We start from the raw sequence: 115343 nt of genomic DNA, 5'->3' as shown, positions 1-115343 counted from the left end.
TGTTTCGGCTATTGCAGCAGAATTCGGAGGGGGAGGGCATCAAAAAGCAGCTGGTTGCTCTTTGACTGATGAAGCTTATGAGCAGTATGTGGCACAAATATTTCATATAGCACCAATACCAGAGGATGCGAAACGAAATCGCTATAATTTAAGGTTCTCTTCTTTTGGGACAATGTATAAAAACCTTAAGGGAGAATTTTTCCTCCTATATTCAATAAGTGATTTTGATTGGATCATTGAAAAAAATAAAATCCCGTTAGATCAAATCTTTACAAGTTTTTATGAAGCAGAATGGTTTTTAAAAAGAAATTATCAAGCATGGTTAGTGAAAGATGAGTTATTTGTAGATTATTTAATGGAAGAAGCAAAAAAGGTTCGTCATCAAGAGTAAGGGATATATATTACTCCTTGTGAAAAGGTAAATAGTCAAGGGAATTTTGTGAATGTTGTGGTGTTGTAAATAAGGATGATTTCCGTTCCAAGCTACTCACTTTCGCTTAGATAAAACTCTTTTGCTAAAGTTGCGTTTTATCACAGAATACATGCTATGTGAATTAGTTGATTGGATGGGCGACATAAAGAAAAGGATTCACGCACAGTTTTGTGTGTGAATCTTTTTTTGCTCTTTGGAAGGTAGATGTCGATAAAATTCAAAAGTTGGGTGATAAAACGTGAAAGTTAGGCGATGAAATTCAAAAGTTGGATGATAAATCCTGAAAGTGTTCCGGTAAAACTAAAAAGTTGGATGACATTTTGTTAAAACGTACGTCATGTAAATCAGTTGATTGGAGTGGAGACTGGGCGACTCCTTGGGGATTAACAATAGAGGAGCGAAGGCTAAAACCATCACATAATGTGATAACGCCTTCGTGACATTGTGCTGTTGCCGCTGTCGCTTCGCTGTCGCGCAGACAAAACACGTTGCCGCTGTCGCTTCGCTTTCGCGCAAAAAACATCTGATGGCCGGAGACTCTGCGGCGAAGCGAAGCGGCTCATCGGACGCCACCGGGAAGTGCCCAGCCGGAACGGAAATCACCCCCCTCGTTTTTCTGAAAAGCCATACTTTATATGACGCCTTAATTTCGTACATACAATTGTTTCAACAACATCTAAAGATACATAGTGAAATCAGCCAAACCTTAACATTGTTAGAGGTTATATAATGTCCAATTGAAAACTACAATAAATAAAAAGCATTTGTGTAGACATACTTTCTTAAAATGAGGTGTACATGATGTCCAATGATATGCTTCTTGTCGAGAGTCAGCTTAAGGAAAATCGAGGGCGGAAAATATGGTTTATTGTATTATTGCTTTTATTGGTAGCTACTTGTGTAATTGTTTATTATTTTTTGTTTAAGAAGGATTTGAATTTTGAAGCCTACAAAACAGTGATCGATAAAACTACTGAAAATAGTCTCGGACGTTTAACGTTAAATGAAATAATAATTGATGATAACCAAATACTACTGAATGCTACCTTTAAGCCAGTAAAAGGCTTAAATTTCGACTACCAAATCTTTTTCTTTCCACAGGTTTTTGTGAATGGAAAAGAGTTCACGGTTAGAAATGGGGGACAGACTGTCCAACAATCTGATAAAACTTATACAATCTATAGTAGTGTGAAATTAAGTGAACTACCAGAGGATAAAATATTAAACTTAGATATTCGTTATAACGACTGGAACGGTGAAAAAAAGATTGACGAGCCGTGGGAATTTCAAGTGGAAGCTTCACAGGAGCATTTACAAGAAGATAGAAAGGTCTTCCCTGTTGAGAAAAAAGTAAAGCTTTTAGATGGTCAGGAAATAACAATAGAGGAGGTTGTTACTACACCAATATCAACAACGATATACTTTCATTCAGAGAAAAGCTTACTAAATGAAGCATTGCATTTTAAAATCCAATCAGTAACAGGGGAATCTTGGGCATTTAACGTAGCCTATCCTTTGAATGAAGAGTATACGAAGTGGGGTGTCCGCCTCGATGCATTATATTTAACGGGGAAGAGCTATGAGCTCATTCCGATAGCTGCAAATGGAAGTGAGCTTGGTTCTGCCATTAAAATTGGAGATTAAGAACGAAACCTGTTACCGTGAAAAAAACTTTACAATATCTTAAACCAAAAGGACGATTACCCATTGTACTATGAATATAGACGACATGGAAAGTAGTTGAAGATATTGCGAAGGTTATGGGAAATTTTTTTAGTTTCGCTTAAATTGGGTTGTACATCATTTGGAGGCCCTACTGCACATTTAGGGTATTTTCAAAATGAATATGTTCAGAAACGTAAATGGTTATCGGATCATGACTACAGTCAACTTGTTGCACTCAGTCAATTTTTACCTGGGCCAGCATCGAGCCAGGTAGGGATGGGTATTGGCTTATTAAGAGGCGGTTTATTTGGGAGTATTGTGTCATTTGTTGGTTTTACATTACCGTCAGTTTTTCTGCTTATGGCATTTGCGTATTTTTTTGCACATACACGGATGGATATGGGTTGGATTCATGGCTTAAAATTAGTGGCAGTTGCGATCATTGCGCAAGCTGTTTTTGAAATGTCAAAAAAATTGATTCCTAGTATTCACCATTTTATAATCGCTTTGTTGGCGCTTGTAGTAGTGCTTTTATGGGTCCATCCATTTGCTCAAGTAACTACTATTATTGTTGCTTCTTTTATAGGCTTTCATTTTTTTAAGAAGACTAATCATAAAGATGAACCAAAAGAAACTGTTGTACCTATTTCAAAAACGACAGGTGTATGTTTTTTAGCGTTGTTTGTTATACTTCTTGTTGGTTTACCAATTGTTAGCCCACTTATACAATATGAATGGTTTACGATCATTGAAAAGTTCTATTTATCAGGTGCATTAGTGTTTGGTGGAGGTCATGTCGTATTACCTTTACTAGAGGCACAGTTTGTCCAAAGTGGATTAATGAGTTCTTCAGATTTTTTAGCAGGATACGGAATGACGCAGGCAGTACCAGGTCCTTTATTTACGTTTGCTTCCTACATAGGTATGGTCATTGCTGGAGTACCTGGGACCATTATCGCTACGATAGCCATTTTTTTACCGGCATTTTTGCTAATAGTAGGGGCAATGCCTTATTGGCTAGCTCTTAATCGTTTCGCTGGATTAAGAGGGGCGATGGCTGGTGCAAATGCAGCAGTTGTAGGAATATTAGCTGCAGCTTTTATTCATCCGATTGTTACACAGACAATTCAAAATGGTCTAGACATAGTAATTGCAGCCGTTTTTCTATGGTGTTTGATACGTTGGAAAGTTCAACCTTATTTGCTTGTGTTAGTTGGTATTTGTGTAGGGATTGTATGTTATTAAGGAACATATAAAAAATCAAAACCATTATTGCTTTGGTTTTGATTTTTTTGTGAAATGAATGGAATGCTTAGATAAACTCTTCTTTTCGAATGGCTAGTTTCTTCATATGATATTGCAGAGATTGGCGAGAAATATTTAATTGTTTGGAAGCGGACCGAAGCACTTGCTCATTATTTATTAAGTAGTAACGATATTTTAAGTATTAAATAAGACAAAATCTGGGTTATACCTAATGAGAAAAAGTATGCTTGAAGATGTCTTCTAGCATACTTTTTTGTTACCAAGATAATAGTCTCGAAGCTTATTATTCTCGCAATTAGAATTATTGCTAAAATATTGTAATGCAGGAAAATAGTTTTTATAATTCCTTACGTTTGCTTGCTGCTGGTATTCCTAACTCGTCTCGATATTTGCTAATAGTACGTCTAGCCAAATGGATTTGAAAAGAGCTGGCTAGGCTTTCAGCAATCTTTTGATCGGATAAAGGCTTTTGTTTATTTTCAAAGGTGATTATTTTTTTAATCATTTCTAAGATTGACGTTTGAGAATGCTCTGTTTGAGTGCTTTCAATTTTAGAAGAAAATAGATCCTTCCATAAATATGTTCCAACAGGTGTTAGTATTATTTTATTCCGAATTGCTCGACTTACTGTTGATTCGTGCATATCGATTTGTGTTGCGACATCCCTTAGTGATAAAGGTTTTAAATAAGGTAGCCCTTTGTAGAAAAATTGTTGTTGATGCTGTAGGACAACTGACATGATCCGAATAATTGTTTGACGGCGCCGCTGTAAACTATGGACGAGCCATTCATAATGCTTATAATGCTGTTTTACATATGCTTGTTCGGCTAAGGGCAGTATAGATGCGTAGCTATCATGAAGCCGAATAGATGGCATTGAGCGATCATTTAAACTGAAGTGTAATGTGCTATCTTCGATCACAACAACAATATCTGGTGTGACATATTCTATATTATCTTCTGAGTTCAAAGTGCAAGGGATTGGTGTTAGTTGCTGTAGCTGATTAATTAGTGCTAATAACTGTTCCTTAGAAAGCTTAAGAGATTTCATCAATTCAGGAAATTTACGTTCAGCTAGTAGGAACAGCCCTTTTTGAATAAGTTGCTGTAAATCATAATTATTCTCTTCGATTTGCAGTAAAAGACATTCTTGCAGATTACGTGCACCAATTCCCGGCGGCCCGATTTGTTGTAAAAGCTGAATACCATAATAATGTTGTTCTTCTGCAACATTAGAAAGGTGGGCTGGAGAATAACCTTTGTTATCTAACTGTTCAATAAGAAACTGTACAATTTGTAAATCATCACCTGCAAAAGTGAGTGTAGCTAGTTGTAACAATTCCTCCCGGTAGTTTAGTTCTACAATTTTTGTATATAAATCATTCTCAGTTGTTCGAAAGGGAGAATAGAAATTTCCGTAAATACGTTCTTGAAATGATGGTGGTTGTAAGTCGATTAACGGATTCTCTAATTGCTGTTCATACAGAAATTGCTCAAGTTCAAGTGTTGTATATTGTAGTAATTCAATAGATTGCTGTAATTGAGGTGTCATCATCATTTTCTGTTGCTGTTGTTGTTTTAAAATTATGTCCATCATGATCACTCCGTTTCTTGCTTTTAATTAGCATAACATAAAGATGCGAATTTTCAGATAATAATTTGAGCAAATAATGTTAATGCAAAATAGTTTTGATTTAGTTATTTTACTAACTTGATTCATGGCGTTCCATGCCACTATTGTTTATAATGAGGAAATGGAAAAGACTAACGAGAAAGAAGGGATAGCTATGGCACGAGGTGTTTACATTCATATTCCTTTTTGTCACCAAATTTGTAACTATTGCGATTTCAATAAATTTTATTTTAAAAATCAACCAGTGGATGAATATATAGAAATACTTGGCAAGGAGATGGAACTTGCGACAAAAAAATATCCCGAGAGTTTTAAGCAAATCGAAACAATATTTCTTGGTGGCGGTACACCAACAGCACTATCATCTAAACAAATAGAGAGACTTCTTGAGCTTATTCGTACGTATATTCCGATGGACAATGTGACAGAATTTACATCAGAGGCTAATCCGGACGAGCTATCAGAAGCAAAAATGCAGGCATTATTTGATGGGGGTGTAAATCGCTTAAGTATGGGTGTACAATCCTTTGATCAAGAGTTGTTAAAGAACATTGGTCGTACACATAGCAATAATCACGTCTATGAAACAATTGCCATGGCGAAAAAGGTAGGTTTCAGAAATATTAGTCTGGATTTAATGTACGGTTTGCCGGGGCAGACGATGGCACAATGGAAAGATACCTTAGAAAAAGCGTTCGCTCTTGATATACCACATTATTCTGCCTATTCACTAATAGTGGAGCCAAAAACGATTTTTTATAATCAATACACAAAAGGTAAGCTCCATTTACCAACGGAAGATCTTGAAGCGGATATGTACGATGTGCTAATGAGCCAGATGGAGGCGCATGGACTTCTCCAATACGAAATTAGCAATTTTGCTCTATCTGGTTTCAGTTCTAAACATAATAAAATATACTGGGAAAACGATGAATATGCAGGATTTGGTGCTGGTGCTCATGGGTATCTAGCTGGTGTGCGCTATTCAAATCATGGACCATTGAAAAAGTATATGGATGCAGTAAATGCAGGGGAACTACCAATTGTATATGAACATGTTGTAACAGAGAATGAGAAACGCGAAGAGCAAATGTTTTTAGGTTTGCGTAAAACGGAAGGAATTCCACACTCTATATATGAAGAAAAATTTAAAGAATCAATGCAGAGGGATTACTCACAAGTCATTGAAAAGTTAGTTTCAGAAGGTCTTTTGGAACATGATACTAAAGGAATTCGTCTTACGCGAAAAGGTCGCTTTGTAGGTAATGAAGTATTTCAACAATTTTTACTAGAAGATTGAGCGATATCGTTGACATAAAATGTAGGATTTGATAACTTAATAATAGTATTAGCACTCCTCTTAGTTGAGTGCTAACAGAGGTGATGATCATGCTAACAAATCGGCAATTACAAATATTGCAAGCTATTGTAGATGACTTTATTATGTTTGCACAGCCGGTAGGTTCTCGCCAAATCTCCAAAAAGAAAGAGATTACATTTAGTCCAGCCACAATTCGAAATGAAATGGCGGATTTAGAGGAATTAGGCTTCTTAGAAAAAACGCACACTTCCTCTGGTCGAGTGCCTTCGGAAAAGGGTTATAGATTTTATGTAGATCATTTGTTGAACCCACAAGGCATTAATTCAAGGGATATTCAGCAAATCCAATCAATTTTTAATGATCGTTTGGTAGAAGTAGAGCATATTATCCGAAAGTCAGCCAATATTTTATCAGAGCTGACATCGTATACATCGATTCTTTTAGGACCAGATGTTCAAAGACATCGAGTAAAACGATTTTCAATTGTGCCACTCTCTAGCGATTCAGCAGTAGCGATTATCGTAACGGATAACGGGCATGTTGAAAATCGCATGTTTAGTTTACCGCCTAATTTTACCGCTTCTGATTTAGAGAAAATGGTTAATATCTTAAATGAACGTCTCGTTGGTGTTTCATTAGAGGATATTCATAAAAAACTCGAAGCTGAAGTGCTAACAGTATTACAACAGCATGTTCGATCAGCGGATGATTTTATCCACGGTCTCGTTACAGCGACGATGCATAATTCGGAAAGTAAAATTTTCTATGGTGGTAAAACAAATATGTTCAACCAACCGGAATTCCACGATTTAAATAAAGTCCGTATGATTTTGGACTTAATGGAAACGACTAGCCAAGTGCAGTCACTCTTCCATCCTAATGAATCGGGCATTCAAATTCGTATTGGTTCAGAAAATAAACAACTAGAAATGGAAAACTGTAGTGTCATTACGACCACTTATTCTATTGGTGAAGATCAGCAAGGGGCTATAGCAATTATTGGTCCAACACGTATGGATTATAAGCGTGTCGTTGCTTTACTAGACGTAATGCGCATGGATTTATCACAGGCCTTTACGAAGAATCGTAGTGATTGATAATGAGGAGGATTAAAGTGACTGAAACAACTGAAAACAAAGACCTTGTGCAGGATGTACAAGCTGAAAATGTAGTAGAAGAAACAGAAGTAGTAGAAGAACAAAAAGCTGAATTAACACTCGAAGAACAGTATGAAGCAAAGCTAGCTGAGTTACAAGCAAAGTTAGACGACGAGGAAAGTCGTCATCTACGCTTACGTGCTGACTTCGATAATATTCGCCGCCGCAATCAGCTTGATCGTGAGGCTGCTGAAAAGTATCGCGCTCAGAGCTTACTGTCTGATTTACTGCCAGTAATCGATAATTTCGAGCGTGCCTTACAAGTTGAAGCGACTTCTGAAGAAACTGCTTCCATCGTGAAAGGTATTGAAATGGTGTACCGTTCTCTTATAGAAGCTACTGAGAAGGAAGGCTTACAGATTATTAAAGCTGAAGGTGAGCAATTTGATCCTAATGTTCACCAAGCTGTCATGCAGGAGCAAGATAGTGAAAAAGAGACGGGTGTTGTCTTACGTGAGCTTCAAAAAGGCTATATGTTAAAGGATCGCGTATTACGTCCAACAATGGTATCTGTAAACGAATAGACTTAGTACTATTTAATTAATTACATTAGTTAGAAAACGCGTCATTTGCGTTTAAATAATAGGAGGAAATTTTTATGAGCAAAATTATCGGTATTGACTTAGGAACAACAAACTCTTGTGTTTCTGTACTTGAAGGCGGAGAACCAAAAGTAATTCCAAATCCAGAAGGAAACCGTACAACACCATCTGTTGTTGCGTTTAAAAATGGCGAACGTCAAGTTGGTGAAGTAGCAAAACGTCAATCAGTAACAAATCCTAACACAATTATTTCTATTAAATCTAAAATAGGTACATCTGAAAAAGTTAAAGTGGAAGATAAAGAATATACGCCACAAGAAGTTTCTGCAATGATTCTTCAATACTTAAAAGGCTATGCTGAAGACTACTTAGGTGAAAAAGTAACTAAAGCAGTAATTACTGTACCTGCTTACTTCAACGACGCTCAACGCCAAGCTACTAAAGATGCTGGTAAAATCGCAGGTTTAGAAGTAGAGCGTATTATCAACGAACCAACAGCTGCTGCACTTGCTTATGGTTTAGACAAACAAGACACAGACCAAAAAGTATTAGTATTTGACCTTGGTGGCGGTACATTTGACGTATCTATTCTTGAATTAGGTGACGGTGTATTTGAAGTATTAGCAACAGCTGGTGATAACAAACTAGGTGGGGACGATTTCGACGATGCTATCATCGAATATCTTGTTGCAGAATTCAAAAAAGAAAACGGCATTGACCTTTCTAAAGATAAAATGGCTATGCAACGTCTAAAAGATGCGGCTGAAAAAGCGAAAAAAGACTTATCAGGTGTAACATCTACTCAAATTTCTTTACCATTCATCACTGCTGGTGAAGCGGGTCCATTACACTTAGAAATTTCTTTAACTCGTGCAAAATTTGACGAAATTACATTACCATTAGTAAACCGTACAGTAGGTCCAGTACGTCAAGCATTATCTGATGCAGGTCTTTCAACATCTGAACTTGACCAAGTAATCTTAGTTGGTGGTTCTACTCGTATTCCAGCTGTACAAGAAGCTGTACGTAAAGAAACTAATAAAGAGCCACACCGCGGTGTAAACCCTGATGAAGTTGTAGCAATGGGTGCTGCTGTTCAAGGTGGCGTATTAACTGGTGATGTAAAAGACGTAGTTTTACTTGACGTAACTCCACTTTCATTAGGTATAGAAACAATGGGTGGCGTATTCACAAAATTAATCGACCGTAATACTACGATCCCAACATCTAAATCACAAGTATTCTCAACTGCAGCTGACAACCAACCAGCAGTAGATATTCACGTGCTACAAGGTGAACGCTCAATGGCAGCAGACAACAAAACATTAGGTCGCTTCCAATTATCAGATATCCCACCAGCACCACGTGGTGTACCACAAATCGAAGTAACATTCGATATTGACAAAAATGGTATCGTATCTGTTAAAGCGAAAGACCTTGGTACAAACAAAGAACAAACAATTGTTATCCAATCTGATTCTGGTCTGTCTGAGGAAGAAATCGAACGTATGGTAAAAGATGCAGAGGCAAATGCTGAAGCGGATACTAAACGTAAAGAAGAAGCAGATCTTCGCAACGAAGCTGACCAATTAGTGTTCCAAGTTGACAAAACAATTGCTGACTTAGGCGAGCAAATTACAGAAGACGAGAAAAAATCTGTTGAAGATGCTCGTGATGAACTGAAAAAAGCGCTTGAAGCTGGCGAATTAGAAGGCATTAAATCTGCTAAAGAAAAACTAGAAGGCGTATTACAGCCATTAGTTATGAAAGTATATGAACAAGCTGCAGCAGCTGCTCAAGCAGCTCAAGGTGGCGATGCTGGTGCAGATGCTGGCGCTGGTAAAAAAGATGATATCGTAGACGCTGATTTTGAAGAAGTAAAAGACGATAAATAATAGTAAGAACACAGTTAAGTGAAGAAGCCAAAGACCGCTTGCGGCTTTGGCTTTTCTCTTTATAGTTAGCTATAACCTACGCAAATTTATTCGTCTAGGTGCATAGGTTAACTGCGAGAAATGTGAAGAAACATATGTGCAACATTTTTAATGAATATTTAATAATAAAAATAGAGGCAGTTTTTTTAACTGCGTGATACAATAGATTTTATGCAAAAAGAGCGGAGTGTGAATGATGGAGAAACGCGATTACTACGAGGTGCTTGGTTTAACGAAATCAGCTTCTAAAGATGAAATTAAAAAAGCATACCGTAAATTATCAAAACAATACCATCCTGACCTTAATAAAGAGCCAGGTGCAGATGAAAAATTCAAAGAAATCGCTGAAGCTTATGAAGTGTTAAGTGATGATCAGAAAAAAGCACGCTATGATCAATTTGGCCACGAGGATCCAAATGCAGGCTTTGGTGGTGGCTTCGGAGGCGGCGGCTTTGGCGGCTTCGAGGATATTTTCAGCTCATTCTTTGGTGGTGGCGGTCGCCGTCAGGACCCGAATGCACCGCGCAAGGGTGATGACCTTCAATATCGTATGAATATTACATTCGAAGAAGCGATTTTCGGGAAAGAAACAGAAATCGAAATTCCAAAAGATGAATTATGTGATACTTGCCACGGTTCGGGTGCAAAACCAGGTACTAACCCCGAAGTATGTTCAACATGTCAAGGTGCAGGTCAAGTAAATCAAGCTGTAGATACACCTTTTGGCCGTGTGATGAATCGTCGTACTTGTTCTACATGTCATGGCGCAGGTAAAATCATTAAAGAAAAATGTTCAACTTGTCGTGGTGAAGGAAAAGTTCAACAACGTAAGAAAATCAAAGTTAACATTCCAGCAGGTGTGGATGATGGTCAGCAAATTCGTGTGTCTGGTCAAGGTGAGCCAGGTATAAATGGAGGCCCAGCGGGGGATTTATATATTATGTTCCGCGTTCAAGGACATAATGAGTTTGAACGTGATGGCGATGATATTTATTACGAACTAAAACTGACATTCCCACAAGCAGCTCTTGGTGATGAAATTGAAGTTCCGACTGTTCATGGAAAAGTAAAACTACGTATTCCAGCGGGCACACAGTCAGGTGCGCAATTCCGTCTAAAAGACAAAGGTGTCAAAAATGTACATGGCTATGGTACAGGGAATCAATATGTAACAGTAAAAGTTGTAACGCCAGAAAAATTAACAGAAAAACAAAAACAATTACTACGTGAATTTGCGGAAATCAGTGGTGATATTCCTGAAGAGCAAGGAAGCTCGCTATTCGATAAAATTAAGAAAAAATTCCAAGGTGAATAATTAGAGGAGCTGAAGAGCTACGTGAAGTGGTCAGAATTATCCATTCATACAAAAAATGAAGCGGTAGAAGCAATTTCGAATATTTTGCATGAAGCAGGGGCAAGTGGTGTGGTTATTGAGGATTCTGCAGAATTTGCGAAGCCACGAGAGGATCAGTATGGTGAAATTTATGCGCTAAATGAAGCGGATTTTCCGAGAGATGGTGTTATTGTTAAGGCTTACTTATCGGAGTCTAGTTTTTTAAATGAAACAGTCGAAGAAATTAAGGCGGCTATAACAAATCTAACGAACTTCAACATCGATATTGGTGAAAATGTTGTATCGATTGTGGAGGTTAACGAGGAAGACTGGGCAACAGCATGGAAGCAATACTATCATCCTGTAAAAATTTCTGAACGCTTTACAATTGTGCCAACATGGGAAGAATATGTACCAGTATCAACAGATGAATTAATTATTGAATTAGATCCTGGTATGGCTTTCGGTACAGGAACACACCCTACAACTGTTATGTGCTTACAAGGGCTTGAGAAGGTCGTAAAAGAGGGCGATACAGTTATCGATATCGGGACGGGTTCAGGCGTTCTATCAATTGGTGCAGCCTTACTAGGAGCTAAGAGCGTACATGCACTTGATTTAGACGAAGTAGCTGTACGTTCAGCACAAGAAAATGCTGCATTAAACAAAGTAGATGATAAAGTATCTGTATTCCATGGAAATCTATTGGATACAGTTAAGGAACCAGCTGATGTCGTTGTGGCTAATATTTTAGCAGAAATTATTATGTCCTTTACTGACGATGCATTTTCAGTTGTTAAACCGGGTGGATTATATGTCACTTCAGGCATCATTGGCGCGAAACGTGATGATGTAAAAGTAGCACTAGAAGCTTCAGGATTTGTAATCGAAGAAGTATTACTAATGGAAGATTGGGTAGCGATCATTGCCCGTCGACCACAATAAATTGATTGAGGAAGCGCCAAATCGTGAGCCGAGTGCTGGCGATTTGGCGTTTTCTCTTCTTGCTATAAAGGAGTATGGTAACATGCAACGCTATTTTATTGAGACGACCATTGAGGAAGCACGTATTAGCGGAGAGGATGCGCGACATATTGAACGAGTAATGCGTATGAAAGAAGGCGGCAAAATCGTTGTAGTTGCACAAAATACCGCCCATATATGTGAAATTGAAGCCTTCGAAGCAGATGAAGTATACGTTCAAACTACAGGTGAAATTATTCCTTCTCCGGAGTTACCTGTAAATGTAACAGTGGCATGTGGTTTGCCAAAGGGCGATAAACTAGAACTTATTACACAAAAGGCAACAGAGCTTGGAATGTTTGCCTTGTTGCCTTTTGAAGCGGAGCGTTCCATCGTTAAATGGGATAAAAAGAAGGGTGCCAAAAAGCAAGAGCGTCTACAAAAAATTGCTAAAGAAGCAGCTGAGCAATCCCATCGTACACATATCCCGGAAATTTATGAACCAATCTCTTTTAAACAGCTAGTAGAACAAGTTGGCAAATTCGACGCCGTTTTTATAGCAGATGAAGAGGATGCAAAAGCAGAACGACGCACAAGATTTTCGGAGAAGTTAAAAAATGTGTATGACAAGAAGTCGAAATCAATTCTTATTATCTTTGGTCCAGAAGGAGGCATTGCTAGAAAAGAAGCAGATGCCCTGCTTCAAGCCGGTGCCCAAACGATGTCATTAGGACCTCGAATTTTACGAGCAGAAACGGCACCACTCTATGCACTGTCTGCAATCTCTTATGAATTTGAATGAAATAAGATTTAGCCTTGTCAAAAGAGGCTTTTCACGCAATAGCTGTGCATGGGTAAACTGCAATATAATTACGTGTAAGTGCAGTCGTGGCAAGGTTTGAAGGAATAAGCGAAAATCACAATCAATGACTTAATCCTAACAAAAAGAGCTGATTCAAAAAATTTGAATCGGCTCTTTTGCATTGTAGACCAAATAAACTCGTTAGAATAGGTTCGATTTTTAAAAGAAAAGCTTTAAAACACAAGTAAGATAAAACAATGCTCAACTCAAAAATCTCATTTCGATTAAAAGTAAAAAACTAGTATACAAGTCCATGTATAGTTTTAAGTGCTTCATATTCTAATATAGAGCGCTCCCTAATACTAAAAAAATGAAAAGAGGGAATTTCTTTGAGTGATCAATCAGATATTCAAGTAAATCAAGTCGAACCTTGTCCAGTAACATCAACAGAACAAATACCATTAAATACTGCTACTACTCCAGTAGTCGCTACACCGTTAACGACTCCAACTATTAAAATTCCAGTTGTACTTGCAGAACCAACATTGCAAATTGCTGTGGAGGCAGATATTACGCTTACACCTGCAGCAACTGAAATCAAAAGAGTGAAAAAAAATGTATTCCTGAATCAAGTAAAACTAGTACCAGTTGCTTTTGCACGTATTGCTGGCACTGACTTTTTTAGGGTAACAAGAGCTAAATTATTTGTAGCGGGAAATATTCGCAAAAATATAGAATATGCTACAGCAGCATGTAACGCGGCACTCCAAGATAGAATTGCCGATGTTCCTTTTTCTGGTTTTACAGACCTTACTTTCCCACAAACAGTAGGGGGCCCTACTCCGATTTTAGGGATTTCTGAGTTTGCAGAAGCGAACTTCCTTAATGAAACTACGCAAATGGATGCTCGATTGGATAAAGCATTCTTCCAAAATCTAGTTAAATACAATGAACAACCATTTGGCGAGTTAGTAGCTGCAAACTTCTTTGAACTTGATTTTTCACCGGTTATGGCAGCACCAGAAGGCACTTTCGACACATTACGTGAAAAAATCGTGCTAGAGCTTACTGTAAAAGTATTGCAAGTTCAACAAATTCGCCTTGGAGCTGGCACTAATGTTATAACTCCTATTCTTACAGGGCTTACTCCTCCAATTAGTCCGGTTATTACTCCACCTACTCCTCCTTCTAATCCTAGTTGTTAATCTCAGTTTTTAGGGGAGTATAACAGAGAAAGGGTATTTCGAGGGCACTGAAAAAATCTAAAATTTAAGTTGGCAGTTGAAAGTTCGGTTAAATCGAACTTTCAACTGCTTTTTGTATTAAAAGAATGCTATTAAATAATTGAGTTGAAAACAAAATAGTGGATAGATAAAATTTTGGGTGCTATCGTCTCTCAAACACATGGGATCTTAATTGCTACCTGAGATTTGGAAAGTACTCTGTGACAAAAGTGAAAATAAAGCATAATATGGATTGTAATTATAAGTGCAACACTTAGATCAAAATAAAAGTAGCTCATAGTGATGTTGTTTGACAATATTCGAAAAAGGGGCATTCATTAAAAGCTATACACATCTATCATATATTCGAGCAAAAATAGAAGAAAAAGTGTTTAGCTGTTATCAAACATTAGAGAAAATGGAAATGGCAGTTTTTTACCAATCCCTATTCATCATGGCAACGTAAGTAAATGAAAACAGGTTACTTCGTGAGTTTTGCCTGAAGAAAATGATTTTGAACATGTCTCTCTATCGTAGGATTTTACGGATCAAATGTTGCACAATATTTATCAAAAACATTATTTGGGAGTGAACTAATGCAAACTCCATGGATTAACTATAAAGTGATGAAAGAGATAAGTTCCGAACAAAAATATAATTGTCAAATTGAACCCAGCGAAATGGATCAAGCATCGCAACAAAATTCTCCTTATTCCGATTTTATAAATGATCTCTTTGATATAGAAAATGAAACCAGCCTTGCATCACATTTAGATTCCAATTATGAACTACTCATTCCTTGTGAAATTAATGTAGGGGATGAAATGAATGATCTTCTTGATACAGCCGATGTAGATGAAACCAAGCCTGTGGAAGAACAGAAATATGCATCTCATCTAGATTCTAATTGTGAACTACTCATTCCTTCTGAAACTAATGTAGGGGATGAAATGAATGATCCTCTTGATACAGCCGATGTAGATGAAACCAAGCCTGTGGAAGAACAAAATTCTGTAGCCCATTTAGATTCTCGTGAACTACTTATTCCTTTTGAAACGAATGTGGGGAGTGAAATGAATGATCCCCTTGATTCAGAAGAAACAGATGAAACCAAGCTAGAGGAAGAGCAGAATTTTGTAGCTTGTCTAGATTCCGATCGTGAACTACTCATTCCTTGTGAAACTAATGTAGGGGATGAAATGAATGATCCCCTTGATTCAAACGTTGCAGAAGAAACCAAGCCTGTGGAAGAACAGGATTTTGCATCTCATCTAGATTCCGATTGTGAACTACTCATTCCTTCTGAAACTAATATAGGGGATGAAATGAATGATCCCCTTGATTCAGACGATGGAGAAGAAACCAAGCCTGTAGAAGAACAGGATTTTGCAACCCAACTAGACTCTAAACGTGAAATTTGCAGTCCTTCTGAATCCGAAGTTGAGAAGAAAATAATATGTCTTATTGATACAGAAGAGATGGAGAATAACAATTTTTCAGATCGTGTTAATGCATTTCCTGAGTCAGTACAAGGGAAAGTATATTCTAAAACCCAAAAAAGCCCATTCTCTACTCACGTAGAAATTGATAATTTTCTTCATGCTCCTATCTGTGGTGAGGTTGTTAAAAATACATTTGATTTTCTTGATCCAGACAATCATCTTACCCCGCAATTTGAAACCAAATTATTTAGTAATACAACGGATTATCCTGAACAACCTGATTGTCGGTTGGTTCACTCAAAAATTAATCAAATTATATTTTTAATGAAAACTGATACTTATGATAAAAATAATCAGAAGAGTAATCCGTCTAAATCAGTTGTAGTTCCCTTACATAACACACAATCAATTAATAAAGGAGAAACCAATCATCACTCTTACGGTTCCGATGACTTTATGCACATTAGAGCTCCAGTTATAGTAGGGGAATATAAAATAGAAATAGGCCTTGAAGAGAATATCGTATTTGAAAAAGACATTGTGGAAGTTAAAGATATCTCGAATGAGGTAGTATTAACCAATTGTAGATTCGTTCCTACTCAGTTTTCTCAATCATTAGGTAATGGGACATGTTCAGCATTGAGGGGGAATTTATTTATTGAAGGTTATATTCATCAGAGTATTGAATATACAGCATCTCACACTGGGAATGCAGTACCTGCACAAAATGGATCATTAATTCATTCAAATCAAATGTGTCAAAACATAGTATTAGAAATAATCATTCATTTGCTACAAGCACAGAAAATTCGAGTGCCAAAGTTCTAAAGGATATTGAGCTAATATCTCTGCTTAAAAAAACTCTTTTTTAAAAAACTAGTGTATATGTCCATGTATGGATTAATTCCCTACATATTCTAGCGATATGAGTATTCTCATAAAAAAAATGAAAAGAGGGAACATTTTGAGTGATCAATTAGATAATCAAGTTAATCACGTTAGTAAAGTCGAACCTTGTCCAGTGGCATCAACTGAACAAATGCCATTAACTAGTGCTACTACCCCAGTGGTCGCTACACCGGTTACGGCTCCAACTATTAAAGTTCCAGTGGTACTTTCAGAACCAACACTTCAAATCGTTGTGGAGTCGGATATTACGCTCACTCCTGCAGCAACTGAAATCAAAAGAGTGAAAAAAAATGTATTCTTAAATCAAGTTAAATTAGTACCGGTTGCTTTTACACGTGTTGACAACACTGACTTTTTTGCGGTAACAAGAGCTAAGTTATTTGTAGCGGGACATATTCGCAAAAATATAGAATATGCTTCATCAGCATGCAATGGGGCGCTTCGTGATAGAATTGCCGATGTTCCGTTTTCTGGCTTTACAGACCTTACTTTCCCACAAACACCTGGAGGCCCTACTCCAATCTTAGGAATTTCCGAGTTTGCCGAAGCGAACTTCCTTAATGAAAAAACGCAAATGGATGCTCGATTGGATAAGGCTTTCTTCCAAAATCTCGTTAAATACAATGAACAACCATTTGGCGAGTTAGTAGCTGCAAACTTCTTTGAACTTGATTTCTCACCAAAAATGGCAGCACCAGAAGGCACTTTCAGCACATTACGTGAAAAAATCGTGCTGGAGCTTACTGTAAAAGTACTGCAAGTTCAACAAGTCCGCCTTGGAGCTGGCACTAATGTAATAACTCCTAATCTTTTTGGACTTACTCCTCCTACTAGTCCTTGATAATCTCTAATTTTTAGGGGAGCAGAACAAAGAAAAAAGGCAGTTTACTGCAAAAAAATGTAATCGAAAAATTAACCATGTAATATTAATTTGGCACTGATAAAAATCCAATATTCGAGTAGGCAGTTGAAAGTTAGGTTGAATCTAATTTTTAACTGCCTTTTTACAATTTTATAACCAAAGAAATTGATTTCTTTCGAGGGTTTATTGTGAGAAGCTAGAGAGTTGTAAAATGATGAGGGGAATAGCAGGTGTCTTAATTAAAATAAATGGATTAAGATGGATAAAATAGCTGTTTTTTGGTTTTAGTGGAACGACCTATTAACAAGCAGGTACTCGATACTACGGTGCCTGTTTTTTTATTCAAAAAAATAAGCTTAGCCAAAAAGCTAGGCTCATTATCTTTATTTGTGCTATTATAAGACACGTTAATAATTTTATTTATTGTAGTGTACTCTTGAAAGGATGATATATATTATGAGTAACGAGCGACCGAAAATCGTGAGTTTCCATACTCTAGGTTGTCCATTTCCCAAATGAGAAAGCCGATTCAAGTAAGACTTGGATCGGCTAATCTATTTTATACAGATATTCACAGCCATGGTGTTAAGCAAGGTATAGAATCGATTGTTGGTTTCTATTTGTTTATTTATAAAAAGAGGCTGGGACAAAAAGAAAAAATGTTATACCGATTGTATTTCGGTTTAACATTTTTTTGATTTAGGAAGGAACACTCTACTCATCGAAGTGAAAAAGTTATTATCTATTTCCGCTATTTTTTAAATAATCAAGTTATGTCCCAGCCTCAGATAATTAATATTTATTTAATTGTTAGTGAATAAGGCATACCATAGCTTGAGCGCCTAAACAACTAGCGCAAGTTACTATACCTACAATATTTCCGCCAAATATTACAGAGAGACAAGCAGCGGAACATAATTCTTTCGTAAGTTCAGGAGCATTTTTCCAAGCATTTTTTAAACAATCCCAAGTATCGCTCCAATAACCTGCTTGACCACTATCAGTTGGAGATACTTCGTTATATATTTTTCTGTCAATAACTTCATTTGTGCCTACATCAAGAGTCATGCCAACCACTTTTTCATCATTTAATGTTGAGTAGGTAACTTCAATTTCATTATTTTCGATATCAAGAACTGATTTCATAATAATAAAATCATCACTAATTTCACCAGTTGTTTTATCATAAGCAGTCAATAAACGAATATCAAAGTTTTCATTGTTCTGCTTATAAGGAATCATTAAACCATCTTTATCCTTGCCGAAATCCATGAACTCAATATTTTTCCAATCGAAATCATCTTTATTGTACTCACTATGATTAAAATTCTCCGCTATATCTAAATCTTCTTTTACATCGTTTATTACTAAATTATTTTTTAAAAAACCTGCTTGTTCCATTTGTAAAGATAATTTTTGTGAACAGCTATTACAATCATTGTTCCCACCTTTTTCTTTAGCAATAGCTCGATCTAAATTTACAGATAGGGGTTGCAATGCTAAAAACATAACCATTACCAAAAAGTGTACAATTCCTCCTGAATCTTAAATTTATTTTTTGAAAAACTTGTACCACGGAACACCAATGAAAAAAACGACAATTAAAAGATAAAGAAAATCATGAGATTGTATCCCATCTGAAAAAAGTATTAGTAATACGGCTATAAATGCCAATATTCTAATTAAGATAGTTTTTTTCATTAAAGACCCCCATTCTTTTACAAAATATAACGAATGGTTTTTTTAAAAAAATGGAATTACCATCCATAGAAAATATTACCATTATTTATATGCAATTTCCATCTTTTTTTGTAAAAAAGGGTTATGTAAGTAATATTTGAGATTTTGAGAGATGAAAGAAAGGCACTCATTTTTTAACAATGAGTGCCTTTCTCCATGAATAGAACCTGGTCAGTCACAAAAAAGTATCTTAAAAGTACTGATTTCAAAAGGTTTGTGTTATTATAGTTCACGTATCTAAATTATGGACATCAAATAATAATTAAAAGTTAAGAAACAAAATGTAATGCAATCTTGAAAGGATGAAATATATTATGAGTGAAACGCTTCCTAAAACCCTAGCTCTATATACATTAGGTTGTAAAGTAAATCATTATGAAACAGAAGCAATTTGGCAACTATTTAAAGAAGAAGGCTATGAACGTACAGAATTTGATCGTCAAGCAGACGTTTATGTCATTAATACATGTACAGTAACAAATACAGGGGATAAAAAATCCCGTCAAGTTATCCGTCGAGCTATTCGTCAAAACCCAGACGCTGTCATTTGTGTAACTGGATGTTACGCTCAAACATCTCCAACTGAAATTATGGCGATTCCTGGTGTTGACATTGTTGTAGGAACACAGGATCGTACAAAATTACTTGGCTACATAGACCAATATCTTACTGAACGCCAACCGATTAATGCTGTACGCAACATTATGAAAAATCGTGTTTATGAAGAATTAGATGTGCCTGCATTTACAGACCGTACACGTGCATCTTTAAAAATACAAGAAGGTTGTAATAACTTCTGTACGTTTTGTATTATTCCATGGGCACGTGGGTTAATGCGCTCTCGAGATCCTCAAGAAGTATTGAACCAAGCCCAACAACTAGTGGATGCGGGGTATCTTGAAATTGTTCTAACTGGTATTCATACAGGTGGCTATGGACAAGACTTAAAAGATTACAATTTAGCTCAGCTACTACGTGATTTAGAGGCAAATGTGAAAGGCTTAAAACGTCTTCGTATTTCTTCGATTGAGGCAAGTCAATTAACAGATGAAGTGATTGAAGTTTTACGTGAATCAAAAATCGTTGTTAATCACTTACACATTCCAATCCAATCTGGCTCTGATACAGTTTTAATACGTATGCGTCGTAAGTATACAATGGAGTTCTTCGGTGAACGCTTAACTAAACTACATGAAGCGTTACCAGACTTAGCTGTCACTTCTGATGTAATCGTAGGTTTCCCAGGAGAAACTGAGGAAGAGTTCATGGAAACATATAACTTTATACGTGATCATAAGTTTTCTGAATTACACGTATTCCCGTTCTCTCCACGTACAGGTACACCAGCAGCGCGCATGGAGGACCAAATTGACGAGGACATTAAAAACGAACGTGTTCACCGATTAATCGCATTAAATGACCAATTAGCAAAGGAATATGCTTCTCGCTTTGAAGATCAAGTACTAGAAGTAATTCCTGAAGAATTCGTGCATGATGGAAGCGATGAGGAAGGGCTTTTAACAGGTTATACAGATAATTACTTAAAAGTAGTCTTTGAAGGTCCTGAAAGCCTAATCGGTCAGCTTGTGAAGGTGAAAATTACTCAAGCTGGATATCCACATTCTAAAGGGCAATTTGTTCGTGTTTTAGAAACTGTAAAATAAAATAGAGCAACTATGAAGAGAAACACCGTTCGAACTTTGGACGGTGTTTTACTTTATTTTTGATTAATGATCTCACTCTTATAGAAATCGCCTAACTATAAAAGAAATTAGACGGCAACGTTAAAAAATGTTATGATGCCAAAGAGGTACGTACAACTTGTTGATAGAGGAGAGTTTAATAAAAATGGAACAAAATTTCGCGCGTATGATTGATCACACATTATTAAAGGCTGAAGCAACAAAAGAGCAAATCGAAAAACTGTGTGCAGAGGCAAAACAATTTAACTTTGCTTCTGTTTGTGTAAATCCAACTTGGGTAAATTATAGCAGCGAGCTTTTACAAGGCTCAGAGGTCTTAGTTTGTACAGTAATTGGCTTCCCTTTAGGCGCTAACACGCCAGCTGTTAAAGCATTCGAGGCGAAAGATGCGATTGCTAACGGTGCTAAAGAGGTAGACATGGTTATAAATATCGGTGCTTTAAAGGATCAAAACTATGACCTTGTGCAAGCAGATATCGCTGCAGTTGTTGAAGCGGCTGAAGGCAATGCACTTGTAAAAGTAATTATTGAATCTTGCCTTTTAACTGACGAAGAAAAAGTAAAAGCATGTGAGCTAGCTGTGGCAGCGGGTGCTGATTATGTGAAAACATCAACTGGTTTTTCTACTGGGGGCGCAACAGCAGAAGATATTGCATTAATGCGTAAAACAGTTGGCCCAGATTTAGGTGTAAAAGCCTCTGGTGGTGTACGAAGCTTAGAGGATATGAAAAAGATGATTGAGGCTGGAGCAACTCGTATTGGAGCAAGCTCTGGTGTTGCTATTATGAACGGATTAATTGCAGATTCTAATTATTAATAGTAATGAAAATCCTTATATAGTAAGTGTTACGGGGCTGTTCGTTAGGAACTAGCCCCACTTTCATTTAAAGTTTGACTAAATGCCGCTACGGATGCCTCTTCCATTTCTTTTAGAACATGACCATATATTTCATAAATCATTTTAGGAGTGTTATGTTAGATTGAATTTCGATATGCTCCCAACGTTGTATTTAAATTTGTTTTTGATAAAGCCTTTTGAAAATTGTGCATCCCCAATGACGACTAATCATTTAATTGGGTTGTATATTACGATTCAACAAAGACGAGTTAAATAGAAATGTTCAGTTTTTGTTGAGAATAATGTAGTGATCTATCAATGTCATTGTAAACAAACAAATGAACACACCAATGACAAAGCCCAGGTACTCAATTAATTTTGAGCCTGGGCTTTTTTTATGCGTATCGATAATATAATCGTTTAAAAACTAATATCTGGCTTAAAGTACTTACTACATCTGTAAAAGTTTTAAGAGAAGTATTGAGACTTAAAAATACTACAATATGGGTAAGCTATTGTGAAATTTACGTAATTATTTGTAGTATCTGTACCAGAAAAGGTGACTGTATCACCCGAATTATATGACCTCTCCAATTGGAGATTTTAGGATACACCTAATAATCAATGCTATTTTTTCTATTGGCATGGTAATTTTAACTATCCCTATTTTAAGATCATTTAGGGATAAGCAAGTTAGCCGAAAAAGAAAAATATGGAATGCTATATTGGTAGCAACTATCTGTATGTTTATTTTATTGATAATTCAGTACCGCTTTCTGTTGTTTTGGACTATATAAATAGTCACCAAATTTGCAATTGCTACTTTTAATGTCAGTATAAGAATCTATCAAACTCCACTCTGGTTAACGTTTAAATACCATATAGATTTTAATAAAAACAGGCAAAGTTATTCACTTTGCCTGTTTTTTTAATATACCTATAGTATTTCGACTTTGAATTATCACATTATAACCATCATATCAAAAAACAAAAAAATATACTCAATATCATAACCCCCTTGACAATATACGTCATGTAAGAGGATGTGTCTTGTTACTGATTTTAAAAAAACTGTCAGAAAGTTAGGTGAGTGCCTGTTTTTTTGAGTTTCTGTCAGAAGTGGTAGAAAAAATAATTGGAAGAAGAACAAAAACGTAAAGAAATGGAATCCCAGCAAAATGCGAATAAAGATGAATAATAAAATAAGCACTTGCTACGGCAGGTGTTTTTTTGTGGATGCCCAAATAAAAAATGGCTGTTATGAAAAATTGTTTAATAATACAAAAATTAGCTAATTAATGTATAATTAAGTCGGTATATTTTGACTTAGTATCGTGTGAAAGAGAAAGTGGTGGAAAGATGAAAAATAAAAAAGGGATAGTTATTGCTAGCATTATATTATTATACTGTGTAATTGATGTTATCTATACGCTTTTAGTAGTTGGAAAAATCAATTGGTCTATATTATTTTTAGCAATATGTATGATTGGCTTAATAGAAGTTGCTATCTCCAATAATAAATTACTTAAAAAGAACTTGAATAAGTAAATATAAGGGCATATTCTAAAACTCAAATTTGCATTTTATACCTTACGTAATGGTGAAATTAACATAAGAAGGGAGGTATTCTATTGTATAAAGATGTTTCAAAGTTTCAATTGGTGCTATCCTTTTTGATGATTTTTGTCGGTTTTTCGCAAGCGTTTAACAACTGGGGAGAAAAGAGAGCTTTATCTTTATTCTTTTTGACTTCTAGTATTTTAGTTTTAATTCTTGTGATTATTGCTTTGATTGTTTATAGGAAACGGCAAATAACTAAAGACTGAAGAGTTGTTTCACCTATTCCTGTACACACGCTCGCCGTATTTTATTAGCCCACTACTTAATACATTATTTTGCATTATTAAAAAATACATATAGAAGTTAAAATAAAGGAATTACACCCCATTATCTATTGAGTTTGCATTAAACCAAAACTACAGATTCTAATTATTAATAGTAATGAAAAATACTTATAAGTAAGTTACGAGGCTGTTCGTTATGGACTAGCCCCATATACATTTAGAATTTAAAAACCCCTTTTACCCCCACAATTAAAATCCCCCTAATACTTGAGCAAGTTCATCAATTTCCTTAAGTGATTTATGACAAATATTTAATCAATCGATCTATTGTCATTGTTTCATTCACAATAACCCTCTTTTTAACTTAAAATAGATGATGTATTATTGAGAGTAATTGCAAAAATGTATAGGAAGGAATATGATAATTTTTATGGTTTTATAATCAAGCTTTTTATATGTAAAATTTATTATTGGACTAATAAATTTTTTCTTTATAAGAACATTGTATAGGTACGAACCGACTTCTTACATAACTTAGTAACATCGATCACATAAAATATCGTAAAATTAACAGGTCAATCATTCGTTAACTATTATATTTTAATCTGAATGACCTCTCATTTTTTTAACTTCCTTCAATAAATGTTTTGGTAGCGAAAGCGAAGACTCAGCTACAAAAGTCTCCCACCTCTATAGGTGGTGAGATGATGCGGAATTAAGTTACTTTTTCAGCGGGTGTACTAACATCTGCAATTATGCCGAGGTATAATTGATTAATCATTCCGCTGTTTAATTAGCAAAAATGGGGTAATATATGATATTTGATAAAAGTAACGAATTGTATTAAAAAAGGAGAAACTATCCGTGGAATTCATAAGCAGTTTTATAAGTCAATATGGATATCTTGCTATATTTTTACTTTTATCTTTAGGGATAATTGGTTTACCCGTTCCCGATGAAATCTTGATGACGTTTGTGGGATTTATGTGTCAAGAGGGGCATTTAAACTATCTATTGAGTATACTTTTAAGTTTTCTTGGCTCATCTACTGGTATGATCATTAGCTATTTAATTGGTAATAAATTAGGGAAACCTATAATATTAAAATATGGAAAATGGATTGGTCTCAATGATAAACGGTTCATTAAAGTTGAACGATGGTTTCATCGTTTTGGACCATGGACAATAATTATAGGATATTATGTTCCAGGTATTAGACATGTAACAAGTTACATGTCTGGAATAACCCAGATGAAGTTTAGGACTTATCTTGCTTTCGCTTGTTTTGGAGCTTTGACATGGGTAATTATTTTTATTTCTATAGGATATTTTCTTGGTGTAACTTTATAAAAATGCATAATAATATGTACAAAATACAGCTCGCGTTTTTCGAAATGCGAGCTACTTTTGTGTTCTTGGTACGCGAAGGATTACCAATCTCGTTTGGTAATGTGACTTCCTCCGGATTATAACACCACTCTGAATAAAAATTTCATCTACCTCATATACTCCACTGATGTAATTGAATACAGAAGGGAGGATACAATGTTCACTCAATATAAATATTGGAAGCCTTTTATTAGCCCATTCGATCCATGTCCACCTATAAGGGTTAAAAGTTTTTCTACACCGCCCCAATTGTATATGAGTTTTCAACCGCCTGGGCTACCACAATATCAAACCCCTCAAGAAGCTCTCAAATCCGGCACATTATGGCCTCAATTATTTAGCCCCTATCCAAATCCGCAAGAAGGAGGGATGAAGAATGAGTAAAGAGATGCCACCAGAATTTTATAAGCTACTTGAAGAAATACAAGCCATTGATTTTGTAATAGTGGAATTAAATCTTTATTTAGATACTCATCCTCACGATTATGATGCTATTCAGCAATTTAACGAAAACACTGAAATAAGCATGCGACTTAAGGTTGCATTTGAGCAAAAATTTGGTCCGCTTATGAATTTGGGGAGAAGTTATTCAAATTATCCTTTTAATTGGGTAGATACACCTTGGCCATGGCAAGTTTAACTTTATCAGCAAATATGTTTTGGTAGGATTCCGGATGCAATTATGCCTGGCATAATTGATTATAAGTAACTAGGAGGAATTTTTTTGTGGTATTACGAAAAGAAGCTCCAGTATCCAGTAAGGGTGAGTACATGTAACCCAATGCTAGCTAAGTATTTAATTGAGCAGTATGGTGGTGCAGATGGAGAATTAGCAGCGGCACTTCGATATATGAATCAGCGCTATACTATTCCTGATAAAGTAGTGGGTTTGTTGACAGATATAGCTACAGAAGAATTTTCTCACTTGGAAATGATTGCCACGATGGTTTATAAACTTACGAAGGATGCCACCCCAGAGATGCTTAAAGAGGCAGGTCTTGGAGAACATTATGCCAATCATGACAGGGCATTATTTTATCAGAATGCAGCTGGAGCACCGTTTACGGCAACTTATATTCAGGCCAAAGGGGATCCGATTGCTGATTTGTATGAGGATATTGCAGCTGAAGAAAAGGCACGAGCGACATATCAATGGATTATTGATTTATCAGATGACACAGATTTGAATGATAGCTTAAAATTTTTACGCGAACGAGAAATCGTCCATTCTCTACGTTTCAGAGAGGCGGTAGAGATTTTAAAAGACGATATGGATAGCAAGAAAGTCTTTTAATTTTTTCAGCCATTGTTTTCTGTAGCGTCAGCGCAATTATGCCGAAGCAAAATTGATAAAATATAACAGGCTGTTTCAAGGGAAACCTTTTGACGCAGCCTCTTTTGATCCCTTTTTCTATTCAATATTTGAAAATACAGTGAGATCCTTTCTATGCCCAATCATCACTAATATATCTTTTTCCTTAATAGTCTCATCAGGAGAGGGTAAAATGGTAATATTACCGTCTCGAACTATGGCAATAACACTGACATTATATTTAGCTCGAATGTCTAAATCCCGTAGATTATGACCAGCCATTTTAGAAGGAATCATAATTTCCTCTATACTGTATTCCTTTGACAATTCAATGTAATTTAGCATATTCGGTGAAAGTAGCTGATTGGCTACACGTTCCCCCATATCTCTCTCAGGGTAAATAACCCACTCAGCACCCACCTTATCTAAAACTTGTCCATGTCTTTTTCCGAGAGCCTTTGCAATTATTTTTTTGATACCTAGCTCCTTTAATAAGGAGACCGTTAAAATACTTGATTGCATATCAATACCTATAGCAACAATGACACAATCGAAATTTCTTATCCCAATGGAGTTAAGAGCTTTTTCTTCTGTCGTATCAGCAACTACTGCATGCGTAACATATTGTTCGGCATCTTCGACTCTTTCCTCGTTAATATCGATTCCTAAAACTTCATGTCCAGCTTCATACAACTTGCGTGCTACGCTTACTCCAAACCGTCCAAGACCTATAACAGCATATTGTTTGATAGACATTGTACTCATCGCTCCTTTATCATGGTTACCCGATCATTATATTTCCTTTTGGATGACGGAAAGCCTCTTTTTTTCGTCGATTTGTAATAGCAAAAGCAATTGTTAAAGGGCCTAATCTTCCGATAAACATAGTTAATATGATAAGAAGGCGGCCACCAGTTGATAGCTCGGGAGTTAGCCCCATTGAAAGTCCAGCTGTTCCAAATGCAGAAGTAGCCTCAAATAAATACATCATAAAACTATGACGTTGTTCAATAATACTTAAGACAATGGTAACAAGTACGACAATCATCATCCCACACATTGTGACTGTTAAAGCTTTTAAAATCGTTTCATGAATAATTCTACGTCTAAAAAGCACAACATCTTCTTGCCCTTTTAATTGAGACCACATCGTAGCAACTAAAACAGCGAAGGTCGTTATTTTAATACCTCCAGCAGTTGAACCAGAACCGCCTCCGATGAACATTAGCCAAATGATTAAAAATAAAGTTGAATGTGTTAAATCACCAATAGGAAGGGTATTAGAGCCAGCAGTTCTAGGTGTAACTGCTTGGTATAATGAACCAAGAATTTTGCCCCATTCAGATAGTTGCCCAAGGGTTTTACTATTACCGTATTCAAATAAGAAAATTAAAATCGTTGAGCCGACTGTTAAAATAAGCGTTGTTGTTAATACAATTTTTGTGTGCACTGAAAGTCGTTTCGTTCCGCGGTATTCATATAGTTCATTTATAACAATAAACCCTAAGCCTCCAATCAAAATAAGTGCACAAATAGTAATTACGACGAAAGGATCGTCTACGTATTCTGTTAAGCTCTTATAGCCACCCATTAAATCAAATCCAGCATTATTAAAATTCGATATCGCATGGAAAAATCCGAAATAAAAGGCTTTACCTACAGGCATATCGAATGAAAAACGAATAGATAAAATGAAGCCACCTATAAATTCAATCAGTGCTGTAAATAACAGTATCCGTTTAACTAATTTAACTAGACCAGCAATTGTAACGTTATTAAATGCCTCCTTTAACAAAAGCCTTTCTTTTAAAGAAATCTTTTTTCCTAATAGCAAAAATAAAAACGTCGCGAACGTCATAAAGCCCAGCCCGCCAATTTGGATAAGAAAAAGAATAACTAATTCTCCAAATATCGAAAATGTATCACCGGTATCTACAACAACCAGTCCTGTTACACACGTAGCTGAGGTAGCAGTAAATAAAGCATTTAAAAATGAAAGACCTTTATCATCGACCGTTGCAATGGGGAGCATTAACAAAAATGTTCCGATTGAAATGATGACGGCAAAGCCTAGCACAAGTATTTTTGGAGGATTTAATTTATTTTTAAATGTTTTCATTTTTATCTCCCCATTGAACCTTTAATTTAAAACTTTGTATGTTTATGGTGTCCAAAAGCAAGCTGAAAATTCTTAAGGTAAAAAAACCAAAAATTCATCAGATTAATTCGTACACTTTCTATTGACCATTTTTAGACAATACGTTATAATTCTTTAGTACACAGCAAATGGTTATTTGCCTATTTGTGTATTGACGTGTGTTCGGAGGGAGGGAAAGAGAGATGTCAAAAACTGTCGTTCGCAAAAACGAATCGCTTGAAGATGCTCTTCGCCGCTTCAAACGTACTGTATCAAAAAGTGGTACAATTCAAGAAGTTAGAAAGCGCGAGTTCTACGAAAAACCTAGCGTAAAACGTAAAAAGAAATCAGAAGCTGCACGTAAACGTAAGTGGTAATTTAATTTCCCATTAAAAATCCCTACGTTCATAACACGCAATTGTATGATTCACTGAGCAGACAAAGATATACCTGGAATTAATCGCATGTCGGTTAATTTCAGGTATTTTACTTTAAGCTCTCAAATTACGTACATATTGAAGAAGCCGAATGTGATCCCTGAGATTCATTCGGCTTTTATGTTATATACTGATTGTATAAATATAAATTAAAAATTCACGGTATAATAAAATTATTAGGATTTATGAAACTTTTTAGTTAGTCAGTCGTATATACAGGAGAGAAGCATGTTAGAAGGGAGGGAAAAAGATGCGGAGACGAAGAATCCTCAGTTATTTATTAGTTATTTGGATGACATTTTTGTTAGCGTTTCCATTAACATCTGCTTTTGCAAGTAGTAAGGTCTACCACATACCTATTCATGATGAAGTAGAGCGAGGACTTCACGCATTTTTAGAACGAGCTTTTAAAGAGGCGGAAGAAAACTATGCAGAGGCGATTATTTTAGACATCCATACGCCGGGCGGTTTCGTGAATGCAGCTGGTGATATTGCTATGCTAATGGATGCAACGGATATACGTAAAATTGCGTATATTAACAAAGATGCGCATTCAGCAGGTGCCTTTTTAGCCTTACATGCGGATGAAATCTATATGGTGCCAAGTGGAACGATCGGGGCGGCTGCAGTTATTGATTCAGCAGGAAATGCAGCAGACTTAAAGGCTCATAGTGCATGGGTTGCTCAAATGGAAGCAGCTGCAGAATCGAAAGGTCGCAATCCAATCTATGCACGAGCAATGGCTGATGTATCTGTTGATTTACCAGAATTTCGAGCAGGAAAAGGGAAATTATTAACTTTATCTGCCTCGGAGGCAAAAAAAGTTAAATATTCTAATGGGACGGTTTCGAATTTCCAAGATCTTTTAGAAAAAACGCAATTAAATGGTAGTGATATCGTTCCAATTGAACCTACTTTTGCTGAAAAACTTGCTCGTTTTATTACGAATCCGATTATAGTTCCGATTTTATTGTCGATTGCAAGTTTGGGACTTGTAGTTGAGCTATATTCGCCAGGTTTTGGTGTTCCAGGTATAATGGGATTGTCAGCACTTGGATTATTTTTCTTCGGTCATATGGTGGCAGGCTTGGCAGGTTATGAAGCATTACTTTTATTTATTGTAGGCTTAGCGCTTGTTGTAGCGGAATTTTTTGTCCCGGGAGGTATTGTTGGTATTTTCGGCGGTGTGCTAATATTACTAAGTCTAATACTGGCAGGTGCAAACATGATGCAAATGATTATAGCGATTTTCATTGCGCTTGTTGTAGCGATAATAGGGATGGTGATCCTGATGAAATTTTTTGGTAAAAAAATGCATGTTTTAAACAAGCTAGTCTTGATGGATGCGACAACAACGGAAGAGGGCTATGTATCTAACGTGAATCGCACAGAGCTGCTCGGAAAAGTAGGTACAACGGTTACGCCACTTCGTCCGGCAGGTACAATGCTATTTGGTAGTGAACGCATTGACGTAGTATCGGAAGGTGGCTATGTTGATGCTGGGAAACATGTAGAAGTTATTAAAGTAGAGGGCTCACGTATTGTTGTGAGACGAACAGAAGAAGAGATGGAGGAATAGCAAATGGGAATTGATTTAGCTTTAATAGGTCCAATTGCAGGGCTAGTCATATTATTTATTGTTGTCGCGGTATTCTTTACCTTTGTACCAGTGGCGCTGTGGATTTCTGCTCTTGCTGCAGGTGTCCGCGTTAGTATTTTCACTTTAATCGGTATGCGATTACGTCGTGTAATCCCGTCACGAATTGTGAACCCATTAATTAAAGCGCATAAAGCAGGTTTGCCTGTGACGATTAATCAACTAGAAAGCCACTATTTAGCTGGTGGTAATGTAGACCGAGTTGTCAATGCGTTAATCGCAGCTCATCGTGCAAATATCGAGTTAACATTTGAACGTTGTGCGGCAATTGATTTAGCGGGTCGTGATGTATTAGAAGCTGTACAAATGTCTGTTAACCCGAAAGTTATTGAAACACCATTTATTGCGGGTGTTGCTATGAACGGGATCGAAGTAAAAGCGAAGGCACGTATTACAGTGCGCGCAAACATTGAACGTTTAGTCGGTGGTGCTGGTGAAGAAACGGTTATTGCCCGTGTAGGTGAGGGGATCGTTTCTACAATTGGTAGCGCCTCTAGTCATACGACAGTTCTTGAAAATCCTGATATGATTTCTCAAACTGTATTAGCAAAAGGCTTAGATTCTGGAACAGCATTTGAAATCTTATCAATCGATATTGCGGACGTTGATATCGGCAAAAACATTGGTGCTGAATTACAAATTGAACAAGCACAAGCTGATAAAAACATTGCCCAAGCGAAAGCTGAAGAACGTCGTGCAATGGCTGTAGCGAACGAGCAAGAAATGATTGCACGCGTACAAGAGATGAAGGCAAAAGTAGTAGAAGCAGAAGCTGAAGTACCACAGGCAATGGCAGAAGCTTTACGTTCGGGTAATCTTGGTATTATGGACTATATGAATTACCGCAACATTCAAGCAGATACAGCTATGAGAGACTCCATTTCTAAAGTAAGCTCAGATAAATCAGAAACAAATGGACCTAACGAATAAAAAACTGAAAGGAGCAGTACTAATAAATGGAACAATTAATTATATTTGTGATAATTGCCATAGTCAGCTCTATTTTCGGTAAAGCAAAGAAGAAAGAACAAAAACCAATGCCTCCTTTTAATAAGGATTCTCATGTTGATCCTCCTATTACAGAAAAAGCAGAGATGTCTTCAGAGCAACGTCCTGCTTCTAAATCACAGAGCTTTGAAGATTTTGCACGTGAATTTTTAGGTGATTGGAAAAATGAGCAATCTAAAGTGGAAGAGCCGAAAAAATTTGTCGAAGAAACAGTGAGTAAGGAAGTTCCAAGCTATGCAGCTCCACCGTTAATCCCGACTGAGAAAGTAAGTCGTACTACGAATAGAGAAAGTATCGCTCGTTTGGCAGCTGAGAAAAAAGTTGTGGGAGTAGCTGAATCTCAATCTGCTTTTCAATTGCCAAAATCAAAAAAATCATTAATGCAGGCTGTTGTAATGGCAGAAGTTTTAGGTCCTCCAAAAGCAAAAAGAAAATAACTAGCATGTCCTCCTTTTTCGATGCATATATTGCCGAAGAAGGAGGCATTTTTTATGAGAAAACTATTTCAATTAACGCCACTACTTGAATTATTACAATATGAAACATTAAAAATCATTGGCCCATATCGTTTTCTACATGCTGATGCTTCATCATGCTCTTTTATTTATGCAGACTATCATATTACTGTGCGTGGGAAATCGGTGGAAATTAATGCTCTTAAAGAAGAAATGCTTCATCTTTCTGTAGAGGATTTGCAGGAGCTTCATCTGAAAATGACAAAGGATATGGGTGTGAGCGATAATGTGGAATAATCGGCCAATTATCATACGTATAAAGCGCCATGAAAATGTTCATCCTTTTATTCAAGCATTGCATGCACAACATGTGCCATTAAAGCGGATTGTCTTTCGTGAGCAAGAGGTTGCTTTTGAAACAACGATGCATTATCTACCAAAGATACGCCGTGTACGTAGACGTTACCGACTTAAAATGGCTGTCTATTATTCAGATGAGCTTCAAGTTTTACGAGCGCAGCTTTGGACTTTGCTTGGCCTAGCGTTGATGATATTAATACCATTGCTATGTGCACAGGTTATTTGGCGTATTGATATTAAAGCGGCAACGCCAGAGTTAGAGGCACGTCTAGGAAAGACCTTTCAAGATACATTTCAACTAGAAACACCCATTTCTAAAAAAGACTTACCCTCAGATGCTGTCATTCGACAGAAGCTATTAGAAGGGCATCGAGATCTTTCTTGGGTGCATATTGAAAAGCATGGTGGACGTATAACTTTACGACCTCAGGAATCCCCGAAACAAACTAAACAAACGAATGAGAAACTAGCGACGCATTTAGTGGCAACAAAAGGTGGTGTTATTACCCACTTTAATATTCAAAATGGTGAACGTAAAATTTCAGTCAACGATACTGCTTACGAAGGTGATGTTCTCGTAAGTGGTGTAATTGAAAGTGGTGAAGATCAAGTCTTTGTTGGGGCAAAGGGAGAGGTCTACGCTGATTATTGGCTCGAATGTTCATTTAAAATTCCGAAAAAGCTAACGATGGAAACGCTACAACAGAAGCAGTGGCGTGTATTAGTGAAAGGCATTCATCAAGAAAAAGAAAAAGTTGACTATGTACAAAAGAAAGATTTACCAAGCTGGCTCGATCCGTATGTTTCAATTGTTGAAGAGCAGAACACTAAAAAAGTGCAAGTAGAGCTTGATGAATCCAAAATAGATTCATTGCTCATACCATTACTTCATGAAAAGGTAATACGTTCATTACCTGCTAAAACGGTTATAAAAAAAGAAAACCTTTTACAGGTAAAGTGGGGGGATGGTACAGTTGAAGGGAAAGTTCTATTTTTAGTCAATGAAAACATTGCCAGTCCAATACAAGGCCCACAAGGAGAATGATTATGTCAGAACATTTAACTGTATTACAAGTGGATAATCCAAACGAAGCGGTTATGCTACTCGGAATTTCCGATGCAAATATGAAGTTAATCGAAGAGGCACTACAAGTCCACATTATTACACGTGGTGAACAAATTCAGCTTGCTGGTGAAGAGGATGCAAAGGAACAAGCGACATTCCTTTTACATGCTCTTCTAAAGGTCATTCGTAAAGGAATTAATATTGATCAGCGTGATGTTGCAACTGCTATTGAAATGACACAAAAAGGAACGATTGAATATTTTGCAGAACTTTATGATGAAGAAATTGCACGCACGACGAAAGGAAAGCCTATTCGTGCAAAAACAATCGGTCAACGAGAATACATACAAGCAATCCGTCATAAAGACGTTGTTTTTGGTATCGGTCCAGCTGGTACTGGGAAAACGTATTTAGCGGTAGTCATGGCAACGCAGGCGCTAAAAAATGGGCACGTTAAGCGTATTATTTTAACACGCCCTGCAGTAGAGGCAGGAGAGTCTCTAGGCTTTCTTCCGGGGGATTTGAAGGAAAAGGTAGATCCTTATTTACGACCTCTTTATGACGCTTTAAACGATATTTACGGGACAGAACAAACTCAAAGACTTATTGAACGAGGAACAATTGAAATTGCACCTTTAGCGTATATGCGTGGCCGTACATTAGACGACGCCTTTGTTATTTTAGATGAAGCTCAAAATACGACACATCAGCAAATGAAGATGTTTTTAACGCGTCTAGGCTTTGGCTCAAAAATGGTCATTACAGGCGACAAAACACAAATGGACCTACCGAAAAATACGGAATCTGGGTTAATCGTAGCAGAACGCACACTAAAGTATGTAAAATCAATACATTTCCAAATTTTAGAACAAGGCGATGTAGTACGCCACCCAATCGTAGCAAAAATCATCAAAGCCTACGAAGAACAGCAACTTTAGAATTGCGCTATGCGTAATTCTAAAGTCTGCACCGAAAGTGGAGTGAAACGGAACGACAGGTGCAACGGTTTTAAAAAGTCTGCACCGAAAGTGGAGTGAAACGGAACGACAGGTGCAACAGAGTTAGAGTAAATGCGACGGGTATAAAAATTAACAAACGTGAAAATACTTGGAAAATGGAAAAATTTGTGACAGCTATACAATTTGTATAGCTGTTTTTTTGCTTTCTTATACATTTTTCGGGAAAAATGTTTTTTGAATTGGTATGATAGTAGATAGATAGAGGAGGTGCCGGATGGAGAAACAATTAAAAAAATTTACAGAACTTATTGGCTTCCGCTACTTTTTAATTGTCGTTCTCATCTTAACAGGAGCCCTACAATTTACTTTTATGTATGGCAATGTTAAAGGTGTTACATATGATTTTAAACCATTACAACTAGCGCCTGAAACAGTACGATCTACTAAAACGATAGAAGATACTTATAAAACACAACAGGAACGAGAAAAAGCAGCGAATGCGGTTGAGCCAGTCTATCAATTTTCTGCGGATGTTGCTAAGCAGCGAGCTGCGATTGTAACGTCTTTATTTGACTATGTTCTCGACGTAAAGGCGGATGTTGAGAGTAGCAAAGAACCTATTCCGATTGCCGACCAAGTGGCGAAGCTGCGCAAAAAGTTTGAATCCATTGATTCAGAGCAAATGCCAATTATCTTTACTGATTCACAGCTAGAGGGTTTGTTAGTACAAAGTGAAGCAGATTTAAAAAGAACAAGTACGCAACTATCAAAATCTGTGCAGGAATATTTGCAAAAATCTATTCGATCAGAAAATGTGTTTGCGGGTCAAAATGATTTTGAGACAAAAATTCGTGGACAACGAGGATATCCGGATAAAATATTTAATACGGTAGTTTTAATTGGACGTACTAGTATTATCGAAAATGAGACGATAAATGAAGAACAAACGAAAATTCGAAAGGATCAAGCGAAGGAATCGGTTGAACCAACTCGAATTCTTCAAGGTCAAATCATCGTACAGGAAGGTCAAATTATTGATAATGAGGCGTTTCGTCAATTAGAACTTCTAGGTATGGTGAGTAATAAAGCATCGATGAAACCGATTGCAGGGCTGATTATTTTAATACTTTTGGAAATGACGTTCATGTTTGTTTTATTTGAACGTTTGGATACAGATGAGCACAAGAAACGTAATGCGTTGTTGGTGACAGTAATTGTTTATGGTTTATCCATCTTGCTGATGAAATTTATAAGCCTAGTTTCTAGTGGCTTCGATGTTACGGTTGCCTTCCTTTTCCCAACAGCTTTGGCAACAATGCTTGTACGGCTATTAGTGGATGACCGTGCTGCGGTACTTATTACGGTTATGACAGCGGCATCTGCGGGTGTTATTTTTCAGGAGGGTTATTCATCTGTTATGCAGATGGAAATTACACTGTATATAATTTTTGGAGGCTTTGCGAGCTTATTCTTTTTGGGGAGTATGGAAAAGCGTTCGCATATTTTACATGCTGTAGGTGTTATCGGGCTAGTAAATATGTCATTTATCGCATTTTATTTACTGATGACACAATCTACTTACGGTTTGTCAGAGTTGGTGTATTACTTTATAGCGGCGTTGATATCGGCTCTATTATCAGGTGCTCTTACAATGGGTCTTTTACCATTCTTTGAATCAGCGTTTAGTTTATTGTCGTCGCTACGTTTAATTGAATTATCGAACCCAAATCATCCGTTGCTGAAAAAATTACTAATGGAGGCTCCAGGAACATATCATCATAGTGTAATGGTGGCGAACTTAGCGGAGGCGGCATGTGAGGAAATTGGAGCGGATGGATTACTGGCTCGTGTAGGATGCTATTATCATGATATTGGCAAAACGAAGCGTCCTGCCTTTTTCATCGAGAATCAAATGTCTGGTGTTAACCCACATGATTCATTGCCTCCAGAAAAAAGCGCGGAAATTATCATCGCACATACAACTGATGGAGCTGAAATGCTAAAACGTTATAAGATGCCACAGGAAATTATCGATATTGCCTTGCAGCATCACGGATCTAGTCTGTTAAAGTTCTTCTACTTTAAAGCGAAGGAAGAAGGAAAATGTTTAGATGATACAAAGTACAGATATCCAGGTCCGAAGCCACAAACGAAGGAAGCGGCAGTTATTAGTGTTGCAGATAGTGTTGAGGCAGCGGTTCGATCGATGAAGGAACCGAATGCAGAGAAAATTAAAAAGTTGGTACGAGCGATTATAGATGATCGAGTACAAGACAATCAATTTGATGAATGCGATATTTCAATAAAAGAGTTAAAATGTATAGAGCGAGTACTTTGTGAAACGTTGAATGGAATTTTCCACTCACGAATTGAATATCCAAAGGCAGATAAGTAGGAGGATCTATGATTTTAACAATTGATTTTACAGATGAAACAAATGAAGTGGCTGCTGAGCATATGGAGCTTGTTGAAAAGCTTTTACAGCATGCAGCGAAAGTAGAGAATATTGAACCGGAAACAGAAGTGTCAGTGACGTTTGTTACAAATGAAGCGATTCAAGAAATAAACCGAGAATATCGTGACAAGGATCAGCCGACAGATGTTATCTCGTTTGCCCTTGAGGAGTTAGGTGAGGGAGAAATAGAAGTAACATTTGAAGGGATGCCCCGTGTGTTAGGAGATATTATTATTTCAACGGATCGTACAAAAGAACAAGCTGAGGAATATGGGCATACATTTGAACGAGAATTAGGCTTTTTAGCGGTTCACGGTTTCTTACATCTACTTGGTTATGATCATATGGTGCCGGAAGATGAAAAGGTGATGTTCGGTAAGCAGGATGAGATTTTACAATCTTTCGGCTTAGGACGAGAATAAATGAATGTTCGCAAATTCGTACGCTCTTTTGGGTATGCCTTTAAAGGTATTCTTACAGCCTGTGCTGAGCAAAATTTTATATCCCACTTGCTAAGTGCGGGAATAGTTTTGATTGCTGGCTATTTTACGGAGTTATCACGTATGGAATGGTATATTGTGTTGCTATTAATAGCACTAATGTTTGCACTTGAAATGATTAATACTGCAATTGAACGAGTAGTAGATTTAGCTTCACCTACTATCCATCCACTTGCTAAGCAGGCAAAAGATCTTGCAGCAGGCGCAGTACTTGTATTTGCGATATTCAGTGCTATAATCGGATTACTCATATTTATACCGAAATGGTTTTAAAAATATTACTCGGTCATGAAGTAGTAGCTATTGTGCTGGAGAATTATGATTATTAGGTTCGTCACCAAAAGTTAAGTGAGGACATTTGTTAATCCATGCTATAAGTTGATTGTAGTGGAGGCTGGGCGACTCCTTGGGGATCAGCAATAGAGGAACGAAGGCTAAAAGCATCACATCCTGTGATAACGCCTTCGTGACCAACATCGTGTTGGCCCGAGACCATGGAGCGCAAGCGAAGCGGCTCATCGGACGCGCCCAGGAAAGCGCCCAGCCGGAACGGAAATCAACCCACGTTATGGTGATGAGCTATTTTTTATTTTATGTAGAGGAGAACATTAATGACAATTGATATGCATGCATTACTAGAAGAATCAAAAAAAGCGCGTGAAAAGGCTTATGTACCTTATTCAAAATTTAAAGTTGGCGCGGCGATTTTAACGAAAAATGGAGAGGTTATTCATGGCTGCAACATTGAAAATGCTGGCTATAGTATGACCAATTGTGCTGAACGTACAGCATTTTTCAAAGCCGTGTCAGAAGGTATTTATGATTTTGAGGCGATCGCTATTGTAGCTGATACGGATGGACCATGTGCGCCATGCGGAGCTTGTCGTCAAGTGATGATGGAATTTTGCAAACCATCTATGCCTGTATATTTAACAAACTTAAAAGGTGATGTCACGGTAACGTCTGTAGGCGAATTACTACCGTTTGCATTTACAACGGAGGATTTAGAGAATGCTGGAAAATAACAATGGCTATAAGTCAGGTTTTATCTCCATAATCGGGCGACCAAATGTAGGAAAATCAACATTTTTAAACCGTGTCATTGGTCAAAAAATTGCGATTATGAGTGATAAACCACAAACAACACGAAATAAAGTACAAGGTGTACTAACAACAAATGATAGCCAAATGATTTTTATAGATACACCAGGAATCCACAAGCCGAAACATAAGCTAGGGGATTTTATGCTAAAGGTTTCTAAAAATACTTTGCGTGAAGTGGATGTTATTATGTTCATGGTAAATGCAGAGCAGAAACTTGGAAAGGGTGACGAATTCATCCTTGAAATGCTGGCGGGTAATCCAACGCCTGTCTTCCTAGTGATTAATAAAATCGATCAAATTCATCCTGATGAATTAATAGGGATTATTGAAAGCTACAAAGAGCGTTATGACTTTGCGGAAATAGTTCCGATTTCAGCGTTACAAGGGAATAATGTAGAAAATTTATTAACTACATTAACGAAATATTTACCAGAGGGGCCACAATATTACCCAGCAGATCAAGTAACAGATCATCCTGAGCGTTTTATTATTTCAGAGTTAATTCGTGAAAAAGTGTTACATTTAACGCGTGAAGAAATACCTCATTCCATTGCTGTTGTTATTGATAAAATTCGCCGTGATGAGGAAAACGAAGATAAAATTCGTGTAGCAGCAACGATTATTGTGGAAAGGGATTCTCAAAAAGGGATCGTCATTGGTAAACGTGGAGCGCTACTAAAAGAAGTAGGGATACGTGCAAGAAAAGATATTGAAATGCTTCTTGGTTCAAAAGTGTATTTAGAGCTTTGGGTTAAGGTACAAAAGGATTGGCGAAATAAATCAACACATTTACGTGACTTCGGTTTCCGTGATGATGAATATTAACTTATTTCAGCGGCTGTACTAACATCAGCTGAAATAGAGGAACTCAGTCTAAGAACGTCACGTCCCGTGGCAACGTCTGAGTGACCAACATCATATTGGCCTAAAGCCTCTGGCAGATGTCACGGAATTATGCCGAGGCATAATTGATGAGATATGCTGTAAACACAAAACAACTTTACAACATTCCTATCTGTCGCTGTAGTTTTAAATGGAGCTGTCCAATAATTTATTGGACAGCTCTATTTTCACTTCTATTTGGACACCCGCTGATAGAAGTGAAAGCCTCCGGCGGATGTCACGGAATCGGAAAGGAGTTAATAAAGGGGTTAGCCTAAAATCATCGCATCCATGCGATAACGGCTAACTGACCTGCATCGGTAAAAACGCCACGTCCTGTGGCATTACCGAAATGACCGACATCGTGTCGGCCCTCACGCAGGCCAAAGCACAAAGCCGATTCCGGACGCATTGTTTATCTGCGCGACAGCGGCAATTATGCCGAGGCATAATTGATTGCAAAGGTTGAAAAGGAGGGGAATCGATGCTTCATAAATGGGAAGGGATTGTCCTAAAGGTACGTGCCTATGGAGAATCAAATAAAATTGTAACATTACTAACGAGAGAAGCAGGAAAGGTTGCAACGATGGCTCGGGGAGCGAAGAAGCCTTCCAGTAGGTTAGCATCTGTGACACAGCCTTTTACGTATGGCATGTTTATGGTACAGCATCATACCGGTATGGGGACATTGCAACAAGGAGAGCATCTAAATTCAATGCGTCATATTCGTGAGGATATAATGGCAACGGCCTATGCAAGTTATATAATGGAACTTGTTGAGCGTGTAGTAGAAGAGGGAAAACCTGAGCCACTTGCATTTGATGTGCTCCTTCAAGCATTACAAGCAATTGAGGAAGGTTACGACCCGGAGGCTATTACATTGTTCGTTGAATGGAAAATGCTGCCCTATACTGGCGTGCAGCCTATTTTACATGCTTGTGCTGCTTGTGGTGCAGTAGACGGAGAATTTGCATTTTCTTTTGTCCAGGGAGGTTTTTTGTGTCATCGTTGTTATCATCATGATCCTTATATCATTCGATTAACACCGACTCAGCTTAAGCTTATCCGAATGTTCTATACTGTACCGATTGACCAGATTGGGAAATTAGAATTAAAAAAGGAAACAAAATATTTTATTAAAAAAATAATTACAACAATTTACGAGGAACAAACAGGAATTCGTTTTAAGACTAAAAAATTTATCGAACAGCTTGAAAGAACGCCTGAATTTCAGCTAAGAACGAGTGCTGATCAAGAAAAAACGCCAGAAGATCATTAATATTGATCTTCTGGCATTTTTACATTAATAATCTTCTGAATCATCCATGAAACCGTAAGAAACAGCCCATTTATTAGCGATTTTTAGAAAGTCAATATATAGATAAGCAGTTTCACCATTTTTACCTGTAATATGTAAAATAGATGTACCTTCTGCTAATGGTGTAACATTTACTTGCTTATCCTTTATTGTAGCTTTCACAGTTGCTGGCTCAGAATTAAATTTTTCTAAGGCAACATGTGTTGGTTCAAACGATAGATAGCTACTTGAAATCGTTAACTCATCTGTAACTTGATACAAATCAATACTACGCACGAAATCATATGTATCGACAATAGCAGCCATTGTTTGTTGTTGAGTACCGTTAGTGAAAGTAAGCATATACTGCCCATTTTTAAAGATAGAAAGTGTAGCAGAGTTATTCGTTGATTTAAAATTATATAATTCAGGAGATAAGGCTTGACCATCTGCAGTTTGAATACTTACATTAGTAGGAACAAATTTTAAATTACTTTCCTTTAAATTGAACGGTAAGTTTTCTGCATAATCCTCTTCTTTCACTTTTTGAAGTGTTGTTTGTAGCTTCCCGTTTACATTCTTCACATTTACTAAGTAAAAGACATCCAAAAATTCTTCAGTATCTTCTTTGAAGCCCGTAATAACTAATTTTCCCGTGCCTTCTTTTAGCGGTTTAATTGTAATGGACTCTGTCATATAATCTTCTTCATCTTCAACCCATGTAAAGATATCCTCTGCAGGCTTAATGCCGCCATAAGAAGCATAGATATAGTCTTGCTTAAATTGACTAGCAAAAACTGTGACGTTGCCTTGAGCTTTTTCAGCACGTACAACAAAAAGTGCTAATTGGGAGCGTTTTACATTAGTTTGTGGTCCAAAGGTAGTAGGGGTTGTACCTTTTGTGATGGTGTTGGCAAAAAGCGTTTTTATATATGGTTCGTATTCACTGCCTTCATTGACATCATAGAAAGGAATGTTAATGCCGTTTGTAATTGGTAATTTAAAACCTTTCACAATCATTTTTGACATTTGTCCACGTGTAATATTTTTAGTTGGGTTGAAATAGCCATTGGTTCCGCTAATAATACCTGCATTTGCTAAAGCAGCAATCGCACCATAATTTGCATCGCCAGGTTTTATATCCTTAAAATTAGGATTTTTCACATGAACCGTATCAAGCTTTAAAATACCAGCTAAAATTTTTGCAGCTTGTGTACGAGTAATTGAATTCTCAGGTTTAAATGTGCCATCAGGGTAGCCTGATATAATGCCGCGTTGAGCTAAGTTAATAATAGCTTGACCTTCCTCACTTGACACATTTTTTACATCAGAGAATCCCGATGCAGCATGTGCTGGGGGTGCAATGACAATAGCGCTTGTTGCTAGTGCTGATGCCATAGCGATGTGATAAAAACGATTGCTCTTCAAATAAATTTCCTCCAAAGTACATAAAAAAATTTTATAGCTAGGACCTACCTATTACAACGGGCTGAATGTAATAGGTTGGAATCTCCATGAATTGTTAAATTATTGTTATTTAACATTTAGGATTAACTACAATACTTTATTTATATCAAAATGACGAAGATGAGAATAGAGGGAATTTTATGATGTTAAAAATTAACATGGATAAAATACTTGTTCATCAACATGAATGAATAGTATTTCTGACTCGACTGGTGTGCTTTTAAGGCCGAACAATGAGCTGTTTAGGGATAGGGGATTTGTCTCTGATCTATCGTACCAATCAATAAAATATGTATTAACAAATGTCATCTCGACTTTTGGTGGTGAGATAAAAGTTGGGTGAAATATATATAAATGATTAATTTTCAATGTTCCATAATGTAAAAATGAGTAGTTATTTTTCTGAATGGTAATATTTATCTATTAGTGTTGGATTTTCGCTAATGGTATTAGGACAAATTGAGTAATTCTTTATGATTTACAGAAATATTATTTAATGAGATAAATTTAACTATAAATTATAAATATACGCTAATATACGCTTTTTAGTCCTTTGTATAGGACTTTATATCTTTTTTTATTTAAAATTAATAATTGTTGCTAAAGGAATTTTTTTGGATATAAATTACTAATTTTATAATAGTTTTTAACGTAAAAATAGTAGTAACTATCCATATAAATTCCATAAAATAGTTGAAAAGGTGTTTTAATCTATGATATTGTAAATGATATAGATGAATGTTAACTTCTTTCAGCGTGGGTCCAAACATCTGTACCTGACGTTACGCTTTTGGTACAAAAGACATCCGCTGAAATATAGGAACTCAGTCTAAAAAGGCCGCGTCCTGTGGCAACAACTGAGTGACTAATATCGTGTTGTAGCTGCCGCTACGTTGACACTACGCTTTCGCACAGACAAAACACGTTGCTGCCGCTACGTTGACACTACGCTTTCGCGCAAAAATTATTTGTTGCCCTAAAGCCTCCGGACGCAATTATGCCGAGGCATAATTGATGAACAACGCAGTCTTATCGAAGAAGGAGGGAGTCACATAATGCTTGGACATTGCGTATGTGGCAGAAAATATGCTAAGAAAAGTGACGTTAAGTATTGATGAAGTTGAAGCCAATGATATTTTAGCTGAAGATATTTTTTCTGATTATCGTTTATTAGCTAAAAAAGATCTAGTTTTAACGGAGCGGATTATTGTCTTACTTAAACTTAGAAAAGTAGACGAACTATCTGTATATTTACCAACTGATTCAGTCCGAATTGTTCATGATTTGAGTGTTCAGCGTACAAGAGATTACGAGGATGTATTTGCACCTCTGATGGATAAAAAGGATGAGGTAGATGAGTATAAAGATACGGTAAAAAATCTTTTTATGACTACATTAGAGAATGTTGTGCATGAATTGCGCTATGGTCAAATTTTAAAAAGCACCCAAGATACTGCTTATGTACGAGGTATTTTTGAACAAATTTTTGAAAAAAAACATCGCTATGAATTACTCATGAGATTAAAAGAATGGGATGAGTATTCTTTTGTTCATTCATTTGATGTTTTCGTTTTAGGTACAATTTTTGCGCGTTATTTAGGTTTAACCGATATTGAAACGCTAGCAAGGGGCTATTTGTTCCACGATATTGGGAAGGTATTTATCCCGCAAGACATATTAAATTTAAAACGAAAATTATCAGAAGATGAGTTTGACATTGTTAAAACTCATACGACTAAAGGTTATGAGTTGCTCATAGAAAATGGGGAAGACGATATTGCCTATTTAGCACGTGATCATCATGAACGTTTTGCCGGTAAAGGTTATCCAAATCAGCTTTGTGAGGATGATATGTGTGAGGGGGTTCAATTACTGCAAATTATAGATGTTTATTCCGCTATGACATCAAAGCGTGTATATCATTCGGGATATGCTGCAACAGATGCATTAGCTGTTTTATATCGTGATCGACATTTATATAACGAGAAATTTATGCATAAATTTGTAGAGTGCCTAGGGATTTATCCTGTCAACTCAGTCGTTCAATTATCGGATAATCGAAGTGCACAAGTAGAACTTGTCTATGATTTATTCCCAACGTTACCTAAAGTTAAATTGCTGGATGAACAAAAGTCAATGATTTTACCTTTAAACTATAGTGTGAAAATTGCGAAAATGATTGATTACCGTGCTAACAGCTTTGAAGAAATTTTTAACTTATTTATAGAACAATTAATTCGCTGTGACGAAAATAGCTTAAGAGTCTATTTTAATAAATTAATAGATCATTTACATCCTAAAGAAATTATTTTAAAAATATTTTTACCTGCCTTTCGAATTCTACGTTTATTAACAAGAGAAATTCAAACGGACATGACAAAATACAGGAATTCTATTAATATATTAAAGAAACTATTAGAAGATCAATTACATGTATTGTATATGGATTATCAGCATGAGAAAACAACTATATTAGTTGTGGAAACTTCACTTCGTGAAAATTTCTTCATAAAACTTGTGCAAAGTATTTTGTATATTGATAAAATTGTGCCGTTTTTTATTAATCCAGATGATGAACGGCGCATTACGCAATTAATGGAACATTGTAACGTAAATATAGCTTACTTTATTGGAGATGAGCTTACAGTCGATAAGAGAGTTCGCCCAATGGGAGAAGGAACATTCCTTTTTTATTCGCTTGTAGATATTGAAGAATTACTTATTAGCTTAGTAGGCATGGAAATGAAAAGGTTTTCATTTGAGGAGAAGATGCAAGAGCGTTTGTTTTCATTGTTAAAAACATAAAATAAGAGGGAGTCGCTTAAAATGCGACTCCCTCTTTATATACTGATGAATTTTAGAATTGAAGATGTTTTTCGATGTATGCTTTAACATCTGTAATTGGCATACGAACTTGAGACATTGAATCGCGATGACGCACTGTAACTTGACCATCTTCTTTTGAGTCGAAGTCATACGTGATACAGAATGGTGTACCAATTTCATCTTGACGACGGTAACGTTTACCAATTGATTGTGACTCGTCAAAATCAACTGGGAATGATTTACGAAGCTCTGCCCAAACATCAGTAGCTTCATCTGAAAGCTTTTTAGAAAGTGGTAGGACTGCAGCTTTAAATGGTGCTAGAGCAGGGTGGAAGCGTAAAACTGTACGCTTATCATCGCCTTCAAGCTCTTCCTCGTCATAAGCATCGCAAAGGAATGCTAATGTTACACGGTCTGCACCTAAAGAAGGCTCGATACAATATGGAACATAACGTTCGTTTGATACTGGGTCAATGTAAGTGAAATCTTCACCAGAATGCTCCATATGCTGTTTTAAATCGAAATCCGTGCGATCTGCTACGCCCCATAGTTCGCCCCAACCGAATGGGAATTTAAATTCAATATCAGTTGTAGCATTTGAGTAGTGAGATAATTCGTCGTCCTCGTGATCACGAAGACGCATAGAATCTTCTTTCATGCCTAAATTTAACAACCAATTTTTACAAAACTCTTTCCAGTATGCGTGCCATTCAAGGTCCTCGCCAGGCTTACAGAAAAATTCAAGTTCCATTTGTTCAAATTCACGCGTACGGAAAGTGAAGTTACCTGGTGTAATTTCGTTACGGAATGATTTACCGATTTGTGCAATACCGAATGGTGTACGTTTACGCATTGAACGTTGTACGTTTTTAAAGTTCACAAAAATACCTTGTGCTGTTTCTGGGCGTAAATAAATTTCATTAGTAGAAGATTCTGTTACACCTTGGAATGTTTTAAACATTAAATTAAATTGACGAATATCTGTGAAATCAGCTTTACCACAATCCGGGCACACTACGTCATACTTAATCATCGTTTCTTTCATTTGATCAAATGTCATACCATCGACAATGATTTCATCGCCTTTTGCTAGCGCAGCGTCCTCGATGATTTTGTCAGCACGATGGCGCGCTTTACATGCCTTACAATCAATCATTGGGTCATTAAAGTTGCCAACGTGACCAGAAGCAACCCAAGCTTTTGGGTTCATTAAAATTGCAGCATCTATCCCAACATTGTGCTCTGATTCTTGGACAAACTTTTGCCACCATGCTTTTTTAACATTGTTTTTTAATTCAACACCTAATGGACCGTAATCCCAAGTGTTTGCTAAGCCTCCGTAGATTTCAGAACCAGGGAAGACAAAGCCGCGATGCTTCGCTAAAGATACGATTGTTTCCATTGATTTGTTTGCCATAAAAATAGCCTCCTTCAAAGTTTTCACAGAGTGAACATTAATTTTGTTTAAGCGAATTTATACAATTCGCTAGAGATATTTTTTAATTTAGGTAGGACTAAATTAAAAAATAGCACCCGTCTCCGGGCACAATGAATGCCCAGGGACGAGTGCTAAAACCCGCGGTTCCACCCTGATTGTTTTAAACGCGTTGTTTAAAACCTCTTTTCAAAAAGTTAGCTCAAGGAGTGCCTTTTCTCTGTTGCTATGTAGACTTTCACCATCTTCTACTCGCTTTAAAGTGGAACAGATACTTTTTTTCCCGTCATCGCCTATATAACGCAAATCGCTCGAAAATACATTTAGAGCAAGCGTATGTGTCAATATTGTAGCATGTAGTTCTTTTCTTCGCAATAATTATTAAAATAGTATATAATAATTGAGCATAAGTATAACACTATTAGATTTGAGGCGGTGAGTCCAATCGAACTCAATAAACGTCAGGAAAACATTTTACAAATTGTGAAAGAAAACGGCCCAATCACAGGCGAACATATTGCAGAACATCTCAATCTGACAAGAGCAACTTTAAGACCAGATTTAGCAATACTCACAATGGCGGGCTTTTTAGATGCTAGACCTCGTGTTGGCTATTTCTATTCAGGTAAAAAAGCATCCGTTACATTGACGGATAGTATTAACAATTTAAAGGTGAAAGATTTTCATTCAGGACCAGTTGTTGTACCGGAAACAATGACTGTTTATGATGCGATTTGCTTCATGTTTTCAGAGGATGTTGGAACACTCTTTGTCGTAGATAAAAATGAATTTTTGACAGGGGTACTTTCTCGTAAAGATTTACTACGTACAAGTATTGGTACGCAGGATTTAAACAAAATTCCTGTACATATAATTATGACACGTATGCCAAATATTTCGTACTGTGAGAGATCAGATTCTTTAGTTGTTGCTGCGAATAAACTAATTGAACGGGAAGTTGATTCGCTACCAGTAGTAGAGCCACAAGAAGGTGGTTTGAAAATCGTTGGTCGTCTTACAAAAACGACGATTACACGAGCTTTCTTATCACTTGTACAGAATGTCTAAATATTTGAAGGAGAGCAGCATGAAAAGACTACGGGTTTTTGTTGTATCTGATTCAGTCGGTGAAACTGGTGATCAAGTAGCGAAAGCGGTTATTAGCCAGTTTCGACCTAGTTTGGAAAACACGGTTATTCGCCGTTTTCCTCATATACAATCAGAGGAGCTCATTCGGAAAATTGTATGCCTTGCAGCGAAACAGAATGCATTTATTGTGTATACGCTTGTTCGCCAGGAGATGCGATCGTTATTACATGAACTGTGTGAGCAAGAAAATGTCTATGCTGTCGACATCTTAGGGCCTGCTTTAAAAACAATGACAACATTTGTGGAAGAATTCCCATTAGAAGCACCAGGAATTGTGCACCAGCTAGATGATGATTATTTTAAAAAAATAGAGGCTATTGAATTTGCGGTAAAATATGATGATGGTAGAGATCCACGTGGTCTATTACAGGCTGATATTGTGTTAGTCGGTGTTTCACGTACCTCTAAAACACCGTTATCACAATATTTAGCACATAAACGCTATAAGGTGGCGAACGTACCTTTAGTACCAGAAGTGGAGCCACCAGAAGAACTATTACAAATAGATCCGAAAAAATGTATTGGTTTAATTATTTCTCCTGATAAATTAAACTCAATTAGAAAAGAGCGATTAATGTCTCTTGGATTGAATGATGATGCTATCTATGCGCAGCATAATCGAATATTAGAAGAAATCCAGCATTTTGAAAAAATTGTCGCTAAAATCGGTTGTAAGGTTATTGATGTGACAAACAAAGCTGTTGAAGAAACAGCGAACGTCATTATTGAGCATATCTCGAACTGTAAATAAGAAACGAATGATGATAAACCACCTCATGTAAGAGGCGGTTTTTTTGAGTCGGTTTTGAAAATAGTATAGATAAAAACTAATTTTTGTTTTATAATAATAAAATTGTGGTAAAAATATTTATTAAGAGAAAAATCCTGTTTTTTTGTCGAGAAATAAAGGATTTTTAAATCGGATAGCGAATTGTGTTTTAGAACGTAATTAAAGATGGTGATGAATGTGGCAGGGAAGATTCCTGAAGAAGTGATTGAACAGATTCGCTCACAATCGGAGATTGTTGATGTCATAAGCGAATACATGCAGCTTACAAAGCGTGGGCGCAATTGGTTTGGGCTCTGTCCATTTCATGGAGAACAAACGCCATCTTTTTCTGTGTCATCAGACAAACAAATTTTTCATTGCTTTGGTTGTGGTGCAGGCGGTAATGCTATTACTTTTGTTATGGATATAGAAGGTATTTCTTTTCCTGACGCTGTCGTGAAACTTGGTGAACGTGTTGGCATACAGTTAGATATTGGGCCAAGTTTACCTGAAGTAACGAAAAAGGTATCTAAAGCGGAAGAAAGGATGAAAGAAGCTCACGCTTTTGCAGCAGATTTTTTTCATCATTTACTGTTAAATACTGAAGATGGTGAAGAACCTTTAAATTATTTGCTAGAAAGAGGATTTACAAGGGAACTTATAGAATCTAATAGCATTGGATGGTCTCTTCCAAGCTTTGATGCATTAACGATATTGCTTGAAAGAAAAGGTTATAACTTACAAGAAATCGCGGAAAGTGGTTTAGTAATCAAGCGTGAAGGGGAAGAACGCTATTTTGATCGTTTTAGAGGGCGTATTATGTTTCCCATTCGTGATGAGAACGGTAAGATTATAGCGTTCTCAGGACGAATCCTTGCATCAACTGGTGAAGAGGCAAAATATTTAAATAGTCCAGAATCACCAATTTTTCAAAAGAGTGAAGTGCTATATAACCTAGATAAAGCACGAACCTCGATTAGAAAAAATCGTCAAGTAGTATTGATGGAAGGATTTATGGATGTTTTAGCAGCAACCTCTGTGGGTGTAACGAATGCTGTAGCAACAATGGGCACTTCGCTTACGAATCAGCATATCACAAAGCTAAAGCGCTTAGTAGAGCAGATTACGATTTGCTATGACGGTGATAATGCTGGGTTTGATGCGGCGAAAAGAGCGGCACAGTTACTTCAAACGGAACGTATGAAAGTCAATATTGCGGTGTTACCAGATAAGCTAGATCCCGATGAATACATTCAAAGTTTAGGTGGACAAGCATTTAAAGAACAAATTTTGGAAAACCCTCATGCGTATATTGCTTTTATGATGATGCATGCTAGACGAAATAAGAACTTTCAGTTTGAAAATGATACGCTTCAATATATTCAAGAAGTTCTTGAGCAACTGGTAGGTAGATCATCACCAGTTGAACGAGATTTGTATATAAGACAGCTATCGAATGAAACAAACATCTCGGAAGAAGCGATTTATGCTCAATTCCGAAAGCTAGAGGCAAGTCAGGTTCGTTCTGCAAAAGTAGAAATGCCTGTTCAAACGCCTTCGATGCCGGTCACTCAGCAACATAAGCCTATGGACGCAGCTGAACGTGCCGAACGTTTATTACTGGCTCATATGCTTCATAATATAGATGTAGTGGACAGGGTATTACGTAGTGAGCAAAAAGATCCATTTGTACGAGATGCCTATATGGCAGTTTTTGTTCGCTTAGTGGGGTTTTATGAGGAATATGGTCATCCTGATTATCAGCGTTTTGTTGAGATATTAGATGACCCTGAATTACGCAAGATTGTAATGGAAGCGGCTTTAGCGGAACGAGATCCCGACCAAGCAGATGCAGAGGTCACAGACTCAATACGTCAGCTGCAAAAATATAGAATTGAGCAAGAAATTCAACAAAAGATGCATGAGTCAAAGGAAGCGGAGAAGATGCATGAGTATGCGCGTGCACTTGAAATCGCCCAACAGATTATTCATTTAAGAAAATCGTTATCGGCGATTTAACCCGATTCGGTTGTTTAGAAGGAGGAAGGTTTATGGCGGACAAGTCAGAACGTTCAAAAGAGGTAGAAGTAGAAATTACATTAGATGAAGCAAAAAAAATACTACAAGAAAAAGCAAAAACAGAAGGTGAAATTTCTATGAAAGAAATTTCAGAGAAACTAGCGCCTTATGAATTGGAGAACGAAGAGATTTTCCACTTTGCTGAGGACCTTGAAAAGGCTAAAGACATTCAAATCATTGGGAAAGAAGAGTTTGAAGAAGAAAGCTTAATGAAAGAAGAAGCAAACGAAGAGACTTTCGATTTAAATGATTTGAGTGTACCACCAGGTGTTAAAATAAATGACCCTGTACGTATGTATTTAAAAGAAATTGGTCGAGTTGATTTACTTTCTGCCGAGCAAGAAATTGCATTAGCTGAGCGTATTGAGCAAGGTGACGAAGAAGCACGTAAACGCCTAGCTGAAGCGAACTTACGTCTTGTTGTATCGATTGCAAAGCGATATGTTGGCCGTGGAATGCTATTCCTTGATTTAATTCAAGAGGGGAATATGGGGCTTATCAAGGCTGTTGAGAAATTTGACTACCGTAAAGGTTTTAAATTCTCCACTTATGCAACATGGTGGATTCGCCAAGCGATTACACGTGCAATTGCGGACCAAGCACGTACAATTCGTATTCCAGTGCATATGGTAGAAACAATTAATAAATTAATTCGTGTACAACGCCAATTATTACAAGACTTAGGTCGTGAGCCTTCACCAGAAGAAATTGGCGAAGAAATGGATTTAACACCTGAAAAAGTACGTGAAATTTTAAAAATTGCACAAGAACCAGTATCTCTTGAAACACCAATTGGAGAAGAAGATGATTCACATTTAGGAGACTTTATTGAGGATTCTGAAGCTCAATCTCCATCTGACCATGCAGCTTATGAATTGTTAAAAGAGCAATTAGAGGATGTGTTAGATACATTAACTGACCGTGAAGAAAATGTCCTTCGCTTACGTTTCGGTTTAGATGATGGTCGCACACGTACATTAGAAGAGGTAGGGAAAGTATTTGGTGTAACGCGTGAACGTATTCGCCAAATTGAAGCTAAGGCTCTTAGAAAGTTACGTCACCCTTCTCGCAGCAAACGTTTAAAAGACTTCTTAGAATAAAGATAAAAAGTTGGGCTATCTAATTAGTAATGACTAATTGGATAGCCCTTTTTTAGGCTACTATTATATTTGCATGAAATAGGAGAATACCTGTGAATGTGAAGTAAATAGCCGCGCAAAATTTTCATTATTTTTCCCTAGAACATACTAAACATAATAGATATTTTTTCGATAAATGTTATAGCGAGTAATTAGAATGAAACAGTCTTATTATTTTTGCTACTTTATACAGATGTGTTATTAAAGGTATTAAGATAAAATTGTAATAATAACCATTATTAAGCAATGTTTGGAGTATACACTATGACAAATCCTCGAAAAAAAATAATCTTGAATGAGATTTTGTTTTGGAAGCAGAATAAGCTATTACCAGAACATTACTGTGATTTTTTAGCGGCTCTATATGCAGAGGGGACAGATGTAGAGGAGTTAGAACCAGTACATCATAAACAGGCTATATTGCCTTCAGAAAAGAGAAGGCTACTATTTATTATTGCAGGTATATGTATTGCCATGATTACACTGTTGTCTATTTATTTTACAATAGCATCCTTAATGATAATTTTAACGGTTGTTGTTGGAATAGCTGCTGTGATATTATTTCTGACAGCATTTAGAATGGCACGTAAAAATGATTTATTAGCCCCTGTTTTCCATTTGTTGGGTGCTGTTTTATTGTTTAGTATGTCTATTCGAATTTACACTACATATTTTAATGGGAATAATATTGCTTTGTTTTGCTTGATTGCAGCAAACTGCGGGGTTTGGCTTTGGTCAGGTTTAAAAATGAAGCTACTTTATTTCACGGTCTCAGGTGTCCTAGGTTTACTGGCACTGATTAGCTATTATACCATAAACTTATTATAAGAACTCATTTTGTAAAATAGTTTCGCTAACAATGACAAGAATCTGTTTGCTTTTATATAGCTTACAGATTCTTTTTTTTATCAAAATGTGATCTCGAAATTTATCCCATGTAAATTGCTGAAGACTAAAAACAATGCGAAAGCGAAGCGTCAGCAACAAAGCGCCCAGCCGGAACGGAAATCAACCATACGTTATGGTGATGAGCCATGATAATAGGACTTATTGCTATGGCTTATTCTATTAGCAAATATCAATAAGTTATTTTGATTTTCTTGGTATATGATGCGTAAAGAGAGGAAAGATAACAACATGTAAGGAAGTCGTTAAAAAGATAATAGATAGTCCAAATATTGGGGATTTCAAGACATATTTTATCCAATAGTTACAGAAATGTCGAATTTGTTACAAACAAAGGAAAACTTAGCGAATGGTCTTTTCGTTTCATGGTTAATGAAGTACAATGTTAGATGTTGACTGATTCTATATTATCATAGAAGTAGATTTACAATGAGGAGGGAAAACATATGAAAAACAATCCAGTCGTTCCTTACATCTTAATTCTTGCATTTGGTATTGGTCTTATTTTCTTCATGTCTTTAACAGGTGCAGAGAACAAAAAAGAAATTGCTGCTGAGAAAGAAGGCGGTGGCGAAAAGACAGAAGCTACTGATGATGGCGCAGCTTTAGTACAATCTTGTATTGGCTGTCACGCTGCTGACTTAACTGGTGATATGGGTCCAAATCTACACGGCAAAGATGAAGCTCGTATCGTAGATGTTTTAACAAACGGAATCCCAGGATCACCAATGACGCCTGGCATGAAAAACGAAGCGGAAGCAAAAGCAATCGCTGAGTACATTTCAACTCTAAAATAGTCTAAAAAAGTAGCTGTACTGAAAACGTTTAATCGTCATCGGTACAGCTACAATTTATTTTTCTTCATTCAGTAAATGGAAAATGGAGTTGCTCAAAATTTTTGAGTCAACTCCATTTGTTTTTTTTCACGACATCATACATACTAAGAGTGGACACTATTTAAGACAGGCGGTAAAAAAAATGAATGCAAAAAATTTATCAAAGCGATTAGAAACAGTAGCAAAATATGTACCCTCTGGTGCGGTTGTAGCTGATATTGGCAGCGACCATGCATATTTGCCATGCTACTTAATTCATAAAGGTATTGCTTCTTATGCAATAGCAGGGGAAGTTGTGAAAGGACCATTTGAATCAGCAGTTGGACAAGTACAAAAGGAAGGCTTAACAGAAAAAATTACAGTACGACTTGCGAATGGTTTAGCGGCCGTTGAAGAAGCCGACCATGTAGATACAGTTACTATTGCTGGGATGGGTGGACCTCTAATTGTCTCCATTTTGGAGAAGCATCCTGAAAAATTGCAAGGGGTAACAAGGCTTATTTTGCAACCAAATATTCATGCTAAAGTGATTCGCGAATGGGCATTAGCAAATAATTGGGCAATTCAGGACGAAGAGATTTTAGAGGAAGACGAAAAAATTTATGAAATTCTCGTTTTGCAAAGAAGCACAATGACGTTAACGGAACCGGAAATTTTATTTGGGCCGAAATTAATGCAACGAAAATCACCATCATTTATAAAAAAATGGTCACGTGAAAAAGAAAATTGGCAGCGTGTATTAAAGTCCATTGAAGGGGCAGATCAAACACCTGAAATTGAAGAAAAACGTGCAGAGTTAGAAGCTCTACTCAATTTAGTGGAAGGGGTTCTATGAGATGAAAACAGTTAACGGTCAGGAAATTATACAATTGTTCGAATCATGGTCGCCTAAAAAACTAGCATGTATGGAAAATGACCCAATTGGTCTTGCAATCGGTACATTAAATAAATCTGTAAATAAAGTATTAGTCACATTAGATGTTAATGAAGCAGTAGCTGAGGAAGCTATTGCTCAAGGATGTGAGCTAATAATAGCGCATCATCCACCGATTTTTAGGCGACTTTCGAATATTCGTACTGACAATCCAGCTGGGCGTTTATATGAAAAGCTTATAAAAAATGATATTGCTGTTTATGCTGCACATACGAATTTAGATGTAGCTGAAGGCGGTGTTAACGATTTACTAGCGGATGCTCTACAGCTTGAAAACCGTTCTATTTTAGAAGAAACATATGCGGAAAATATGTTGAAGCTAGCAGTTTTTATACCGACTACAAATGCCGATGATTTACGTGAGGCATTAGCAAAGGCAGGAGCAGGTCGCATTGGAGATTATGAAGCGTGTAGCTATACTACATTGGGAGAGGGACGTTTCCGTGCACTAGAAGGTGCAAATCCACATGTGGGTTCTATTGGTGAATTACATGTTGAAGAAGAAGTGAAGGTAGAAGTTGTATTTCCGGAATCTATAAAAAATCGTGTATTAAAGGCAATGTTAAACGCACATCCATATGAAGAACCTGCTTATGATATCATTCGCTTAGACCAGCAAACGAATGTAATGGGCTTAGGACGCGTTGGTTATTTACCACAAGAAATGACTCTTCATGAATTTACGCAATTCGTCAAACAGCAGCTAGACGTACCCGCTGTCCGCGTTATTGGTAATTTACAATCGAAGGTGAAAAAAGTTGCGCTTGTCGGTGGTGACGGCAATAAATATATTTATTCTGCAAAACGTGCTGGGGCAGATGTATTTTTAACAGGAGATATGTATTTCCATACTGCACAGGACGCTCAAGCAATTGGTCTACAAATCGTAGATCCAGGACATCATGTGGAGAAAGTGATGATTGCAGGAGTAGCTAAAAAGATGGCAAGAATGTGTGGGGATAAAAAGTACTCTGTTGAATTTGTCCAATCTACTATTCATACAGAACCGTTTTTATTCGTGTAAGAGAGGGGAATATCTATGGCGAATGAAAAACCTGTCGGCAATAAGGCCGGCAAGTTATGGATGATGATTGGTTTGCTGATTGCTGTGTTTGGGGTAGGTATGACATTGATGACGAATACGATGAATGCCAAAAAAATTGATACTATGACAGAGCAATGCGAAAAAGACGGTGGAGAAGCCATCGTCTCAAAGGAAAAGAGTTTTCTATCAACAAACTATTCATTTAAATGTAACCAGTAATAATAAAAAGGCTGAATTATAGTATGTAATATAATTCAGCCTTTTTATGTTGTTGAAAAACTATTGTGTCAAAGAAATTATGGCCTATTAAATAAAGTATGGCTTTTCGACAAAATGAGGGGCTGATTTCCGTTCCGACTGGGCGCTTTCCTGGGGGCGTCCGATGAGCCGCTTCACTCGCGTTGCTCGCTCCAGGGTCTCGGGCCAACACGATGTTGGTCACGAAGGCGTTATCACAGGACGTGATGCTTTTAGCCTTCGTTCCTCTATATCGCTAATCCCCGAGGAGTCGCCCAGCTTCACTCCAATCAACCTTTTCACTTAGTATGTATCTTCTTGCATGCTTCTCTAATTTATAGAGACAAAACGAAACTTCAGTAACAGAGTTTTTTTGTGCGAAAACGGATTGTCAGCAACAACAGATTACAATCTCTTTCATTGATTACGGTGAGTAGCATATTTTTCAATTTTAACATTAAATTAAATTTATAAAAGTTCTACGTTTTTGCTGATTGGAGTGGAAGGCTACTCGACTCCCGTGGGAAAGCGAGACAGGCGAGACACTGCACGGAGCGCAAGCGGAGGAAGCGGCTCGACGCTCGCCCACAGGAAAGCGAGTAGCCTGGAACGGAAAACACCCCTCACTAAAAGTGCCATAGCATTCACCAAATTTTCTTTGTTCATTTTGTTTTTTAACACTATAAAAAGGCTGAATTATAGTATGTAATATAATCTAGTCTTTTTGTGTATGCATGGATTAATTTTAGAGTGTTATGATAGATGAGTATGAATGGCAATGAGAGGAGAGTTTTAGATTGTTTATTCGATTAACAAAAGAACAACAAGAAACAATAATAGCTGATATTCAACGATTTTTCTACAATAATCGTGATGAGGATATTACAGAATTTGAAGCAGAAAGAGTATTAGACTTTATAAAGGAAAATATTGCTCCACATATTTATAATGTGGCTATCTCGGATGCAAAATATGTTGTAGAAAGACAATATGCATCGATTGAAGATGAACTTGCAGCATTAGAAAGACCTATTAAAATAAAATAATTTAATCCGAATTAAATAACTGGAAATTTTTATAAATACATGATATTTTTATCTTGGATTAAAGATAATTTAATTCGAAGAAAAAAACAATGGTTTTATTAACCATCAATGTATTGAATAAAGAATTGGATTCCTGTACAACATGGCTAAGAGAACCGTTTTTAGTTTTAAATGAGTGATTCGGTCACAATTTGAGGGATGAATGAAGGAGGAACAACATGTTGAAAATAGGGGTAATTTTAGGGAGTACGCGTGAAGGTCGTTTAAGTCCACAAGTGGGCGAATGGGTAAAGGAAGTCGCTGGAAAACGTGGTGATGCGGAATATGAAATTATTGATATCGCAGATTTTAAATTACCACTTCTAGGTGAGCCAGGTGGCGATGCTTCAGGAGTAGCTACATGGTCACAAAAAGTCGCTGCATGCGATGGTTTTGTTTTTATCGTTGCAGAATATAACCATTCCATTACTGGGGCATTAAAAAATGCATTAGACTACTTACGCGTGGAATGGAATAATAAGGCGGCAGGTATTGTTTCATACGGTTCTGTTGGGGGTGCAAGAGCTGCTGAACATTTACGTGGAATTCTTGGTGAATTATTAGTTGCAGATGTTCGCGTCCATCCTGCTTTATCATTATTTACAGATTTCGAAAACGGCACGGTATTTAAACCAAAGGAAGTGCAAGCAGATTCAGTAAATCAAATGCTAGATCAACTTATTCCTTGGTCAACGGCATTAAAAACAATTCGATAGGGACCTTAAGCAGTATGTACTGAAAAAAGTGCATATTGCTTTTTTTATGCATTTAGAGACCTATGTCTGAGTGAAGTATTGTCTCAAAACTTAGATAGATTGTGTTGATACTACCTTATGACTAAATTTTTATAAAAGGTCATTGTGGTGGGAATTTTCCAAAATTGGCGTTGCGACAAAAAGCTTCTGCGTTAATTCTTTATATAATAGGGGGGTATTTTTTAAGAGTATCTTAATTAATTTGAGAATAATGGAACTTTTATGCAGTCAATTCGTATCTATTAATGTATCAGAGTTTGATATTAGGAATTGGGGATAATCGCCAAGGAAGCATAGACAGTCGGAAATCGGATTTGTTTCGCAGGATAAAATTTTAGGAACAGAAAAGGCTTGTTGAGACTCCCACCCCTAAAGGGACAAGCTGACTAATGTCAGTGGGATTCCTGAGTAACTAGCGTTCGCAGTCCATTTCTGTTTTGAACAGTTCTCAAGATTGGGGTATCCCATTACCCCTCCCTATCCAGTGCATATAGCATATAGGGCTACACTACTGTTACCATAGCGTATAGTTGGAGGCATTTAACGGTTCAAAAACTAAGCTTGCACAATCTATTGGACTAACAGAAGAAGCAATACATCCTGAATTACCGATAGTCTATGGAAGTACAGGAATTTGGACATTACTAGTACCTATAAAAAATTTATCATACTTTGAAAAAATGACTCCGCAAACTGCAGATTTTCCGGATGTCCTTGAAGAAATGCCAAAAGCATCCGTGCATCCTTTTTGCTTAGAGGCATTTGATAAGTATGCAGATATGCACGCACGACATTTTTCATCACCTTATTCTGGAACAATTGAAGATATAACTACAGGTACTGCCTCTGGTGTTATGGGAGCATATTTTGCTAATTATATCGATCGAGAAGCTCAATTGCCAAAAACACTTACCGTTGAACAAGGTCAGGAACTTGGAAAGGATGGGCGAGTGCATGTACATGTCAAAAATGACGATGGTAAACTGAATATTTCGATTTCAGGGACTGCTGTACATGTGAAGGACCTAAAAGTGCATATATAAAAAGGGAGCCGCTTCTAACGGGTTCTGTTTTCGAGTACAAAACTTAAAAAAACACTATAAAAGGGGTATCAAATCGAATTGATTTGGATGTCCCTTTTTTATTGATATAAAGCGGTTTTTTAACAATTTTCATACGAATTGGTATATCAAATTGCATTAATAAAGCTACATTATAGAAAGTTCTATAACGATGCGAATACATAATCTTTTTTTCGCTCGAATTAGTTAACGTGATAATTTAAATGGCAAGGAACTATATTCAACTCCCATGAAAGAACTTAATCATCTTTCATTTTCCGTGGTGTAGCGCTGGTTTTTGCGCTACATGGATGGCTAACGGGGCAGGTTAGTTGAATATAAATTTATTTTACAAATAGATATAAGGGACCGTACGTTCGTGTTATAATTTATCTGATTATACTGACAAGGGGGAATAATTGTGAAATTAAAGAACATCCACATTGAAGAACGAATGAAACATTATAATGTACAAGGTCTAAGTATCACATTGCTTGAGGGTGGTGAAATTAGTGGAACAGAAAATTACGGCTTATTAGAAGTAGAAAGCGATAGAAAAGTGAATGAAAATTCTATTTTTAGTGCGTGTTCAATTAGCAAGTTCTTAACAGGAATACTTGCTATGAAGCTAGTAGAGGAAGGACTTCTTGATTTAGATGATGATGTAAATGAAAGTCTTGTATCGTGGAAAGTACCGGAAAATGATTTTACTAAAAATAAAAAAGTGACATTGAGGAACTTACTAAGTCATCAATCTGGAATTAAAGACCCTGAAGGTAGTTATTATGAACTGAATTCGAAAATAGGGGTTCCTTCGATGGTTGAATTATTAGAGGGGCAAACTCCATATTGTAAAACTCCTATTGACGTAAAGTGTGAACCAGAAAGTGAATTTCATTATTCGGATGCGGGTTTTTGTATCATTCAGCAACTGATAGAAGATGTTACTGAAAAACTGTTTCATAAAGTTATGAATGAGCAAATATTTGAACCATTAGGAATGGCAAATAGCCAATTCAATACAACAATGTTGGAAGTGGATAGACAAAATTTTTCTTGTGGTCACAACAAAAACGGTGAATTAGTAGATGGGAAATATCCTATATATCCTTATCCAGCGGCTTCTGGATTATGGACAACTTCTCTGAATTTAGCTGAATTAGTTCTTGAGTTAATGAATGCTGTAAAGGGAGAAAGCAAAGTTGGTATTTCGGAAAGTTTAGCAAAAGAAATGATAACCTCACAAAGAGGTAAAAGTTGGACTGGATTAGGTGTGTTTCTTGAAGGCTCAGAAAAAGAAATAGAAATTACATCATTTGGTTGGGGAGTGGGTTTTCAATGTATGATGGTGGCGTTTCCGTATTTAGAGAAAGGTGCGATCATAATGACGAATGCAGAATTAGGTGTTCATCAAATGGAAGGTATTATAGGAGAAATATATAAATCTCTTTTATCTTAAAAAGTGTTAAGGGAGGAGAAATATGCAGATAGCCTTAGCAAATCCAGCTCATATATCTGAAGTTGTATCGTTCTTCAATGAAAATTTAGAACGCAATAACAGTGCTGTCTATTCTGAAGAGTTTTTATGTCCTCTTGGAGTTAAAGCAGCCATAAGAAGAAAGCAAATGATAGTGGCAACAGTAGAAGGTCAAGTAGTGGGAGCATTTCGGTTTTACCGAAAAAAAACACAAAACAAAATTTCTTTGTATCAATTTGCTATAAGCGAGGTTTATCGTGGTCAAGGGTTGTTAAAAAAGATGTTTAAAACGATAAATGATTTACCTATTGTTGCACTATGTCCGACTGATTCCGATTTTAATGAATATTATTATAAAACAGGTTGGAATTTACATGAGCAGAGTGACGAGTTCAAAATCTGGGTTTTTAGTAACCCTAATTAAGTTTTGTGAACTTTTTCACTTAAAGTAACGGGGTGCTTTAGTTAAATTTTGATTCACGAAATATCAAACAAAGTTGACAAAAAAAGGTACTGCAATTGTTAAATAGACTATAATTAATAGAGAATAATATGTTCAATATATGAACAGTTATTCTCTATTTTTTATTATAATAAACTACTTAACTCTATATAAAATAGCTAGTATAAATAGTATCGTATATGGTTAAGAACGTTCATTCGATTTGTTAGAAACTACTATTCAATAGGTGGTGGGTAAAATTCGTATCCAAGAGGTTATTTTAGAAAATCAGGCAAAACGCTATATGTTAATTGATCGAAATGGCTTTCCTGTTCTACCTGTCATGAAATATTTAAAGTATTTAGATCAGACAGGCAAAAGCCCAAATACGCAAAAAACATATGGCTATTCCTTAAAGTATTTTTATACCTACTTAGAAGAAAAGGAAAAAGATTACAAATTCATTCAATTAGAGGATTTAGCTGATTTTGTGGGATGGTTAAGAAGTCCTTATCAAAGTTCAAATATTACGCCCCTTCAACAAGAAAAAGCAAAACGAACGGAAAAGACGATTAACCTTACCATTACAGTCATAGCAAACTTCTATGACTACCTTTATCGGAATGAAGAAGTGCAAAATGACATGATGGAAAAGCTGATGAAACAGGTGTTTACAGGGGGACACTCCCAATACAAAAGTTTTTTACATCATGTAAATAAGGACAAGCCCTCTATCAGAAATATACTGAAATTAAAAGAACCACGAAAAAAAGTAGACACACTCACAAAAGAACAGGTACAGCAAGTGTTACAAACAACCACCAATATCCGAGATAGATTCTTAATTCAACTGTTATTTGAAACAGGATTGCGTATTGGCGAAGTCCTCGCTCTTTTCATGGAGGATTTCATTTTTGATCATGGCAAGGGGCATCGGATTCGTTTAGTGGATCGAGGAGAATTAGAAAATGGTGCGAGGTTAAAGACAGGAGAGCGAGAAATTTATGTATCACAATCCTTGATGGATTTATATGACGATTATTTGTATGAAGTACTTGATGAATTAGAATTGGATACAAACTTTGTTTTTGTAAAATTGAGAGGACAAGATGTGGGAAAACCGATGGAATATTGGAACGTAGAATCCCTATTCAAGCGTTTGAAAAAGAAAACAGGCATAAACCTCCACCCACACCTATTTCGTCATACACACGCTACCATCTACTATCAGAAAACAAAAGATATTAAACAAGTGCAGGAACGATTAGGACACGCTCAAATTCAAACAACAATGAACCTATACCTCCATCCTTCGGATGAAGATATTCGAAAAGATTGGCAAAAGGCTCAATATGAATTTAACCTAAAGAACGATAACTAAAAGGGAGTTACCGCATGAAACAAATCAAGAATTTTCATACAGAAGAGAGAGGATTTCACGAAGGATTAAAAAGGAAACTTTCCAATTACCCTGAAAAAATAGTACACGAAGATGGTTCGATTTCCATTGAACAAGTAAAAAATCCGTATTTCTTAATCAATGACAAATGGAACATAAACGTTGTAGGTGAAATTAAGCAGTTCGGAGAAATCGTAGCGAACTATAACTATTCAGCTAAAAATATTCATTTTCGATTCATTAATCCTTCAATCAATTTAGAAGTGAAATATGTCTATTATCAGCAATTGTTTAACGATTTATGGTCAATCAAAAGTATGTTTGTGGCTCAATGTTCAATAAAAAGAATGGCGGAGTTCATAAACGAAAAGTATCCTAAATTATCCTCATTATTGGATTTGGACATTGATAAAGCAGAACGAGCGTATTTGTTCTGGCTTAATGAGCAAGGAGTAAAAACTTGCTACATACAGAATAAAGAATTAAAAAACGTGACTATTAAAACTTCAACAGCATCTGTTCTAAGAACTATTTATAACTTTCTATTCCAATACACAGATAATCGAGAAGAATGGGAAAAAGATAGATGGGATGTGCGTGTATTATATAATAAATATGGTATTTATTATAATAAAAGTGATACTCATTACTACATCAATTTTTCAAACATCGATAAAAGTATTCGAGAACAAGTAAAAAAATATGTCAAACAGCGATTGCTTAGCAAAAATAATTTTTCATGTAGTAGGGCGTTAAACTACCTGTCTATTTTACCAAAGTTTTTTACATTTATCTTTTCATTAGAACTAATGTGGAAGGATTTAAAGGCTTTAAAACGAACACATATCGTAAAATACATTGAATATTTACATGAATACGCTAAAAATAATTTAAAAAGAAGAGATTCACATCCTGAAAATTATGTAAATCAATCATTAACCATCTTACAAAAATTTCTTGAAGATATTCAACGATATGAGTATGAGATGGCTCCTGAAACCCATGTGCGATTGTTGATTTTCCCTGAAGATAAACCTAAACGAAAAAAAAAATCCATTGACCAAATTGATTATATTCCCGACTTTGTATTAGAGCAATTATTCACGCACATCAATGATTTACATAAAGATGTTCAACCTGTCGTTTGGGTAGCATTTAAGACAGGACTTAGAATATCCGATGTATTAGGTTTAACTAATGATTGTTTAGTCAAACTAAATGAACAATACTCGATTGAAACAGATATTGAAAAAACGTATGTAAAAGGGCATCGAATTCCAATAGACGATGAGTTAGCTAATATTCTTGCCGTTCTTATTGATACATCAATTCAACTTAGCAATCAAGACAATAATCCCGAAGGATATATTTTTGTTCGTTATCGTGGGCAACGGAAAGGTAAACCTTTTGGACAAAATTGGGTACAAAGCCAACTTAATATTTTAGCCAAGAAAAAAGACATCACAGACGAAAACGGGAATTTATTTCATTTCAAAACGCACCAATTCCGTCACACCTACGGTGTAAAAATGTTAAATGGTGGTGCAGATATTCTAACGGTACAAGAGTTATTCGCCCATGCTTCACCTGAAATGACATTACGATATGCCAAGTTATTAGATAATACGAAAAGAAAGGCATTCGAATCCGTTATGAAACAAGGCGTTTTTAGTTTCGACTTAAATGGTGAAGTGCAAGAAATCAAAGTAGGAGAAGATATACCAACCGATATACTGGATGCGTTATGGCAAGACCATAAACTCAATGCGATGGATAACCCATATGGAACTTGTCACGCTCGTTTGAATGGGAATTGCCCTCACATGGAAGCACCTCCATGTTTAACTTGTGGTGACAACCAAACACCTTGTAAGGACTTAGCTGTAGGTTTTTCAGAGTTAGATCAACAAAAGTATGAACTACATGTCAAAACAGCTACAAAAGCTATGGAGATAGCGAAGCAGCGAGGTCGTGAGGATATTGCCGAGAAGAACGGAAAAAACTTACAACGTTATCAAAACATTTTAAACACCCTTCAAGAAGGAAATATCATCTTTGGAAGGCAAGATCGAATGAAAAGAAAGTTAGGTACTCAAAATGACTGAATATGACCGTTCTGAACATTTGAAAGCCATTCATGCTAATCGTAAAGCCAATACCTCTCAAAAGGTAGATGAAGCTATTAAAAGGCTCATAAGAGCCAATGAGAAAATAAACTTTAACAGCGTAGCCAGTGAAGCTGCTGTTTCAAAAGCAACACTGTATAATAACAAGGACTTCCGTTCGAGAATTGAAACATTACGAAATCAGCAATCACAAGTACCTACACCAAAACAAGTGAAGAGAGAAATGAACGAAAACAACAAGGATGCCCTCATTGCCTCTCTAAAAAGAAAAAACCAAAAGTTAGAAGAAGAGAACAAGCGATTAAGGGAACAACTGAAAGTTGCTTACGCAGAAGTTTATAAGAAATTATGAGGGAGAACGTTATTCTCCCCTTCTTATTCAACTAACGAACAGTTTGTGGAGAAAGGAATTCATAGGATGATGAATGTATACGTGGATGATTTGAGAGATTGTCCGATTGGTTTTGTCGTGGCAAGAACGTTTCAAGAAGCCATTCACTTACTTGAAACTCACGAAGTAGATATACTTTCTCTTGACCATGATTTAGGCGAAGATCTACAAGGGAATCTATTGCCAACAGGTTATGACTTAGTAAAATATATTTGTGAAAAAGGGTTACGGGCAAACAAAATATATCTTCATACAGACAATCCTGTTGGTAGAGAGAATATGTATCAAACACTGCATGGAGCGAAACGAAGAGGTTTCATTGATGCAGATATTAAAATTTACCACTATTCTATTACCGAAAATAAGTATACCGAATGAAGTAATACTAAACAGAATGCCCAAACAAAATAAGGAAGTCCCATATATTAAATATTACTAATATGGGCAATTAAGGGAACAACTGAAAGTTGCTTACGCAGAGGTTTATAAAAAGTTATGAGGGAGAAGGTTATTCTCCCCTTCTTGTTCAACTAACGCAGCAGGTTAGTTGAATAAGGATTTATTAACAGGCATACCCTATAAAGGGAGGTGTCGTTATGAAGAAAGGGAAAATTAGTGTAATCAGCTTTACTTCACTTTTATTGGTAGTAGCATCCTTGTTTTTATATATACAGGTTTCTGGTAAAGAAAAAGATGATATTAATCGTGGTTCAGAATTATCTCAAGAAGAAAAAAATGAATTAGAAAATCTGATGGAACAGATAAAAAGAAGTTTACATGACGGAAACTATGGGTTTGTTTTAGACCATGCTGTTTTACCTAATGAAAACATTGAAGTAATAGTGAAATTAGGAAGTCTAAAGGTTGATGAAAAGACCAAAGAAGAAATACAGCAAATAGCAACTGAAGTTATTAAACAAAATGATTTTGATTCTGAATTATTTCAATTTAATATAAAAAGTTTTTATAATTCAGAAAAAGAAGGGAATCGTTTTTCGCAAAGACTAAGTTACAATGATTTAATGGGAGACATCATGACAACTTTAAATGAAAAAGGCTTTGATGTAGCCGTACAAGGTAAAGTCTTGTCATATAAAAACGTTGAAATATCATTAGTATTACCACACGATAAGTTCGATGAAAAGAACAAAAAAGAAGCACAACAATTAGCAACTGACGTTATTGAAAAAAATAACTTTGGAACTGAAATATTTCAATTTAACATAACAAGTTACATAAATATAAAAGATTAAATGTACCAATAATAGTTGTATTCCTTGACTAAATAAAACTTGAGACTACTTGTTATTACTTTCTTCTTCAACTCCCATGAAAGAACTTAATCATCTTTCATTTTCTATGGTGAAGTGCTGATTTTTGCATTTCATGGATGGCTAACAGGTGCTTTAGTAAAAGAAGAAAGGGTTTTACATATTAGTCATATCTAATATGTAAAACCCTTTAATTTTTCTATCTTTTTTAAAAATAGGTCTTGATAACCGAAGCAGTACCTTTTAATATGCTAATTAATTGTCTTTTTAACCTGCGATTTTGCTTTTTGTACTTCAAAACAGAACCCGTTAGCCGCTTACAGAATTTTTATTACCTAGGAAGCGGCCCCTTTTGAAATGTCATCCATTCCATTAATGTTTTATTTCTTCAATGACCTTTTCTTTTAAATCTGCATCCATTGAGGAAAGCTTAACGTTATTTGTAAGACGTTCTTGTAATTCTCTTTCTGTCATAATACCGCGTTCTTCTAGAATTTGAACAAGTAGATCTAACGTCATTAAATTTTTAATATCTGCTGCTTTTGTATCCATGTTAAATGCCTCCAAATGTATAGTATTTCTACCTCTTTAGTGTACTCCTTTTTTAGTAGGTCGGCGTAAAATGGTCAAAACAAAGCGAATTTATTTCGTGTCCCGGAATATATTGAATGATTCTAGCAGTAGTGAAAGACAAAAAAGAACGAGCTAGCTTTTATGAGAAATCAGCGACAAGTAGTTGTAAAATGCAATAAACTAACAATAGGAGTTTTTTTTCATTATCTATTTAAACCGGTATGTATTTATGTTAATTAAGAGCTTTCTCTCCGTTAGTTGAACTTTGTTTTACGCTGCTAGAGCTTCGCCGCCAAAACTGCATTTTCCGCCGCTAAAGCCGTCCACTTCACCGCTAAAATTACTTTTTCCACCGCTAAAGCCGAACACCCCTAGGAAAGCGCCAAGTCGGAACGGAAATCAACCCCACTCTATGGTGATAAGCCTCCTAATTACTCATTGAGAATAAAGCCTGATATAAAGTTGCTAGCAAAGCAACAAAGAGCGTATCGTCAGAGTTAAAAAGTTTAAAAGATATACCAGTACGCACAAGTTCAGTTTCTACATTACTAGCGCTAGCTATTTTTTCATCATTACAATATAAATAAGCGGTTGAAGTAAAATCCTTTTCAAAGCGAAAAGCTAGCCCATCCATTGTAAAAGAGTAGGAGGATTCAAGTAATTGAACCGTCTTCCGTTGTATCGGTAAAATGGATCCATCTGGCATAATAAGCTGATGGCTAACACCCTTTGTTAATAGTGTAGATTGCACTTGAAAAAGTGGTGCCCCTAAAGTAGTGCGTGATTCATAGCGATGCGGTAATGACTGTTGTGCTGTAACTAGCATAACAGAATTGATTACTTTTCCAACGGATGAACGTTCAACCTTTTGTAGCACGCAAACCGTCTCATTTTGTTCATTCACAATAGGGATATTTGAAAAGCTTTCGAAAGCTTTTGGGTAGGTAAGGGTAAATGTAGTCATAAAAAAGCCTCCAATCTACTTACTATACGGAGAAGCTTAACCTTAGGTTTCACCTTCAACAAAAATTTTAACTTCTTTCAGCAAATGTTTTGTGTAGCGAAAGCAAAGCGACAGCTACAAATGTTTTGTGTAGCGAAAGCAAAGCGACAGCTACAAATGTTTTGTGTACCGAAAGCGTAGCGACAGGTACAGAAGTCTACCACAACTATAGGTGGTGAGTTGAATATCAAAGGGTATACCCTTGCTGCGAAATAGTGATTGTCCTAAGCTAATTCTGATTCTATAATAGTGAATGTAATAGTTTATTAACAATAATGAGGTGGCTTATGAAAAAGCAATGGAACTTAATATTAGCACTAATTGTGGTCTTAATTATCGCAGTTTTTTCAGTTATCAATGTTGACATGGTAACGGTTAATTATTTATTTGGAAAAGCTGAGTGGCCATTGATCCTCGTCATTATTGGGTCAGTCCTATTGGGAGCCCTACTAACTGGATTAATTAGTATGATGAAAATTTATCAACTTCAAAGAGCTTTGAAAAAGGCTGGTGGTGAAATAGATCAACATTCTTAAAAGTTAATCTATTTCAATCAGAACGGAGCCCTTTATTATTTTTAATTTAATATCGTCCTCAAAATCAGGAAGGGTTATGCAGGCCAAAGCACAAAGCCGATTCCGGACGCATTGTTTATCTGTAGTGACAGCGGCAAATGTTTTCTGCGCGAAAGCGAAGCGACAGCGGCAAATGTTTTCTGCGCGAAAGCGAAGCGACAGCGGCAAATATCTTCTGTGCAAAAGCGAAGCGTCAGTGGTAATTGTGCCGAGGCATAATTGATTCAATAGGCGATAAAGTTCGATTGATTTTTAATGCAAGCAACAAATGGAAGTACATTTGGGTTTTAAAAGATGGAATATGAAATTTAACAATGAAAAAGGCTGGCCGATAATGTGAATTTCTTCACTACCGGACAGCCTTTCATTTTATTGTTGAGTTGTAACTTCTCCTGCAAGAGCACGTTTTTCCTGCTCTGGATCGAATTCTTTTTCCATTTTTGAAACGACAACTGTTGCTACACCATTACCAATTAAGTTTGTAACGGCGCGCGCTTCTGACATAAAGCGATCGACCCCGATTAAAAGTGCAATCCCTTCTACTGGAATCATAGGGAATGCTGCTAATGTTGCTGCGAGTGTAATAAAGCCAGAGCCTGTTACACCGGCCGCACCTTTAGATGTTAGCATTAAAATAGCAAGTAATGTAATTTGATGCCAAACATCTAAATCAACTCCATAAGCTTGTGCGATAAAAATAGCTGCCATAGATAAGTAAATGGACGTACCATCTAAGTTAAAGGAGTACCCCGTTGGAATGACAAGACCAACGACTTGTTTAGAGCAACCATAGTTTTCTAATTTGCGCATCATCGAAGGAAGGGCAGATTCTGATGATGATGTTCCAATAACGATAAAAATTTCATCTTTAATATATTTAATAAACTTAAAGATACTGAATCCGAAGTAACGTGTAATAAGACCAATGATGAATACGATAAAGATAAACATTGTAATATAAACGGAAAGCATTAAAAACCCTAAGTTTCCTAGTGATTTAAGACCGAAGTTTCCGATTGTGTAGCTCATAGCGCCGAATGCACCAATCGGGGAAACTTTCATGACCATATTAACAATTTTAAAGAATATATCTGCTACTTGTTCAAAAAATTTAATAACTGGTTTAGCTGGTTCACCAATAGCTGCAGCAGCTATGCCGAATAAAACAGCTGAGAATAAAACAGGTAATAACTCTCCATTTGCAAGTGCTCCGACAACATTATCAGGTATAATTTGCATAATAAATGCACCAATATCATGCTCTGTAGCGGCTGCTGCCTCTGTATATTGGGATACATCTGCACCGTTTGCAGCTGCTGTATTAAAGCCTTTACCAGGTTTTACAATATTGACTACGATTAAGCCGATTGCTAGTGCGAAAGTAGAGACAATTTCAAAATAGATTAATGCCTTCCCGCCAATTTTACCAACTTTTTTTACATCGCCCATACTACCAATTCCAATAACAACTGTTAAGAAAATGATAGGAGCTATTAACATCTTAATTAATTTAATAAAAATATCTGCTAATATTTTCAACTTCGCTCCGAATTCTGGGAACGTAGCACCTACAATAATACCTAGCACAATGGCAATCAGTACTTGTACAGTTAAGTTTTTAAAATTTATACGCATGAAGTTCTCCCCTAACACTGTTTATGAATATTATGTGAACGCTTTCATGAGGTTATCTTAGCTGAAATTTTCCGACAATAGTTTTTATGACCGTAAAGTTTCTATTGTTCATTTTGTTCATTTTCGTTGGGAAATCAATAAAACTAGTGATATCAAGGGTTCGTGGCTGTTTTATAGTAGTTTTGTAATTTTGGAATCTATTATAATACACAAGAAAAAAATCCCCACTCTAGTGAGGATTTTATCATTAATGAACAAAAGTATTGTTCCCGCAGTGATGAAATACTTTAAGGAGACACAATTTTTTCAATTTCCGATAAAACATCGTTTTCTTGTACATTGTTTCTATAAAAATCATAAACAGGCGCTAGTTTTTCCTTAAAGCGTTGGCGTTCCTTATTACTCATCGTATAGATTTCAAAGTTATCTTGCTGCTTAAGTTTTTGCAAATTTTCTTCGTTCATTTCTACAGCTTGTTCAAATTGCCAATCTGTTGTTTCTTTCATAGCCTCCATAATCTGTTTTTGGATTTCCGAAGGTAGAGATTTCCAAAACTTGTCGTTCATTAAAACGGCGTAGCCTAAAATGCCATGCTTAGTTAATGTCATATGTTTCTGCACTTTATAGAAACCTTTAGAATAAATATTTGACGCTGTGTTTTCTTGAGCATCGATGGCATTCGATTCTAAATCAGTAAAAACCTCGCTGAATGGAGTTGGGATTGGTGTAGCTCCAACAGCCTCGAATTGCTTTTCAAGGGTTTTACTTGGCATTGTACGAACACGTAAGCCTTTTAAATCTTCAAAAGTATGAATAGGGTGATCGACAGAGGTTAAATGTTTAAAGCCATTATGCCAAAAGCCTAGTCCTTTTATATGAAAAGGCTTAAGCTCATTTAACAATTGTTCACCAATCGAACCTGTAAGTACCTCATGCACTTCATCATCCGTATTAAAAAGGTAAGGTAAATCAAGAACCTGCCAATTTGGTATATAGGATGTCATCTTTGAGAAAGTAGGGATAATCATTTCTACTTGTCCATTTTGCAAAGCCTGAAACTCGTTTTCATCATTAAACAAGGAGGAGTTTGGGTAGACGTGTACCTTCACTTTGCCATTTGTTTTTTCCTCTACAAGCTCGGCGAATTTACTTGCCGCCTGTCCTTTTGGCGTATTCTCAGCAACAACATGACTTAAATGAATCGTAATTTGCGTATTCAAACCTTTTTGCTCATCGTCATAGGGAAGAGGCTTTGCGAATAGTAAGCCTTGTTGAACACCAAACGCTATCGTTAACAATAAAACAGTTGCTATTGTTCCAATAATAAATTTTTTCATCTATTACACCTAATTTATTCGTATTTTCTGATGTTTTTGTTATTCTAACATATGGAGTAAGTTAAAATATAGTAAGAGGGAGGCGTACATCTTGAAATTTCAAAAAATATCGATGAAGAGAAAAATTATGTCTCTGACTTTTTTTATTCTCATGCTCTCCTTTAGTATAGGTGGAACATTTTTGCTAGGGTTCGTCATGACTGTGCAAAAGGATAAGCTTGGAGATCAGGCTTTACTTGTGGCAAAAACAGTATCACAGCTTCCCGAGCTGAAAACTTACATATCAAATAATAATTTTAACGAGGCTACCAAACACATAAATCCTGTAGTGGAGGAAATACGTGATATAAATGGCGCACAGTATATTGTTGTACTGGATATGCAAAGGCGCAAGTACTCACATCCAAATACAGAGGAGATTGGGCAAATCTCGGAGTCAGGAGATCTAAACGCTGCGTTTTCTGAGCATTATTATACATCCATCGCACATGGTGACCATGGAGATATGGTACGAGCATTCGTCCCAATCATGAGTAAAGAAGGTAAACAAATAGGCGTAGTAGTAGTGGGCTATAGTGTTTTAACTGTGGCAGAGTTGCTACAATCTATTCAAACAGAATTAATGATTACTATTTTATTATCTCTTTTCTTTAGTGCATGGGGGGCTCATACATTAGGGCTTCATATGAAAAAGCAAATGTTTGGGTTAGAGCCCCACGAAATTGCTAAAATGTATGTAGAACGAACGGAAACATTTAACGCGATGCATGAAGGAATTATTGCCATTGATAATGATTTGACAATCACAATATTTAATGAAAAAGCGTGTGACATATTGGGGGTTCACAAAAAGCCTTCAACATTAATAGGGAAGAAAATTTTTGACGTTTTACCTGATACACGATTACCTGAAATTTTGGAGCTAGATCAACCCATTTTTAATCGTGAGCTCTATATTAATGATAACAATATTATGAGTAATCGTATTCCTATACAAGTTAATGGAAAAACGGTTGGAGCTGTGGCCATGTTTAAGGATCGTACAGAAGTGAAAAAGCTTGCAGAGGAATTAACGGGTGTTAAGGCATTTGTACAAGCATTACGCGTACAAACACATGAGCATAAAAATAAATTGCACACAATTGCTGGTCTTTTACAACTTGGACATCATGAACAAGCACTTTCTTACTTAACACAAGTAAAAGAAGAACACGATGAAATTACAAACTTTCTAAATGAACGGATTAAAAATGAAAATATTTCTGGGCTATTGCTTAGTAAAATCTCCTATGCAAAAGAACAAGGAATTCTACTGGAGATTGACAGAGAAAGCCGTTTGACAACATTTCCTAACAATTTAGATCATCATGATTTCGTTATTTTATTTGGTAACTTAATTGAAAATGCTTTTGATGCATTAAGGGATGTACAAATTGAAGAAAAAATAATCCATGTTTCTGTTGATGAAGATGAGGATGTTCTGGCAATATTAGTAACGGATAATGGTAAAGGCATGACAAATGAAGTCAAGGCACATATTTTTGATAATGGCTATTCGACAAAAGAGAAAAAAGGTCGAGGCATTGGACTTTTTTTAATAAAAGAAATTGTACAAAAAGGAAAGGGAGAAATCGAAGTCATAAGTGAACCGAATAAAGGGACAAGCTTTTTAATAACTTTTTACCATACTTAATAGGCCCATCATCAAATGCTGGGCGACTCTTTGGGGTTCATTTGACATCCCTAAGAAAGCGCTTGGTTGTCATGAAAATCAATCCTATGAGTAATGCAATATGAATAGTTGAAATAGAAGCGAGAAATTCTATGGGAACAGTGTGGCGCTCTCGTAGATATCTTCCTTAAGTGAAAATTTGCACATATAGAGATAGAACAGAGTGTATGGAGGACTAACAGTGACACAAACAAAGGTTTTATTAATAGAGGACGATCCAATGGTGCGAGAGGTTAATCGCCAATTTATTGAAAAGATAGCTGGATTTGAAGTAATTGGACAAGCCTCAAATGGAGTTGAAGGGATTGCTCAAATTCAAAAACTGAAACCAGATTTAGTATTTATGGATATTTTTATGCCAGAGCAGGATGGAGTGACAAGTTTACGGAAAATTCGTGAACTCAAGTTACCGGTAGATGTCATTACGGTAACCGCTGCTAATGATATGGAAACTGTAAAACAGGTCCTGCATCTTGGCGTCTTTGATTATATTATGAAACCTTTTTCATTTGAACGAGTGCAAGGAACGCTTGAAAATTATTTGCGCTTCAAAAAGCAAATGCAAACAGAGCGTGAATTAACACAAGGAGAGCTTGATCAGTTATTCCATTATCATGGAGGGGATAATGAGGTTCAGCAATCCAATGTCTTACGGTCAGAAAAAAGTTTACCTAAAGGGTTTAATCGTGCAACACTAGAGAAAGTTGTGCACTATTTGCAATCTGTAGAAGGAGCATCAGCAGAGGAAGTAGCCAGTGGTGTAGGTATTGCGCGTGTAACAGCAAGAAGATACTTAGATTATTTAGAGAAGCAAGAGGAAATTACGATGGATGTGCATTATGGTGGCATTGGTCGTCCAGTCAATTATTATTTTAGTAAATAATGAGAAATCCTGATTGTCAAAATAGACAATCAGGATTTTTTACTACTATAGATTTTTAAGTTGTGGATAACCAAAGTCATAGTTATCGTCTAAGCTAAAGCGCTACATCCTCGAGGTCGCTTCGATCCCTCGTGCAAAAGTGGTGGAGCGTTTACTTTTGCTTCGGGCTCTCCAAAGCTTTAGCGCATTTGTTCTTAGTAAGGCATAATTTTATCAACAGGCTTTGGCGTTTTAATTTTAGGTAAAATTTTATCTAATGTAACTGTACGCTCAATGATATGTGTTGATTCATCATTTTCATCGAAATGATCAAGGAATGAAATAACCTCTTTTACAATTGGTGTTGGCGTAGAAGCACCTGCTGTAACAGCGACAGAATTAATTCCTTTTAACCATTCAACTTTAAGCTCAGAAACGTCTGCAATTCGATAAGATGGCGTCCCTGCTATTTCAACAGAAACCTGTGTTAAACGATTCGAGTTATTGGATTTTGGGTCACCAACAACAATAAGTAAATCTGCCTCCCCAGCTTGCTGTGCAACTGCCTCTTGGCGGACCTGGGTTGCCAAACAAATTTCCTTATGCACTTCAATATGTGGGAATTTCTCTTTTAAACTATCCATTAAATGAGCGACATCCCATTGACTCATCGTCGTTTGATTTGTTACTAGTAATTTATCATTCGTTAAATTTAATGCATCAATATCCGTGGATGATTGCACTAAATGTACATGATCTGGTGCAACCCCAATTGCTCCCTCTGGCTCGGGATGGCCTTTTTTACCGATATATATAATATCATAGCCATTTGCTGATTTTTCACGAATTAAATCGTGCGTAACTGTTACGTCAGGACATGTAGCATCAATGGATACTAAGCCTTTTCGCTTCGCAATTTCACGAATTTCAGGTGAAACACCATGTGCTGTGAAAATAACAGTGCCAGTTTCAACTTGTTCAATAATTTCTAAACGATTCTCGCCATCTAATGTGATGATGCCATCTGCTTCAAAGGCATCCGTGACATGTTTATTATGCACAATCATACCTAAAATGTAGATAGGTCTTGGTAATGTTTTATCGAGTGCGGCGTTTCGAGCGATGACCATCGCATCAACAACACCGTAGCAATAGCCACGTGGATTAACTTTTAATACTTGCATGGTTGTGACTCCTTTCAAGCTTACCTACCTACATTATAACGGACAGGGACGGCGAATACAAAGAAACCTTCATCTACATAGGCGGCTGGAATATACGGGGCTTAGATGGAAGTGGTTCAGCAGGAGTAAATGATCCATTTTGTCGAGACGCTTTTCGACTTTTAGTTGAACCTGCTCCTGCACTAGCCGCTGCTTCAGCAGCTACTGCTCCAGCCCCTGCGGCAGCTCCTGCAGCAGGAAGACCTTGAAATCCTTTATACAATTTTAAAAGTGACGGAATATTTTTTACCATCGGCATTGCTTGCTGAATGTAAGGTGTATATGTTTTCGCTGAGTTAAATAAGCTATTCGCTTGCTGCAAAAATGAACCGATTTTTGAAGGTTCCTGCATTGGCATTTGTCCTCCAAATGCTCCTATTCCACTAGACATAGGAAAGCCACCGGGAATTCGTGGTTGATTCGGGAAGCCTCCAGGCGGGAAAAAGGACTGCGGTGACATTTGTGGAGGTGTTGGCATTTGCATCGGCATTTGCATCGGCATTTGTTGCATTGGCATTTGCATGGGCATTCTCATGCCACCAGGATACATCGGGAACTGTGGTCTAAATACCATAACGATCTCCTTTCGATAGTGATTTGACATTGATGACATACCTGATTATAAATATGATATGCAGAAGGGTAAGTTAGCGTTCGACACGCACAAAATAAATAACTAGGGCGATTATAAATGTATCTCACTATATCAGTAAGGTTTACTTATTATAGATGTAGACAGTAAGTGGTAAAAAATTCTTAAAAACTACACACTTTTTTCTCTATTCCAGTCGATAAGAAAGGTATAATGTTTTGTTGGTAAATCATTAAGTTAGAAAAAGATGATTTTAAAGTTAGTTCTGGAAATATGTTACATTAATGTAAAAAATTGTTAAAATATTTTTACTAGACTAAAATAGCAGAGGTTAAAAATAGGAGGTATTTTGTGTCAATTAAAGTAAGAAGTATAGTGTCGTTTGGCCTAATCGTAGTATTAGTTTTAGTTATGGGAATTTTTCAGCAACAAAATGCTAAATCCCAACTGGAGCAAGTACATTTGATGAAAGAAAAAACACTTCAAACGACGTTATTAGCAGATGAGATGAAGTTAGCAGTTGTACAGGTTCAGCAGTATTTGACTGATATTAGTGCCACAAGAGCACTCGATAATTTAGATGATGGATTTGAGCAAGCAGAAAAATATAGTAAAATCTTTAATAAAGATTTGGAACAAGTGAAAAAAATGCATCAGGAAGACCAGGAAAGATTAGATGCGATTAAAGTAGCGTTTGATGAGTATTATAGTACTGGTCAGAAAATGGCTCATAGTTATATTCAAGGCGGGCCTGAGCAAGGGAATAAACTGATGCTTGAATTTGATACTACTTCAGTTGAGATTAATGACAAAGTAGATTTGTTTCAACAAGAAAACATTACAGACATGCAAAATTCTTTAGCACATGTTGAAAAGCTTATTGATGATAATAAACAATGGTTCTTATGGATGTTCTGTATTATTTTAATGATTTGTGTAGTAGTTGGAATTATATTTGTACGTTCCATCGTTGTTCCTGTAAATAAGCTAACTTCTGCAGCAAGGGTAATTGCTAAAGGAGATTTATGTCAAAAGGATATCGAAGTTAGAACGAAGGATGAAATTAAAGATTTGGCTGATTCTTTTAATTTGATGAAGTCTAATTTACATTCACTAATACATAGCATGACGGCAAATGTTGAGCATACATCATCAGCTGCTGAAGAACTAGCAGCAAGTACAGAAGAAATTTCAAATTCCTCTCATGATATTGCAAACCTTGTAGAGAGAATGGCGATTAGTGATAATCAAGCAGCTGTTACAGGTCGTGAAAGTTCGATAGCAATGGATGAAACTGCTCAAGGTGTTCAACGTATTGCTGAGGCTACTCAAATGCTTCATTCTAAAGCAGTAGACACACAATCTATTGCAAATGATGGTGAAAAAACGTTGTATATTGCAGAAAACCAAATGTCAATTATCCAACAATCTTCAAATACAACAAATGAACGTATTAAGAAGCTAAGCACGCAATCAGCTGAAATCGTTCATATTACGAAAGTAATTACTGACATTACTGAGCAAACAAATCTTTTAGCTTTAAATGCTGCGATTGAGGCCGCTCGTGCGGGAGAGCATGGTAAAGGCTTCGCAGTCGTGGCAGATGAAGTGCGCAAATTAGCTGAGGAATCCAAAGCTTCTGCCAATCAAATAGTGGATGTAATAGCACTTATTCAGCAAGAAACGAAAGAAGTAGAAAAGGCCGTAAATGTAACAGTATTGAATGTAGATGAAGGTGTCACATTTATTCAGAATGCCCAAAATGCCTTCGATGGAATTTTAAAAGCGATTGGTGAAATGACATCTCAAATCGAGAATGTATCTGCTTCTACGCAACAAATTTCTGCAAGTACTGAAGAAGTGGCAGCATCGGTCAATGAAATGTCCTCTTCTTCCAAGCATGCTGCACAGCAATCTGAAACAATAGCATCGACAATAGAAGAGCAAGTTGCGACCATTCAAGAAATAAATACTGTTGCTAAGGCATTAAGTGAAGAAGCGGTGACTGTGAAGGAAGAAATCAATAAATTTAAAATTTAAGAGGCTTATCAGCAAAGCGAGTGGTTGATTTCCGTTTCGACTGGGCGCTTTGTTGTTGCTGTCGCTACGCTTTCGCACAGATAAAACAATTGCTGACGCTTCGCTTTCGCACAGAGCAAAGGCTTCCTGGGGGCGTCCGATGAGCCGCTTCGCTGCGCTGCAGGGTCTCGGGCCAACACGATGTTGGTCACGAAGGCGTTATCACAGGACGTGATGGTTTTAGCCTTCGTTCCTCTGAATCGCTAATCCCCAAGGAGTCGCCCAATCTCCACTCCAATCAACTTATCCAATGGTATACGTTTTAGCAAAATGTCATTTCAAAATTCCTACCCTCCATGTATAAAAGTGCAAAAAAAAGCGAGATAATTTCCAACGAATTAACAGTTTGGAAATACCTCGCTCTATTTATTTAGTAGTAAAATCTTTCAGTTGAGAAGGGGGGACGCAAGTGTTAGAAGAACAACTTTTCTGTAATGAGCATGATGCGCATTTGCCCTTCTTCTGCTTCTTAATGCTCTTATATAAAGTAATACCAGCATAGCCAAAAATAATACAACCGATTAAGATATTAATCAATAAACTCATTCTTTACACCTCACATGAATAAATTCCCAATGCCATAAATCATAAGTGCAATAAGATAAGCTACAACAAATGGATAAATGGTTGCAAATAAAGTCCATTTCACAGACTGTGTTTCCCTTTTTATTGCGCCTACTGTGGCTAAACAAGGCATATAAAGTAAAACAAAGGCCAAGAATGTATAAGCACTTAAAGCAGTAAAATGAGTTGTCATTGTAGAGGATAAGACACCTTCACTTACGCTATAAATAATCGCCATTGTTGAAACAATTACTTCTTTTGCCAGGAATCCAGCAATAAGGGATGCACCGGCTTGCCATGTTCCAAAGCCTAGTGGGATAAACAACACACCAAAAGCGCCACCGATCATTGCTAAAAAGCTGTCATCCATATTGTCATTAGCGCCATGTGGTCCTAAATAAGAAAGAAGCCAAATAATAACGGAGCCGGCAAAGATAATAGTACCAGCTTTGCGGAAAAATCCTTTTCCTTTTTCCCAAGTAGAACGCCAAAGTGTTTTAAGCTGTGGTACATGATAGGCTGGTAATTCAACAATAAAAACTGAAGTTTCATTTTTCAAAATCGTCATTGATAATATTTTTGTCACAATAAGCGCTACCACTATACCCATTACATATAGGGAGAATACCACTAACGATTGATGTTGAGTAAAGAATGCTGCACCGAACAAAGCATATACAGGTAACCTTGCTGAGCAGCTCATAAACGGCGCAACAAGAATTGTTAATAATCGTTCTTTCGGCTGTTCAATTGTTCTCGCCGCCATTACACCTGGAACATTACATCCAAAGCTTACAATCATCGGAATAAACGCTTTGCCGTTTAAACCGAAAAATTCCATAAGGCGATCCATGACAACGGCAATTCTCGCCATATAACCTGAATCTTCTAATAGTGAAATAAAGAAAAATAGTACAAAGATTTGTGGAATGAAAACTAAAACACCGCCAACACCCGCAATGATCCCATCACATATTAAATGAACAATAAAAGGAGCTGCACCAATAGCTTCTAAGCCCTGAGTAACAGCATCTGTAAGAGAGCCTCCTACAATGCCATCCAGGAAATCAGAAAGTGGGGTACCGATCCATGCAAACGTTGCTTGAAACATTAAAAACATAAGCGCTAAGAAAATCGGAACACCCAAAATTGGATGTGTTAGAATTTTATCAACTTTCTCTGACCATTGTGTTTCACTTTTCTCTTGTATAATTACTTTGCTGTTGATGTTAGAAATATATAAATCACGTTTTTTAGCAATAGCTTTATTTAATGGTTCACCAATTTGCTTTTCTAAAGCATCGCGCATTGCATCTAGCTTTTCAAAGTATTCCTTTTCTTTCAAATAAGCGTCAACGGCTTCATTTCCTATTAAAAATTGAATCGTACACCATCTTCTTTGTTCTTCAGGAACATGCTGTAACAATGCTTCAATTTTTGAGATGCCTTCTTCAATTAAGTCATCATAGGTTAATGTAAAACGTTGTTGAGTACGATCGGAGGCCTGAATAGCAGTATAAATACCTTCGACACCTTTACCAGTACGAGCGCTTATTGGAATAACAGGTACTCCTAAAGAACTCTGTAATTTTTCGACATCAATTGAAATGCCTTTCTTTTTCGCTACGTCAATCATATTTAAACAGATGAAAACAGGCTTTCTAAGTTCAAGTATATCTACTGTTAATTGCATATTTCGTTCAAAATTAGAAGCATCGATAATATTTAAAATTCCATCTACCTGATCTTCAAGTAAAAATGAAGTAACAACACTTTCATCTCTTGAAATCGGATTAAGCGTATATACACCAGGTAAATCAATAATTTCTTTTTGTAGTTTTTTTACTTGTCCTACTTTTTTTTCAACGGTTACACCACTCCAATTGCCAACGTATTCATATGAATTTGTCAACGTATTGAACAATGATGTTTTACCGATATTAGGGTTTCCTATTAAAGCTAATCTACTCATACTTGTTCGACCTTTATATCCATTAAATCTTTTTTTCTAAGCCCGATTTTTTGTCCTTGACATTCCAATATACAAGCTCCAGAAAACCATCCTTTTTGGACCATACAAACTTGACAGCCTTCTTTTATACCAAAAGCATTTAATCGTTTACATAAAAGAGAGTCAATTTGCTGTAGATCTTTCACTTTAACTTTTTCCCCCAATTGAACCGCGTGAAGGTTCATAAGATCTACCTACTTTCTTGTGAGTGATAATCATTATCAAAAAAATCTTATCATTTTTTATCTAGTGTATCAATATTAAGTTTACTGTAGAAAGTAATATTGGAATAGCAAAGTTAAAGTAAGATTAAACATTATTCTTCATCGTGACAACGAAGCATTCTGTAACCAACGCGGACATGTGTCTGGATGAACTTTGGGTTAGCTGGATTATCCTCTATTTTCTTTCGAAGAGTAGCCATAAAAACTCTTAGACTTGGAACATCCGATTGAAGTGCATTATGCCAAACTTCCTTTAAAATAAAATTATGCGTTAAAACTTTGCCGACATGCTTTGATAAAATAACCAAGAGCTTATATTCAATAGGCGTCAAATGTACTTCTTTGTCATTTACAAACACTGTATTTGCCGCGTAGTTTATTTGTAAATGACCATTTACAAAGACAGAGGGTTCACTTTCTAGCTGATGCTCAAATGACATTCTTCTCAAAGCTACTCGAATTCGGGCTAATAGCTCTTCAACACTGAAAGGCTTTGTAACATAATCGTCTGCACCGGCATCTAAAGCATTGATTTTATCGTGCTCTTCGCCGCGTGCACTAACTACGATAATAGGTGTTTGAGTCCAGCTTCTAATTTTCGTTATAAGCTCTACCCCGTCTATGTCGGGTAGTCCTAAATCCAAAATAATCACGTCTGGATTCATAGCAAGAGCCTTTTGTAAAGCACTATGACCATCTCGTGCAATGTCAAATTCATACTGCTGAGTAGCTAATGTCATTTTAATTAAATTGCCAATGGCTATATCATCTTCTACTACTAGAATTCGTTTATTCATCGAATTTCATTACTCCTTTTTAGCTCATCACCATAAACATGTGGCTGATTTTCGTGCCGATCTGTGCTTACCTGGGGCACCGTTCAGGATCTACTCTTTGACACTGATCTCCAAGAAGTCACCCGGCTTCTATTCCAATCAACTTATACGAACGTTTTAATAAATGTTATCTCTAACTTTTGGTAAAGGGCTTTTTTTTAGTGAAAAATTAAAAATCGTTCCTTTTGGTTTATTATCCGAAACTGTTATTTCACTACCATGTAATTTTAAAATAGTTTGACATAGAGCCAAGCCTAATCCTAAGCCTCTTCGGCTATCGCTACGCTGTACTTTTCCGGTAGTAAATGGCTCAAAAAGGCTGGTTTTTATAGCATCATCAATGCCAGGTCCATCATCAGAAATACTAAAGTGTACGAAACGTTCAGATTCTTTGACATTTATAGTAATAACACTGCCTGACGGTGTATAGGTCAATGCATTATCAATAATATTAATTAGAACTTGAATAATCAGTCGCGCATCCATTACAGCAAATAAAAATTCTGGTTCAATATGATAGGATATTTCATGTGTATTGTTTAGGCGAACGACATGTGTTAGTGCCTCTTGAATAATATCTTCTACAAGTTCCAATTGCATCTCTATAGCAAATTGTCCATCTTCTAACTTAGACACAGCAAGTAAGTTTTCAACCATTTGTACAAGCCATTTTGAATTTTTATAAATATCCTCATATATTTTGCTTTTTTCATCCTCTCGAATTAAAGGTGCATTAGATAGTAATATATCTGCATTACCGGAAATAGCAGTTAGTGGTGTTCTTAAATCATGAGAAACGGCGCGCAAAAGGTTTGCTCGCATTTGTTCCATTTCAGCTTCTCTAGCTACTTCTGCATTGAGTTTTTGTAAATACCATTTATCAAGTGCGAATGAAAAATCATTAATAATGGCATGCAAAATATTACGCTCAAATGCAGGTAAGGGTGATTGCTTTGACAGGGCAATACCGATAACACCTTTAACACTCCCATTTGAAATAACCGGTAAATAGTAGGCATTCACTTCAGGAAATATATCAGTGGAAACGCCTGCTACATGCTTATTATTGATAACCCAGCTTACTACACCATGCTCATTCGGATTCTCAAATTGGGAAGCTATCTTCTTATTTTCAATACTAGATATGCTCTCGGTACGGAAAAAAATAGAGTTCACAATTAAGTTATTTTCTATCTCAAAAAATTGTACTGGCTTTTCTACTAATTTAACGATTTGTGACATGCCTTCAGTAATAATTTCTTCTATAGACTTAGCATGTTGAAGTCTTCGATTTGTATCAAGGAGCACCTCCATTCGATAAGATTTACGAACAGCGACAATGGTTTGCTCCTTTATTTTTTTCGTTAAGCTACTTGTAATCACTCCTGAAAGGAACATAATCACAAAGGTCATCGGATAGTCACGATGATAGGCGTTAAATGAAAATCGCGGTTCTGTAAAAAAATAATTAAAAAGAAGTACTGCTATGATGGAGCTAATAATGCTCATCATCCATCCTGATGACCAAATGGCAAGAATTAAAACACCTAAAATGTAGATAGTGATAATGTTCGAGTCGCTAACACCAATTGTGTAAAAATATAGCCCAACAACTGATACTATGCCAAATACTACAGCCATTTTTAATAAGTCAAGCCATTCAAATGACAGCTTATTTTTTACAGTAGGGAAGTAGAATTGTTCGTTTTCCTGATCTGGCACTATATGTATGGCTAAATTCGGCACAAATTCATTGAGTCGATCACTAATTTTGGTGTTTGGTCGCCACCATTTTTTTCTCATGCTAGTTCTACCGATGACTAATTTAGTGACACCACTAATTTGTGCATAGTTGGCAAGGGCAACAGCTACATCATCTTCCTGAACAATTACGACATGGCCGCCAAGCTGTTCAACAAGCTTTATATGTTGCTGAAGTCGTTCAGAATTTGCGTTTCTCCTGTCATGCTCCTGTACGTTTTGAACGTAAAGAGCCGTAAATTTCCCGTGTAATGCCTGTGCTAGTCTCGCAGTAGTTCGAATAACCTTGGCATTCGTAGGAGAGCTACTAATACCAACAAGTAAATGCTCTTCGATTTGTACATGATGCTTTATAGATTCGTTGCTGTTTACCTGCTTATAGTTAATCGTATCTGCAGCTCTCCGTAATGCAATTTCTCGAAGTGATACTAAATTTTGTTTACGAAAAAAAGATTGCAACGCTTTTTCAGCTTGTTGTTTTACATAAATTTTGCCTTCTTGTAGGCGTTGAATTAACTCATCTGGTTCAATATCGACAATTTTTATTTGTGCGGCTTGATCAATTAAATAATCTGGAATACGCTCTCGTACTTTTATCCCGGTTATTTCTTCTACTATATCGTGTAGGCTTTCAATATGTTGAATATTTACGGTTGTATAGACATGAATGCCCTTTGCAAGTAATTCCTCTACATCTCCAAAACGTTTCTTGTGACGCATCGTTGGAACATTGCTATGTGCCAATTCATCAATAATGACAATTTCCGGTTTGCGCTTTAGTACTTCATCAATATCTAATTCCTGAAAAGGTTTCCCTTTATAAATTATTTTTTTCGTAGGGATTTGCTCAAGTCCCTCGAGTAAAGCTAACGTATCTGGACGAGGATGTGGTTCTACAAAGCCAACTACCACATCTTTACCAAGTTTTTTTGCTTGATGTGCTGCATCTAGCATTGCATAAGTTTTACCTACTCCAGCAGCATAACCAAGAAAGATCTTTAGCTTCCCTACAAATTGTTCTTCCTGTTGAAGCCTCGCTAAAAACGTCTCTGGAGTTGGACGTGTATTTTCCATCCTCTTTCACCTCATTTGTATTATAGCGTTATCTTCCATTAAGAAAGTATTAAGATTTTCCCTCTTTATAGTTTCTTAATAGGAAAAGCGATTTCCTAACACTACATTAATTTGAAAGTCAGTATGATGAGAGCATCCAAATAAAGGAGGGTGCTCGATTGATGGACTTTTATATGATTGGCTTACTCATCATAAGCTTTGCAAGTCTATATGCATTAACAGCTTGGTGCTTCAAGTTAGTCGATGAAAAGTAAGGGGGGAATAAAAAATGTGGATTGTTATGGGAATTGTACTTGTATTCCTTTTCGGTTATCTAGGGCATGCATTACTTTATCCTGAAAACTATTAATAGGCTTGTAGGAGGTATTGCGGTATGTGGCAAATCGCCATCGTATTAATTATTTCTTTACCAATCGTTATTCTAACTGGTCACTATTTATTTCGGGTGACAATGCAACAAAAAACATGGCTTGATCCAATAATGGACAGATTTGATGCCGTTATATATAAATTATGTGGCATTAAGCAAATAGATATGACGGGAAAACAGTATGTACTTTCATTAATTTTGTCGAACGCCTTTATGGTGTTTATTGGATACGTTCTTTTACGAATTCAAGCTATGTTGTTTTTAAACCCAAATGAGATTGACAATATGGAAGCAACACTTTCATTTAATACCATAATTTCATTTATGACGAATACAAATCTTCAGCACTATAGTGGCGAATCAGGACTAAGTTATTTATCACAAATGCTAATCATTATCTTTATGATGTTTACATCTGCAGCTACTGGTTATGCGGCTTGTATGGCGTTCTGCCGTCGTCTTGTTGCTAAAACCGACACTATTGGTAATTTCTTTGTGGATTTTGTGCGTGTTATCACACGTGTGTTAATGCCTATATCTATTGTTGTGGCCATTATTTTAGTATCTCAAGGTACACCACAAACCTTGAGTGCGAATAAAACTGTACAAACAATAGAAGGTAAATTACAAGATATTGCACTTGGACCTGTAGCTTCTCTTGAATCTATCAAGCATGTAGGAACAAATGGTGGTGGCTTTAATGGGGCGAATTCAACAACACCTTTTGAGAATCCAACGGTCATTTCTAATATTGTGGAAATGCTATCTATGATGCTATTACCAGGTGCTTGTGTAGTTGCCTTTAGTTTAATGGTTGCATATGGAAAAAGAAAAACGATCTTTGGAAAGCAAGGGCTAGCCATTTTTGTGGCAATGAGTGCGCTATTCCTAGTCGGATTGGTAACTGTGTATGTTGCGGAGAGAGCGGGTAATCCGATCATTAATGAGCTCGGAGTTGCACAGGAGCTTGGCAGTATGGAAGGAAAAGAGATGCGCTTTGGGGTGGCACAATCAGCGTTATTTACGACAGTGACCACTGCTTTTACAACGGGGTCTGTCAACAATATGCATGATACATTAACGCCGCTTGGTGGTCTTGTACCGATGTTTAATATGATGCTAAATGTTGTCTTTGGAGGCAAGGGAGTCGGCCTAATGAACATGATGATGTATGTGTTACTAACAATTTTTATCGCCTGTTTGATGATTGGTCGAACACCTCAGTTTTTAGGCAAGAAAATTGAGGAGAAGGAAATGAAGCTAATTGCTCTTTGTATTTTAATCCATCCTGCTATTATTCTATTATTTTCAGCGCTTGCAGTTGCAACAACAGCAGGTGTAGCAGGCATAACGAATCCAGGGGCACATGGTTTATCTCAAGTACTATATGAATTTGCGTCTGCCTCAGCAAATAATGGCTCAGGTTTTGAAGGATTAGTTGACAACTCAACATTTTGGAATGTAACGACAGGGCTCGCCATGTTCTTCGGACGTTATTTGACGATCATTATTCAACTCGCAATAGCGTCTCTATTAGCGAAAAAAATGTTTCACAGTGACTCGGTAGGAACATTGAAAACAGATAATACTATTTTTACATTTTTACTTGTTGCTATCGTTTTAATGATTGGTGCTCTTACATTTTTACCGGCATTAGCACTCGGGCCAATTACAGAGCATTTACAACTTTATTCATAAATAAGGAGAGACACCTATGGAAACAGCAAGAAAAGGTTTGCTTACGGGCAATATGCTAAAAAGCTCGATTATAGACGCTTTAAAGAAATTTAGTCCACTATATATGCTGAAAAATCCAGTTATGTTTGTAGTAGAAGTTGGGTTTATGTTTGTGCTGTTATTAACCCTCTTTCCGAATATGTTTGGTAGCGGAGGAGGAGAACATGATCGATTGTATAATGCGATCGTCGCGGTCATTCTTTTTGTAACCATTCTATTTGCAAACTTTGCTGAGTCGATTGCTGAAGGCCGAGGAAAGGCACAAGTTCAAACGTTAAAAAATACTAAAACAGTTACACAGGCTCGTGTCTTACTTAGTGATGGTTCTGAAATACTTAAACAGGCACATGAATTAAAAAAGGGTGACATTGTTTTAGTTCAGGCAGGAGAGGTTATTCCAAATGATGGAGAAGTTATTGAGGGAATTGCTACTGTGGATGAATCGGCGATAACAGGTGAGTCTGCCCCTGTTGTAAAGGAGCGGGGTGGAGACTTTTCATCAGTTACAGGTGGTACGACGGTTACGAGTGATTGGCTGATGATCGAAATTACTTCGATGCCTGGGGAATCATTTTTAGACAAAATGATCACGCTCATTGAAGGAGCCAGTCGTAAAAAAACGCCAAACGAGATAGCACTCAATACACTTTTAGTAAGCTTAACGATTATTTTCTTATTAGTTGTTGTGACGCTCTATCCAATGACAACTTATTTAAATGTACCGATTTCTATCGCAACATTAATTGCCCTTACAGTTTGTTTAATTCCTACAACCATTGGTGGATTATTGTCGGCAATCGGTATTGCAGGAATGGATAGAGTTACTCAGTTTAATGTTATTGCGATGTCTGGAAGAGCCGTAGAGGCATGTGGAGATGTAGATACATTAATTTTGGATAAAACTGGAACTATCACTTATGGAAATCGCATGGCAGCTGAATTTCTCCCAGTAAAAGGGGTGGACAGTAAAGATTTAATGCAAGCTGCATGGCTTAGTTCTTTAACAGATGATACACCGGAAGGAAAGTCTATTTTGTCACTTGCTTGTGAATTAGGGGTGAATACTAACGATGAAGAAAACATTATTAAGTCAAGTGAACATATTCCCTTTACCGCACAGACTCGTATGAGTGGTATGGATATGAAGGATGGCACAAAAATTCGAAAAGGAGCCTATGATACGATAAAAAAAGAGAGCTTAAAAGCAGGTCATAGCATTCCTACAAATTTGGAACAGCTGATTCAACAAGTATCTTCTGTTGGTGGAACACCACTAGTAGTAGCGTTAAACGATAAAATTTTAGGTGTCATTTACTTAAAGGATGTCGTAAAGGCCGGACTTAAGGAACGCTTTGATCAGCTTCGAGCAATGGGTATTAAAACGATCATGTGTACAGGAGATAATCCATTAACCGCAGCAGCTATTGCAAAGGAAGCAGGGGTGGACAGTTTTATTGCAGAAAGTAAGCCAGAAGACAAAATTCAAGTTATTAAAGATGAGCAGGCACAAGGGAAAGTAGTAGCTATGACTGGAGACGGGACGAACGATGCCCCTGCATTAGCACAAGCTAACGTAGGTCTTGCCATGAATTCAGGAACAAATGCAGCAAAGGAAGCTGCGAACATGGTCGATTTAGATTCAAATCCTACTAAAATTATTGAAGTTGTAGAAATAGGGAAGCAGTTGCTCATGACTCGAGGTGCGTTAACAACGTTCAGTATTGCAAATGATATCGCAAAGTATTTTGCAATTATTCCAGCTATGCTTATGGTCGCAGTACCAGAGATGGGGACATTAAACATTATGCATCTCAATTCTCCATCAAGTGCGATAATTTCTGCTTTAATTTTTAACGCAGTGATTATACCACTATTAATACCTATTGCAATGAGGGGTGTTAAGTATAAGCCGATGAGTGCTGAAAAATTATTAAATAAAAACTTACTTGTTTATGGCGTAGGCGGAATTATCGCTCCTTTTATCGGCATTAAGTTGATTGATTTACTAGTTGGACCACTATTCCATACGTTTGGGTTATAGGAGGAAGGACATGCGAAAACTTTTTGAGAATTCAAAGCAAGCATTTTTAATCACAATGACAATGTTCGTTTTATGTGGTTTTATATACCCATTTGCAGTAACTGCATTAGCTCAAGGGTTATTTCATCATAAAGCAAATGGTAGTTTAATAGAAGCAGATGGTGAAGCTGTTGGTTCAGAATTAATCGGTCAAGCTTTTACTGCACCGGAATATTTCTGGGGGCGTGTCTCCTCTGTTAATTATAATGTCTATACGAAAGAGGATACGATACCAGACGAAAATGGCCAGGTGAACTATAGTGGTGTTAGCTCTGGAACGTTTAACTATGCACCATCCAATCCAGAATTAAAGAAACGGATAGAAGCAGATATCGAGAAGTTTTTACTAGCAAACCCATCCGTAAAACGACAAGACATACCCGCTGATTTAATGACCGCTTCAGGCTCAGGTTTGGATCCGCATATTAGTGTGAAGGCTGCAGAATTACAAGTCGATCGAATTGCCCAAGCAAGTGGGCTTGCGAAGGATGAGATTGAAAAAATTATAGCAGCAAATACGGAAAAACGGACGTTGGGAACTTTTGGAGAAAATAAGGTAAACTACCTAATGGCCAATCTAGATATTATAAAAAAAATGGATGAGAAATAGGTTCATCACCAAAAGTTAGGGATGACATTTGTTAATAAGTTTACCATGTATATAAGTTGATTGGAGTGGAGGCTGGGCGACTCCTCGGGGATCAGCGTCACAGATGAGACCCTGCAGCGAAGCGAAGTGGCTCATCGGACGCCCCCAGGAAATCGCCCAGTCGGAACGGAAATCAACCCTACGTTATTATGATGAGCAATAGGGGGATAAAAATTTAACAAATAAAAACAGGTAGAGAAAAGCTTCTTAGTTTTCTCTACCTGTCGCTATAAATAAATTAAGCTTGTGAATTTACAAGGATTTTAATATGATTTTTTTCTTTCATTAGTGCCTCGAAGCCTTCTGTTACGACTTCATTAAGAGTAATTCGTTTCGTTACAAGTTTTTCAGCAGGGAAGTAACCTTGTTTCATTAATTCCATAACGGCTGGGAAAATATCGCGATAAGCAATAATCCCTTTTACAGAACGCTCTGTCAGTACGATATTGTTTGGCAGAATAGAAGCTTCAGTTTCCCAAATAGAAACGATAATTGTTTCTCCTTCAAATGTTGTAGAATCAATAGCTTGCTGTAATACTACAGGAACACCTGTTACTTCAAATGCAACATCTACGCCACCATTTGTTAATTCATGTAGACGAGCTACTGCATCCTCATCTTTAGGATTAATAACGGCCGTAGCGCCAAGTTCTAATGCTTTAGCAGCACGCTCTGCGGAAAGCTCTACCGCATAAATTTCGGCTGCTCCAGCTGCACGTAATGCCTCGATTACAAGAAGACCGATTGGCCCAGTACCAAAGACAGCTGCTGTATCGCCAGCTTTTAGTTTGCTTTGACGAACTGCATGTAATGCTACTGCCGCTGGTTCAACAAGTGCACCTTGTTCATAGGAAAGCCCCTCAGGCATTTTATGTACCATTTTTTCATCTACCATTGTATATTCAGAGAAACCTCCGCCACCGCCAGAAAGACCGTGGAATCCTAGGTGCTTACAAATATTATATTTCCCTTTTTTACAAGCAGCACATTCGCCACATGCAAGAATAGGTTCTACAACGACAGGATCTCCAACTTGTACCTTTGTAACGCCTTCGCCAACTTCTACTACTTCACCAGAGAACTCATGTCCCATAACAATTGGCGCAATATCTTTACTGACATAGTGAGGTTGTTCCACAGGAATGAATATTGGGCCAGCTGCGTATTCATGTAAATCACTACCACAAATCCCTGTCCAATGTACTTTAATTTTTACCTTTCCAGGTGAAATTACTGGTTCTTCAATGTTTTCTACACGGATATCTTTTGCTTTATACCATCTTGCTGCTTTCATAATAAGTCAACCTCCTCTAGTATCTTACATTTTTATCGTAACATATGGTAATTCTTCAAAGCATTAGTTAACAATAAATTGACATAAAAAATACTAATTCTTGGATTTTTCCAATAGCATTATAGTGCTATCCGCTTGTCGACAAAATAATAAATATAAAGTGTATCAAAAAACAAAGGTTAGCGCTTTTTTTATTGCATATTCACAGTATTTCGAGTAACTTTGATAAGGGCTTCGCTACAGCTATGATAAAAATATACAATTATGTTCATGCTTTAGATAATAGGACGTTAATATACCTAAAAGTTGAATCATGATACAATGGGAAAGATGTTAGGAGGAACGAATTATGTCAAAATATACTGATTATAATTTTCAGCCATTTTTGCAGGACGCAATTGCAAAACTTGGCTTTACAGAACCAACGCCGATTCAAAAGGAAATCATTCCGCTACTATTAAAAGGAAAGAGTGCAATCGGACAAGCGCATACAGGGACGGGAAAAACACATAGTTTTTTAATTCCTATTGTGCAACGAATTAATGCTGACAAGCAGGAAGTACAAGCTGTTATTACGTCACCTACACGTGAGCTTGCACAACAAATTTTTGATGCATTAAATCAATTAATTGAAGGAACAACTATTCAAGCGAAACTATTTATTGGAGGTACGGACAAGCAACGCTCCATTGATAAGTTAAAAACGCAACCACAAATTGTTGTCGGAACGCCAGGACGTATTCGTGATCTCGTTTCAGCGCAAGCGTTATTTGTGCATACGGCACCAATTTTAGTTGTCGATGAGGCAGATCTAGCCTTCGATATGGGCTTTATAGAGGAAATCGATGGTTTTGCTTCCCAAATGCCAGAAAACCTTGAAATGTTTGTATTCTCAGCAACAATTCCAGAAAAGCTTCAGCCTTTCTTAAAAAAATATATGGAAGCACCTGTTCATGTCCATATGAACGATAAACGCCCGGTCGCAGAAGGAATTGACTTTGTGCTTGTACCAGTGCGTTCTAAATCACGTAACAAACGTTTGTTGGAAGTCATTGAAGGAATCAATCCGTTTTTAGCGGTAATTTTCACTAACACACGTAAAACAGCAGAGCACGTTGCTGGCTACTTAAATGAAAACGGGATTCGCTGTGGTCAAATACATGGTGACTTAAGTCCACGTGATCGTAAGAAGATGATGAAGCAAATTCGAGAATTGGACTATCAATATATCGTTGCAACAGATCTTGCGGCACGTGGTATCGATATTCAAGGAATTTCACATGTCATTAACTACGAAATTCCAGAGGACTTAGAATTCTTTATTCATCGTGTGGGACGTACAGCGCGTGCAGGGAATAAAGGAACTGCTATCACGTTGTTTGAGCCATCAGATGAGGATGCAGTAGTACGTGTTGAGAAAATGGGTATTCCATTTGTTCAAAAAGATGTAAAAGATGGCGAATGGTCTGAACTAAAGGATCGCCATGCACGTAAAAACCGTGTGAAGCATGAAAATGAAATCGATGCGAAAGCAAAAGCATTAGTGCGTAAGCCGAAAAAAGTAAAACCAGGATACAAGCGTAATATGAAATGGGAAATGGAAAAAGTTAAAAAACGTGAACGTCGTTTAAAAGCTCGCGGTAAAAAATAAGGAGGCATTTAAATGCTACTTGGATCACATGTTTCAATGAGTGGAAAAGAAATGCTGCTCGGATCAAGTAAAGAGGCTCTCTCATATGGGGCAAATACCTTTATGATTTATACAGGAGCTCCGCAAAATACTCGTCGTAAAGCAATTGCTGATCTTAATATTATGAATGGTTTACTACACATGAAAGAGCATGGAATGACAAATATTGTTGTCCATGCTCCATACATTATTAATATTGCGAACACAGAAAAACCTGAAACTTTCCGTCTAGGTGTAGATTTTTTACAAACTGAAATCGAACGAACAGCAGCGTTGGAAGCAACACAAATTGTATTGCATCCAGGTGCCCATGTCGGTGCGGGAGCAGACGCAGGTATTGCCAAGATTATTGAAGGTTTAAATGAAGTACTGTCACAGGATTACCCTGTACAAATCGCATTAGAGACAATGGCGGGGAAGGGAACTGAATGTGGTCGTTCCTTTGAAGAACTTGCTAAAATTATAGATGGCGTAACACATAATGAGCGTCTTTCAGTATGCTTTGATACATGTCATACGCATGACGCTGGTTATAATATTGTAGAAGATTTTGATGGCGTCTTAAATGAGTTTGATAAATTAATAGGTGTTGATCGTATCAAAGTCCTGCATATCAATGATTCAAAAAATGTCCGTGGTGCAGGAAAAGACCGTCACGAAAATATTGGCTTTGGTCATATTGGCTTTGATGCATTAAAAAATATTGTGCATCATCCACAATTAATGGAGGTTCCTAAAATCTTAGAAACACCATTTGTTGCTTTAAATAGTGATGCCAAATCAAAATCGGCTCCTTATAAACATGAAATTGAAATGCTTCGTAATGGAGAGTTTAAACCAGAGTTAATCGATGCTCTAAGAGGATAGAATAAAAAGCCCGAAATCAGCGGTATAGTTGCTGATTTTCGGGCTTTTTTTATTTTCATGGTGATGAGATGAATGCTGATGCGATCCTTTATTTCAATGGGTGTCTAAACACATACTAAAATAGAGGAACTCAGTCTAAGAACGCCACGTCCTGTGGCAATTTATCTGTGCGAAAGCGAAGCGACAGCGGCAATGTTTACTGTAGCGAAAGCAAAGCGTCAGCTACAAATGTTTACTGCGCGAAAGCGAAGCGACAGCGGCAATTACGCCTGGAGAAATTGATTATTTCGTAAACAATGCAATTAGTTGTCTGGAACGCTTTCTACCTAAAACAGCTTCTACCTCTACAAGAATATCTTTTGGAATACCTAAAAAGAGCCACGTAAATGAGAATTGCTCCAAATAAGGACGGAGTTTTCTTACTTCAGAAGTAGTAATTTCAAATCCTTCAGCACGTGCAATCGCAACAACTTCCTTATCACTACTTTGTGTTAATTGCTGTAAAAATTGAATACTCAAAGCTAATCCTCCTTTTAAAGTTGTTTAGTTTCTTGAAACAAAAATCATTCTTGTGAACGTCGTGCTAGCTATGAAAAAGCTTCACATTAATGTATTAGAATCAATGTCTATACCAACTCGAAATCGAAAACAGTAGAATAGCAATCTTATTTTCTTTACAAAAACTGTACTTTCATATATACTTACAACTTGTTAAATCGTAATGATTATGAATTAGAAAGAAGAGAACATACATGAAAAAATCATTAATTGACATTGAAAATGTGTCTTTTCAATATGACTATACGCAAGTATTAAAAAATATCTCTTTCCGTGTAGAAGAGGGAGATTTTTTAGCACTTCTTGGTCCGAATGGTTCAGGGAAATCTACATTATTAAAAATTATTTTAGGATTACTAAAACCAATGTCTGGAGAAATAAAGCTATTTGGTGAACCAAGTTCAACTTTTAAGCATCGTGAATGGATAGGGTATGTGTCACAAAAATCTAATGCCTTCAATTCGGGTTTTCCAGCAACTGTCCAAGAAGTAGTGAAAAGTGGATTATCGAAAAAATTAGGATTATTTAAAAGACCTGGACGAGATGCAAAGGAAAAAGTATTGGAAGCATTAAAAGCTGTTGGGATGGAAGCATTTATCAATCGTAATATTGGTGAGCTATCTGGTGGGCAACAGCAACGTGTCTTTATTGCAAGAGCATTAGTTAGTGAACCGAGGCTACTAATATTGGATGAACCAACTGTCGGCATTGATCATGAGAATGTGCAGTCATTTTATGATATGCTGGCGAAATTAAATCGGGAACAGGGAATTACAATGATTCTTGTTACACACGATGTTGATACAGTGTCGAATCGTATCAGTCATGTAGCATGTTTAAATCAAACTATACATTTCCACGGTTACAAAAATGAATTTGATACAATTTCTCATGATGCGCTTGATGCTTGGTATGGCCATTCAGTGAGAAAGATTCACTAGAAGGAGAAGGTATAATGATTGAAGCAATTTTTAACTATGAATTTTTACAAAATGCCTTTTTCTCTGGGCTATTAATTGGCATATTGGCACCGCTATTAGGTGTTTTTATTGTCGTTCGCAGGCTTTCGCTTATTGCTGATGCCTTGTCACATGTGACACTCGCGGGAATAGCGGGAAGCTTATATATCAGTCAATCTGTTACAGCTTTAGCAATGCTAAATCCGATTTACTTAGGCATATTGGCATCTGTCAGCGGTTCGGTTTTAATTGAGCGTCTTAGACGTTTATATAAGCACTATGAAGAGCTTGCTATTCCAATTATTATGTCAGGTGGGATAGGTATTAGTGCTATATTTATCTCGCTTGCGAGTGGCTTTAGCACGGATTTAATGAGCTATTTATTTGGTTCAGTGTCAGCTGTATCACGTCAGGATTTATGGGTAGTGGTAGGAATTGCTGCAGTTGTCATTATCTTTTTATTTATATTTTTTAAGGAACTTTTTGTTTTATCTTTCGACGAGGAATATGCTAAAGCTAGCGGTCTGCCTGCACGTTGGATTCATCTCTTATTTATGATCGTTACAGCGCTTGTTATTGCTGCAAGTATGCGCATCGTCGGTATTTTACTTGTATCATCACTTATGACGTTACCTGTGGCTGCTGCAATGCGACTTGCAAAGGGCTTTAAGCAAACAATCATTTATGCAATTGTCTTTGGCGAAACGGCTGTGTTAATCGGTTTAGTCAGTGCTTTTTATTTAGATTTAGCACCCGGTGGTACAATTGTCGTTACTTCTATCTTAATTTTGTTACTTGTAATACTAGTGAAGAAAATAGTTTTTAAAATGGCTACAAAACGGGAGGAGGTAGCGCAGTGAATGTTTCAAGAGCGTGGGAAATTTTAAAAGAAAACGGCTTTAAAAAAACAGATAAACGGGAGTTAATATTAGATATGTTTGCAGCAACAGATAAATATTTAACTGCTCGAGATTTATTAGATGTTTTGAAAAAAGATTTTCCAGGTATGAGTTTTGATACGATTTATCGCAACCTTTCAACGTTTGTGAAGCTAGGAATACTGGAGGAAACTGAGTTATCTGGGGAACGAAATTTCCGTATGCATTGTGAATCTGAACATCATCACCATCATTTTATTTGTATGGATTGCGGCAATGTTAAGGAGCTAAATCTCTGCCCTATGGAAATGCTTGGAGAAAAGCTGCCAGACTATGAAATTGAAAATCATAAATTTGAGATCTATGGTAAATGTCCAGAGTGTAAGCATGAAACTTTGTAAAATCTGACATGACAATATTTGAAGAAAGGGGTAGTTCCAAGTGAGGTTTCATTTGGAACCACCCCTTTTTTGTACAAAGGTCTTTCCCGACTATTATTGCGCATCGCTCTAATAATCTATGATTTTTGAGTGAAAGGAGATTGGTAATATGTCCGCTAGGCATTTAAAAAGATGTATTTTCTTTAATATTGAATAGAAGGTATTTGCTGCTATACGGGTATATGGCTTCTTTCTGTAAATAGTAAAAAGACGAATGATTTATCATTCGTCTTTTTATTATATTATTGATGTTTTTGTTGGAATTCTACCATAAAGTCACGTAATGCTTCACAAGCCTCTAATGGTACAGCATTGTAAGTAGAAGCACGGCAGCCGCCTACAGAACGGTGTCCATTAAGTCCAACAAATCCTGCTGCTTTTGCTTCTGCAAGGAATTGTTTTTCAAGCTCTTCATCAGCAACACGGAAAGTGATGTTCATTAAAGAACGGCTTTCAGGTGTTGCATGACCAGTATAGAATCCGTTGCTATTGTCAATAGCATCATAAATTACTTTTCCTTTTAATTCATTATGCTTGGCAATTTCAGCAACGCCACCTTTTGATTCTACCCATTTTAATACTTCACCTAACATATAGATACCAAAAGTTGGTGGTGTATTGTATAAAGAGTTGCTGTCAGCGTGCGTTGAGTATTTTAGCATCGTAGGAATATTTTTATTCGCTTTCTCTAACAAATCTTTGCGAATAATGACTACTGTTACACCAGATGGACCAAGATTTTTTTGAGCCCCTGCATAAATAAGACCAAATTTACTTATATCAACTGGCTTAGAAAGAATATCACTAGACATATCCGCAATTAATGGTACATTACCTGTTTCAGGGAATTCCTTCCATTGTGTACCGTAAATCGTATTGTTTGAAGTGATATGCAAATAGGCATCCTCTTCATTGAATTGAATGTCTGCTAAAGTTGGGATATTGCGGTATTTATTTTCTTTTGTGCTAGCAGCTTCTACGGGCGTACCAAATAATTTAGCCTCTTTGAAAGCTTTTTCAGACCATGATCCTGATAATACGTAGCTTGCTTTTTGATCTGCTTGTAGGAAGTTCATCGGTATCATAGTAAATTGAAGACTAGCTCCACCTTGTAGGAAAAGGATTTCATAGTTTTCTGGGATAGCATAAAGCTTTTTCAATAAAGCAATTGCTTCATTATGTACTTCGTCGAAAATGGCACTACGGTGGCTCATTTCCATAATTGACATGCCTGAGTCACGGAAGTTTACTAATTGTTGTTGGGCTTTTTCTAATACTTCTAGTGGTAGGGCAGAAGGGCCTGCGTTAAAATTGTATGCTCGTTGTGTCAAAGTGGTACACTCCTTGTTTGTTTTATAAGGTTAAACCTTAATCATAGGGTTTTTAGTCCCTACTAATTTGAATCTATCGGGCTTTTACAATCAGTTCATAGTCATCTAGCAACTTTATATATATAGGTAATAGATTAAGCGGAATACTGACCGTTAAAAGCACTTTACTGGATTATAACTTAATTTTCAAGAGAAAAAATAAAATTCTCACTATTCGAGCAGAATAATGACAGGCTCGCAACAAAATATACACAATTGAGTTAAAATTCATAATAGCGTTTTGGCTTTAAATACGAACAAATTGAAAATGGATGTGTATATATGAGTTGATGTTTCGTGATTTACACGTTGCTAAAACGGTAGAATTATAAAATGTTCGTGTTTGTTTAAATGAAATCTCTTTTGCTAAATAAGTACTCGCTTGCACATTCCACTCCAGAAGGACGCTTTCCGTAGGTGTAGTCTAGGGATAGTTAGGTAGAGAGAGAGGAACAAAAAAAGCAGCCAACATTGACTGATTTCTAGCACTGATTCAGTTTTAAATGTGGTTTATATTAAAAATAATATTGGTTTACATAAAAACTAATCAAATTTCGGGCGGGGAATTATTCTAACCTACAACATAAACCAAGTAACTTTCGGTATAATGAATTGTGAATACGGATAGAAGGGGTGTTTTAAATGTTTACAATAGAAGAAGCGTGTTTAGTTGTCGTCGATGTCCAAGGGAAGTTAGCGACAATTGTTGACGAAAGTGAAGCGGTGATTGAAAATGTGGCCAAGCTGGTACAAGCTATGCAAGCTTTGGAGGTACCTATTTTATGGCTTGAACAAAATCCTAGCCGTTTAGGTGGGACAGCATTAGATATTGCTCAGCATATTCAAGGTCAACAACCTATAGCTAAAATGGCTTTTAGTGCATGCCAGGAGCAAGAGTTTGTCGATGCAATGAAGGAAAGTGGTCGTTCTCAATTTATTGTGACAGGTATCGAAACACATATTTGTGTCTACCAAACAGCTCGACAGCTAAAAGAACAAGGGTTTGAGGTTGAAGTTGTTGCAGATGCAGTGTCCTCTCGTACAAAGGCCAATAAAGAGCTAGGGCTTGAGAAGATGAAGGCACTTGGGATTTTACCAACAAGCATGGAAATGATTTTATACGAGTTACTACAACGTGCAGATCATCCACATTTTAAAACGGTGTTACGACTCGTTAAATAACAAAAAAACTCATCAGAACGATGAGTTTTTTGTTATTATGCAGGCATATCAGTCGGTGTTGGTTTTGCATAGCCTTCTTTATATGTGTTATCAATTGTTTGACGAATTTCTTTCAGGCTCATACCATCTTTATGCATTTTTGCAGACTGTACAGCAATTTCTAGGCAAACGAGACAACGAGTACCGTGATCATCCCAAACAATTGTGCCATCCTTACGTTTTTCCTCAATAAAGCAGTTTAAATTGCTTTTATGTCCGGCTGATTCGCCACATCCACAATAACATGGCATCCATTCTAAAATTTCTGTAGACTGACCAGCAATTTGATACACTAAACGAATATCTTCTGATTTATTATCTAAAAACGATGGTAAAACATCAGCAGAAGCAGTTTCCTCCTGAATATCTCCAGAAGCAGAAGCATGTCCATGTTCTTCATGTGAAGCTTCTTTTTGCGCTTCATTCTGATTTTTTTCAACAGCCTGATGATCTTCAACACAAGCACTTAACACTAATAACGACAAAGTAAAAATAGATAGTAGTTTTTTCAACAAAAGCGCCTCCTACATGTTTACAATACTTCCATTATAACATCGTTCGTTTTAGGATTTACAAGAAGCGCTAGCAAAAATTAATGAAATATATCTAATCCGCGTGTTTTGTTCATTAAAAGTTCCATTTTCTCACTCAGTAATTTTTTCATGAAGAAACCAAATAGAATGAAAATGAGCCAGAAGAAAGATAAAAAGGCAAGATCAATCCAGACCTTTGACCAAATAATACCACCAACTGCCTCTCGCATCATTCCAATCGCATAAGTGAACGGAAGAAATGGATTTATCATTTGGAAAAACTTGGGTAGCAATTCTACAGGATATGTGCCACCGGAACCGGCAATTTGCAACACTAACATAACAATGGCTAACGCTTTTCCAACATTTCCGAATACGGATACTAGCGTATAGACAACCGTAATGAACACTAAACTAATAAATAGCCCAAATGGAATAAAGAAGTAAGGAGCACTAATTGACCCATCTAAAATAACAATATCTCCTATTGTAATAATGAGCGTTTGAATAAATGAAAAAGTTGCAAATGTTAATAAACGTCCAAAGTATATTTGGCGAATACTATATTGATTATTGTCGTGAATATCTACAGATAAAAGAGAAATTAATAATAAACAACCAACCCAAATGGAAAGCACAGTGTAAAAAGGTGTCATAGCTGTTCCATAATTAGCAATTGGAAACATTCTATGTTCCTCAAGCTTAATAGGCTCCTCAAAGAAATCTCGCTCGGCGTTAACGTCGTTTTTCAATAATTGAACGATTTCAGAAATATCAGCTTCGCTTTCTAATTTTCTTAGTTTGTCTGCAAGATCTTTAATTTTTGTACTTAAAGCAGGAAAATCTGATTGTACTGTACCAATTGTCTTATTAGCTGTTGCTAACATATTTTTAGCATTTGTTAAACGATCTGTAGCCTGAGGCAGTACACTTTTTACTTTTGTTAGCATGGTTGATGCATTTGTTAACGTATTTTTTGCAGAAGTCAAGGTCGTATGAATTTGTGGTTCTAGATGATCGTTATAATTAGTAAGAAATTGATGAAGATTGTTAGAAGCATTTTGTGCAACATTTTGAACATCGGCAAGATCTTTGTTGATTGTTTCGACATCAATATTATTTAATTGCTGTACTTTATTTGAGGCGTCCGTTAATAAAGTATTCAGCTGATTTAATGCTGTTAAAGAGCTTAAAGAATAATCAGTAAAACTAGGATTTGCCTGTAAATCTCCACGGATAGCTTCAAGCTGTTCAATAATTTTATTATTTGTTAGCAAAGTCTTAACATCTTCAGAATTGTTTTGCTGTAGGGCCGTCAGGATGTTTTGCACCTTGTTTTCAAGCTGTTTACGAGTCGAAGCATCAGCTTGTGTTAATTTTTGAAGTGCTTCGAGTGTTTGGATGCTAGAGTTTACTTTATCACGGGATGCATCCAGTTGATTTTTAATCGTATCCTTTATTTGTGCAATGGTAGCTGAATCTACATTAGCATTTTGTATTTTCCCTATTATATCTGTAAATCGTTGGGCAATATTTTGTACAGTTTCTAGATCTTTTTTTATGATAGGGGACAACTGGTTGAACAATGTATCAGCTTCATTAATCAATTTTAAGCCTGAGTTGATAGTTGTTAGACCATCATTTGTTAATTTTTCAACCTCAGGAACTTGGGTAATCGTGTGGTTCAGTAAAGTCTCAGCTTCTTTTCCACCTTTAGCGGTTTTTGCTAAAAATGTTCCGATATCAGGAAGGTTATGTTCGATTGTAAAAATGTAATTTTCGAATTTCTTAAAATCTGGAATTTCCTTTTCCATCTCCACACCGACCGTATTAAAAATAGAAAAAAGTGTTCCGCTGACAGTTGAGATAAACTCACTAGAAACCTGTTGCGTCAGTCCGCTTGCACCTTTACTTGTAATTTTGGGTGCGATTGGATTTATTTTTTCATTTACATAATAATCGATATGCGCTTTAGTAGGCACATTTGATATTATAGAGGTCAGTTTTTGAGAAAAATCACTAGGGACAACAATAACCGCAAAATAGTTACCGTTTTTTAAATTATCAATGGCTTGTTCATGAGAGGTAAATTCCCAAGTAAAGTTTTGATTGGTACTTAAATTGTCTACTACCTCGTTACCGACATTAATATCTTCTCCTCTAACATTCGCTCCTGTGTCTTCGTTGACAATAGCAATTTTCATGTTGGCTGTATGAGCATAGGGATCCATAGAGGCATAAATATTGAGCCACGCATAAAGAGAAGGTAAAAAAATGAGTCCACCAATAATGACAGCAACTACCCAGTTTGTTAAGATATTATGGATATCACTTTTATAAATTTGAAAAATATTTCGGATAGTGTGTTTCATATTAACCACTCCATATTCGTATTGAGCATTATATATGTATGTTCCCAAATTTGGGCCAGATTATGTTTGAATTATGGAAAAACTTATTTCCGAAGACTTATTAGTTTACTAGGTTTTAAAAACACTTTATAATCAATCGCGAATACACTAAAACTAGGATTTTTTGGTGTAAAAAAGGAGGAACACATTCCCATGAAAAAACTACTAATTATTGGCTCGGTAATTGTTTTGTTATTTGCAGTAATTATTGTGCTAACAAAAGTCTCGAACAATAGCAAATTAGAAAACGCAGAGAAACTTTATGGCGACAAAGAACTAAAACAAGAAACAATTGATCAATTGGATGATAAAAATTACCAAAATATTATGTTGCCTGACGAGCTTGAAAAAAAAATAAAAGCTGGTGAAGATGTAAATGCTTATTTCTTCAGTCCAACATGTATGCACTGTAAAGCTTTTACACCTGAGTTAATGCCTATTGCCAAGGAGCTTGGTGTTGATATTGCCCAATTAAATGTTTATGAATACGGAGAATTAGGGGATAAATATAACATTGAATACACACCAACATTCATTCACTTTGAAGGTGGTAAAGAGGTTCAACGTTTTGTAGGTGCCTTATCAGAAGAAGATTTACGTACATTTTTAAATAAAGAAGTATTAAAAAAATAAGTAAAGCGGAGACTGGATCAAAAGTTATTTTTGAACAGTCTTTTTTTAATTTCTAGTTAAATCCTCCGGACGTAATTATGCCGAGGCATAATTGAATTTTGTAGTGTATACTAAATATACTGAAGAGTTGTACATTGGAGGAAGATTGAATGACAATGGATGATTATTTTTATAATGGTGAGCTAATGAAGTGTTATGAGGCGGCTAAACAAGTTACAGATGAAAATGAGAAAGTGTTAGCTGATAAATATATTAAATTATTAGAAGAGTACGATTTTGCTAGCTATCCAAAGTCTGCACTGGTTGTTGAAACTCAACATGCAGAACGAGCGGATGAAAGTTATCCTGAATCGGATACCGTAGTCGAAATTCGTGCGATAAAAGATGAAACAGAGTTTTCAAAGCGTATTAAAGAGCTTGAGGATGTAGCAACAACAGGTACTTCAAATGAGAAGGCACAATCATATTTTACACAAGGTGAACTGTTTTTGTTTGCACATCATTACAATGAGAGTGTCCATTGTTTTAGACAAGCAGTAAAAGAAAACCCTAACAAGGCGTTATATTGGGGCATCACAGGTCAAACTATGCATCGCTTTGGGTGGTTGCCATTTGATGCACTTGGCTACTTAGAGCAAGCTATTAACTTGGATCCAAAAAATGCGCGTTGGAAATGGAATAAAGCACTTGTTCTTATTCAATTAGCGAAGGATTTGCAGATGGCACCGTTTATGGCAAATGCTGCGATTACATTAGAAGAGGCAATAGCTGATTGTGGCGAACATCAGCGTTCCTTAAAAGATGCGATCCAAAATACGATAGATAATATGGATAGCTATGTATTTTCATAAAAATTATTAGATGTCTCAATAAGTTGAGGCATCTTTTTTATTTTAATTCAGCACATGTTTTTTGTAGTGATACTTTTTATCTCGAAAAAGCCTGATAAGTGAAGATTAATATTCAGTGTAGGATGAAGAACCCCTCCTACTGATTGAAGCTTCACTTTATTTTAATATTTAGTCCTAAATTTTTATTTTTATTTAGTTGAAAAGTTGGTTCTTAGTGTTAGTTTTATAGTATAATTATCCTAAATACATCGATAAAACAGTATATGGAAGGAGATTATTTAGAGATTAAGAAGGGGTGTTATGATGTGGAAATTTAATGAAGATTTTTCATTTGTGAAGCAGGGCATTCAATTTATCCTATTATCACTGGTGTTATTAATCGTAATTGATTTGGGTAGTGATAAATTTTATTGGATATTTGGAGAGAACAATTATGTAACGCTTCATTTAATGATGGAAATGCTTATTACTGTAGTGACAATGTCTATTTCGATTCAGGCATGGTTAATTACGCCTTATATTTTATCGAATAAAGTCCTCTATGCTGGGTCATTATTTTTAACGATTAGCTTATTAGAAATGGCTCACGCACTTTCCTATAAAGGAATGCCATTTTTTATTACTGAAAGTACGCCGTATGCATCAACATGGTTTTACATGTTTTGTCGATTACTATTATCGATTGGTTTTCTCATTATTTTTTTTATAAAGGAAAAGGAAATAAAATCGATTTATCGTTGGTTTATTTATAGCTTACCGTTTGTAATAATCACTGGTTGTTTTGTCGTTATCTATGCCCCAACGCCTATATTGCCACCACTTTTGATAGAAAGTGAAGGTCCCACTGTTTTAAAAAATACTTTGCAATATATAGCTGTAGCTTTCCATTTGGTGATTATGGCTCTATTACTTCTAAAGTTTAAAAAAGCACCTAAAATTATATTTTTATTATTATGTAGTTCGATTTATTTAATAATGAGTGATTTTCTTTATACCATGTATCAAGATGTTTCTGATATTAAAAACTTCATAGGACATATGTTTGAGTTAGGTGCATCTTATCTTTTATTTAGAGCTATTTATTTTTCATCTATTGAAAAACCTTTTCAGCAGTTAGTTGATACACAAGAGCATTTAGAAAAATCTCGTGAAAAGATGCATCATATGGCTTACCATAATGAGATTACGAATTTACCAAATGAACGTTTTTTAATGGAATCATTAAAGAGAGAGTTATACATATCTAAATCCCAAAAGGCAATTCTTGCTATCGGTATAGAAAGAATTGCTGCTATTAAAGCGTCTTTAGGTAGTACATATGCAGACCAAATGATAAGTCTAATCGCGCAAAGATTGAAAAATGTTTTACCAGAAAAGTATTTACTATGCTTACTAAGAGAAGATTATTTTGTCGTTTATATTGATCAGGTGAATGATACCCATCAATTGACGCAGCTAAGTCAAAAGCTCCAACTTGTCATGGAAGAATCATTTCAAGTACAACATTTTTCTCTCAATAGTCAATTAAATATTGGTATTGCTTTATTTCCAACTGATTCTTATAGGGAAGAGGAACTTATTAGATTTGCATTTTATGCCATGCACGAAGCACAGAAAACGCCAACACGCATTAGGTTCTATGAGTCTTCAATATCTAATGAAACGACAGAACGACTTTTATTAGAAACTGATTTACATGATGCATTAGCGAAGCAAGAGCTTTTTTTAGAATATCAACCACAACTAGATTTACATACGGGTCAAATTAAGTCAGTAGAGGCTTTAGTTAGATGGCAGCATCCAAAAAAGGGGTGGATTTCGCCGGGAGTCTTCATTCCAATTGCTGAGGAATCGGGATTAATTATACCTATAGGACAATGGGTACTAGAAACAGCATGTAAACAAGTAAAGAGTTGGGAAGCAGCTGGATTGCCACCGATTAAAGTGGCAGTCAATCTGTCATTAGGTCAACTTTTTCAGCAAAATTTAGTTGAAATAATTCACGATGTTCTTGAGAAAACGCAATTAGAGCCAAAATATTTACAGCTAGAGATAACAGAAAGTATGACCATCAATATTGATCATATGACGACGATTTTACACAAATTGAAGGCGCTTGGGATTACGATCGCTGTAGATGATTTTGGAACGGGCTATTCGTCATTATCTTATTTGAAGGATTTTCCTATAGATTGTTTAAAAATCGATCGGTCTTTCGTTCAGAAAATACAATCGGACTCTACAGATAAGGCACTAGTTGACATGATTCTCTCTATGGCAAAGCATCTACAGTTAAAGGTAGTTGCAGAAGGAATAGAAGAGATAGAACAGCTATCATATCTAATAGACAGCAAATGTGATACTGTACAGGGCTTCTTATTCAGCAAACCTGTACCTCCGCATATTTTACAGGAGAACTATCAATCGCTTCACAATGATGCAAAGTCTATTTTAGATTCAATTACTACATCTGAAGTATAAAGTGTTCATGCAACATCCTTGTTTCATCTTATAACAAGGATGTTTTTTTGTTTGCTATGTAAAACTATGAAAGCCTACATTGTAGACCTAAACGTCAACCGTTTCTTTCTATTCTACAATCATGGTATGATAGTGGGGAAATGATTTGTAGATATAAAGGACGGGTTTTTTGATGGCACAAGAAGTCGCAAATAAATTTATTGAAAATGTATGTAATCATTTAGTGCGCAATATGAATATTACGAAGATTGAGGAGCACTTTAAAGAAGTAATAGAGATGCAGCGTAAATCGGCACAGTCTCAAATTGATTTTTGGGATATGTTAATGATGAATATGCTGTATTTTACTGAAAATGAGCAAGTTTGGGAAAACGAATTTCTGAAGATGCTTGAAAAGAAAGAGTGGTTAAAGGCCACTGTACTTGAGGAAGAGCTATTGATGCATCAAATGCGTATTCGTCAGCAGGTCGCGGAACAAATGGATGCCGCTAAAGAATTGTTTCATAAACAATATGTGACAGACAATGTGACAGAGGAAGATATTGTTTACGATTATGCTTATAGCTCTGCTGGACATTCAATGCGCATAGATTTATTAACGGTACTTGCCTCAACTCCAGAGCAATCAAAAGTGCTATTTAACGCAGATCCACAAGAAACGATTCGTATAGTTAACGGCTATATTGCTTATCATACTGATGGTCTTATTAATAAGACAAAGTTAATATAGTTTGGCTCATTACAAAAGTTGAGATAATATTTGTTTTATGTCATGTATATAAGTCGATTGCAGTGCCTTAGAGCGAGTTGAGAGAGAAATGAAGGCTAAAAGCATACGTTCTATAATAACGCTTTCGTTTATAAAAACATCGTGTTCCAAGTGTCGTATCGTACGCACCAAAAACTATTTATGATAACGAAGCAATCCTGTTTTTGTCTAGATATTTTTTGCAGTATAATAAGGTGACACTAAGTTCACCTGAAAGGAATTTTTTAATGAATACACCATTTACATTTAAACATACACAACCAACGAATATGGATCCAAATAGAAAATATCCAGCGATTTTTTTATTGCATGGAATGGGAAGCAATGAAGATGATTTACCACAGTTAGTGCAGGACTTTAAAGAGCAATGTCATATCTTTAGTTTACGTGGACCTATTACGCAAAAGCCTGGCTATGCTTTTTTCACAATCCAAGACATCGGTAAACCAGACCGTGAAATTTTCGATAAAGTATTAGTGGCTCTACAACGATTTGTGCTAGAGGCAATTGATGAATATCAAGTTGATCCACATAAAGTGTACATGCTTGGATTTAGTCAAGGAGCAGTTTTGGCACAGTCACTTGCTTTTGCAATGGGTAATTTAATTACAGGAATAGTAGCTTTAAGTGGCTACACACCGAAATTCGTGACAGTGGAATATGCAATTCGCCCAATCGATCACTTACATGCATTTATTTCTCATGGTGATTATGATTATGTCATCCCGTCGCAATGGGGTACTGAAAGTAAAGAAATATTTGAGCAATTTGGAGCGACTGTGACATTTAAGCAGTATCCAGACGGTCATGGTGTTACACCAGAAAACCTACGTGACTTAACTGCATTTTTAGCACAGGAATTACAGGATAATATTCAATGAAATGAAAACCGAGACATGAAAGATGTCTCGGTTTTATTTTTATTCTTTAGTAGATCAATCAAGCTCTATTTTGATAAGCTTCGATCTTTGTCGGTCACTGCAGTAACTGCATCGTGAATCGTTGTTTCAAAATGATTACTTTGTAATGAGGATACACCTTGAATAGTTGTCCCTCCCGGTGAGCATACCTGATCTACAAGGGCCCAAGGATGTTCCTGAGATTGTATAATCATTTTTGCACTGCCGAGTACTGCATTTGCTGCAATATCAAGAGCCATGTTTTTTGGCATCCCTTCACGTACAGCAGCACGTGCCAAAGCGTCAATATACATATAGGTGAAGGCTGGTGAAGCACCACCAATAGTTGTAAATATGGAAAATAGGTGCTCAGGGACCTCGATTATTGTGCCAACTGTTTCGAACAGTGAAATGACATGCTGTAGCTGCACATCGGATACTTCTTCACTCGCTATATAGCAGCTTGTAGAGGCACCGATAAGCGCATTAATATTTGGCATTACACGAATAATAGGGGTAATTTCAGATAGATAACCTTGAAAATATGAAATGTTTTTACCTGCCGCGATAGAAACAATGACATGGTTGTCTTGTAAATGCTTTTTCACCTCTGGTAAAACATCTGGTAACATTTGGGGTTTGACACCGAGGATAATGACGTCACAATTCGACATAATATCTTCAATAGAGCTTGCGGCTTGAATACCGTAAGAGGTTGTTAATTTTGTTGTTTTTGCTTTGGTACGATTATAGCCATAAATAAAAGTAGGATCAAAATCTCCGCTTTTACACATTCCTTTAATAATGGCCGTTGTCATATTTCCAAGGCCGATAAATCCGTATTTCACGTGGTAGACACTCCTTTATATAGTTAAAACATACACCTTAGTATAGAGTAGTTTGTTTTACTTGAATAGTAATATGCAAAGAATCAAGCCAATTAGGTTCAAATTCACGTCAGTCGGTGGTATCATAGAAGATGTTGTGAATGAACGTGTATCTCTATTTTCGTTGGGTAGAATATAAAGAGTAAGAAAATGATGTACTTTATGTGAACATTGAGACAGACTCTATCTAAAAGAGGTAGAATAATAATTTGATATGACTAATGCAAAATTTGTCGCTTTCTAATGGTAAAGCGTGTAGAAATTAAGAGAGAAAAGGAATTAAGATGAATGGAACAAAATCTAAAAACGGAGCATAAACTACAATCTTCCAAGAAGTCCTTGGAGAAGTCCTCACGCTCTTCTATTTTAGCGCAGACAGTAAAAACAGGAATCATTAAATCCAATTTAATTCCTATGTGGGCTGGTTTAACGCTAGGTATGTACAAAAATAAAATGACTTTTGTAGAGAATATACCTGAAATTATTTTCGCAACGATTGGCTCAGCACTTGTTATTGGTGCTGCTGGAGCATTTAATAATGTGTATGACCGCGACATTGACGCAATAATGCCTCGTACGCAAAGTCGACCAACTGTAACTGGTGAAATGTCAGCTAAAACAGCGTTAACTTTAGCTTTTGCCATGCTCATCATTGGGGCAGCTGTGTTGGCCCTTGCTTCTCCATTAGCTGCGGGCTTTGGTCTTTTAGGGGTATTTTTATATGTAGTACCTTATACAATGTGGACAAAACGACATACGATTTATAATACGGAAATTGGGAGTGTAGGTGGGGCGATTCCAGCTTATATTGGTTGGGCCGCTGTTTCTTCTGATATTACACATCCTGCGATACTTGGTCTATTTTTAGTTATGGTTATTTGGCAGATGCCCCATTTCTATGCCATTGCCATTCGTAAGCATGCTGATTACGAAGCGGCCGGCGTTCCAATGCTTCCAGTTGTAAAAGGGATGCGTCGTACTTATTATCAAACGAACTTTTATTTAATCTTATTAATATTATCAAGTTTTTTATTTGGCACTTTAAGTGTTGGCATTATGCTTGTTGCATTATTGCTAAGCATTGCATGGCTTGTGATGAGTATTTACGGTTATCATAGTAATAAAGATCAAATAAAGTGGGCGACAAAAATGTTTGTCTTCTCACTTATCCATATGACAATTTTATTTACAACGGTTATTGTGTACTCTTTAGTAGGTGTTATTTTTAAATTGTATTAAAACTATTATCTCCATTCAGCACGAAAAGCCAACAGGTTATTCTATACTTGTTGGCTTTTCCTTTTCCACCGATATTATTTGATGACTTGGCCATTCTAATGCGTGTAACTGACCTCCAAAAACAGCTCCACCATCTATACCAATGATATTATTTTCGCCAAAATAGACACTGTAATCTGTTGGGTTTTGGTGAAGTCTATAGGTAGGTGTATGGCCAAAGATTACAGTTTTCTCGCCTTGATAACCTGCATGAAATTCTTCGCGAATCCATAAAAATTGCAAGGGATCTGTTTCTGCTAAAGCTACACCAGGAACAACACCGCCATGTACAAAAATGGCATCCTCTAATTCGATGTAAGTATCAAAGGTTTCGATAAGCTGTAAATGTTCTTCGAGCTTTGGTAAGGACTGAATAAAGCTAGGTAATGTCTCATCTTCAATGACTTCCTTAAAATCGTCTAACTGATAACCATAGCTTGCAAGTGTTGTCTCGCCACCGCAAAGTTCCACCCAATGATTCCACGGCTTAGGATGACCAGAGCGGCAGGCTTTTAGCATAATGGCTTCATGATTTCCTAATAGAACACGTGCACCTTTTGCCTGCAATTCTCCGACTAAGTTTAAAACGCCACAAGATGCAGGCCCACGATCAATATAATCACCAAGTAAAAATAACTGATCTTGCACAGTATCATAATTAGCTTTTAATAATAATTCTTCAAAAAGTTCTAATTCCCCATGTATATCACTAATTGCTAGTATTCGATCCATAAAAGAGCATCCTTTCCAGTATTAGAGAAGCTATTATTTAGTATAGAGAATAATTTTACAAATTTCGACTAATGTAACTTTTAACCAAAAGTTTGGTTGTAATGTTATTACTCCATACTATCGGTTTCTAGTTACACTTTATCATATGACGAAGTGATTTCATTTCTGTATTCATTCGTCTATAGTGTTGGAATAGAGGAAGAGTGAATTTGCTACAGCTATTTTAACGGAATTATGGAAAACACATCATTTATAGGGTTTAAATGAAATTTAAGACTCGTGGTGTAAATGAAAAGAGCAAGGAGAGGTGAAGTGGTACAACAAAAACAGGAGACCCAAATTACAATTAGTCCATTACTGGCGGTATCGTACAGCTTTTATAAAGGTTCTTTCTACTTGTGTATAACGTAGAAGTATTTGGATGCAATGCTTCTACGTTATGTGCAAGTACAGTACTTTAACTTCTTTCAGCGAATGTTTTTTGTAGCGAAAGCGAAGCGACAGCTACAATTATGTCGAGGCATAATTGATTATTCTTGAAAGTTTTCCCATGCTTGCTTAACTATTGACTCGTCGAATGTTGATAGTAGTCGATAGTTGTTTGTATCTAAAATTCGAAAATGCTGACTAATGACGTTTTGTTGTAGACGATAACCTTTGTACTCGCTAAGATTTTTCCACCATATGTATCCACCCATCGTCTTTTCCTTAGGATGTAATGTTCCGTTGTTAGCGATTAAGTCGACAACCTCAAGTGGATCCCCGCCAAGCTCATGCTGTAAAATTGTGCTTTCTCGACATAATGCACAAACTGCAACCGTTGTAGTCCAGCCAGTATAAATACGACCTTTTTCAATTTGAACAAGTGTTTTTTTAGAGAGTCCTAGTAAATCACTCATCTGATCCTGTGTTAAATCTTTTTCGGTACGGATTAATTTCAGTTTTTCCGAAATAAGTGTGATTAATTGTTCACGATTCATCCAAAACACCCTTTCTTTCAGATAATTAAATACCATTATACATGAAAGTAGTATGAGATGTTTGTTGTTTCGCGGGTAACTGTGGTTAATTAACGGGTAAAGTACTGAATATTGAAACGAAAAAACAGACTATCCCATCAATCTATTGATTGGACAGCCTGTTAGATATTTAAATCTCATATTTTTTTGTGTCAGAAATAACGCGGAAATGGATACCTTTAATTTGAGCACTTACTTTATGACGTAGTGTATCAATATCTACTAGTTCCTCATTTTCATTGACACATTCTGCAATCTCTTGTAATAGCTTCGTAAATGCCTCTTTGAAGAGTGAACGCATATTATCAAAATCTAGGCTACGGAAGTTTCCGTCAATATCAAATGCCTCCACAGAATTTAATTGCTTTGAAGCACCAGCAAAACGATCATCGTATACTGTGTAGTTTTCATCTGTTACGACGATAATATATAATACTTCACCTGTAATTGTTTTTAATTCAATGTTAGTTTTGTGTTTTTTGACGTCAGTAATGATATGAATACCGTCCGAATGATATAGTTTAAACAATTTCATATGTATTGCCCCCTGAAAATAGAATCATATCCATATATTTATTATATATGGATATGCCTAATAATGGAATGAGACAAAAGTATTTGGAAAAACTAGAATAGGCCCATTTAAATGATAGTAATGGAGTTAAAACTGTTATAAACTATTAAGAAAACCGTATTAGTCAGATTATGCTTCTAATACAGCAGGCAAAATGTTGCGAAGGGGACGAACTTCGATGTAATGAATACGATGGCCTTGCTGCTCATAGATACTAAATATATAAGGGGCCAACTCAATATTTTTAGTTGCTTTAATGCCGTTATTTACAGTTAAAAACCAACCGCCCAATGTTTCGACTTCTTCTGCTTCAAGTGTTACATTTAATAGTTTTTCAACATCTTCAATGAGAATTTTTGCGTTTAAAATATAGTGATTGTCACTTACTTTTCGGATTTCTGCAATTTCATCATCATCGAACTCATCTCGAATCTCACCTACTATTTCTTCTAAAATATCCTCGACTGTTACAAGCCCTGATGTCCCGCCGTATTCATCCATTAAAATAGCCATATGAATTCGCTCTTTTTGCATACGCACAAGTAATGCTTGAATAGGCATCGTTTCAATTACTCGTATAACAGGATTAATGAAATCTTCAAGGATTAATGAATCGTCTGTAAGTTGTTCAAGCAAACTGTGTGTAAACAATTCCTTAACGTTGATAAAGCCTAAAATATTATCACGATCACCATCATAAACAGGATAGCGAGTATATTTTTCATCGGCGATAAATTGAATCATATTTGTAAAAGATTCATTTTTTTCAATTCCAACAATCTCTGTTCGAGGAACCATAATTTCACGAGCAATACGTTCATCAAATTCAAAGACATTATTCACAAACTTTAGCTCTGTTTTATTAATTTCACCACTTTCAAAGCTTTCAGATAGCAGTAATCGTAATTCTTCCTCTGTATGTGATAACTCATGCTCTGAAGCAGGCTTCATACCAAATAGGCCAATTAATACTCGAGCTGAGCCGTTCAGGAACCAGATAAATGGATACATCACTTTATAGAACAACATAATAGGTTTGGCAAAATGGAGTGTAATCGTTTCAGCCTTTTGGATCGCAGCAGTTTTTGGTGCCAACTCCCCGGCAACAACATGTAAAAATGTTGCAATGGCAAAAGCACTACCAATTGTAAAGATCGTCATATATTTATCTGAAATGCCAATCAAGTTAAAAAGAGGGTGTAGCATAAATTCAAAGGTTTTTTCACCGACCATCCCGATACCAAGCGCTGTTACAGTAATACCAAGCTGACAGGCAGATAAGTACTCGTCTAAATGATCGACAACATACTTTGCAGAAATGGCTTTCTTGTTGCCCTCTGCAATTAATTGGTCAAGTCTTGAGGAACGTACTTTTACAATAGCAAATTCCGTTGCTACGAAAAAGCCAGTTAAAGCTAATAAAATGGTGAAAATCGATAAGTTGAGTATGGTCTCCAAATAGTCGTTCTGTATGAACAGAACGTCACCTCCTAATTATGAATAAGTAAAAATAAAGATTGCATGAGCGCAATACTTTCGGGTGAAACATTTTTTTTAATCTTTTCGATATATTTATTGTCTTGTTTGTTTATTTGTTCAAGTAGAGAAGTTACATCCTGCATTTTTACACGTAGTAATTGCACATCGATTTCTTCATGCGAAGTGTTTAGTTCATGTTGTATTTCTATGAGTGAAAGACCTTGTTGTTTGCGTTGTTCAATAATATGAAGTCGTTCAATCATTGTAGGGGCATAGTAGCGATAATTGGATGCAGAACGTTCGGCTTCTAATAAGCCAATGTTTGTATAATAATCGATTGTCCTTTTGGTAATGCCTGTTTTTTCTGCAAGCTCGCCAATTTTTAATCTCTCTGTCCCAATGCAAACACCTCCAAACCATCACGTGATACTTTGATTATAACTTGCTAGTTTAGTCAGTTTCAATTAGAAGAGCCCGATATTTCAAAATTGTAAGATTTCTTTCAGGGAGGGGCTTATTTATGGATGAACATAAAAATAGCTTTCTTAACAACTAAATGTTAGAAAAGCTGTATATCCTTGAAAAAATAAATTAGTCAATAAAATGTCATGTTAAACAGTCACAGATGAGACCCTGAAGCAAGTAGGGAACGAAGGCTAAAACCATCACGTCCTGTGATAACGCCTTCCTGGCCAACATCCAGCCGCTGCCGCTACATTAGCACTACGCTTTCGCACAAAAAACATCTGTTGCCCCAAGCGGCTCATCTGACGCCCCTAGGAAGCTTTGCTCTGTGCGAAAGCGAAGCGTCAGCATTAAGGATGCTTTCTCAAAGATTGTTGTTTCTTCACTTAATAGTGCAGGTTAGGTGAAGAAAAGTTGGAACATCACACCATTCCGTTCGTCTTACTATAAAGCTGATTGGATTATTAAGATTAAAAGGAGTTCCACAGACTAAATAATAGCAACGATCTTTTAGAAAAGCCTTAAAACAATCTCATATATTGAAATTTGCTACCGATAATTTATATAATGTCAATCGTTACAGTGTATAAGGAGGTTATTATGAAGAAGATATTCAAGCATATCACTATATTGCTCGCGGCAGTACTTGTTTTTTTCCTTTGCCTACACTTACTTATCGTATCTCAAGGCAAAGATACTGCGAAAGAAAATGCAGATTACCTCATTATTTTAGGTACTCGTTTATCGGGGGATCAACCGTCTAGTCTGCTGTTCGAGCGCATCTCAACCGCAGCTGCATACTTAAAAGAAAATCAAAATACAATTGCAATAGCTTCTGGTGGCCAAGGGCAGGACGAAATTGTGTCTGAAGCTTCTGTAATTAAAGAATCATTAATTCAATTAGGTATTAATGAACAACGAATCATCACCGAATCCAAATCTACTCGAACTCTTGAAAACTTTCAGTATTCAATGGATTACATAGACAAAGATTCCACAGTTGTAGTTGTAACAAACCGATTCCATCTATATCGAGCCGAGTCCATTGCTGAAGATTTAGGACTTAACGTAACTGGCTTACCGGCTGCAACACCATCTGAATTTCGTATTAAGTACTACTCCAGAGAATATTTAGCTATCGTGAAGTATTATTTAGAAAAAATACATATCCTCACCTAGCATCACAGAATAACAGCCTAGAAGAAGTTGCCAGACAATAACACTAACAATTAAACAAAAACAGGCGGTTCAGCCGATATAGTCATTTATATAGCCCAATCGTAAACGTTTGAACTATTGCTATACGGAAGAACTGTCTTAGGGAACGGTTCTAACTTGATCTTAAAGGAATGAGGTATCCGTGGGGGTGTATTATTCCTTACGTACCTCACAGCCATTAGTTGAGAAGAGAACACTATTACCGAGCAACCCGCGTAGCTATTATTGACGTATCAGAATTCGCATAGACAAACTCTTTAACGGGCTTGAATTCGCTTATGGTATCCCTGGTTCAGTTGGCGGTACCATTTTTATGAACGCAAGGGCTTACGGTGGGAAAGTAAAAGATATTAATCTTGCCTACTGTTTGCTAATAAATAGTCTTATCGTATGAATTAATAAACTTAAACAAACAGGGAGCTTTAGTTAAATTTCCGATTATATCAGAAAAAAAGGCAGAATTTATTCTACACGTTTTGTAGATAAAATCTGCCTTTTTTTACAGTAACAATCTTTGAGAAAACAACCTTGTTTAAAAGCTACGGAGTTTATTTTTGTAAATATGTATCATATAGGTGATGAAGTGCATCCTCACCAGTCATTTCTAGAATCGTTTCGTCATTAAAAATAAGTGTTACATTTGTGAGGGCGCTATCAATTTTATTGTTGTTAATAGTGCATGTAACCTTTACTACGCCTGTTTCTGCTAGTTGTTTTTTCATCGTATCATCCCACGGTTGCTCAGAAAATAGTGGTGCTTGCCATGTGCCTCTCACATGAAGCTCACTTTTTTCGGCGTCATAATCCCAGCGTACGTCACGTAAAATAGTTTTAAATAGGTCATTAACCGTAAAAGATGTATCTTTGTAGTTAATGGCAATTGCTCGTACAGCATGTACATCACGACTAACTGCACTGGCTGCAGTTTCTGCTGCTGAGTTTATGTCTGAAACCGCGTCTTTAATTTCTGATAATCGATTACCACAGCCAGTTAGCAACGCGCAAAGACATGTTATACAAGCTACCTTTGTCATCCATCTCACAAGTAGTCCCTCCAGTATTGCAAGTTGATACTACTATAGTAACGAAAAGAAAACTATGAAAAAAGGGCATGAAGGCGGCAGATTGTGACGGTTTTGCAACGATGCGACCTCCACTTGAATGTCGAGAAATTGGAGTTTTAAAAATCTGAAAATTTAGTAAATTTTCTGAAGAAAGGGAGCGGTTTGTGATGAAGATTAATGATGAATTACTTGAGCGATTAGGAACTTATTTCGTGTACCATGCTGTTTACGAAAATTATGGCATTACCTTTGAGAATTTTGTGGAGCGTTGGTTACGAGGGATACTTGATGTATAAAAGAAGAAGAGGCTGGGACATAACTAGCTTCAATTAGTGAGAAATCCGAATTTGAATGAATTCAAATTCGGATTTCTCTATTTTTTATGTTGTCTCCATATAG

The 115343-nt window shown here is 36.5% G+C and carries 104 protein-coding genes and 1 pseudogene (1 of these 105 running past the window's edge); 75 read left to right on the top strand and 30 right to left on the bottom strand.

What is annotated here, in order from left to right:
- The 3 genes from ACQKOG_RS17905 to chrA all read left to right on the top strand — a co-directional run.
- Positions 1–391: the 3' end of a DHH family phosphoesterase gene (locus ACQKOG_RS17905; RefSeq protein WP_370079465.1), read on the top strand. Its footprint begins 800 nt before the window's first position; only the last 391 of its 1191 coding nucleotides appear in the window; its start codon lies beyond the left edge, outside the window; the stop codon is at positions 389–391.
- An 843-nt stretch (positions 392–1234) separates the two neighbouring features.
- The gene (locus ACQKOG_RS17900; RefSeq protein WP_370079464.1) at positions 1235–2077 is read left to right on the top strand and encodes a DUF4179 domain-containing protein; all 843 of its coding nucleotides are present in this window, start codon (positions 1235–1237) and stop codon (positions 2075–2077) included.
- A gap of 105 nt (positions 2078–2182) precedes the next feature.
- Positions 2183–3343 (top strand): chromate efflux transporter, encoded by a 1161-nt coding sequence (gene chrA / locus ACQKOG_RS17895; protein ID WP_427447717.1) that lies wholly within the window; start codon positions 2183–2185, stop codon positions 3341–3343.
- A 358-nt stretch (positions 3344–3701) separates the two neighbouring features.
- Here the strand turns inward: chrA and rpoN are convergent, their stop codons facing one another.
- Positions 3702–4958 (bottom strand): RNA polymerase factor sigma-54, encoded by a 1257-nt coding sequence (rpoN, locus tag ACQKOG_RS17890; RefSeq protein ID WP_427447715.1) that lies wholly within the window; start codon positions 4956–4958, stop codon positions 3702–3704.
- A 193-nt stretch (positions 4959–5151) separates the two neighbouring features.
- Here rpoN and hemW point away from each other — a divergent pair, with 193 nt between their 5' ends.
- The 10 genes from hemW (at position 5152) to ACQKOG_RS17840 (ending at position 17464) form a co-directional block, all read left to right on the top strand.
- A complete protein-coding gene (gene hemW, locus ACQKOG_RS17885; RefSeq protein WP_427447713.1) occupies positions 5152–6297 on the top strand; it encodes a radical SAM family heme chaperone HemW in 1146 nt (381 codons plus the stop codon).
- Between the two features lie 89 nt (positions 6298–6386).
- On the top strand, positions 6387–7415 hold the full coding sequence (gene hrcA, locus ACQKOG_RS17880) for a heat-inducible transcriptional repressor HrcA (RefSeq protein ID WP_370079460.1): 1029 nt from the start codon (positions 6387–6389) through the stop codon (positions 7413–7415).
- 2 nt (positions 7416–7417) lie between these two features.
- A complete protein-coding gene (grpE, locus tag ACQKOG_RS17875; protein ID WP_427447710.1) occupies positions 7418–7999 on the top strand; it encodes a nucleotide exchange factor GrpE in 582 nt (193 codons plus the stop codon).
- A 74-nt stretch (positions 8000–8073) separates the two neighbouring features.
- Positions 8074–9912 (top strand): molecular chaperone DnaK, encoded by a 1839-nt coding sequence (dnaK, locus tag ACQKOG_RS17870; protein WP_370079457.1) that lies wholly within the window; start codon positions 8074–8076, stop codon positions 9910–9912.
- A 235-nt stretch (positions 9913–10147) separates the two neighbouring features.
- Positions 10148–11266, top strand: coding sequence for a molecular chaperone DnaJ (gene dnaJ / locus ACQKOG_RS17865; RefSeq protein ID WP_370079455.1), 1119 nt, complete (start codon positions 10148–10150; stop codon positions 11264–11266).
- Positions 11267–11287: 21 nt separating this feature from the next.
- Complete coding sequence (gene prmA / locus ACQKOG_RS17860) at positions 11288–12229, top strand: 50S ribosomal protein L11 methyltransferase (RefSeq protein ID WP_370079453.1); 942 nt, start codon at positions 11288–11290, stop codon at positions 12227–12229.
- Positions 12230–12311: 82 nt separating this feature from the next.
- A complete protein-coding gene (locus ACQKOG_RS17855; RefSeq protein WP_427447707.1) occupies positions 12312–13049 on the top strand; it encodes a 16S rRNA (uracil(1498)-N(3))-methyltransferase in 738 nt (245 codons plus the stop codon).
- Between the two features lie 389 nt (positions 13050–13438).
- Complete coding sequence (locus ACQKOG_RS17850) at positions 13439–14254, top strand: CsxC family protein (protein ID WP_427447705.1); 816 nt, start codon at positions 13439–13441, stop codon at positions 14252–14254.
- A gap of 614 nt (positions 14255–14868) precedes the next feature.
- Positions 14869–16542 (top strand): BC_2427 family protein, encoded by a 1674-nt coding sequence (locus ACQKOG_RS17845; RefSeq protein WP_427447703.1) that lies wholly within the window; start codon positions 14869–14871, stop codon positions 16540–16542.
- Between the two features lie 136 nt (positions 16543–16678).
- Positions 16679–17464 carry a CsxC family protein gene (locus tag ACQKOG_RS17840; protein WP_370079445.1) on the top strand — a complete coding sequence of 262 codons (786 nt, stop codon included), beginning with the start codon at positions 16679–16681 and terminating at the stop codon, positions 17462–17464.
- A gap of 831 nt (positions 17465–18295) precedes the next feature.
- On the opposite strand, the gene ACQKOG_RS17835 is transcribed toward ACQKOG_RS17840, so the two are convergent.
- Positions 18296–19006, bottom strand: coding sequence for a hypothetical protein (locus tag ACQKOG_RS17835; RefSeq protein ID WP_427447698.1), 711 nt, complete (start codon positions 19004–19006; stop codon positions 18296–18298).
- A 533-nt stretch (positions 19007–19539) separates the two neighbouring features.
- On the opposite strand from ACQKOG_RS17835, the gene mtaB reads away from it, so the two are divergent.
- Together mtaB and deoC are read left to right on the top strand one after the other, a co-directional pair.
- On the top strand, positions 19540–20889 hold the full coding sequence (gene mtaB / locus ACQKOG_RS17830; protein ID WP_427447696.1) for a tRNA (N(6)-L-threonylcarbamoyladenosine(37)-C(2))-methylthiotransferase MtaB: 1350 nt from the start codon (positions 19540–19542) through the stop codon (positions 20887–20889).
- A 184-nt stretch (positions 20890–21073) separates the two neighbouring features.
- The gene (deoC, locus tag ACQKOG_RS17825) at positions 21074–21745 is read left to right on the top strand and encodes a deoxyribose-phosphate aldolase (protein ID WP_370079439.1); all 672 of its coding nucleotides are present in this window, start codon (positions 21074–21076) and stop codon (positions 21743–21745) included.
- Positions 21746–21789: 44 nt separating this feature from the next.
- Here the strand turns inward: deoC and ACQKOG_RS17820 are convergent.
- A pseudogene (locus tag ACQKOG_RS17820) lies at positions 21790–21900 on the bottom strand (tyrosine-type recombinase/integrase); the annotation flags it as partial.
- A gap of 1225 nt (positions 21901–23125) precedes the next feature.
- On the opposite strand from ACQKOG_RS17820, the gene ACQKOG_RS17815 reads away from it, so the two are divergent.
- From ACQKOG_RS17815 to ACQKOG_RS17790, 6 genes are all read left to right on the top strand, one after another.
- Positions 23126–23314 (top strand): hypothetical protein, encoded by a 189-nt coding sequence (locus ACQKOG_RS17815; protein WP_370079437.1) that lies wholly within the window; start codon positions 23126–23128, stop codon positions 23312–23314.
- 83 nt (positions 23315–23397) lie between these two features.
- Positions 23398–23592, top strand: a complete 195-nt coding sequence (locus ACQKOG_RS17810) for a hypothetical protein (protein WP_427447693.1) — start codon at positions 23398–23400, stop codon at positions 23590–23592.
- An 882-nt stretch (positions 23593–24474) separates the two neighbouring features.
- Positions 24475–24960, top strand: coding sequence for a DedA family protein (locus ACQKOG_RS17805; protein WP_370079433.1), 486 nt, complete (start codon positions 24475–24477; stop codon positions 24958–24960).
- A gap of 195 nt (positions 24961–25155) precedes the next feature.
- Positions 25156–25383: a spore coat associated protein CotJA gene (locus tag ACQKOG_RS17800; protein WP_370079431.1), complete on the top strand. Its 228-nt coding sequence runs from the start codon at positions 25156–25158 to the stop codon at positions 25381–25383.
- On the top strand, positions 25376–25639 hold the full coding sequence (locus ACQKOG_RS17795) for a spore coat protein CotJB (protein WP_427447690.1): 264 nt from the start codon (positions 25376–25378) through the stop codon (positions 25637–25639). The genes ACQKOG_RS17800 and ACQKOG_RS17795 overlap by 8 nt, the downstream gene beginning before the upstream one ends.
- 84 nt (positions 25640–25723) lie before the next feature.
- Complete coding sequence (locus tag ACQKOG_RS17790) at positions 25724–26293, top strand: manganese catalase family protein (RefSeq protein ID WP_370079427.1); 570 nt, start codon at positions 25724–25726, stop codon at positions 26291–26293.
- Positions 26294–26410: 117 nt separating this feature from the next.
- Here ACQKOG_RS17790 and ACQKOG_RS17785 read toward each other — a convergent pair whose 3' ends face one another.
- Together ACQKOG_RS17785 and ACQKOG_RS17780 are read right to left on the bottom strand one after the other, a co-directional pair.
- Positions 26411–27067, bottom strand: a complete 657-nt coding sequence (locus tag ACQKOG_RS17785; RefSeq protein ID WP_370079425.1) for a potassium channel family protein — start codon at positions 27065–27067, stop codon at positions 26411–26413.
- A 25-nt stretch (positions 27068–27092) separates the two neighbouring features.
- Positions 27093–28430 (bottom strand): TrkH family potassium uptake protein, encoded by a 1338-nt coding sequence (locus tag ACQKOG_RS17780; RefSeq protein ID WP_370079423.1) that lies wholly within the window; start codon positions 28428–28430, stop codon positions 27093–27095.
- A 221-nt stretch (positions 28431–28651) separates the two neighbouring features.
- Between ACQKOG_RS17780 and rpsU the strand changes: the two genes are divergently transcribed.
- The 13 genes from rpsU (at position 28652) to recO (ending at position 40610) form a co-directional block, all read left to right on the top strand.
- Positions 28652–28825, top strand: coding sequence for a 30S ribosomal protein S21 (gene rpsU, locus ACQKOG_RS17775; protein WP_004227078.1), 174 nt, complete (start codon positions 28652–28654; stop codon positions 28823–28825).
- Between the two features lie 310 nt (positions 28826–29135).
- Positions 29136–30464: an NfeD family protein gene (locus ACQKOG_RS17770; RefSeq protein WP_402875032.1), complete on the top strand. Its 1329-nt coding sequence runs from the start codon at positions 29136–29138 to the stop codon at positions 30462–30464.
- 3 nt (positions 30465–30467) lie between these two features.
- Positions 30468–31472 (top strand): flotillin-like protein FloA, encoded by a 1005-nt coding sequence (gene floA, locus ACQKOG_RS17765; protein ID WP_370079419.1) that lies wholly within the window; start codon positions 30468–30470, stop codon positions 31470–31472.
- A 26-nt stretch (positions 31473–31498) separates the two neighbouring features.
- On the top strand, positions 31499–31987 hold the full coding sequence (locus ACQKOG_RS17760; protein ID WP_427447686.1) for a hypothetical protein: 489 nt from the start codon (positions 31499–31501) through the stop codon (positions 31985–31987).
- A 54-nt stretch (positions 31988–32041) separates the two neighbouring features.
- Complete coding sequence (locus tag ACQKOG_RS17755; RefSeq protein WP_370079415.1) at positions 32042–32302, top strand: hypothetical protein; 261 nt, start codon at positions 32042–32044, stop codon at positions 32300–32302.
- The gene (locus tag ACQKOG_RS17750; protein ID WP_427447684.1) at positions 32292–33410 is read left to right on the top strand and encodes a sporulation protein YqfD; all 1119 of its coding nucleotides are present in this window, start codon (positions 32292–32294) and stop codon (positions 33408–33410) included. Before ACQKOG_RS17755 ends, ACQKOG_RS17750 begins: the two co-directional genes overlap by 11 nt.
- Before the next feature lie 2 nt (positions 33411–33412).
- Positions 33413–34369 carry a PhoH family protein gene (locus tag ACQKOG_RS17745; RefSeq protein ID WP_370079411.1) on the top strand — a complete coding sequence of 319 codons (957 nt, stop codon included), beginning with the start codon at positions 33413–33415 and terminating at the stop codon, positions 34367–34369.
- A 295-nt stretch (positions 34370–34664) separates the two neighbouring features.
- Positions 34665–36785 carry an HD family phosphohydrolase gene (locus tag ACQKOG_RS17740; RefSeq protein ID WP_370079409.1) on the top strand — a complete coding sequence of 707 codons (2121 nt, stop codon included), beginning with the start codon at positions 34665–34667 and terminating at the stop codon, positions 36783–36785.
- A gap of 8 nt (positions 36786–36793) precedes the next feature.
- Positions 36794–37267, top strand: a complete 474-nt coding sequence (ybeY, locus tag ACQKOG_RS17735) for an rRNA maturation RNase YbeY (protein WP_370079407.1) — start codon at positions 36794–36796, stop codon at positions 37265–37267.
- Positions 37268–37618 (top strand): diacylglycerol kinase family protein, encoded by a 351-nt coding sequence (locus ACQKOG_RS17730; protein WP_370079405.1) that lies wholly within the window; start codon positions 37268–37270, stop codon positions 37616–37618. It begins immediately after the preceding gene.
- 338 nt (positions 37619–37956) lie between these two features.
- On the top strand, positions 37957–38370 hold the full coding sequence (locus ACQKOG_RS17725; RefSeq protein WP_142509859.1) for a cytidine deaminase: 414 nt from the start codon (positions 37957–37959) through the stop codon (positions 38368–38370).
- On the top strand, positions 38357–39274 hold the full coding sequence (era, locus tag ACQKOG_RS17720) for a GTPase Era (RefSeq protein ID WP_370079403.1): 918 nt from the start codon (positions 38357–38359) through the stop codon (positions 39272–39274). The genes ACQKOG_RS17725 and era overlap by 14 nt, the downstream gene beginning before the upstream one ends.
- 541 nt (positions 39275–39815) lie before the next feature.
- On the top strand, positions 39816–40610 hold the full coding sequence (gene recO / locus ACQKOG_RS17715; RefSeq protein ID WP_370079401.1) for a DNA repair protein RecO: 795 nt from the start codon (positions 39816–39818) through the stop codon (positions 40608–40610).
- 24 nt (positions 40611–40634) lie between these two features.
- On the opposite strand, the gene ACQKOG_RS17710 is transcribed toward recO, so the two are convergent.
- Positions 40635–42056, bottom strand: a complete 1422-nt coding sequence (locus tag ACQKOG_RS17710) for an S-layer homology domain-containing protein (RefSeq protein ID WP_370079399.1) — start codon at positions 42054–42056, stop codon at positions 40635–40637.
- Between the two features lie 1098 nt (positions 42057–43154).
- Between ACQKOG_RS17710 and ACQKOG_RS17705 the strand changes: the two genes are divergently transcribed.
- Complete coding sequence (locus ACQKOG_RS17705) at positions 43155–44900, top strand: HD-GYP domain-containing protein (protein WP_370079397.1); 1746 nt, start codon at positions 43155–43157, stop codon at positions 44898–44900.
- Between the two features lie 52 nt (positions 44901–44952).
- Here the strand turns inward: ACQKOG_RS17705 and ACQKOG_RS17700 are convergent, their stop codons facing one another.
- Positions 44953–46338 carry a glycine--tRNA ligase gene (locus tag ACQKOG_RS17700; RefSeq protein WP_370079395.1) on the bottom strand — a complete coding sequence of 462 codons (1386 nt, stop codon included), beginning with the start codon at positions 46336–46338 and terminating at the stop codon, positions 44953–44955.
- Positions 46339–46791: 453 nt separating this feature from the next.
- Between ACQKOG_RS17700 and ACQKOG_RS17695 the strand changes: the two genes are divergently transcribed.
- The 19 genes from ACQKOG_RS17695 to ACQKOG_RS17605 all read left to right on the top strand — a co-directional run bounded on the left by ACQKOG_RS17695 (position 46792) and on the right by ACQKOG_RS17605 (position 65439).
- Positions 46792–47424: a helix-turn-helix transcriptional regulator gene (locus ACQKOG_RS17695; RefSeq protein ID WP_370079393.1), complete on the top strand. Its 633-nt coding sequence runs from the start codon at positions 46792–46794 to the stop codon at positions 47422–47424.
- 19 nt (positions 47425–47443) lie between these two features.
- The gene (locus ACQKOG_RS17690) at positions 47444–48256 is read left to right on the top strand and encodes a pyruvate, water dikinase regulatory protein (RefSeq protein ID WP_370079391.1); all 813 of its coding nucleotides are present in this window, start codon (positions 47444–47446) and stop codon (positions 48254–48256) included.
- A gap of 204 nt (positions 48257–48460) precedes the next feature.
- Complete coding sequence (gene dnaG / locus ACQKOG_RS17685; protein WP_427447678.1) at positions 48461–50293, top strand: DNA primase; 1833 nt, start codon at positions 48461–48463, stop codon at positions 50291–50293.
- Positions 50294–50325: 32 nt separating this feature from the next.
- Entirely contained in the window at positions 50326–51453 is a 1128-nt protein-coding gene (gene rpoD / locus ACQKOG_RS17680) for an RNA polymerase sigma factor RpoD (protein ID WP_049663796.1), read from the top strand.
- Between the two features lie 303 nt (positions 51454–51756).
- On the top strand, positions 51757–52320 hold the full coding sequence (locus ACQKOG_RS17675) for a hypothetical protein (protein WP_427447676.1): 564 nt from the start codon (positions 51757–51759) through the stop codon (positions 52318–52320).
- A gap of 524 nt (positions 52321–52844) precedes the next feature.
- Complete coding sequence (locus tag ACQKOG_RS17670) at positions 52845–53195, top strand: c-type cytochrome (RefSeq protein ID WP_427447674.1); 351 nt, start codon at positions 52845–52847, stop codon at positions 53193–53195.
- 181 nt (positions 53196–53376) lie between these two features.
- On the top strand, positions 53377–54069 hold the full coding sequence (locus ACQKOG_RS17665) for a tRNA (adenine(22)-N(1))-methyltransferase (RefSeq protein WP_370079383.1): 693 nt from the start codon (positions 53377–53379) through the stop codon (positions 54067–54069).
- 1 nt (position 54070) lies between these two features.
- Positions 54071–55192, top strand: a complete 1122-nt coding sequence (locus tag ACQKOG_RS17660) for a Nif3-like dinuclear metal center hexameric protein (protein WP_427447672.1) — start codon at positions 54071–54073, stop codon at positions 55190–55192.
- A gap of 15 nt (positions 55193–55207) precedes the next feature.
- On the top strand, positions 55208–55432 hold the full coding sequence (locus ACQKOG_RS17655; protein WP_370079379.1) for a hypothetical protein: 225 nt from the start codon (positions 55208–55210) through the stop codon (positions 55430–55432).
- 815 nt (positions 55433–56247) lie between these two features.
- Complete coding sequence (locus ACQKOG_RS17650) at positions 56248–56496, top strand: DUF2164 domain-containing protein (protein WP_370042149.1); 249 nt, start codon at positions 56248–56250, stop codon at positions 56494–56496.
- 218 nt (positions 56497–56714) lie between these two features.
- Complete coding sequence (locus ACQKOG_RS17645) at positions 56715–57251, top strand: NADPH-dependent FMN reductase (protein ID WP_427447669.1); 537 nt, start codon at positions 56715–56717, stop codon at positions 57249–57251.
- 569 nt (positions 57252–57820) lie between these two features.
- The gene (locus ACQKOG_RS17640; protein ID WP_427447667.1) at positions 57821–58333 is read left to right on the top strand and encodes a PhzF family phenazine biosynthesis isomerase; all 513 of its coding nucleotides are present in this window, start codon (positions 57821–57823) and stop codon (positions 58331–58333) included.
- Between the two features lie 439 nt (positions 58334–58772).
- Positions 58773–59810 carry a serine hydrolase domain-containing protein gene (locus tag ACQKOG_RS17635; protein WP_370081511.1) on the top strand — a complete coding sequence of 346 codons (1038 nt, stop codon included), beginning with the start codon at positions 58773–58775 and terminating at the stop codon, positions 59808–59810.
- Between the two features lie 22 nt (positions 59811–59832).
- Positions 59833–60252, top strand: a complete 420-nt coding sequence (locus ACQKOG_RS17630; protein WP_370081513.1) for a GNAT family N-acetyltransferase — start codon at positions 59833–59835, stop codon at positions 60250–60252.
- Positions 60253–60529: 277 nt separating this feature from the next.
- A complete protein-coding gene (locus ACQKOG_RS17625) occupies positions 60530–61651 on the top strand; it encodes a tyrosine-type recombinase/integrase (RefSeq protein WP_427447728.1) in 1122 nt (373 codons plus the stop codon).
- Positions 61652–61665: 14 nt separating this feature from the next.
- Entirely contained in the window at positions 61666–63774 is a 2109-nt protein-coding gene (locus ACQKOG_RS17620) for a tyrosine-type recombinase/integrase (RefSeq protein WP_427447664.1), read from the top strand.
- On the top strand, positions 63767–64147 hold the full coding sequence (locus ACQKOG_RS17615; protein WP_427447662.1) for a DUF6262 family protein: 381 nt from the start codon (positions 63767–63769) through the stop codon (positions 64145–64147). The genes ACQKOG_RS17620 and ACQKOG_RS17615 overlap by 8 nt, the downstream gene beginning before the upstream one ends.
- A 66-nt stretch (positions 64148–64213) precedes the next feature.
- Positions 64214–64564: a cyclic-phosphate processing receiver domain-containing protein gene (locus tag ACQKOG_RS17610; protein ID WP_427447660.1), complete on the top strand. Its 351-nt coding sequence runs from the start codon at positions 64214–64216 to the stop codon at positions 64562–64564.
- Positions 64565–64782: 218 nt separating this feature from the next.
- Entirely contained in the window at positions 64783–65439 is a 657-nt protein-coding gene (locus tag ACQKOG_RS17605) for a hypothetical protein (RefSeq protein ID WP_427447658.1), read from the top strand.
- Positions 65440–65829: 390 nt separating this feature from the next.
- Here ACQKOG_RS17605 and ACQKOG_RS17600 read toward each other — a convergent pair whose 3' ends face one another.
- Both ACQKOG_RS17600 and ACQKOG_RS17595 read right to left on the bottom strand, forming a co-directional pair.
- Entirely contained in the window at positions 65830–66009 is a 180-nt protein-coding gene (locus ACQKOG_RS17600; protein WP_132356806.1) for a hypothetical protein, read from the bottom strand.
- Between the two features lie 448 nt (positions 66010–66457).
- Positions 66458–66994: a tubby C-terminal domain-like protein gene (locus ACQKOG_RS17595; protein WP_370081515.1), complete on the bottom strand. Its 537-nt coding sequence runs from the start codon at positions 66992–66994 to the stop codon at positions 66458–66460.
- 326 nt (positions 66995–67320) lie between these two features.
- Between ACQKOG_RS17595 and ACQKOG_RS17590 the strand changes: the two genes are divergently transcribed.
- The gene (locus ACQKOG_RS17590) at positions 67321–67569 is read left to right on the top strand and encodes a LapA family protein (RefSeq protein ID WP_370081517.1); all 249 of its coding nucleotides are present in this window, start codon (positions 67321–67323) and stop codon (positions 67567–67569) included.
- Between the two features lie 408 nt (positions 67570–67977).
- Here the strand turns inward: ACQKOG_RS17590 and ACQKOG_RS17585 are convergent, their stop codons facing one another.
- Both ACQKOG_RS17585 and ACQKOG_RS17580 read right to left on the bottom strand, forming a co-directional pair.
- Complete coding sequence (locus ACQKOG_RS17585) at positions 67978–69243, bottom strand: dicarboxylate/amino acid:cation symporter (RefSeq protein ID WP_427447655.1); 1266 nt, start codon at positions 69241–69243, stop codon at positions 67978–67980.
- Positions 69244–69530: 287 nt separating this feature from the next.
- Positions 69531–70580, bottom strand: a complete 1050-nt coding sequence (locus tag ACQKOG_RS17580; RefSeq protein ID WP_427447653.1) for a TRAP transporter substrate-binding protein — start codon at positions 70578–70580, stop codon at positions 69531–69533.
- A 112-nt stretch (positions 70581–70692) separates the two neighbouring features.
- On the opposite strand from ACQKOG_RS17580, the gene ACQKOG_RS17575 reads away from it, so the two are divergent.
- Positions 70693–72273 carry an ATP-binding protein gene (locus tag ACQKOG_RS17575; protein ID WP_427447726.1) on the top strand — a complete coding sequence of 527 codons (1581 nt, stop codon included), beginning with the start codon at positions 70693–70695 and terminating at the stop codon, positions 72271–72273.
- 220 nt (positions 72274–72493) lie between these two features.
- Positions 72494–73195, top strand: a complete 702-nt coding sequence (locus ACQKOG_RS17570) for a response regulator (RefSeq protein ID WP_370081523.1) — start codon at positions 72494–72496, stop codon at positions 73193–73195.
- 194 nt (positions 73196–73389) lie between these two features.
- On the opposite strand, the gene ACQKOG_RS17565 is transcribed toward ACQKOG_RS17570, so the two are convergent.
- Positions 73390–74358, bottom strand: coding sequence for a 4-hydroxy-3-methylbut-2-enyl diphosphate reductase (locus ACQKOG_RS17565; protein ID WP_370081525.1), 969 nt, complete (start codon positions 74356–74358; stop codon positions 73390–73392).
- 73 nt (positions 74359–74431) lie between these two features.
- Complete coding sequence (gene vrrA, locus ACQKOG_RS17560; protein ID WP_427447650.1) at positions 74432–74971, bottom strand: VrrA/YqfQ family protein; 540 nt, start codon at positions 74969–74971, stop codon at positions 74432–74434.
- A gap of 369 nt (positions 74972–75340) precedes the next feature.
- Between vrrA and ACQKOG_RS17555 the strand changes: the two genes are divergently transcribed.
- Positions 75341–77029: a methyl-accepting chemotaxis protein gene (locus ACQKOG_RS17555; RefSeq protein ID WP_427447648.1), complete on the top strand. Its 1689-nt coding sequence runs from the start codon at positions 75341–75343 to the stop codon at positions 77027–77029.
- Positions 77030–77434: 405 nt separating this feature from the next.
- Here the strand turns inward: ACQKOG_RS17555 and ACQKOG_RS17550 are convergent, their stop codons facing one another.
- The 5 genes from ACQKOG_RS17550 to ACQKOG_RS17530 form a co-directional block, all read right to left on the bottom strand.
- Positions 77435–77614, bottom strand: coding sequence for a FeoB-associated Cys-rich membrane protein (locus ACQKOG_RS17550; protein ID WP_370081531.1), 180 nt, complete (start codon positions 77612–77614; stop codon positions 77435–77437).
- A gap of 10 nt (positions 77615–77624) precedes the next feature.
- A complete protein-coding gene (feoB, locus tag ACQKOG_RS17545) occupies positions 77625–79604 on the bottom strand; it encodes a ferrous iron transport protein B (protein WP_427447646.1) in 1980 nt (659 codons plus the stop codon).
- Positions 79601–79828, bottom strand: coding sequence for a FeoA family protein (locus ACQKOG_RS17540; protein WP_049663835.1), 228 nt, complete (start codon positions 79826–79828; stop codon positions 79601–79603). Before ACQKOG_RS17540 ends, feoB begins: the two co-directional genes overlap by 4 nt.
- Positions 79829–79959: 131 nt before the next feature.
- Positions 79960–80664, bottom strand: a complete 705-nt coding sequence (locus tag ACQKOG_RS17535; RefSeq protein ID WP_370081535.1) for a response regulator transcription factor — start codon at positions 80662–80664, stop codon at positions 79960–79962.
- Positions 80665–80820: 156 nt separating this feature from the next.
- Positions 80821–83538 (bottom strand): DUF4118 domain-containing protein, encoded by a 2718-nt coding sequence (locus tag ACQKOG_RS17530; protein WP_427447643.1) that lies wholly within the window; start codon positions 83536–83538, stop codon positions 80821–80823.
- Between the two features lie 373 nt (positions 83539–83911).
- On the opposite strand from ACQKOG_RS17530, the gene kdpA reads away from it, so the two are divergent.
- Genes kdpA through kdpC form a run of 3 tightly spaced genes read left to right on the top strand, consistent with a single transcriptional unit; the run spans position 83912 to position 88335 of the window.
- Positions 83912–85606, top strand: a complete 1695-nt coding sequence (gene kdpA / locus ACQKOG_RS17525) for a potassium-transporting ATPase subunit KdpA (RefSeq protein WP_370081539.1) — start codon at positions 83912–83914, stop codon at positions 85604–85606.
- A gap of 16 nt (positions 85607–85622) precedes the next feature.
- Complete coding sequence (gene kdpB, locus ACQKOG_RS17520) at positions 85623–87686, top strand: potassium-transporting ATPase subunit KdpB (RefSeq protein WP_427447641.1); 2064 nt, start codon at positions 85623–85625, stop codon at positions 87684–87686.
- Positions 87687–87696: 10 nt separating this feature from the next.
- Positions 87697–88335 carry a K(+)-transporting ATPase subunit C gene (kdpC, locus tag ACQKOG_RS17515; protein WP_370081543.1) on the top strand — a complete coding sequence of 213 codons (639 nt, stop codon included), beginning with the start codon at positions 87697–87699 and terminating at the stop codon, positions 88333–88335.
- A 277-nt stretch (positions 88336–88612) separates the two neighbouring features.
- Here the strand turns inward: kdpC and ACQKOG_RS17510 are convergent, their stop codons facing one another.
- Complete coding sequence (locus tag ACQKOG_RS17510) at positions 88613–89668, bottom strand: 2,3-butanediol dehydrogenase (RefSeq protein WP_402869581.1); 1056 nt, start codon at positions 89666–89668, stop codon at positions 88613–88615.
- A 349-nt stretch (positions 89669–90017) separates the two neighbouring features.
- Here ACQKOG_RS17510 and ACQKOG_RS17505 point away from each other — a divergent pair, with 349 nt between their 5' ends.
- Positions 90018–91319: a DEAD/DEAH box helicase gene (locus ACQKOG_RS17505; RefSeq protein ID WP_402869583.1), complete on the top strand. Its 1302-nt coding sequence runs from the start codon at positions 90018–90020 to the stop codon at positions 91317–91319.
- A 12-nt stretch (positions 91320–91331) separates the two neighbouring features.
- Positions 91332–92225 (top strand): deoxyribonuclease IV, encoded by an 894-nt coding sequence (locus ACQKOG_RS17500; protein WP_402869585.1) that lies wholly within the window; start codon positions 91332–91334, stop codon positions 92223–92225.
- Between the two features lie 282 nt (positions 92226–92507).
- Here ACQKOG_RS17500 and ACQKOG_RS17495 read toward each other — a convergent pair whose 3' ends face one another.
- Positions 92508–92744 carry a Nif11 family protein gene (locus ACQKOG_RS17495; RefSeq protein ID WP_053484617.1) on the bottom strand — a complete coding sequence of 79 codons (237 nt, stop codon included), beginning with the start codon at positions 92742–92744 and terminating at the stop codon, positions 92508–92510.
- A gap of 233 nt (positions 92745–92977) precedes the next feature.
- Between ACQKOG_RS17495 and ACQKOG_RS17490 the strand changes: the two genes are divergently transcribed.
- Genes ACQKOG_RS17490 through ACQKOG_RS17480 form a run of 3 tightly spaced genes read left to right on the top strand, consistent with a single transcriptional unit; the run spans position 92978 to position 95021 of the window.
- Positions 92978–93724 (top strand): metal ABC transporter ATP-binding protein, encoded by a 747-nt coding sequence (locus ACQKOG_RS17490; protein ID WP_370081551.1) that lies wholly within the window; start codon positions 92978–92980, stop codon positions 93722–93724.
- Positions 93725–93738: 14 nt separating this feature from the next.
- Positions 93739–94602 (top strand): metal ABC transporter permease, encoded by an 864-nt coding sequence (locus ACQKOG_RS17485; protein WP_370081553.1) that lies wholly within the window; start codon positions 93739–93741, stop codon positions 94600–94602.
- Complete coding sequence (locus tag ACQKOG_RS17480) at positions 94599–95021, top strand: Fur family transcriptional regulator (RefSeq protein WP_142509824.1); 423 nt, start codon at positions 94599–94601, stop codon at positions 95019–95021. The genes ACQKOG_RS17485 and ACQKOG_RS17480 overlap by 4 nt, the downstream gene beginning before the upstream one ends.
- Before the next feature lie 281 nt (positions 95022–95302).
- On the opposite strand, the gene serC is transcribed toward ACQKOG_RS17480, so the two are convergent.
- On the bottom strand, positions 95303–96391 hold the full coding sequence (serC, locus tag ACQKOG_RS17475) for a 3-phosphoserine/phosphohydroxythreonine transaminase (protein ID WP_427447636.1): 1089 nt from the start codon (positions 96389–96391) through the stop codon (positions 95303–95305).
- Between the two features lie 681 nt (positions 96392–97072).
- Between serC and ACQKOG_RS17470 the strand changes: the two genes are divergently transcribed.
- Positions 97073–97612: a hydrolase gene (locus ACQKOG_RS17470; RefSeq protein ID WP_402869590.1), complete on the top strand. Its 540-nt coding sequence runs from the start codon at positions 97073–97075 to the stop codon at positions 97610–97612.
- 35 nt (positions 97613–97647) lie between these two features.
- On the opposite strand, the gene ACQKOG_RS17465 is transcribed toward ACQKOG_RS17470, so the two are convergent.
- Both ACQKOG_RS17465 and ACQKOG_RS17460 read right to left on the bottom strand, forming a co-directional pair.
- Positions 97648–98163 carry a PCYCGC motif-containing (lipo)protein gene (locus ACQKOG_RS17465; protein ID WP_427447633.1) on the bottom strand — a complete coding sequence of 172 codons (516 nt, stop codon included), beginning with the start codon at positions 98161–98163 and terminating at the stop codon, positions 97648–97650.
- An 80-nt stretch (positions 98164–98243) separates the two neighbouring features.
- Positions 98244–100556, bottom strand: a complete 2313-nt coding sequence (locus tag ACQKOG_RS17460; protein WP_427447631.1) for a YhgE/Pip family protein — start codon at positions 100554–100556, stop codon at positions 98244–98246.
- A 192-nt stretch (positions 100557–100748) separates the two neighbouring features.
- Here ACQKOG_RS17460 and ACQKOG_RS17455 point away from each other — a divergent pair, with 192 nt between their 5' ends.
- The 5 genes from ACQKOG_RS17455 to ACQKOG_RS17435 all read left to right on the top strand — a co-directional run bounded on the left by ACQKOG_RS17455 (position 100749) and on the right by ACQKOG_RS17435 (position 106210).
- A complete protein-coding gene (locus ACQKOG_RS17455; RefSeq protein WP_370081563.1) occupies positions 100749–101228 on the top strand; it encodes a thioredoxin family protein in 480 nt (159 codons plus the stop codon).
- Between the two features lie 149 nt (positions 101229–101377).
- The gene (locus ACQKOG_RS17450; RefSeq protein ID WP_370081565.1) at positions 101378–102079 is read left to right on the top strand and encodes a tetratricopeptide repeat protein; all 702 of its coding nucleotides are present in this window, start codon (positions 101378–101380) and stop codon (positions 102077–102079) included.
- A 300-nt stretch (positions 102080–102379) separates the two neighbouring features.
- Positions 102380–104560, top strand: a complete 2181-nt coding sequence (locus ACQKOG_RS17445; protein WP_370081567.1) for a bifunctional diguanylate cyclase/phosphodiesterase — start codon at positions 102380–102382, stop codon at positions 104558–104560.
- A 172-nt stretch (positions 104561–104732) separates the two neighbouring features.
- Positions 104733–105290 (top strand): hypothetical protein, encoded by a 558-nt coding sequence (locus ACQKOG_RS17440; RefSeq protein WP_370081569.1) that lies wholly within the window; start codon positions 104733–104735, stop codon positions 105288–105290.
- A gap of 266 nt (positions 105291–105556) precedes the next feature.
- The gene (locus tag ACQKOG_RS17435) at positions 105557–106210 is read left to right on the top strand and encodes an alpha/beta hydrolase (protein ID WP_370081571.1); all 654 of its coding nucleotides are present in this window, start codon (positions 105557–105559) and stop codon (positions 106208–106210) included.
- Positions 106211–106275: 65 nt separating this feature from the next.
- Here the strand turns inward: ACQKOG_RS17435 and proC are convergent, their stop codons facing one another.
- Complete coding sequence (gene proC, locus ACQKOG_RS17430) at positions 106276–107076, bottom strand: pyrroline-5-carboxylate reductase (RefSeq protein WP_370081573.1); 801 nt, start codon at positions 107074–107076, stop codon at positions 106276–106278.
- A 327-nt stretch (positions 107077–107403) separates the two neighbouring features.
- Here proC and cyoE point away from each other — a divergent pair, with 327 nt between their 5' ends.
- Positions 107404–108354, top strand: coding sequence for a heme o synthase (cyoE, locus tag ACQKOG_RS17425; RefSeq protein ID WP_402869599.1), 951 nt, complete (start codon positions 107404–107406; stop codon positions 108352–108354).
- 36 nt (positions 108355–108390) lie between these two features.
- Here the strand turns inward: cyoE and ACQKOG_RS17420 are convergent, their stop codons facing one another.
- The 5 genes from ACQKOG_RS17420 to ACQKOG_RS17400 form a co-directional block, all read right to left on the bottom strand.
- Positions 108391–109125, bottom strand: coding sequence for a metallophosphoesterase (locus tag ACQKOG_RS17420; RefSeq protein WP_427447627.1), 735 nt, complete (start codon positions 109123–109125; stop codon positions 108391–108393).
- Between the two features lie 530 nt (positions 109126–109655).
- Positions 109656–110105 (bottom strand): helix-turn-helix transcriptional regulator, encoded by a 450-nt coding sequence (locus ACQKOG_RS17415; protein ID WP_370081579.1) that lies wholly within the window; start codon positions 110103–110105, stop codon positions 109656–109658.
- Positions 110106–110274: 169 nt separating this feature from the next.
- Positions 110275–110679 carry a hypothetical protein gene (locus tag ACQKOG_RS17410; RefSeq protein WP_370081581.1) on the bottom strand — a complete coding sequence of 135 codons (405 nt, stop codon included), beginning with the start codon at positions 110677–110679 and terminating at the stop codon, positions 110275–110277.
- A gap of 168 nt (positions 110680–110847) precedes the next feature.
- A complete protein-coding gene (locus ACQKOG_RS17405; protein WP_370081583.1) occupies positions 110848–112176 on the bottom strand; it encodes a hemolysin family protein in 1329 nt (442 codons plus the stop codon).
- 32 nt (positions 112177–112208) lie between these two features.
- Complete coding sequence (locus ACQKOG_RS17400; RefSeq protein ID WP_427447724.1) at positions 112209–112577, bottom strand: MerR family transcriptional regulator; 369 nt, start codon at positions 112575–112577, stop codon at positions 112209–112211.
- Positions 112578–113262: 685 nt separating this feature from the next.
- On the opposite strand from ACQKOG_RS17400, the gene ACQKOG_RS17395 reads away from it, so the two are divergent.
- A complete protein-coding gene (locus ACQKOG_RS17395) occupies positions 113263–113841 on the top strand; it encodes a YdcF family protein (RefSeq protein WP_370081585.1) in 579 nt (192 codons plus the stop codon).
- A gap of 587 nt (positions 113842–114428) precedes the next feature.
- Here ACQKOG_RS17395 and ACQKOG_RS17390 read toward each other — a convergent pair.
- The gene (locus ACQKOG_RS17390; RefSeq protein WP_370081626.1) at positions 114429–114914 is read right to left on the bottom strand and encodes a hypothetical protein; all 486 of its coding nucleotides are present in this window, start codon (positions 114912–114914) and stop codon (positions 114429–114431) included.
- A gap of 197 nt (positions 114915–115111) precedes the next feature.
- Here ACQKOG_RS17390 and ACQKOG_RS17385 point away from each other — a divergent pair, with 197 nt between their 5' ends.
- A complete protein-coding gene (locus tag ACQKOG_RS17385) occupies positions 115112–115240 on the top strand; it encodes a hypothetical protein (protein WP_256469430.1) in 129 nt (42 codons plus the stop codon).
- Positions 115241–115343 lie beyond the last annotated feature (103 nt).

Source organism: Lysinibacillus sp. NPDC093216 (genome assembly GCF_050280325.1).
Lineage (GTDB): Bacteria > Bacillota > Bacilli > Bacillales_A > Planococcaceae > Lysinibacillus.
Note: the sequence above shows the minus strand (reverse complement) of the source record. Positions and strands in the feature narration are given on the sequence as shown.

Coding starts and splice junctions, on each gene's coding strand:
- ACQKOG_RS17900 (WP_370079464.1), top strand. CDS start 1,235: ATGTCCAATGATATGCTTCTTGTCGAGAGTCAGCTTAAGGAAAATCGA.
- rpoN (WP_427447715.1), bottom strand. CDS start 4,958: ATGGACATAATTTTAAAACAACAACAGCAACAGAAAATGATGATGACA.
- hemW (WP_427447713.1), top strand. CDS start 5,152: ATGGCACGAGGTGTTTACATTCATATTCCTTTTTGTCACCAAATTTGT.
- hrcA (WP_370079460.1), top strand. CDS start 6,387: ATGCTAACAAATCGGCAATTACAAATATTGCAAGCTATTGTAGATGAC.
- grpE (WP_427447710.1), top strand. CDS start 7,418: ATGAGGAGGATTAAAGTGACTGAAACAACTGAAAACAAAGACCTTGTG.
- dnaK (WP_370079457.1), top strand. CDS start 8,074: ATGAGCAAAATTATCGGTATTGACTTAGGAACAACAAACTCTTGTGTT.
- dnaJ (WP_370079455.1), top strand. CDS start 10,148: ATGGAGAAACGCGATTACTACGAGGTGCTTGGTTTAACGAAATCAGCT.
- ACQKOG_RS17855 (WP_427447707.1), top strand. CDS start 12,312: ATGCAACGCTATTTTATTGAGACGACCATTGAGGAAGCACGTATTAGC.
- ACQKOG_RS17845 (WP_427447703.1), top strand. CDS start 14,869: ATGCAAACTCCATGGATTAACTATAAAGTGATGAAAGAGATAAGTTCC.
- mtaB (WP_427447696.1), top strand. CDS start 19,540: ATGAGTGAAACGCTTCCTAAAACCCTAGCTCTATATACATTAGGTTGT.
- deoC (WP_370079439.1), top strand. CDS start 21,074: ATGGAACAAAATTTCGCGCGTATGATTGATCACACATTATTAAAGGCT.
- ACQKOG_RS17815 (WP_370079437.1), top strand. CDS start 23,126: ATGAAAAATAAAAAAGGGATAGTTATTGCTAGCATTATATTATTATAC.
- ACQKOG_RS17800 (WP_370079431.1), top strand. CDS start 25,156: ATGTTCACTCAATATAAATATTGGAAGCCTTTTATTAGCCCATTCGAT.
- ACQKOG_RS17795 (WP_427447690.1), top strand. CDS start 25,376: ATGAGTAAAGAGATGCCACCAGAATTTTATAAGCTACTTGAAGAAATA.
- ACQKOG_RS17785 (WP_370079425.1), bottom strand. CDS start 27,067: ATGTCTATCAAACAATATGCTGTTATAGGTCTTGGACGGTTTGGAGTA.
- ACQKOG_RS17780 (WP_370079423.1), bottom strand. CDS start 28,430: ATGAAAACATTTAAAAATAAATTAAATCCTCCAAAAATACTTGTGCTA.
- rpsU (WP_004227078.1), top strand. CDS start 28,652: ATGTCAAAAACTGTCGTTCGCAAAAACGAATCGCTTGAAGATGCTCTT.
- ACQKOG_RS17770 (WP_402875032.1), top strand. CDS start 29,136: ATGCGGAGACGAAGAATCCTCAGTTATTTATTAGTTATTTGGATGACA.
- floA (WP_370079419.1), top strand. CDS start 30,468: ATGGGAATTGATTTAGCTTTAATAGGTCCAATTGCAGGGCTAGTCATA.
- ACQKOG_RS17760 (WP_427447686.1), top strand. CDS start 31,499: ATGGAACAATTAATTATATTTGTGATAATTGCCATAGTCAGCTCTATT.
- ACQKOG_RS17755 (WP_370079415.1), top strand. CDS start 32,042: ATGAGAAAACTATTTCAATTAACGCCACTACTTGAATTATTACAATAT.
- ACQKOG_RS17750 (WP_427447684.1), top strand. CDS start 32,292: ATGTGGAATAATCGGCCAATTATCATACGTATAAAGCGCCATGAAAAT.
- ACQKOG_RS17745 (WP_370079411.1), top strand. CDS start 33,413: ATGTCAGAACATTTAACTGTATTACAAGTGGATAATCCAAACGAAGCG.
- ACQKOG_RS17740 (WP_370079409.1), top strand. CDS start 34,665: ATGGAGAAACAATTAAAAAAATTTACAGAACTTATTGGCTTCCGCTAC.
- ybeY (WP_370079407.1), top strand. CDS start 36,794: ATGATTTTAACAATTGATTTTACAGATGAAACAAATGAAGTGGCTGCT.
- ACQKOG_RS17730 (WP_370079405.1), top strand. CDS start 37,268: ATGAATGTTCGCAAATTCGTACGCTCTTTTGGGTATGCCTTTAAAGGT.
- ACQKOG_RS17725 (WP_142509859.1), top strand. CDS start 37,957: ATGACAATTGATATGCATGCATTACTAGAAGAATCAAAAAAAGCGCGT.
- era (WP_370079403.1), top strand. CDS start 38,357: ATGCTGGAAAATAACAATGGCTATAAGTCAGGTTTTATCTCCATAATC.
- recO (WP_370079401.1), top strand. CDS start 39,816: ATGCTTCATAAATGGGAAGGGATTGTCCTAAAGGTACGTGCCTATGGA.
- ACQKOG_RS17700 (WP_370079395.1), bottom strand. CDS start 46,338: ATGGCAAACAAATCAATGGAAACAATCGTATCTTTAGCGAAGCATCGC.
- ACQKOG_RS17690 (WP_370079391.1), top strand. CDS start 47,444: ATGAAAAGACTACGGGTTTTTGTTGTATCTGATTCAGTCGGTGAAACT.
- dnaG (WP_427447678.1), top strand. CDS start 48,461: ATGGTGATGAATGTGGCAGGGAAGATTCCTGAAGAAGTGATTGAACAG.
- rpoD (WP_049663796.1), top strand. CDS start 50,326: ATGGCGGACAAGTCAGAACGTTCAAAAGAGGTAGAAGTAGAAATTACA.
- ACQKOG_RS17675 (WP_427447676.1), top strand. CDS start 51,757: ATGACAAATCCTCGAAAAAAAATAATCTTGAATGAGATTTTGTTTTGG.
- ACQKOG_RS17670 (WP_427447674.1), top strand. CDS start 52,845: ATGAAAAACAATCCAGTCGTTCCTTACATCTTAATTCTTGCATTTGGT.
- ACQKOG_RS17665 (WP_370079383.1), top strand. CDS start 53,377: ATGAATGCAAAAAATTTATCAAAGCGATTAGAAACAGTAGCAAAATAT.
- ACQKOG_RS17660 (WP_427447672.1), top strand. CDS start 54,071: ATGAAAACAGTTAACGGTCAGGAAATTATACAATTGTTCGAATCATGG.
- ACQKOG_RS17655 (WP_370079379.1), top strand. CDS start 55,208: ATGGCGAATGAAAAACCTGTCGGCAATAAGGCCGGCAAGTTATGGATG.
- ACQKOG_RS17645 (WP_427447669.1), top strand. CDS start 56,715: ATGTTGAAAATAGGGGTAATTTTAGGGAGTACGCGTGAAGGTCGTTTA.
- ACQKOG_RS17630 (WP_370081513.1), top strand. CDS start 59,833: ATGCAGATAGCCTTAGCAAATCCAGCTCATATATCTGAAGTTGTATCG.
- ACQKOG_RS17620 (WP_427447664.1), top strand. CDS start 61,666: ATGAAACAAATCAAGAATTTTCATACAGAAGAGAGAGGATTTCACGAA.
- ACQKOG_RS17615 (WP_427447662.1), top strand. CDS start 63,767: ATGACTGAATATGACCGTTCTGAACATTTGAAAGCCATTCATGCTAAT.
- ACQKOG_RS17610 (WP_427447660.1), top strand. CDS start 64,214: ATGATGAATGTATACGTGGATGATTTGAGAGATTGTCCGATTGGTTTT.
- ACQKOG_RS17605 (WP_427447658.1), top strand. CDS start 64,783: ATGAAGAAAGGGAAAATTAGTGTAATCAGCTTTACTTCACTTTTATTG.
- ACQKOG_RS17600 (WP_132356806.1), bottom strand. CDS start 66,009: ATGGATACAAAAGCAGCAGATATTAAAAATTTAATGACGTTAGATCTA.
- ACQKOG_RS17595 (WP_370081515.1), bottom strand. CDS start 66,994: ATGACTACATTTACCCTTACCTACCCAAAAGCTTTCGAAAGCTTTTCA.
- ACQKOG_RS17590 (WP_370081517.1), top strand. CDS start 67,321: ATGAAAAAGCAATGGAACTTAATATTAGCACTAATTGTGGTCTTAATT.
- ACQKOG_RS17585 (WP_427447655.1), bottom strand. CDS start 69,243: ATGCGTATAAATTTTAAAAACTTAACTGTACAAGTACTGATTGCCATT.
- ACQKOG_RS17580 (WP_427447653.1), bottom strand. CDS start 70,580: ATGAAAAAATTTATTATTGGAACAATAGCAACTGTTTTATTGTTAACG.
- ACQKOG_RS17575 (WP_427447726.1), top strand. CDS start 70,693: ATGAAGAGAAAAATTATGTCTCTGACTTTTTTTATTCTCATGCTCTCC.
- ACQKOG_RS17565 (WP_370081525.1), bottom strand. CDS start 74,358: ATGCAAGTATTAAAAGTTAATCCACGTGGCTATTGCTACGGTGTTGTT.
- vrrA (WP_427447650.1), bottom strand. CDS start 74,971: ATGGTATTTAGACCACAGTTCCCGATGTATCCTGGTGGCATGAGAATG.
- ACQKOG_RS17550 (WP_370081531.1), bottom strand. CDS start 77,614: ATGAGTTTATTGATTAATATCTTAATCGGTTGTATTATTTTTGGCTAT.
- feoB (WP_427447646.1), bottom strand. CDS start 79,604: ATGAGTAGATTAGCTTTAATAGGAAACCCTAATATCGGTAAAACATCA.
- ACQKOG_RS17540 (WP_049663835.1), bottom strand. CDS start 79,828: ATGAACCTTCACGCGGTTCAATTGGGGGAAAAAGTTAAAGTGAAAGAT.
- ACQKOG_RS17535 (WP_370081535.1), bottom strand. CDS start 80,664: ATGAATAAACGAATTCTAGTAGTAGAAGATGATATAGCCATTGGCAAT.
- ACQKOG_RS17530 (WP_427447643.1), bottom strand. CDS start 83,538: ATGGAAAATACACGTCCAACTCCAGAGACGTTTTTAGCGAGGCTTCAA.
- kdpA (WP_370081539.1), top strand. CDS start 83,912: ATGTGGCAAATCGCCATCGTATTAATTATTTCTTTACCAATCGTTATT.
- kdpB (WP_427447641.1), top strand. CDS start 85,623: ATGGAAACAGCAAGAAAAGGTTTGCTTACGGGCAATATGCTAAAAAGC.
- kdpC (WP_370081543.1), top strand. CDS start 87,697: ATGCGAAAACTTTTTGAGAATTCAAAGCAAGCATTTTTAATCACAATG.
- ACQKOG_RS17510 (WP_402869581.1), bottom strand. CDS start 89,668: ATGAAAGCAGCAAGATGGTATAAAGCAAAAGATATCCGTGTAGAAAAC.
- ACQKOG_RS17505 (WP_402869583.1), top strand. CDS start 90,018: ATGTCAAAATATACTGATTATAATTTTCAGCCATTTTTGCAGGACGCA.
- ACQKOG_RS17500 (WP_402869585.1), top strand. CDS start 91,332: ATGCTACTTGGATCACATGTTTCAATGAGTGGAAAAGAAATGCTGCTC.
- ACQKOG_RS17490 (WP_370081551.1), top strand. CDS start 92,978: ATGAAAAAATCATTAATTGACATTGAAAATGTGTCTTTTCAATATGAC.
- ACQKOG_RS17485 (WP_370081553.1), top strand. CDS start 93,739: ATGATTGAAGCAATTTTTAACTATGAATTTTTACAAAATGCCTTTTTC.
- ACQKOG_RS17470 (WP_402869590.1), top strand. CDS start 97,073: ATGTTTACAATAGAAGAAGCGTGTTTAGTTGTCGTCGATGTCCAAGGG.
- ACQKOG_RS17460 (WP_427447631.1), bottom strand. CDS start 100,556: ATGAAACACACTATCCGAAATATTTTTCAAATTTATAAAAGTGATATC.
- ACQKOG_RS17455 (WP_370081563.1), top strand. CDS start 100,749: ATGAAAAAACTACTAATTATTGGCTCGGTAATTGTTTTGTTATTTGCA.
- ACQKOG_RS17450 (WP_370081565.1), top strand. CDS start 101,378: ATGACAATGGATGATTATTTTTATAATGGTGAGCTAATGAAGTGTTAT.
- ACQKOG_RS17445 (WP_370081567.1), top strand. CDS start 102,380: ATGATGTGGAAATTTAATGAAGATTTTTCATTTGTGAAGCAGGGCATT.
- ACQKOG_RS17440 (WP_370081569.1), top strand. CDS start 104,733: ATGGCACAAGAAGTCGCAAATAAATTTATTGAAAATGTATGTAATCAT.
- ACQKOG_RS17435 (WP_370081571.1), top strand. CDS start 105,557: ATGAATACACCATTTACATTTAAACATACACAACCAACGAATATGGAT.
- cyoE (WP_402869599.1), top strand. CDS start 107,404: ATGGAACAAAATCTAAAAACGGAGCATAAACTACAATCTTCCAAGAAG.
- ACQKOG_RS17420 (WP_427447627.1), bottom strand. CDS start 109,125: ATGGATCGAATACTAGCAATTAGTGATATACATGGGGAATTAGAACTT.
- ACQKOG_RS17415 (WP_370081579.1), bottom strand. CDS start 110,105: ATGAATCGTGAACAATTAATCACACTTATTTCGGAAAAACTGAAATTA.
- ACQKOG_RS17410 (WP_370081581.1), bottom strand. CDS start 110,679: ATGAAATTGTTTAAACTATATCATTCGGACGGTATTCATATCATTACT.
- ACQKOG_RS17395 (WP_370081585.1), top strand. CDS start 113,263: ATGAAGAAGATATTCAAGCATATCACTATATTGCTCGCGGCAGTACTT.
- ACQKOG_RS17390 (WP_370081626.1), bottom strand. CDS start 114,914: ATGACAAAGGTAGCTTGTATAACATGTCTTTGCGCGTTGCTAACTGGC.
- ACQKOG_RS17385 (WP_256469430.1), top strand. CDS start 115,112: ATGAAGATTAATGATGAATTACTTGAGCGATTAGGAACTTATTTCGTG.